This window comes from Pseudomonas sp. BIGb0164 (assembly GCF_024810135.1).
Lineage (GTDB): Bacteria > Pseudomonadota > Gammaproteobacteria > Pseudomonadales > Pseudomonadaceae > Aquipseudomonas.
This window is the reverse complement of sequence record NZ_JANUEA010000001.1, coordinates 1-115,343: the sequence shown is the minus strand read 5'-3', so window position 1 is coordinate 115,343 and position 115,343 is coordinate 1. Positions and strand designations below refer to the sequence as shown.

The 115,343-nt window shown below is 61.6% G+C and carries 91 protein-coding genes and 2 pseudogenes (1 of these 93 running past the window's edge); 56 read left to right on the top strand and 37 right to left on the bottom strand.

Annotation, left to right across the window (positions count from 1 at the left end):
- The 3 genes from M2394_RS00465 to M2394_RS00455 form a co-directional block, all read left to right on the top strand.
- Window positions 1-1,282 carry the final stretch of an efflux RND transporter permease subunit gene (locus M2394_RS00465; RefSeq protein WP_259171234.1) on the top strand. The gene continues 1,802 nt to the left of window position 1, outside the view, so only the last 1,282 of its 3,084 coding nucleotides appear in the window; the start codon falls outside the window, past its left edge; it ends in the stop codon at window positions 1,280-1,282.
- 134 nt (window positions 1,283-1,416) lie between these two features.
- Window positions 1,417-6,060 carry an RHS repeat-associated core domain-containing protein gene (locus tag M2394_RS00460; protein WP_259171698.1) on the top strand — a complete coding sequence of 1,548 codons (4,644 nt, stop codon included), beginning with the start codon at window positions 1,417-1,419 and terminating at the stop codon, window positions 6,058-6,060.
- Between the two features lie 2 nt (window positions 6,061-6,062).
- Entirely contained in the window at window positions 6,063-6,713 is a 651-nt protein-coding gene (locus tag M2394_RS00455; RefSeq protein ID WP_259171233.1) for a hypothetical protein, read from the top strand.
- Between the two features lie 93 nt (window positions 6,714-6,806).
- Here the strand turns inward: M2394_RS00455 and M2394_RS00450 are convergent.
- Window positions 6,807-7,301 (bottom strand): annotated as a pseudogene (locus M2394_RS00450) (M20/M25/M40 family metallo-hydrolase); the annotation flags it as partial.
- A gap of 6 nt (window positions 7,302-7,307) precedes the next feature.
- On the opposite strand from M2394_RS00450, the gene M2394_RS00445 reads away from it, so the two are divergent.
- Window positions 7,308-7,682 (top strand): hypothetical protein, encoded by a 375-nt coding sequence (locus tag M2394_RS00445; RefSeq protein WP_259171232.1) that lies wholly within the window; start codon window positions 7,308-7,310, stop codon window positions 7,680-7,682.
- 72 nt (window positions 7,683-7,754) lie between these two features.
- On the top strand, window positions 7,755-8,171 hold the full coding sequence (locus tag M2394_RS00440; protein ID WP_259171231.1) for a hypothetical protein: 417 nt from the start codon (window positions 7,755-7,757) through the stop codon (window positions 8,169-8,171).
- A 168-nt stretch (window positions 8,172-8,339) separates the two neighbouring features.
- On the opposite strand, the gene M2394_RS00435 is transcribed toward M2394_RS00440, so the two are convergent.
- From M2394_RS00435 to M2394_RS00425, 3 genes are all read right to left on the bottom strand, one after another.
- Complete coding sequence (locus M2394_RS00435; protein WP_259171230.1) at window positions 8,340-9,569, bottom strand: M20/M25/M40 family metallo-hydrolase; 1,230 nt, start codon at window positions 9,567-9,569, stop codon at window positions 8,340-8,342.
- A 47-nt stretch (window positions 9,570-9,616) separates the two neighbouring features.
- Complete coding sequence (locus M2394_RS00430; protein ID WP_259171229.1) at window positions 9,617-10,675, bottom strand: diguanylate cyclase; 1,059 nt, start codon at window positions 10,673-10,675, stop codon at window positions 9,617-9,619.
- Window positions 10,676-10,753: 78 nt separating this feature from the next.
- Complete coding sequence (locus M2394_RS00425; protein ID WP_259171228.1) at window positions 10,754-11,386, bottom strand: LysE family translocator; 633 nt, start codon at window positions 11,384-11,386, stop codon at window positions 10,754-10,756.
- A gap of 123 nt (window positions 11,387-11,509) precedes the next feature.
- Between M2394_RS00425 and M2394_RS00420 the strand changes: the two genes are divergently transcribed.
- Complete coding sequence (locus M2394_RS00420; RefSeq protein WP_259171227.1) at window positions 11,510-12,922, top strand: PLP-dependent aminotransferase family protein; 1,413 nt, start codon at window positions 11,510-11,512, stop codon at window positions 12,920-12,922.
- Here M2394_RS00420 and M2394_RS00415 read toward each other — a convergent pair.
- Together M2394_RS00415 and M2394_RS00410 are read right to left on the bottom strand one after the other, a co-directional pair.
- Complete coding sequence (locus tag M2394_RS00415) at window positions 12,900-13,979, bottom strand: sigma-54-dependent Fis family transcriptional regulator (protein ID WP_178923515.1); 1,080 nt, start codon at window positions 13,977-13,979, stop codon at window positions 12,900-12,902. The two genes, M2394_RS00420 and M2394_RS00415, sit on opposite strands and share 23 nt — an antisense overlap.
- 193 nt (window positions 13,980-14,172) lie before the next feature.
- A pseudogene (locus M2394_RS00410) lies at window positions 14,173-14,673 on the bottom strand (thioredoxin family protein); the annotation flags it as partial.
- Between the two features lie 263 nt (window positions 14,674-14,936).
- Between M2394_RS00410 and M2394_RS00405 the strand changes: the two are divergent.
- On the top strand, window positions 14,937-15,677 hold the full coding sequence (locus tag M2394_RS00405) for a response regulator (RefSeq protein WP_176997492.1): 741 nt from the start codon (window positions 14,937-14,939) through the stop codon (window positions 15,675-15,677).
- Window positions 15,674-16,978 carry an ATP-binding protein gene (locus tag M2394_RS00400; RefSeq protein WP_259171226.1) on the top strand — a complete coding sequence of 435 codons (1,305 nt, stop codon included), beginning with the start codon at window positions 15,674-15,676 and terminating at the stop codon, window positions 16,976-16,978. The genes M2394_RS00405 and M2394_RS00400 overlap by 4 nt, the downstream gene beginning before the upstream one ends.
- 227 nt (window positions 16,979-17,205) lie before the next feature.
- On the opposite strand, the gene M2394_RS00395 is transcribed toward M2394_RS00400, so the two are convergent.
- Window positions 17,206-18,138 (bottom strand): LysR substrate-binding domain-containing protein, encoded by a 933-nt coding sequence (locus M2394_RS00395; RefSeq protein WP_176997494.1) that lies wholly within the window; start codon window positions 18,136-18,138, stop codon window positions 17,206-17,208.
- Window positions 18,139-18,436: 298 nt separating this feature from the next.
- Between M2394_RS00395 and M2394_RS00390 the strand changes: the two genes are divergently transcribed.
- Window positions 18,437-19,669, top strand: a complete 1,233-nt coding sequence (locus tag M2394_RS00390; protein WP_259171225.1) for an MFS transporter — start codon at window positions 18,437-18,439, stop codon at window positions 19,667-19,669.
- On the opposite strand, the gene M2394_RS00385 is transcribed toward M2394_RS00390, so the two are convergent.
- Window positions 19,607-20,521, bottom strand: a complete 915-nt coding sequence (locus M2394_RS00385; protein ID WP_178923427.1) for a LysR family transcriptional regulator — start codon at window positions 20,519-20,521, stop codon at window positions 19,607-19,609. The two genes, M2394_RS00390 and M2394_RS00385, sit on opposite strands and share 63 nt — an antisense overlap.
- Window positions 20,522-20,626: 105 nt before the next feature.
- Between M2394_RS00385 and M2394_RS00380 the strand changes: the two genes are divergently transcribed.
- The 8 genes from M2394_RS00380 to M2394_RS00345 all read left to right on the top strand — a co-directional run bounded on the left by M2394_RS00380 (window position 20,627) and on the right by M2394_RS00345 (window position 30,469).
- Entirely contained in the window at window positions 20,627-21,508 is an 882-nt protein-coding gene (locus M2394_RS00380) for a hypothetical protein (RefSeq protein WP_176997497.1), read from the top strand.
- Window positions 21,509-21,562: 54 nt separating this feature from the next.
- Entirely contained in the window at window positions 21,563-22,789 is a 1,227-nt protein-coding gene (locus M2394_RS00375) for a Xaa-Pro peptidase family protein (protein ID WP_178923425.1), read from the top strand.
- 293 nt (window positions 22,790-23,082) lie between these two features.
- Window positions 23,083-24,717, top strand: coding sequence for an ABC transporter substrate-binding protein (locus M2394_RS00370; protein ID WP_259171224.1), 1,635 nt, complete (start codon window positions 23,083-23,085; stop codon window positions 24,715-24,717).
- A gap of 58 nt (window positions 24,718-24,775) precedes the next feature.
- Complete coding sequence (locus M2394_RS00365) at window positions 24,776-25,729, top strand: ABC transporter permease (protein WP_177005457.1); 954 nt, start codon at window positions 24,776-24,778, stop codon at window positions 25,727-25,729.
- On the top strand, window positions 25,726-26,562 hold the full coding sequence (locus M2394_RS00360) for an ABC transporter permease (RefSeq protein ID WP_176997501.1): 837 nt from the start codon (window positions 25,726-25,728) through the stop codon (window positions 26,560-26,562). Before M2394_RS00365 ends, M2394_RS00360 begins: the two co-directional genes overlap by 4 nt.
- 2 nt (window positions 26,563-26,564) lie before the next feature.
- Window positions 26,565-28,205, top strand: coding sequence for an ABC transporter ATP-binding protein (locus tag M2394_RS00355; RefSeq protein WP_178923421.1), 1,641 nt, complete (start codon window positions 26,565-26,567; stop codon window positions 28,203-28,205).
- 85 nt (window positions 28,206-28,290) lie between these two features.
- Window positions 28,291-29,460: a hypothetical protein gene (locus M2394_RS00350; protein ID WP_178923419.1), complete on the top strand. Its 1,170-nt coding sequence runs from the start codon at window positions 28,291-28,293 to the stop codon at window positions 29,458-29,460.
- Window positions 29,461-29,593: 133 nt separating this feature from the next.
- Complete coding sequence (locus tag M2394_RS00345) at window positions 29,594-30,469, top strand: LysR substrate-binding domain-containing protein (protein WP_178923417.1); 876 nt, start codon at window positions 29,594-29,596, stop codon at window positions 30,467-30,469.
- On the opposite strand, the gene M2394_RS00340 is transcribed toward M2394_RS00345, so the two are convergent.
- The 4 genes from M2394_RS00340 to fae form a co-directional block, all read right to left on the bottom strand.
- Window positions 30,416-31,792: an MFS transporter gene (locus M2394_RS00340; RefSeq protein WP_259171223.1), complete on the bottom strand. Its 1,377-nt coding sequence runs from the start codon at window positions 31,790-31,792 to the stop codon at window positions 30,416-30,418. The genes M2394_RS00345 and M2394_RS00340 overlap by 54 nt on opposite strands.
- A gap of 179 nt (window positions 31,793-31,971) precedes the next feature.
- Window positions 31,972-33,405, bottom strand: a complete 1,434-nt coding sequence (locus M2394_RS00335) for an NAD-dependent succinate-semialdehyde dehydrogenase (RefSeq protein ID WP_259171222.1) — start codon at window positions 33,403-33,405, stop codon at window positions 31,972-31,974.
- Entirely contained in the window at window positions 33,402-34,436 is a 1,035-nt protein-coding gene (locus M2394_RS00330; protein WP_259171221.1) for an aldo/keto reductase, read from the bottom strand. The genes M2394_RS00335 and M2394_RS00330 overlap by 4 nt, the downstream gene beginning before the upstream one ends.
- Window positions 34,437-34,446: 10 nt before the next feature.
- On the bottom strand, window positions 34,447-34,959 hold the full coding sequence (gene fae / locus M2394_RS00325; protein WP_016974617.1) for a formaldehyde-activating enzyme: 513 nt from the start codon (window positions 34,957-34,959) through the stop codon (window positions 34,447-34,449).
- Window positions 34,960-35,282: 323 nt separating this feature from the next.
- Between fae and M2394_RS00320 the strand changes: the two genes are divergently transcribed.
- Window positions 35,283-36,533: a ribonucleotide-diphosphate reductase subunit beta gene (locus M2394_RS00320; protein WP_176997510.1), complete on the top strand. Its 1,251-nt coding sequence runs from the start codon at window positions 35,283-35,285 to the stop codon at window positions 36,531-36,533.
- A 167-nt stretch (window positions 36,534-36,700) separates the two neighbouring features.
- A complete protein-coding gene (locus tag M2394_RS00315; RefSeq protein ID WP_178923409.1) occupies window positions 36,701-37,189 on the top strand; it encodes a DUF1289 domain-containing protein in 489 nt (162 codons plus the stop codon).
- A gap of 61 nt (window positions 37,190-37,250) precedes the next feature.
- Here the strand turns inward: M2394_RS00315 and mdeB are convergent, their stop codons facing one another.
- Window positions 37,251-39,929: an alpha-ketoglutarate dehydrogenase gene (gene mdeB, locus M2394_RS00310; protein ID WP_259171219.1), complete on the bottom strand. Its 2,679-nt coding sequence runs from the start codon at window positions 39,927-39,929 to the stop codon at window positions 37,251-37,253.
- 191 nt (window positions 39,930-40,120) lie between these two features.
- Between mdeB and M2394_RS00305 the strand changes: the two genes are divergently transcribed.
- The 3 genes from M2394_RS00305 (at window position 40,121) to M2394_RS00295 (ending at window position 42,874) form a co-directional block, all read left to right on the top strand.
- A complete protein-coding gene (locus M2394_RS00305; protein ID WP_178923405.1) occupies window positions 40,121-41,035 on the top strand; it encodes a class I SAM-dependent methyltransferase in 915 nt (304 codons plus the stop codon).
- A 149-nt stretch (window positions 41,036-41,184) separates the two neighbouring features.
- The gene (pcsA, locus tag M2394_RS00300) at window positions 41,185-41,904 is read left to right on the top strand and encodes a phosphatidylcholine synthase (protein WP_178923403.1); all 720 of its coding nucleotides are present in this window, start codon (window positions 41,185-41,187) and stop codon (window positions 41,902-41,904) included.
- Window positions 41,905-42,094: 190 nt separating this feature from the next.
- A complete protein-coding gene (locus tag M2394_RS00295; protein WP_178923401.1) occupies window positions 42,095-42,874 on the top strand; it encodes a TSUP family transporter in 780 nt (259 codons plus the stop codon).
- On the opposite strand, the gene nudC is transcribed toward M2394_RS00295, so the two are convergent.
- Window positions 42,842-43,675: an NAD(+) diphosphatase gene (gene nudC / locus M2394_RS00290; protein WP_178923399.1), complete on the bottom strand. Its 834-nt coding sequence runs from the start codon at window positions 43,673-43,675 to the stop codon at window positions 42,842-42,844. The two genes, M2394_RS00295 and nudC, sit on opposite strands and share 33 nt — an antisense overlap.
- Window positions 43,676-43,680: 5 nt before the next feature.
- On the bottom strand, window positions 43,681-44,493 hold the full coding sequence (locus tag M2394_RS00285) for a crotonase/enoyl-CoA hydratase family protein (protein WP_259171218.1): 813 nt from the start codon (window positions 44,491-44,493) through the stop codon (window positions 43,681-43,683).
- 192 nt (window positions 44,494-44,685) lie between these two features.
- Here M2394_RS00285 and M2394_RS00280 point away from each other — a divergent pair, with 192 nt between their 5' ends.
- The 4 genes from M2394_RS00280 to M2394_RS00265 all read left to right on the top strand — a co-directional run bounded on the left by M2394_RS00280 (window position 44,686) and on the right by M2394_RS00265 (window position 48,801).
- Window positions 44,686-45,954, top strand: coding sequence for a chloride channel protein (locus tag M2394_RS00280; protein ID WP_259171217.1), 1,269 nt, complete (start codon window positions 44,686-44,688; stop codon window positions 45,952-45,954).
- A gap of 62 nt (window positions 45,955-46,016) precedes the next feature.
- A complete protein-coding gene (locus M2394_RS00275; protein ID WP_259171216.1) occupies window positions 46,017-46,571 on the top strand; it encodes a UPF0149 family protein in 555 nt (184 codons plus the stop codon).
- A gap of 551 nt (window positions 46,572-47,122) precedes the next feature.
- On the top strand, window positions 47,123-48,379 hold the full coding sequence (locus M2394_RS00270; protein WP_259171215.1) for a 3-phosphoshikimate 1-carboxyvinyltransferase: 1,257 nt from the start codon (window positions 47,123-47,125) through the stop codon (window positions 48,377-48,379).
- Between the two features lie 32 nt (window positions 48,380-48,411).
- Window positions 48,412-48,801: a hypothetical protein gene (locus tag M2394_RS00265; RefSeq protein WP_259171214.1), complete on the top strand. Its 390-nt coding sequence runs from the start codon at window positions 48,412-48,414 to the stop codon at window positions 48,799-48,801.
- Window positions 48,802-48,807: 6 nt separating this feature from the next.
- Here the strand turns inward: M2394_RS00265 and M2394_RS00260 are convergent, their stop codons facing one another.
- Window positions 48,808-49,185: a tautomerase family protein gene (locus M2394_RS00260; RefSeq protein WP_259171213.1), complete on the bottom strand. Its 378-nt coding sequence runs from the start codon at window positions 49,183-49,185 to the stop codon at window positions 48,808-48,810.
- A gap of 106 nt (window positions 49,186-49,291) precedes the next feature.
- On the opposite strand from M2394_RS00260, the gene M2394_RS00255 reads away from it, so the two are divergent.
- The gene (locus M2394_RS00255; protein ID WP_178923384.1) at window positions 49,292-50,161 is read left to right on the top strand and encodes a LysR substrate-binding domain-containing protein; all 870 of its coding nucleotides are present in this window, start codon (window positions 49,292-49,294) and stop codon (window positions 50,159-50,161) included.
- Here the strand turns inward: M2394_RS00255 and M2394_RS00250 are convergent.
- On the bottom strand, window positions 50,158-50,763 hold the full coding sequence (locus M2394_RS00250; protein WP_178923382.1) for an NAD(P)H-dependent oxidoreductase: 606 nt from the start codon (window positions 50,761-50,763) through the stop codon (window positions 50,158-50,160). The genes M2394_RS00255 and M2394_RS00250 overlap by 4 nt on opposite strands.
- Before the next feature lie 72 nt (window positions 50,764-50,835).
- Here M2394_RS00250 and M2394_RS00245 point away from each other — a divergent pair, with 72 nt between their 5' ends.
- Window positions 50,836-51,438: a TetR/AcrR family transcriptional regulator gene (locus M2394_RS00245; protein WP_259171212.1), complete on the top strand. Its 603-nt coding sequence runs from the start codon at window positions 50,836-50,838 to the stop codon at window positions 51,436-51,438.
- A gap of 112 nt (window positions 51,439-51,550) precedes the next feature.
- Complete coding sequence (locus M2394_RS00240; protein ID WP_259171211.1) at window positions 51,551-51,928, top strand: hypothetical protein; 378 nt, start codon at window positions 51,551-51,553, stop codon at window positions 51,926-51,928.
- A 120-nt stretch (window positions 51,929-52,048) separates the two neighbouring features.
- Here the strand turns inward: M2394_RS00240 and M2394_RS00235 are convergent, their stop codons facing one another.
- Window positions 52,049-52,723: a GNAT family N-acetyltransferase gene (locus M2394_RS00235; protein WP_259171210.1), complete on the bottom strand. Its 675-nt coding sequence runs from the start codon at window positions 52,721-52,723 to the stop codon at window positions 52,049-52,051.
- A 22-nt stretch (window positions 52,724-52,745) separates the two neighbouring features.
- A complete protein-coding gene (locus M2394_RS00230) occupies window positions 52,746-53,654 on the bottom strand; it encodes a LysR family transcriptional regulator (protein WP_259171209.1) in 909 nt (302 codons plus the stop codon).
- 113 nt (window positions 53,655-53,767) lie between these two features.
- On the opposite strand from M2394_RS00230, the gene M2394_RS00225 reads away from it, so the two are divergent.
- The 6 genes from M2394_RS00225 to M2394_RS00200 all read left to right on the top strand — a co-directional run bounded on the left by M2394_RS00225 (window position 53,768) and on the right by M2394_RS00200 (window position 61,666).
- Window positions 53,768-54,949 (top strand): MFS transporter, encoded by a 1,182-nt coding sequence (locus M2394_RS00225; RefSeq protein ID WP_259171208.1) that lies wholly within the window; start codon window positions 53,768-53,770, stop codon window positions 54,947-54,949.
- A gap of 54 nt (window positions 54,950-55,003) precedes the next feature.
- Window positions 55,004-55,714 carry a FadR/GntR family transcriptional regulator gene (locus tag M2394_RS00220; protein ID WP_259171207.1) on the top strand — a complete coding sequence of 237 codons (711 nt, stop codon included), beginning with the start codon at window positions 55,004-55,006 and terminating at the stop codon, window positions 55,712-55,714.
- Between the two features lie 104 nt (window positions 55,715-55,818).
- Window positions 55,819-57,012: an L-2-hydroxyglutarate oxidase gene (gene lhgO / locus M2394_RS00215; protein WP_259171206.1), complete on the top strand. Its 1,194-nt coding sequence runs from the start codon at window positions 55,819-55,821 to the stop codon at window positions 57,010-57,012.
- A 58-nt stretch (window positions 57,013-57,070) separates the two neighbouring features.
- A complete protein-coding gene (locus M2394_RS00210; protein ID WP_259171205.1) occupies window positions 57,071-58,396 on the top strand; it encodes an MFS transporter in 1,326 nt (441 codons plus the stop codon).
- Window positions 58,397-58,477: 81 nt separating this feature from the next.
- On the top strand, window positions 58,478-59,329 hold the full coding sequence (locus M2394_RS00205) for a CAP domain-containing protein (RefSeq protein WP_178923364.1): 852 nt from the start codon (window positions 58,478-58,480) through the stop codon (window positions 59,327-59,329).
- A gap of 150 nt (window positions 59,330-59,479) precedes the next feature.
- A complete protein-coding gene (locus M2394_RS00200) occupies window positions 59,480-61,666 on the top strand; it encodes an ATP-binding protein (RefSeq protein WP_259171204.1) in 2,187 nt (728 codons plus the stop codon).
- A 3-nt stretch (window positions 61,667-61,669) separates the two neighbouring features.
- Here M2394_RS00200 and M2394_RS00195 read toward each other — a convergent pair whose 3' ends face one another.
- The 5 genes from M2394_RS00195 to M2394_RS00175 form a co-directional block, all read right to left on the bottom strand.
- Window positions 61,670-62,836: a diguanylate cyclase gene (locus M2394_RS00195; protein ID WP_178923360.1), complete on the bottom strand. Its 1,167-nt coding sequence runs from the start codon at window positions 62,834-62,836 to the stop codon at window positions 61,670-61,672.
- A gap of 110 nt (window positions 62,837-62,946) precedes the next feature.
- Window positions 62,947-67,071 carry a hypothetical protein gene (locus M2394_RS00190; protein ID WP_259171203.1) on the bottom strand — a complete coding sequence of 1,375 codons (4,125 nt, stop codon included), beginning with the start codon at window positions 67,069-67,071 and terminating at the stop codon, window positions 62,947-62,949.
- 267 nt (window positions 67,072-67,338) lie between these two features.
- Complete coding sequence (gene glgB, locus M2394_RS00185) at window positions 67,339-69,570, bottom strand: 1,4-alpha-glucan branching protein GlgB (RefSeq protein WP_259171202.1); 2,232 nt, start codon at window positions 69,568-69,570, stop codon at window positions 67,339-67,341.
- Window positions 69,567-72,929 carry a maltose alpha-D-glucosyltransferase gene (gene treS, locus M2394_RS00180; RefSeq protein WP_259171201.1) on the bottom strand — a complete coding sequence of 1,121 codons (3,363 nt, stop codon included), beginning with the start codon at window positions 72,927-72,929 and terminating at the stop codon, window positions 69,567-69,569. Before treS ends, glgB begins: the two co-directional genes overlap by 4 nt.
- Before the next feature lie 154 nt (window positions 72,930-73,083).
- Complete coding sequence (locus tag M2394_RS00175) at window positions 73,084-75,072, bottom strand: alpha-1,4-glucan--maltose-1-phosphate maltosyltransferase (protein ID WP_259171200.1); 1,989 nt, start codon at window positions 75,070-75,072, stop codon at window positions 73,084-73,086.
- Between the two features lie 203 nt (window positions 75,073-75,275).
- Between M2394_RS00175 and M2394_RS00170 the strand changes: the two genes are divergently transcribed.
- Together M2394_RS00170 and M2394_RS00165 are read left to right on the top strand one after the other, a co-directional pair.
- On the top strand, window positions 75,276-75,434 hold the full coding sequence (locus M2394_RS00170) for a hypothetical protein (RefSeq protein WP_259171199.1): 159 nt from the start codon (window positions 75,276-75,278) through the stop codon (window positions 75,432-75,434).
- A 219-nt stretch (window positions 75,435-75,653) separates the two neighbouring features.
- Window positions 75,654-76,304: a hypothetical protein gene (locus M2394_RS00165; protein WP_259171198.1), complete on the top strand. Its 651-nt coding sequence runs from the start codon at window positions 75,654-75,656 to the stop codon at window positions 76,302-76,304.
- A gap of 20 nt (window positions 76,305-76,324) precedes the next feature.
- On the opposite strand, the gene M2394_RS00160 is transcribed toward M2394_RS00165, so the two are convergent.
- The gene (locus tag M2394_RS00160; RefSeq protein ID WP_259171197.1) at window positions 76,325-76,822 is read right to left on the bottom strand and encodes an MgtC/SapB family protein; all 498 of its coding nucleotides are present in this window, start codon (window positions 76,820-76,822) and stop codon (window positions 76,325-76,327) included.
- A gap of 121 nt (window positions 76,823-76,943) precedes the next feature.
- On the opposite strand from M2394_RS00160, the gene M2394_RS00155 reads away from it, so the two are divergent.
- From M2394_RS00155 to M2394_RS00140, 4 genes are all read left to right on the top strand, one after another.
- Window positions 76,944-77,183 carry a DUF3203 family protein gene (locus M2394_RS00155; protein WP_178923351.1) on the top strand — a complete coding sequence of 80 codons (240 nt, stop codon included), beginning with the start codon at window positions 76,944-76,946 and terminating at the stop codon, window positions 77,181-77,183.
- Between the two features lie 184 nt (window positions 77,184-77,367).
- Window positions 77,368-78,783, top strand: a complete 1,416-nt coding sequence (ccoG, locus tag M2394_RS00150; RefSeq protein ID WP_259171196.1) for a cytochrome c oxidase accessory protein CcoG — start codon at window positions 77,368-77,370, stop codon at window positions 78,781-78,783.
- 159 nt (window positions 78,784-78,942) lie between these two features.
- Window positions 78,943-80,352, top strand: a complete 1,410-nt coding sequence (gene mapR / locus M2394_RS00145; RefSeq protein WP_178923347.1) for a GntR family transcriptional regulator MpaR — start codon at window positions 78,943-78,945, stop codon at window positions 80,350-80,352.
- Window positions 80,353-80,450: 98 nt separating this feature from the next.
- Window positions 80,451-80,909 (top strand): hypothetical protein, encoded by a 459-nt coding sequence (locus tag M2394_RS00140; RefSeq protein WP_259171195.1) that lies wholly within the window; start codon window positions 80,451-80,453, stop codon window positions 80,907-80,909.
- 12 nt (window positions 80,910-80,921) lie between these two features.
- Here M2394_RS00140 and M2394_RS00135 read toward each other — a convergent pair whose 3' ends face one another.
- From M2394_RS00135 to tpx, 7 genes are all read right to left on the bottom strand, one after another.
- Entirely contained in the window at window positions 80,922-81,668 is a 747-nt protein-coding gene (locus tag M2394_RS00135; RefSeq protein ID WP_178923345.1) for an SDR family oxidoreductase, read from the bottom strand.
- A gap of 54 nt (window positions 81,669-81,722) precedes the next feature.
- The gene (locus M2394_RS00130) at window positions 81,723-83,819 is read right to left on the bottom strand and encodes a bifunctional diguanylate cyclase/phosphodiesterase (RefSeq protein WP_178923343.1); all 2,097 of its coding nucleotides are present in this window, start codon (window positions 83,817-83,819) and stop codon (window positions 81,723-81,725) included.
- A 282-nt stretch (window positions 83,820-84,101) separates the two neighbouring features.
- Entirely contained in the window at window positions 84,102-85,670 is a 1,569-nt protein-coding gene (locus M2394_RS00125) for an efflux transporter outer membrane subunit (protein WP_405046537.1), read from the bottom strand.
- Window positions 85,667-88,774 carry an efflux RND transporter permease subunit gene (locus M2394_RS00120; protein ID WP_178923341.1) on the bottom strand — a complete coding sequence of 1,036 codons (3,108 nt, stop codon included), beginning with the start codon at window positions 88,772-88,774 and terminating at the stop codon, window positions 85,667-85,669. Before M2394_RS00120 ends, M2394_RS00125 begins: the two co-directional genes overlap by 4 nt.
- Window positions 88,771-91,872 carry an MdtB/MuxB family multidrug efflux RND transporter permease subunit gene (locus M2394_RS00115; protein ID WP_178923339.1) on the bottom strand — a complete coding sequence of 1,034 codons (3,102 nt, stop codon included), beginning with the start codon at window positions 91,870-91,872 and terminating at the stop codon, window positions 88,771-88,773. Before M2394_RS00115 ends, M2394_RS00120 begins: the two co-directional genes overlap by 4 nt.
- Complete coding sequence (locus tag M2394_RS00110) at window positions 91,869-93,173, bottom strand: MdtA/MuxA family multidrug efflux RND transporter periplasmic adaptor subunit (RefSeq protein ID WP_178923337.1); 1,305 nt, start codon at window positions 93,171-93,173, stop codon at window positions 91,869-91,871. The genes M2394_RS00115 and M2394_RS00110 overlap by 4 nt, the downstream gene beginning before the upstream one ends.
- 231 nt (window positions 93,174-93,404) lie before the next feature.
- Window positions 93,405-93,905, bottom strand: a complete 501-nt coding sequence (gene tpx / locus M2394_RS00105) for a thiol peroxidase (RefSeq protein ID WP_178923335.1) — start codon at window positions 93,903-93,905, stop codon at window positions 93,405-93,407.
- Between the two features lie 157 nt (window positions 93,906-94,062).
- Here tpx and M2394_RS00100 point away from each other — a divergent pair, with 157 nt between their 5' ends.
- From M2394_RS00100 to M2394_RS00050, 11 genes are all read left to right on the top strand, one after another.
- On the top strand, window positions 94,063-95,352 hold the full coding sequence (locus M2394_RS00100) for a glycosyltransferase (RefSeq protein ID WP_259171194.1): 1,290 nt from the start codon (window positions 94,063-94,065) through the stop codon (window positions 95,350-95,352).
- 72 nt (window positions 95,353-95,424) lie between these two features.
- Window positions 95,425-96,330: an AraC family transcriptional regulator gene (locus M2394_RS00095; RefSeq protein WP_178923331.1), complete on the top strand. Its 906-nt coding sequence runs from the start codon at window positions 95,425-95,427 to the stop codon at window positions 96,328-96,330.
- Window positions 96,331-96,631: 301 nt separating this feature from the next.
- Window positions 96,632-97,954 carry a sugar ABC transporter substrate-binding protein gene (locus M2394_RS00090; RefSeq protein ID WP_178923329.1) on the top strand — a complete coding sequence of 441 codons (1,323 nt, stop codon included), beginning with the start codon at window positions 96,632-96,634 and terminating at the stop codon, window positions 97,952-97,954.
- 181 nt (window positions 97,955-98,135) lie between these two features.
- A complete protein-coding gene (locus M2394_RS00085; protein WP_176998378.1) occupies window positions 98,136-99,026 on the top strand; it encodes a carbohydrate ABC transporter permease in 891 nt (296 codons plus the stop codon).
- Between the two features lie 10 nt (window positions 99,027-99,036).
- Window positions 99,037-99,867 carry a carbohydrate ABC transporter permease gene (locus M2394_RS00080; RefSeq protein ID WP_016968929.1) on the top strand — a complete coding sequence of 277 codons (831 nt, stop codon included), beginning with the start codon at window positions 99,037-99,039 and terminating at the stop codon, window positions 99,865-99,867.
- Window positions 99,868-99,899: 32 nt separating this feature from the next.
- On the top strand, window positions 99,900-101,003 hold the full coding sequence (locus M2394_RS00075; protein WP_178923326.1) for an ABC transporter ATP-binding protein: 1,104 nt from the start codon (window positions 99,900-99,902) through the stop codon (window positions 101,001-101,003).
- A gap of 16 nt (window positions 101,004-101,019) precedes the next feature.
- Window positions 101,020-102,501, top strand: coding sequence for a mannitol dehydrogenase family protein (locus M2394_RS00070; protein ID WP_259171193.1), 1,482 nt, complete (start codon window positions 101,020-101,022; stop codon window positions 102,499-102,501).
- A 140-nt stretch (window positions 102,502-102,641) separates the two neighbouring features.
- Window positions 102,642-104,123, top strand: a complete 1,482-nt coding sequence (xylB, locus tag M2394_RS00065; protein ID WP_259171192.1) for a xylulokinase — start codon at window positions 102,642-102,644, stop codon at window positions 104,121-104,123.
- 12 nt (window positions 104,124-104,135) lie between these two features.
- On the top strand, window positions 104,136-105,074 hold the full coding sequence (locus tag M2394_RS00060) for a carbohydrate kinase (protein WP_259171191.1): 939 nt from the start codon (window positions 104,136-104,138) through the stop codon (window positions 105,072-105,074).
- Between the two features lie 159 nt (window positions 105,075-105,233).
- On the top strand, window positions 105,234-105,506 hold the full coding sequence (locus M2394_RS00055; protein ID WP_259171190.1) for a DUF2790 domain-containing protein: 273 nt from the start codon (window positions 105,234-105,236) through the stop codon (window positions 105,504-105,506).
- A gap of 77 nt (window positions 105,507-105,583) precedes the next feature.
- Window positions 105,584-105,982, top strand: coding sequence for a hypothetical protein (locus M2394_RS00050; RefSeq protein ID WP_178923316.1), 399 nt, complete (start codon window positions 105,584-105,586; stop codon window positions 105,980-105,982).
- Here the strand turns inward: M2394_RS00050 and M2394_RS00045 are convergent.
- Window positions 105,979-106,248 carry a DUF1652 domain-containing protein gene (locus M2394_RS00045; RefSeq protein ID WP_259171189.1) on the bottom strand — a complete coding sequence of 90 codons (270 nt, stop codon included), beginning with the start codon at window positions 106,246-106,248 and terminating at the stop codon, window positions 105,979-105,981. The two genes, M2394_RS00050 and M2394_RS00045, sit on opposite strands and share 4 nt — an antisense overlap.
- 254 nt (window positions 106,249-106,502) lie before the next feature.
- Window positions 106,503-107,525, bottom strand: a complete 1,023-nt coding sequence (gene ilvA / locus M2394_RS00040; RefSeq protein ID WP_178923314.1) for a threonine ammonia-lyase, biosynthetic — start codon at window positions 107,523-107,525, stop codon at window positions 106,503-106,505.
- Between the two features lie 274 nt (window positions 107,526-107,799).
- Here ilvA and M2394_RS00035 point away from each other — a divergent pair, with 274 nt between their 5' ends.
- Entirely contained in the window at window positions 107,800-108,000 is a 201-nt protein-coding gene (locus M2394_RS00035) for a ParD-like family protein (RefSeq protein WP_003190946.1), read from the top strand.
- Window positions 108,000-108,755: a type I methionyl aminopeptidase gene (map, locus tag M2394_RS00030; RefSeq protein ID WP_176998387.1), complete on the top strand. Its 756-nt coding sequence runs from the start codon at window positions 108,000-108,002 to the stop codon at window positions 108,753-108,755. The genes M2394_RS00035 and map overlap by 1 nt, the downstream gene beginning before the upstream one ends.
- Window positions 108,756-108,870: 115 nt before the next feature.
- Here the strand turns inward: map and M2394_RS00025 are convergent, their stop codons facing one another.
- Together M2394_RS00025 and M2394_RS00020 are read right to left on the bottom strand one after the other, a co-directional pair.
- Entirely contained in the window at window positions 108,871-109,809 is a 939-nt protein-coding gene (locus tag M2394_RS00025; protein WP_259171188.1) for a magnesium transporter CorA family protein, read from the bottom strand.
- A 6-nt stretch (window positions 109,810-109,815) separates the two neighbouring features.
- Window positions 109,816-111,402, bottom strand: coding sequence for a RimK family protein (locus M2394_RS00020; RefSeq protein ID WP_259171187.1), 1,587 nt, complete (start codon window positions 111,400-111,402; stop codon window positions 109,816-109,818).
- Between the two features lie 94 nt (window positions 111,403-111,496).
- Here M2394_RS00020 and M2394_RS00015 point away from each other — a divergent pair, with 94 nt between their 5' ends.
- Complete coding sequence (locus M2394_RS00015) at window positions 111,497-112,597, top strand: GNAT family N-acetyltransferase/peptidase C39 family protein (RefSeq protein WP_259171186.1); 1,101 nt, start codon at window positions 111,497-111,499, stop codon at window positions 112,595-112,597.
- Here the strand turns inward: M2394_RS00015 and sfnG are convergent.
- Window positions 112,581-113,666 carry a dimethylsulfone monooxygenase SfnG gene (sfnG, locus tag M2394_RS00010; RefSeq protein ID WP_178926025.1) on the bottom strand — a complete coding sequence of 362 codons (1,086 nt, stop codon included), beginning with the start codon at window positions 113,664-113,666 and terminating at the stop codon, window positions 112,581-112,583. The two genes, M2394_RS00015 and sfnG, sit on opposite strands and share 17 nt — an antisense overlap.
- 266 nt (window positions 113,667-113,932) lie before the next feature.
- Between sfnG and M2394_RS00005 the strand changes: the two genes are divergently transcribed.
- Window positions 113,933-115,171, top strand: coding sequence for an acyl-CoA dehydrogenase family protein (locus tag M2394_RS00005; protein ID WP_178926024.1), 1,239 nt, complete (start codon window positions 113,933-113,935; stop codon window positions 115,169-115,171).
- Window positions 115,172-115,343: the final 172 nt, after the last annotated feature.

Genomic DNA, 115,343 nt, shown 5'->3' with positions numbered 1-115,343 from the left:
CGCGCCACGCTTTTTCCTGTCGCTGAACCCCGAGCTGCCCGACCCGGCCTTTGCCAAGCTGATTGTGCAGACCCCGGACTCCCATGCCCGAGACGCCTTGAAAGTGCGCATGCGTGAACGCATCGCGGCGGGTGAATTTCCATCGGCACGGGTGCGCGTGACCCAACTGCTGTTCGGCCCGCCAGTGCCGTTCCCGGTGGTGTTCCGCGTCTCCGGGCCGAACGTGGATGTACTGCGCGGCCTGTCTGAAGAGGTGCGCAAAGTCGTTGCGGCCAACAAGCTGACCAAGGACGTCTTCCTCGATTGGGGCGAGCGCACCAGCGGTTATCGCCTGGTGCTGGATCAGGACCGCCTGCGCCTGTTGGGTTTCACGCCCAATGAGGTCAAGTCGCAGCTCAATGCGCTGCTCAGCGGCAACCCGATCACCGAAGTGCGCGAGGGTAACCGCACCGTTTCCGTAGTGGCCCGTGCTCAGGGCAACCAACGGGAGAACCTGGGTAACCTCAACAACATGACCCTTACCAACAGCGCCGGCACCTCGGTACCGCTGGCCCAGGTCGGGCATTTCCAGGCGGTGATGGAGGAACCCATCCTCAAGCGCCGCAACCGCGCGACCACGGTGGAAGTACGCGCCGACATCATCGACGGCGTGCAACCGCCCGACGTGGAAATGGCCGCCTACAAAGACCTGCAACCGCTGATCGCCAAACTGCCGGCTGGTTACCAGATCGACATCGGCGGCCCCGTGGAAGAAAGCGCCAAGGCCAACGTCGCCCTGGCGGCGCTGTTCCCGATTATGATCCTGCTGACCCTGACGGTGATCATGTTCCAGGTGCGCTCGTTCGGCGTGATGTTCATGGTCTTCGCCACCGCCCCGCTGGGGCTGATCGGTGCGGTGCCGACCTTGTTGCTGTTCAACCAGCCGTTCGGCTTCAACGCCATCCTGGGGTTGATCGGCATTGGCGGTATTTTGATGCGCAACACGCTGATCTTCACCGACCAGATCCGCCAGAACGAGGAACACGGCATGGCCATTCGCGAGGCGATCATCGAAGCCACGGTGCGCCGTGCAAGGCCAGTGATATTGACCGCGCTGGCGGCGGCGCTGGCGTTCATTCCGCTGACGCTGTCGGTGTTCTGGTCGTCGCTGGCGTATGTGCTGATCGGCGGGGTGCTGGTGGGCACGGTGTTGACGCTGTTGTTCCTGCCGGCGCTGTGCAGTTTGGTGCTGGGCCGAAAGCGTACGAATGCTGTTGAAACCTCGCACGTGACCGCCGGATAAGCTCTACAGAAAACGCCTGAAAACCACTGCAAAGTCCTTCGCCTGATCACACAGTGCGAAGGATTGCAGATGGATTTTCTTGTTGTTGGAGCTGTTTCTTGAACCCGGCCATTGGCAGGCTCGCCCTGACCCCAATGGACGTGAAGACGGTCGATGTCGAAGCCGTCTTTCGCGATTTCCGGGAATGCCTGAACACGTTTGATGACTGGGCGGAAAGCTTTTGGAGCTTTTCAGCGCTGGAAGTCGAACAGGTCTTCAAGGTCGGCGATGAAGTAGCGCTGGTCGCGCCGATCTCCTCTAAAGCACCAAGTCCCACCGTCGGCATGTGCGACGCACAGGGTTCGCTGACGCTGGTGCACCTGTTTGAAAGCACCCAGTTCGTGCCAATCGGCAACACACCCGTGATGCTCCAAGCCATCGCCCCGGATGGCAGCCCAATCGGCCCTCCCCTTCATCGCACCATCGGCCCCAGCGGCATTCTTGAAGTCAAGGATTGCACCCGCGATCAACGTTACCAGGTCACCTTTTATCCCAACGTTTCCAAGGACCACGTCAAGGCGCTGTATGCGTCTTACCAGACTGTGATCGAAGGGTTGGAAACGCGTTTGCGTGAAGCCTGGAAAAGCACCTTCGAAACCCAGTGGAAAGACTATACCGACGCCACCCCGCTTGACCGACGCCGGATGCTGGAGACAGCGTTTCTGAGTGGCATGGGCAAGGCGTTGTACAGCCTTTGGGACAACCTCACCCAGCTGTTCGACTTGCTGGCCGATATAAAGCCCAACAGTGAAAAGCTGCTGCACTACCTGTCGCAAGCCGAACTAGATGAACTGCTGAAGCTGGGCAGTGAATCCATTGCCAAGGGTTTGCTGGTGCTCAATGACGAGCCGCTGTTGTTCATTTATGTGTCGGCGATATCCAGCTGGATTCGGATGTTGCCACCGCAGGAAATGAACGAGGTGATGGGCGAAATCACCGGCGAGATCCTGATAAGCCTGTTGCTGATTCGGGCAACGGCAGGCATGGGTGTAACGGTGCGCCTCGGGGTTCAGGTGCTGGGGCATATCAAGTCCGGCCGAGTGCGTAAATGGCTGGAGATGTTGGCGGAGCAGCTTGTAGGGCCCCGTTTGGACGCACATGTCGAGGTGGTTAGACCCTTATTGCTTGGGGGGCCTGCAACGCCGATCAAGATGATCCCGGCTGTGCCGTTGAAGGCTGGGAATCACCTGGTTTCAAACCCGGTGCCGGTAGTTCGGGAAAAGGCTGCACAGCGTACGGTGCTGGTCAGGCAGGAACAGGTCGATGACGTGCCGGCGTCAGGGAAGAACCAGAACGGTGATGCGGCGACGTGTTCGGCGACTACGTGCAAGAACGGCTGCCCGGTGTCGATGGTTACCGGCGAGGAATTGCTCACCCTCACCGATGGCACTTTGGATGGGATATTGCCGTTCGAGTGGACGCGGTTGTACCGCACCAGCGCCGTGGAAGTGGATTGCGGGTTGGGGTTTGGTTGGAGTCATGCGCTGGCGCACCGGCTGGAGGTTTCCGGTGATTCGGTGGTGTGGACCGATCATGAGAACCGCTCGACTGAGTTTCCACTGCCCTCCTCCGCCCGCCCTGCGATCACCAACAGCTTGGCCGAAGCAGCGATTTATCTGGGGGTGTTGCCGGATGAATTAGTGCTGGCGCAAGGCTCGCGCTTCTACCATTTCGTTAATGGTTTTCTGACAGCGATCAGCGATGCGTATGACAACCGGCTGCGTATCTCTCGGGACTTCAGGGGGCGGATTGAGCGAGTGGATAACGGCGTCGGGCGGTCGTTGTTTTTGCGCTATTCGTCGGGCCGCATTGTTGGCGTGGACTACCAAATTCACCGGGCTGAAGGGCCGGGTGAGTTTGTCTGGGTCACCGAGTACACCGTTGTTTCCTACGCCTATGACGATCTTGGCCGGCTTATCAGTGCGACCAACGCCGTCGGTGAAAGCGAGGTTTATCGCTACGACGATCAGCACGTCATTCTTGAACGCCAGTTGGCCGGTGGGGCGAGTTTCTTCTGGGAGTGGGAAAGGTCTGGCAAGGCGGCGCGCTGCGTCCGGCACTGGGCCAGCTTTTCGCAGATGGACACCCGCTATGCCTGGGATGACAACGGCCAGGTCACGGTGTTTAACGCCGATGGTAGCCAGGAAGTCTATGTGCATGACGGGCGTGCGCGGTTGGTGCAACGCATTGATCCGGACGGCGCTGAGCACTTCAAATCCTACGATGACAAAGGCCGGCTGACGGTTGAACAGGATCCGCTGGGCGCGATCACGGCCTATCAATACGACGAAGCTGGGCGTTTGGTGGCGCTGTTTCCGGGGGACGATGAGCCGACGTCCTACGAGCATGACAACGGATTCGTACGGGTTGTAAGGCGTGGTCAGGCGGTCTGGAAATATGAGCGAAATGACAGGGGCGATATCACCCGCAGGATTGATCCTGAAGGCCATAGCACCGACTACATCTACAACAAATATGGGCAACTGACGGGGGTTTGGTTTTCGGATAACAGTTGTCAGCGGCTGGTGTGGAATGAGCGGGGGCAGTTGCTTGAGGAGCATCTGCCGGAGGGTGGGATCAAGCGGTATCGCTATGACGACCTTGGCCGTCAGGTGGCGCGGGAGGATGAACATGGCGCGCTGACCCAGTATCAGTGGGACAGCGTAGGGCGACTGGTTCGGGTGGTGTTGCCGGGGGGCGCTTGTAGGGAATACAGCTACAACCCTTATGGAAAAATCACATCTGAGCGGGATGAGTTAGGCCGCGTTACCCGTTACGAGTATGCCGATGGGCTGCATCTGATCAGCCGCCGTATTAATTCCGACGGCACCCAGGTCAAGTATCGCTACGACAATGCGCGGTTGTTGCTGACTGAGATCGAAAACGAAGTCGGCGAGATCTATGGGTTGCAGTACCACCCCAATGGCCTGATCCAGCAGGAAATAGGGTTTGACGGTCAGCGCACGGCTTACGTCTACGACCTCAACGGCAACCTGCAGGAAAAGACCGAACACGGGGATGATGGCAGTCAGCTGGTTACCCGCTACGAACGCGATCATGCCGGGCGCCTCGTAAGAAAAACCCTCCCCGACGGCAAAACCGTCGACTACACCTACGACCGCCAGGGCAACCTCCTAGGCGTCGAGGACGGTCACTGGGCTTTAGCCTACGAATACGACAGCCAAAACCGCCTCACCGCTGAACACCAAGGCTGGGGCACCTTGCGCTACGGCTACGACGCCTGCGGCCAGTTGCAAAACCTGCGCCTGCCCGACAACAACCGCGTTGTTTTTAATCACGCCAAAGGCGGCCACCTCGCCACCGTCGAACTCAATGGTGAAGTGCTCACCTCCCACCTGTTCAAAGCCGGCCAGGAACACCAGCGCCAACAAGGCCAGCTCCTCAGCCACTACCACTACGACGACCAACAACGCCTGCACGCCCACACCGTCACCCAGCAGGAACACCACCTCTACGCACGCCACTACACCTACGACAAATCCGGCAACCTCACCCGCCTGCTCGATACCCGCAAAGGCCAGCACGACTACACCCACGACCCACTGAACCGCCTCACCCGCGCCGACCACTCCCAGGACCTGCAAGAACGCTTCGCCCACGACCCGGCCGGCAACCTGCTCATGCAAAACCGCCCCGGCCCGGACATCGTGGCTGGTAACCGGCTGATGATTCAGGGGGATCGACATTATGACTATGACGCGTTCGGCAACCTGATCCGTGAGCGGCGTGGGCGCGGGCACGCGCTAGTCACCGAGTACCGTTATGACTGTCAGCATCGGCTGATTGGTATCACCCAACCCAACGGACGGGTGGCTAGCTATTGCTACGATCCGTTCGGGCGACGGATCAGCAAAACCGTTGATGCGATAACGACCGAGTTCTTTTGGCAAGGCGACAAGCTGATTGCCGAGCATCACAAGGATCGGCACCGCAGTTACCTCTACGAACCGGATAGCTTCCGACCACTGGCCTTACTGGAAGGCTTTGGTCCCAAACAAACCAAGCCCTACCACTACCAACTCGACCACCTGGGCACCCCGCAAGAACTCACAGCTCCCAACGGTGAAATCGTCTGGTCCGCTCACTACCGCGCCTACGGCGAAATCAGCCGCCTGGACGTCGGAAAAATCGACAACCCGCTGCGTTTTCAGGGCCAGTACTTCGATCAGGAAAGCGGGCTGCACTACAACCGCCATCGCTACTACAATCCGGATATTGGTCGTTACCTGACGCCGGACCCGGTGAAGCTGGCGGGTGGGATCAATGCGTACCGGTACGTGCCGAATCCTACGGGGTGGGTGGATCCGCTGGGTTTAAGCACATGTCCTGGAGGAGATGGCTGTAAGCCGAAGCATCGTTTCGAAGACCCGTCGAAAAGCACTAAAATAAATGAAGGAGACGTAGAGCCACCCAAAGGCTCTGATTCCAGGTTATCAAGAAAAGAAGCTTTTAGAAGAGCAAAAGAAATTGGAGGCATACCGCATAGCACTCAGCCGATAAAGGCTTATCGGACGTCCATTTATGATCAAGATCATTATATTTTGGGCCGAGTGTATGTGTTCAGCTTGAAAAAAAATCACCTCACTACAATTTATGAACATTCACTGGGACATAAGCAAGGAAATCACGGCCCCCACTTCAACACAAAAAACACAGTGAACCAAATAAAAACCCCCTTGAAAATCGGCGATGACTCCCACACTTATTTCGAGAGATAAAAATGAGAACAGTATATATAAATGAATTTGGAATAAGGCCATGGGAAAGCCCACATCCAATGTCCGACGCAAAATTCACTACTACAACCCTAGTAGATCACGACTTTACCAGCGTCTGGGGGGCGTGGTGCACTTTGATGGGTACGCTATCAAAAGACTGGCCCATTAAAAGACAGTGGTACTCATCAACAAACTCCGAATTCAACTCATTAACAGAAGAGTACTTGTTTAAAAAAGACATAGCCAAAACACTAAAAAACGGAGACCTATGTAAAAAAAATGAAAACAATAATATTTATTCCATAATCAAGATCATGCCAAGCAATCCATGGGAAATAGAGAATTTAGCATTGGAAGGTTCACATGACACTATTCTAGTTATTCAAAAAACAGAGACCTCAATAGAAGAACTCTGGTCAAACATGACAGTACTTGAAAGCCGCATTACGCCCCAAAATATCAGTATACTCTTAGAATCTCAAGCCAGCATATTATTATGCAGGTTTTACGATACAGAAACGCACGCCGCAGCTCAGCTTATCTACCAGACCACGTCTGAAAACAAAATAATCCTAGAGCAAGCAAAAAACCACTTTAATGAAATAAACACTTCAGATATCCATCACTATATAAATGGCACACAAAAATCATAATCACGCCAATCTAAGGCCAAAGTCCATCCTGCATGCAAATAGAATACTGAATAGGCTCATCAAGATTAAATGGATGAGCCCCAATTCAAATCATTACTTACTCAACTCCATAATCATCCGGCTCAGCAGGTAGATACGTGGCGCTACGCTTTCCACTTCCGCGTATTCCTCAGGCGTATGGATGTTGCCGCCCACAATCCCGAACCCGTCCAACGTCGGCGTCCCGACCCCGGCCGACAGGCTCGCGTCCGCCGCACCGCCGCTGCCTTCAACCGTGAGTTTCTTGCCCAAATCGCCATAGATCCCCTGGGCAATCGCAACGAGCTTGTCCGACTCCGGCGTCTGTGGCATCGGCGGCAGGCCGTGCTGCAACGAGGTCTTCACTTCGGGTTCCGGGATCAACTTGTTGGCCGATACCCGCGCCAGGTCTTTCTCGATACGGTCAAATTCTTCCGGCAACGCCGCACGCACGTCAGTCTTGGCAGTGATTTGATCAGGGATCACATTAACCCGGTCACCCGCCTTGAGCACGGTGAAGTTGATGGTGGTTTTCTTCTCTTCATCCCCCAGCTTGCCCAACTGCAGGATCGATAGATGAAAAACAAACCAAACCTCAAAATACTCCAAGGTCTTTTGTTCACATACTGCACGGAAAACACGAAAAATTTAGAACGAGAAGAGATCATAATTTCAAAAAACGTCAATAGTGAAACTGAGCTTGCAGAGCTTTTTAATATATTGACAAGACCTGAATTCCTCTCATACAGAGAGGATGAACAGATATGGTTTATAGATACCATTGAGCTATACCTTTCAAAAGGCGATGACTTTGAGGCCGTCTTTTATCTATTCGACACATACTTTGAAGATGAAATAACGAACAAAAGACAATTCATGAAAGTACTGCTTGAAAGCCTCAAGCGCTACAGCAGCGAGGCAAAAAAAAATCAATCAAGGACAATCAAATAAAAAATTAAACCTTTCAAGTCTTACATAAGCATCCTAACTCGATCACTTGCTACCCTCTCATATGAGTATCCAATGCTGAAATACCCCTTCATGAAAGCTCCATATACTCCCAGCATTTCGCACATACTAGGGGCGCTATCGATATACGACCTTGAGGAAACAGTTGGAAAAAAACTATGGAAATACGACCCTAACACCCAAAAAGACAGAGACAAAATTATCATTTATTTTGTTTTAAAAGATCTTATGTACCTGTCATACAGACATCGCTTCGTGTTGATGTCTGCTCTGAAAAACGCACTCGACAATCTGAACTTTGACTTTTCGAAAGAATTTAAAAACGATCACGACGAATATAAAATTATGGCTTGGAATGAAACAGAAATCATCGACCCGCGAGGCTTCTTCGCCGATATCTACCGACTCGCCCATGAGGTCTGGAAAGATGACCTCCACAAAGCCAGCGTCGAAGACCCATCAACGTGGTAACCCCCACACCAGCAAACGTAATCCACACCCCTGTAGTGAGCGAGCTTGCTCGCGCCGGGCTGCAAAGCAGCCCCAACCCAGACGCCGCATTTCTTCAGGCAGATTCGCCTCGGCTGGATTTGGGCTGCTTCGCAGCCCAGCGCAGGGCAAGCCTGCTCACTACAAGGACTAGCGTTTGCTCAGCTCCATGATCATCCGGCTCAGCAGGTAGATACGTGGCGCTACGCTTTCCACTTCCGCGTATTCCTCAGGCGTATGGATGTTGCCGCCCACAATCCCGAACCCGTCCAACGTCGGCGTCCCGACCCCGGCCGACAGGCTCGCGTCCGCCGCACCGCCGCTGCCTTCAACCGTGAGTTTCTTGCCCAACTCGCCATAGATCCCCTGGGCGATCGCAACGAGCTTGTCCGATTCCGGCGTCTGTGGCATTGGCGGCAGGCCGCGCTGCAACGAGGTCTTCACTTCGGTTTCCGGGATTAACTTGTTGGCCGATACCCGCGCCAGGTCTTTCTCGATCCGATCGAATTCTTCCGGCAGCGCCGCGCGCACGTCGGCCTTGGCGGTGGCCTGGTCTGGGATCACGTTGACGCGGTCGCCCGCCTTGAGCACGGTAAAGTTGATGGTGGTTTTCTTCTCTTCATCCCCCAGCTTGCCCAGCTGCAAGATCTGGTGGGCAGCTTCCATCGCGGCGTTACGGCCCAGCTCTGGCGCGACGCCGGCGTGAGCGGCCTTGCCTTTGACTTCGACCACCGCCGTCGCACTGCCTTTGCGCCACACCACCAAACCATCGGCGGGGCGGCCGGGTTCGAGGTTGAGGGTCACGTCGTGGCCCTTGGCGGTTTTGCGGATGAGGTCGGAGGCGGTGTCAGAGCCGGTTTCTTCGCTGGCGTCGAGCAGGAAGGTGATTTGGGCGTAGTCCTTGAAGCCCTGGTCCTTGAGCACTTTGAGCGCGTAGATGCCGGCGACGATGCCGCCCTTGTCATCCATCACGCCGGGGCCGTAGGCGCGACCGTCCTTGATGTGGAAGGGGCGCTCGGCGGCCGAGCCTTCCTTGAACACAGTGTCCATGTGGGCCATGAGCAGGATCTTGGCTTTGCCGGTGCCTTTGAGGGTGGCGATCACATGGCTGTTGTTGGCGGCTTTGTCCGGCACCAGCTCAATGGAAAAACCCAGTTGTTTCAACTCGTCGACGGCAATGTCACGCACTTGGGTCAGGCCTGGCTCGTAGCCAGAACCGGAGTCGATGTTCACCAGGCGTTCCAGCAGTTTCAGGGCGTCGGGCTTGTATTGCTCGGCCTGTGCCTGGATCTGTTTGTGGGGTTCGGCGCTGTAGGCTGGCACGACAAAGGACAACGCCAGGGTGGCGGCCAGCAGGGTACGGGAGAAGGTGAAGAGCATGAACCGATCCTTGTTTTTGTGATGAGGTGCCGCAACACCCTACCCCACTAAACCGAGCGTAACCAACTCCCCTGTACCGAACTGACTCGGTTGCGCCCGCTGCTCTTGGCTTCGTACAACGCCTGGTCGGCATCGTTGAGCCAACTGGTGGAGTCGGCGTGAGTCGCTTGGTAGGGCGCCAGGCCGATGCTCAAACTCACGCGCAACGTCGGGTCTTGGGCGTAGGCCAACGCGTTGAAACGATCACGCAAGGCGTCCATCACTTCAGTGGCACGGGTGAGCGCCATATCCGGCAGGATCACACAAAATTCGTCACCGCCGTAACGCCCGGCCAGGTCGGTGGCGCGCAAGTTCTGGCGCAGTACCTTACTGAGCTGGCGCAGCACGATGTCGCCGGTCACGTGGCCGTAGGTGTCATTGATGACCTTGAAGTGATCGATGTCGATCAAGGCAATCGCAGCGCCCGCCGGGCCGCGACGGCAGCGTTGGAATTCGATTTCCAGGTGGTCTTTCCACGCGCCATGGTTGAGCAGGCCCGACAGGCTGTCGGTACGGCTCAGGGCCAGCAGTTCGCGTTTGTGCCGCGCCAGGGTCACGGCCTGACGGTAGCAGATCCAGCCCAGCGCCAGGGGATACAACATCAGGATCGGCAGGCACGCATAGAGCTGTGCCGAAGTGGTGACGGCGACGAAAGCCGGAGTAAAGAGCAGCAACGATGTACCAATCCCCAACGCCTGTGCCACCCACCCGGCGAGCATGAAGCGCGGCCCGCCGATGGCGACGTTGTTCATGGTCATCATCGACAGGGTCGTCACGCTTGGCAGCGGGTTGAAGTGCATCGCCCCCACCCAGAACCCGCCGCAAAACGAATCGAACAATAAATTGCGTCGCTCGCTGCGCAACGCATGGGCAGCCCGCAGGGACATGCGGAACGCCAAGTGTGGCCAGACAAAGGCGTTGATCACCATCCACACCCAGACCCAGGCCGGTGGATGCAACGGGTACATGCCAAACGCCACGCACACAAAACCGAGCGTCAGCCCCAGTGTGCGCGACTTGTACAACCGTGAAGCGAGCGGAAGTCCATTTCCTCCGGCAGCCGTCATGGTGAGGGTGTGATCCTTGATGAATGCCTGGAGTCTATCAGCGGAGCGTCAAATCGCCACTACCGCTCATAAGCCCGATCAATGGGTGAAACCACGGGCCAGCATCAGCGCCACCCCCACCAGCAGCACGGCCGTCGCCCGTTGCAGCATTTTCTGCCGTTGAGGGTTTTCCAGCACGTGCTGGATGCGCTGGCCGAAATAGCAATACAGGCAGCCACTGATGAACTGCAGCACCAGGAACGTCAGCCCGAGGATCGCAATGTCGAGCATGGAGCTGTGCCCGCCACTCCCCGCGAACTGAGGGAACACTGCGCTGAACATGATGAGGGTCTTGGGGTTGGAAAAACCGGTCAGTAGCCCTTTGCCGAACCGGCTGCGCGCGGCCTCCACATGGCCAATCCGGTCGATCGCGATGCCGCCGCTGGTCCACTGTTTGTACGCCAGGTGCAGGATGTACGCCACGCCCACCACCTGGATGACCTGGGTAATCGCCGGATAACCCCGGATCAGCTCGGAAAAGCCCACGGCAAAGATCAGGATCGAGATGAGGTACGACACACTTGCCCCGATCTGCGCCGGGATCGAACTGCGCAAGCCGTCGCGCAGGCCCAGGCTCAACAACATCAGGGTCATGGGACCGGGGCTGAAGGTCATGGTCGCGCAGAACAGTAGGAAGTAGAGAAACGAGGACAGGGTTAACGCGCTTGTCATGACCATAGACCTGAGGGAGAGAGCGCGCAGTCTAGGCAATCGGCATTGCACAAGGCAGGTAAAGTCAGGCCTAATCCAGCCGAACTTTACCGGTAAAATCACCGGCAAACACAAGGAAGGTTTATGTTGGTATCCGCCATCACCTTTGCGCCGGGCACACCGAAAGTGCAGCAGATCGTCGAGGCGTTCAGCCAGGCCATCGAAAGCGGCGAATGGGCCCCGGGCAGCAAGTTGCCGTCGGTGCGTGAACTGACTCAGGTTCTGGGCGTGAGCAAGTTCACCCTCAACGAGGCGCTGGACCGGTTGCGCGGGCGTACCCTGCTCACGTCCAGCCAGGGCCGTGGCTACTTTGTGGCGATGGACACCGTGCGCCCGAGCAGCGCGAACTGGGTCGACCTGCTGCCCCAGGATTTGCTCAGCGTGTTGCGTCGCCCCCTGGCCACCGTCGGCGCCGAACTGCGACCCGGGGGCGGCCACCTGCCGGAAGACTGGCTCGACAGCGAGGCCATCCGCCAGGCCATGCGCAGCGTGGTGCGCGCGCCGTCGTTGCGCATCGCCGGGCTGGGCACGCCGGCCGGGCTGCTGCCGTTGCGCCAGGCCTTGCAACAGAAGCTGCACGCTGAAGGCTTGTCGGTGCCGGTGGAACAGATCATCACCACCCCCAACACCGTGCAGGGCCTGGACATGCTGATGCGCCTACTCGCCCGCCCCGGCGACACGGTGCTGCTGGACGCGCCGTGCTATTTCAACTTCCACGCCAACCTGGCCCTGCATGGGGTCAAGGTGGTGACCATCGAGCGTCGCCCCGACGGCTTCGACTTCGCTGCCCTCGAACAACTATTGGCCGAACATCGCCCCAGGCTGTACCTGACCACCGGCGTGCTGCACAACCCCACCGGCCACTCCTTCAGCCCCAGCCAGGCGTTTCGCCTGCTGCAGCTGACCCGGCAGTATCAGTGCCATATCGTCGAGGATGACCTCTACGGCGACCTGCACCCCAACCCTCCCCCGCGTCTGGCCGCCCTCGCCGGTCTGGACCAGGTCACCTACCTGTCAGGTTTCTCCAAGGTCCTCAGCGCCAACGCGCGGGTGAGCTACGTGGTGGCCGCACCGCAACTGGCGGCCAACCTGACCAACATGAAGCTGATGAGCGGCGGCATTACGTCGGAGCTGTTCGAGCAGATCGTGTACCGCATGCTCAGCGAAGGCAGCTACGCCAAGCACCGCAAGCGCATGGTCCAGCGGTTACTGGAGGCCGGTGGACGCGTCGAGCAATGGCTCAAGCGCTGTGGGTGCGAGCTGCCGATGGCGTATGAAGGCGGGATGTTCATCTGGGCGCGCCTGCCCCAAGGGGTGAACGGCGAGCAATTGGCCCAGGACGCCTTGAAGCAAGGCCTGGTGCTGGCGCCGGGGGTGTTGTTCGGTTACGACCCGGCCCATCGCGATTCGATGCGCTTCAACGTGGCCCACAGCGATGAGCCGTCGATGCAAAAGGTGTTTGAAGCCCTGTTGCTCAAGGCTTCGCGCGCCCTTTGAGCATGCCGTGGTTGACCAGCAAGGTGCGCATGGCATTGCGGGTAATCCCCAGCAAGTCTGCCGTGCGCAGTTGGTTGAAGCCACAGAACCCGAACGCCTCGCGCACGATCAGGTCTTCGATGTCGTGCAGCAGCGTGTCCCCTGGTACTTCGAACAAGCGCAGCAGTTGCTCGCGAATCACCTCCTGGGGAATGCGCGGCGCGCCGTTGTTGACACTGGCGTGCATCGCGCTGAGCCCGGCGGAAAACTTGAGATGATTGGGCATGATCGGCTTGTCGCCGGCCACCAACAGCGCCAGGTGCACCACGTTTTCCAGCTCACGGATATTGCCCGGCCACGGGTAATCCAGCAGGGCCTGGGTGGCGGATTCCGACAACATCGGTTCGGCAATCTTCAGCTTGGCGCTGTACAGCCGACGGAAGTGTTCCACCAGCGGCAGGATATCCAGCGGCCGCTCACGCAAGGGCAACACCTGCACCTGGGCCACATTGATGCGGTAGAACAGGTCCAGGCGGAAATTACCCGCTTCCACGGCCTGTTCCAGGTCGATGTTGGTGGCGGTCACCAGGCGGATATCGATCTTGATCGGCTTGCGCGAGCCCACCCGCACCACTTCCTGCTCCTGCAGCACCCGCAGCAACTTCACCTGCAAGGGCAACGGCAGGTCGCCGATCTCATCGAGGAACAGCGTGCCGCCATCCGCCTCTTCGAACCAGCCACCGCGCCGGCCGACCGCACCGGAAAACGCCCCGGCCTCATGCCCGAAGAATTCGCTCTCGGCGAGGGTTTCGCTGATGGCGCCGCAGTTCACCGGCACAAACGCCCCGGTGCGCCCACTGGCGCTGTGGATGTAGCGCGCCACCAGCTCCTTGCCGGTGCCGGTCTCGCCATTGATCAATACCGGCGCTTCGCTCGGGCCGACGCGCTTGAGGTAGTCGAGCAATTGCAACGAGCGTGGGTCGGAAAAGACCAGGGCCTTGGCGCGGATCGACAACGGGTCTTTTTCGCCCTGGGGCAAAGTCAGGATCGGCGTGGGCTGCCCGTGGGGACGGTTCATGAACAATTTCCCGGCGGCGAGGATGGAGAATGAAGCGCAACTGTACTCATCCCCAGATATAACCAGAAATACTTAAAATTCATTAGCACATAACCGACACGGTTGCCGCCGCTCTTTGTAGGAGCCGGCTTGCCGGCGATCAGCCTTGAGGGCAAGGGTGTTCTCTAGGGCGCCATCGCTGGCAAGCCAGCGCCTATAACGGCGCGGTGGCGTTGGCTTCCTTGAGCAGGGCCTGGATCACCTGCTCCTGCGCCTCGTACCGCCCTTCCCCCCAATGGCTGTAGCGCACTTTGCCGGTCGCGTCGAAGAAGTAATGGGCCGGCCACGCCTGATTGTCGAACGCGTGCCAGATCCTGAAATGCGTGTCCACGGCCACCGGGTACTCGATGCCCAATGCCTTGACCTGCCGGCGCACGTTGGCCAGGATTTTTTCCTGGGCCAGTTCCGGTGTGTGCACGCCAATCACCACCAGCCCGTCCTTGGCGTATTTTCTAGCCCATTGGTTCACATAGGGCAGGCTGCGCTGGCAGTTGATGCAGTCATAGGTCCAGAAGTCCACCAGCACCACCTTGCCCTTGAGGCCTTCGGCTGTCAGCGGCGGCGAGTTGAGCCAGGCCACGGCGCCGTCCAGGGACGGCATCTGCTCGCCGGACCGGTTGAAGGGTTCGGCATCCACAGGCTTGGGCAACAGGTAGAACAGGGTTGCCGCCAGGGCGAAACTGGCCAGCAGCCGATACAGGGTTTGGCACATCACAACATCCTCGGCAGGTCTTCGATGGCGTCCATTTGAACGGCCCGAGGTATCGGGGATGTGTCGAACACCCTGCTCTGTATCGGCTTTTTTGCCTCGTCGTGTATCTCCCCGACGCCAGATACACTGCAATACAAAGGGCACAAGGCAAGGCCACAGGCAGTGGCTAGACTGCGCACCATTGACTACTTATTGAGGAAGGCAGCATGGATCATGTCGATCACATCCTGATCGTCGATGACGACCGGGAGATCCGCGAACTGGTGGGTAATTACCTGAAGAAAAACGGTATGCGCACCACCGTGGTCGCCGATGGCCGGCAGATGCGCAGTTTCCTCGACACCACCCCCGTGGACCTGATCGTGCTCGACATCATGATGCCCGGCGATGATGGCTTGCAGCTGTGTCGCGAGCTGCGGGTGGGCAAGCACAAGGCCACGCCGGTGCTGATGCTGACTGCACGCAACGACGAAACCGACCGCATCATCGGCCTGGAAATGGGCGCCGACGATTACCTGGTCAAGCCCTTTGCCGCGCGCGAATTGCTGGCACGCATCAACGCCGTGTTGCGCCGCACGCGGATGCTGCCGCCCAACCTGGTGGTCAGCGAAACCGGGCGGCTGATCCGTTTTGGCCGTTGGCGCCTGGACACCACCGCCCGCCACCTCCTCGACGAAGACGACACCCTGGTGGCCCTGAGCGGCGCCGAATACCGCCTGCTGCGTGTGTTCCTCGATCACCCGCAACGCGTGCTCAACCGCGACCAGTTGCTCAACCTCACCCAGGGCCGCGACGCCGACCTGTTCGACCGTTCAATCGACCTGCTGGTGAGCCGCCTGCGCCAGCGCCTGTTGGATGATGCGCGGGAACCGGCCTACATCAAGACCGTGCGCAGCGAAGGTTATGTGTTCTCCCTGCCCGTGGAAATCCTCGGGGCCGACCAATGAAGTTCAAGTGGGGCTGGCCACGTACCCTGGCGTCGCAGTTGTCGCTGATCTTCCTGATCAGCCTGCTGTGCGCCCACGGGTTGTCGTTCAGCGCGCAGTTCTACGAACGCTACATCAGCGCGCGCACGGTGATGTTGGGCAACCTGGAAAATGACGTGGCCACCTCGGTGGCGATCCTCGACCGCCTGCCCGCCAATGAACGCGCCAGCTGGCTACCGCGCCTGGACCGTCAGAACTACCGTTACCTGCTCAACGCCGGTGAACCCGGCGAGCCGATGCGCAGCGATGATGTCCCCATGGCGGCCACCTCGATCAGCGATGCGCTGGGTGAGCACTATGCCCTGACCTTTCGTGACATCCCCGGCAACCAGAAGCACTTCCAGGCGCACCTGACCCTGGCCGATGGCAACCCGATCACCCTCGACGTGCGCCCCGCCGCCCAGCCCGTGGCCTACTGGTTGCCGGTGGTGCTCATCCTGCAACTGGCGTTGTTGCTGGGCTGCACCTGGATTGCCGTGCGCCTGGCGATCCGCCCCCTGACGCGCCTGGCGCGTGCCGTGGAAACCCTCGACCCCAACGCCCACCCCGCGCCCCTGGACGAAAAAGGCCCCACCGAAGTGGCTCACGCAGCGGTGGCGTTCAACGAAATGCAAAAGCGCATTGCCGAATACCTCAAGGAGCGCATGCAGATCCTCGCGGCGATTTCCCATGACCTGCAAACCCCGATCACCCGCATGAAGCTGCGCGCCGAGTTCATGGAAGACTCGGTCGACCGCGACAAACTGTGGAGCGACCTGGGGGAAATGGAGCACCTGGTGCGCGAAGGCGTAGCCTATGCACGCAGCGTGCACGGTGCCACCGAAGCCAGTCACCGCATCAACCTTGACGCCTTCCTCGACAGCCTGGTGTTCGACTACCAGGACATGAACAAGCAGGTCAGTCTCACCGGCAAGAGCGCAGTGGTGCTCGACACTCGCCCCCACGCCCTGCGCCGAGTGCTGGTGAACCTGGTGGACAACGCCTTGAAGTTCGCCGGTTCTGCACAACTGGAAGTGGGTTCGACGGCAAGTGGCGAGTTGTCGATCAAGGTGCTCGACAACGGCCCCGGCATTGCCGAGGACGAGCTGCAGCAAGTGATGCAGCCGTTCTACCGGGTAGAGAGCTCACGCAACCGCGGCACCGGCGGTACCGGGCTGGGGCTGGCGATTGCCCAGCAACTGGCCGTGGCGATTGGCGGCTCGCTGACCTTGAGCAACCGCCCGGGCGGCGGGCTGTGTGCGCAGATCAAGATCAATCTGTAGGCGCCTGCCTGCGAAAACGGCGGCACAGCTAATAGTGATGTCGCCTGAACCACCGCCTTCGAAGCCTCGCTAAGGCTCGGCAGCTCCCACAGATGACCGGGTCCATCTGTTGAAATGCGGCCGAATGTGGGAGCTGGCTTGCCTGCGATGGGATCAACGCGGTGTACCTGAAAAACCAAGGCGCCTGGATCGCCGGCAAGCCGGCTCCTACAGGGTTCTGTGGGCGGTCAGGCGCTTGCGGCGGTGGACGGTTGCAACTGGCGCTGCGCCAACCAGATTTCTTCCTGCAACCACTGGCTGAACACCTGCAGTTGCGGCAGGTCCGTTTGCTCGGGCCGCGTCACCAGCCAGTAAGACTGATGCCCTTCCACGTGCACGTTCATCACCTGGGTCAACTGCCCCGACGCCAACTCCGCCGCCACCATGTGCCAGTCGGCAATGGTGATGCCCAGCCCATCGGTAGCCGCCCGAATGGCCAGGTCCAGCAGGTCGAACTCATAGCCACCCTGGGTGTCCACGCCATGAATGCGCGCCGCGTCGAGCCAGTGTTTCCAGGTGAGGTATCGCTGGTCCTCGCTGGCCAACACGTGCAGCAGGGTCATGCGATTAAGGTCCACCCCATCGCTGCATTCACGGGCGTACAACGACGGCGCGCACACCGCGATATGTCGCTCTTGCACCAGCAGCGAACTGTCCAGGCCATCCCATTCGCCATTGCCGAAACGAATGGCGCAATCCAGGGTGCTGGTCTGCGCCAGGCTGTCCTGCAAACAGGTGGTGATGCTCAGCTCCAGCTCAGGATGGGCCTCGCGCAACCGCCCCAGACGCGGCATCAGCCAGCGGCTGGTGAAGGTCGGCGGTGCATTCACATGCAGGCGGTTGGAGTGGGTTTTCTGCTGGATGCTGCGCACCGTCAGCTCGATCTTGTCGAACGACTGGTGCAGCGCCCGCAACAATACGCGCCCGGCGCTGGTCAGCTCCAAGTGGTGATGACGGCGCTCCAGCAGGTGCTCGCCCAACTGTTCTTCCAACTGCCGTACCTGGCGACTGACCGCGCTCTGGGTCACGTTCAACAGCTCGGCAGCCCGGGTGAAGCTGCCGGTACTGCCGGCCACTTCGAAGGCTTTGAGAGCATTGAGACCGGGCATTTTGCGTTTCATGGAGGGCACTCGACAGCGGCTGACAAGGAAACAAAATCCCACGACAACGCGGGAAAATTCGCACACAACATACCTTTTTGTATTGGGCCAGCGGTAGCACCCTCTGCCGACGATGAAAAAACCGGCGAACGCCCTCTATGTCGTTTTTCAGCGTATTTCGTCGCTCACGCATAAATAGCACGCGTATTACGCATGCACACTAAGACAATTAAGCATTGGTCGCCGACGCGCCACAAAAGTTAGTCTGCCTTGCAACTAACTCAGCATTATTCGCCGTTTATTAAATCGGGCCCTCGCCATGTCGAACACACTTGTTTCACCGCGGCGAAGTATTGGCCTGCTGGCACTGATATTTACCGCCTGCAACGCCACCACCCACGGTTTCAGTATTTTTCTTTATTCGGCGTTATTGCCGCAGATCCGCCAGGTATTTGAACTCAGCTACAGCCAGGCCGCGTTGATAGCCGCGTTGTTGCAGCTGTTCTACATGGGCGCCTCCATCGCCAGCGGCATTGCGGCGGCCTGGGTCAGCCCGCGCAACATGGTGCGCCTGACTATGCTGCTAAGCCCCGCGCTGCTGGCGTTGGCCGTCGCCACGCCCTGGGTGGTGCCGTTCGCGGCGTGCCTGGCACTGGTGTCGGCGTGCGCGGTGTCGAACTGGAACGCTATTGCGGCACTGGCGCGCGAGGTCATCCCGGCCACGCACCGCAGCCGTGTGCTGGGGCTGGCCTCTTCGGGGGCCGCCTTCGCGATCTGCTTGAACGGCGTGTTGATCGCGCTGTTGCAGGGCCTGTCGTTGCGCCAGTTCTGGTTGATCTGTGCCGGCCTGACGCTGTTGGTCACGCTGCTGACTCTGTGGGCATTGGCCCCGCATACCGAGCAGGCACCCCGCACCGTTGAAGCGCCGGCCTTCAACCAGGTGCTGAAACAGTGGCTGCGCCTGTGCCTGGAACACCCCGTGGCCAAGCAGATCGTGTTGCTCAGCGGGTTTATCGGCGCCATCAGTGGGCCGTTTCTGAATTTCCTGTCGGCGTTTGTCAGCGACCGCCTGCACGCCAGCACGGCGGTGACGGGTTCGATGTGGACGCTGATCGGCCTCGGCGGCGCCGCAGGCGGCTTGTTGCTCGGAGCGTTGGCCGATCGCTGGGGCGCACTGCGCGTGTTGGCGCTGAGCATCGGCGCCTTCGGCCTGGCCATGCTGGGCCTGTTATGGCACCCCAGCCTGCTGCTGAGCTGGCTCGCGGCCGGGCTGTTCGCGCTGTTCTACTTCCCGTCCTGGGGCTTGATGGCGGCCTACCTCAGCGCTCGCCTCAACCCGGTGCAAAGCCTGCAAGTGGTGAGCCTGAGCATGGTCAGCTATGGCCTGGCCAGCGCCACGGCCAATGGTTTGTGCGGCTGGCTGCTGCAAGCCAGCGGCGAGTTTGCCGTGGTGCACGCCTGGATCGCCGGCTGGGTGCTGGCCTGCCTGCTAATGCTCAAGCGCATGGCCCATCGACAGTTCGCCGTGACGCTGCCGGCCCCCATACCCTGAGCGCCCCAACTGGCGCTGCAGGATCTCCACCAACGCCTCGACCTCCGGCACCTGGCATCCGGCCGGGCGCCAGTACATCAGGCGCGCCGGCGCAATCGGCGGGAAGCCCTGGCGCTCATCCAGGATCTGCCAGCCCGTCGGCACCAGCCGCCGCGCCATCACCCCGACCGACAAGCCTTGCTCGATGGCAATTGCAATGCCGCGCGGGCTCTGGCTGGTGTAAACCACCTGCCATGAGCGCCCGGCCCTGGCCAGCGCCTGCACGGCATTCGCCCGAAACGCACAGCCCTCGGCGTAAACCGCCAGCGGCACCGACTGGCGCCCCACGCAGCTCCAGCTCGGCGCCGCCACCCACACCAACGGCTCATCACACAGGTATTCACCGGGTTGCAGGCCGGCGTGCTCCACCCCCAGCACCAGATCCAGCTCACCGCGATTCAGGCGGCTGACCAGCGCCGTGGACATTTCACAGCAGATGTCCGGGCGCACCTGGGCGAACTGTGCCTGGAAGTCCTTGAGCATGCCGCCCAGGCAATAGTCGGCGTAGTCCTCCGGCATGCCCAGGTGGATGCACACCTGTTCATTGGGCAATTGCGCCGCGCTGACCGCCTCGCCGTGCAGCTTGAGGATCTGCCGCGCGTAGATCAGGAAGGTTTCCCCGCCGGGGGTCAGCCCGATGGAGCGGCTGGTGCGGCGGATCAGCGGCGTGCCGACGATCTCTTCCAGGCGCTGCAGGCTCTGGCTGACCGTCGACTGGGTCTTGTGCAAACGCTCGGCCGCGGCCGAAAAACCCTGGCATTCGATAATTGCCACAAACACTTTAAGTAAACTGCCATCCAATTCGCCTGACATAACTATCGCCCCTGCCGATGGATTCGATCACAACTTGTAATTTCCCCTTAAAACTCATTTACGCAACTATCAACTCAACACAACCACCTCATTCAGGAGCCGTGTATGAGTCTTAAACTTGCCGATGCCGAAACCGGTGATATCAGCGACATCATTAATACCGAGCTGTATCCCATACATGATTCGGGCCATGTTCAATTACAGGCATTGATCGAACATGCCCGCGCCGAACTGGCCGAAGACGGCTGCTGCCTGCTGAAGAACTTCCTGCGCCCCGAAGCGCTGGAACAGGCGCGTCTGGAAGGCCTGGCGCTGTCGGACAAAACCTTCTTCTCGGTGCGAAAGGTCAACGCCTACTTCACCGAAGACGACACTTCCCTGCCCCAGGATGACCCGCGCCGCACATTCATGGAGCGCACCAGCGGCTTTGTGACCCGCGACATGATCGCCCCCGACGCGATCATCCACCGCCTGTACGTGTCGCCGATGATGAAGCGCTTTATCGGCGCCTGCCTCGACGAACCGGAGATTTTCGAATACGCCGACCCTTTCGCCGGGCTGGTGATCAACGTGATGCCCGAAGGCACCGAACAGCCTTGGCACTTCGACACCAACGAATTCATCGTCAGCATGATGACCCAGAAGCCCGAGGCCGGCGGCCTGTTCGAATACGCGCCGATGATCCGCTCGCGCAGCCAGGAAAACCTCGGTGCAGTCGGCCAGGTGGTACGCGGTGAAGACCGCTCGCGGGTGCAGGAGCTGGAGCTGAACCCCGGCGACCTGCAGATCTTCAAGGGGCGTTTCTCGGTGCACCGCGTTACCCGCGTGCAAGGCGCCACCGAGCGCAACACGGCGATCTTCGCCTACTCGGAAAAGCCCGGGATCATCGGCCGCGCCCAGCGCACCAAGCAGCTTTACGGACGCCTGTCCGAAGCCCACCTGCAAGCCGAACGCAACCTGGTGCGCAGCGACCAGTTGCTCGACTGATTCGCCTCTCCCCAAAAAACTAAAAACCGTAATGTGCCCTGCGAGGAACACCCCATGAGTCTGTCCGGCCCGAACCGCAACCCCGCCGACTGTGAACCCACCTATGACGAGATCCAGCAGATCCAGCTGGACCGCCTGCAACGGGTGCGCAACGAATTGAAAAAACGCGACTACGCCGCCTGCGTGCTGTTCGACCCCACCCACATGCGCTACGCCACCGGCTCGCGCAACATGCAGGTGTACTCGGCGCGCAACCCCGCCCGCTACGCCTTTATCCCGGCAGAAGGCCCGGTGGTGATCTTCGAATTCGGCGGTTGCCTGCACCTGGCCGAAACCCTCAACACCGTGGACGAAGTGCGCCCGGCCAAGGCGATTTCCTATTACTTCTGCGAAAGCTTCCTGGGCAACGTCACCGCCGATTGGGCCGCCGAAATCGACGAACTGGTGCGCAAGTGCGGTGGCGGTAAACGCATCGCCATCGAAAGCGCCACCTCGGCCGCCGCCTTTGAACTGCAACGCCTCGGCTACCAAGTGTTCGATGCCCAGGAACCGCTGGAGCGCGCCCGCTGCATCAAGGTGCCCAACGAACTGAAGATGATCCGCGCCAGCCTGCGCGCCACCGAGGCCGGGGTGCGCCTGATGGAAAGTAAGCTGACCCCCGGCATCACCGAGAACCAGTTGTGGTCACACCTGCACCAGCATGTGATCGCCACCGATGGCGACTATGTGGAAACCCGCCTGCTCTCCTCCGGCCCGCGCACCAACCCGTGGTTCCAGGAGTGCAGCACGCGCCCCATCGAAGCCGGTGACCTGGTGGCCCTCGACACCGACGTGGTCGGGCGTTTTGGCTACTACGCGGACTTCTCGCGCACCTTCCTGTGTGGCGACCAGGCCGCCACGGCCAAGCAGCAGGAGCTGTACAAGCTCGCCTACGAGCAGGTGCAGACCAACGTCGAAATGCTCAAGGCCGGGCGCAGTTTCAAGGAATACGCCGAGATGGCCTGGAAGATCCCCGACCATTACAAGAACAACCGCTATTTCGCCCTGGTACACGGCGTTGGCATGACCGGTGAATACCCCTACGTGGTGCACCGTGAGGACATCGACGCGCTGGGCTACGACGGCGTGTTTGAAGCCGGCATGACCATCTGCGTGGAAAGCTACATCGGCCATGACGACGGCGGCGAAGGCGTAAAGCTCGAAGAGCAGATCTACATCCACGAACACGGCATCGAGTTGCTCTCCGATTACCCGTTCGATCCGCGCCTGTTGCCGCGCTGAACCCGTCTAGCCCCACAGGCGGCCCTGGGAAGGACCAGTAACATGCATTTATAGAAGGTTACTGCGCAGAATTTGTCGTTTGTCGATCTTTGCGCAAATGACAAAACTGCGGGCATCTCTAATAAAAACAACATGAGAGCTGCCCTATGTCCTACCTCATTGCCCGCCTCCTGACTACGTTGCGCCTTGTTCTCCTGCCGGCTTCACAGCGGTCCGTGCTGCGCCTGATCGGCGCCTGCCACTGACCCTTGCGGTTCAACAAAAACGCATATTCGCAAGTACCGGAGAGGCTTATGAAAGACTTGACGACCCTGGACGGCAGCCTGCCGCATCCAGCCGTAAACGACCTGTGTGCCCAAGTGCAACGTGGCGAGATCAACCGCCGCCAGTTCCTGCGCACCGCCGCCCTGCTGGGCGTTACCGTGGCCAGTGCTTCCACCATTATCGGCTCGGCCCTGTTGGGCAACGATGCCCACGCCGCTGATGGCACACCGGCCCGCCAAGGCGGCAGCCTGCGCTTTGCCTGTGCCATCCAGGAAATCCAGGACCCGATGCTGATCACCTGGATCGAAGCCTCCAACCTGTTGCGCAACTCCCTCGAATACCTGACCTGGGTCGATGCCGACAACATCACCCACCCGTACCTGGCCGAAAGCTGGAGCCCGTCCGACGACCTCACCACCTGGACCTTCAACCTGCGCCAGGACGTGAAGTGGAGCAACGGCGACAGCTTCAACGTCGACGACGTGCAGCACAACATCGAGCGCTGGATCGCGGCCGACTCCAAGTCGGTCAACCGCACGGCGTTCCAGGACATCAAGGCCTTCGAAAAAGTCAGCGACTACCAGTTCCGCCTGCAACTGAAACGGCCGATCCTGGCCATCCCGGAAATGCTCAATGCGTTCACCTGCGCCCTGGTGCACCGCAGCTTCAAGGCCGGTGACGACTGGGCGAAAAACCCGCTGGCCACCGGGCCGTTCAAGCTGGTGTCGTTCGCGGTGAACAAGCAGGCGACCTTCGCCAAGCGCGCCGACTACTGGGGCAAGCCCGCTAACCTCGACGAGCTGCGCTACATCGACATGGGCACCGACGTGTCCACCCACCTGGCCGCCCTGCAAGCCGGCCAAGTCGACGTGCTGTACCGCGTCACCGTGGCCGAGCTGGACCTGGCCAAGCGTTTGCCCGGCGCGCAACTGCTCAGCTGCAAATCGGCGCAGACCGTGGTCATGCGCATGGCCTGCGACCAGAAGCCCTTCACCGACCTGCGTATCCGCAAGGCCGTGGTGCTGTGCGCTGATAACGCACAGATGCTCAAGGTGGCGTATCGCGGCATGGGCACCCTGGGTGAAGACCACCACGTGGCACCGTCCCACCCCGAATATTTCCCCCTGCCCAAGCGCGAGCGCGACGTGGCAGCGGCGAAAAAACTGCTGGCCGAAGCCGGCTTCCCCAATGGCCTGGACATCGACCTGATCGTCGGCAACACCCAGGGTCGCTATGAGCAGGACTGCGCGCAGATCCTGCAACAGAACTGCCTGGAAGCCGGCATCCGCATCAACCTCAAGGTGGTGCCGGCGGCGCAGTACTGGCCGATCTGGGACAAGGCCGCGTTCAGCCTGACCTACTGGGCCCATCGCCCGCTGGGGGTGATGTCCCTGGAACTGGCCTATCGCGGCGGCGGCGCGTGGAACGAAAGCCACTACAGCGACCCGGCCTTCGACGCCGCCCTGGACAAGGCCATGGGCATCATCGACCCCAAGCAGCGGGCCGTGGCCATGCAAAGCGTGGAGCAGATCCTGCAAGACGCCTGCGTGATCGTGCAGCCGTTCTGGGGTGACAAGTTCACCGCCGTGAGCAAGAAGGTGCAGGGCTTCCAGGTACACCCTTCCGACTTCTACCCCATGGGTAATGTCTGGCTGAGCGTTTGAGTCGGCGCTGCCCGCACCTGCGGGCAGGTTTCCCATCATCCGTCGGAGCATGTACCTGATGGCTCATTTTCTACTGCGCAAATTGCTGATGCTGCTGGCGACCCTGCTGTCGGTATCGCTGATTGTGTTCCTGGCCCTGGAACTCAATATCGAGGACGTCGCAATCAACGTCCTCGGCCCCTACTCCGCCGCCGACCAGCGTGCCGCCTGGCTGCTGGAACACGGCTACAACCAGCCGTTCGTGTGGCGCTACCTGGTGTGGCTCAAGGACTTCGTCACCGGCGACTGGGGCACCTCGGTGTACTTTCGCGAGCCGGTGCTCAAGCTGCTGCTGCCCAACCTGTGGCAAACCCTGACCCTGGCCGGGCTGGCCTTGCTGGTGATGGTGCCCGTGGCGTTGACCCTGGGCATCCTGGCCGGCGTGCGCCAAGGCTCGCCTGTCGACCGGCTGGTGTCGTTCCTGTCGATCGTCACCACCTCGATTCCGGACTTTGCCAGTGCGGTGTTCGTCTCGGCGATCTTTGTGTTCTGGCTCAACTGGCTGCCGGGCGTGAGCAGCATGAGCGACGGTTTCAGCGCCGTGGAACTGGTGCTGCCGCTGATGGTGCTGTGCCTGTTCGGCATCGGTTACCTGGCGCGCATCACCCGGGCGTCGATGGTCGAGGTGATGCAGGCGCCGTACATCCGTACGGCTCGCCTCAAGGGCGCCTCGACAACCCGCATCGTGCTGCGCCATGCCCTGCGCAATGTGCTGATCGCGCCGGTCACGGTGATCATGCTGTACATCCCGTGGCTGCTGTCGAACGTGATCGTGGTGGAGGTGTTTTTCGCCTACAAGGGCTTCGGTTCGATGCTCTACACCGCGTCCCTCAACCATGACGTCTACCTGATCGAAGCCTGCGCGATGATCAGCGGCGTGGTGGTGGGCATCAGCAAGATCTTCTCGGACCTGGCCTACACCTGGCTCAACCCGCGCATCACCCTGCGCAGTCTCGGCGGAGGCAGCCAATGAACCTGCTCAAATCCTTCAAACACCCCCTGGCCCTGCTTGGCCTGTTGCTGGTGGGCGGCTGGGTGCTGGTGGCGCTCTGCGCGCCGTGGCTGGCACCCCATGATCCGCTGGAAAGCTTCACGCCGCTGCTCACTCCGATGACCGCTGGTGACGACGGTGCGAGCTTTTTGCTGGGCACCGACATGATCGGCCGCGACATTCTTTCGCGTCTGATCTGGGGCACGCGCACCGTGCTGTTCTGGTCGATCCTGGCCACGCTTACTGCGTTTGCCGTGGGCATTGCCATGGGCCTGTGCGCCGGCTACTTCAATGGCTGGGTGGATGCGGCGTTGTCCTACGTGGCCGACACGGTGCTGTCGTTCCCGGTGCTGGTGCTGTACATCGTGATCATCATTGCCCTCGGCGCCTCGGCGCTGAACATCCTGATTGCGGTGACGTTCACCAGTGCGCCGGCGATCTTTCGCATCATGCGCGCGCTGACCATCGACATTCGCTCACGCGACTACGTGCTCAGCGCCATCACCCAGGGCGAAGGCTCGTTGCGCATCATGCTGGTGGAGATTCTGCCCAATTGTGGCGGCCCGTTGATCGTCGATTTCTGCCTGCGCATCGGCTACACCGCGATCATGATCGGCGCCCTGGGTTTCCTCGGCCTCGGCCTGCCGCCGCCCACCCCGGACTGGGGCGGCATGATCAACGACGGCCGCGCCATGGCCATTACCTTCCCGCACCTGGTGATCTTCCCCTGCATCGCCATCTCCACCCTGATGCTCGGCCTGAGCTTGCTCGCCGACGGGCTGGATGAACACGCGCAGCAAGGCGCAAGGAGTTGAGCATGAGTAACCAGCACACCGTTTTGCGGGTCGATAACCTCAGCGTCGAGCTGCCCAAGGGCGCCGACCGCAGCCACGCCGTGCACGGCATCAGCCTGGACGTGCGCAAGGGTGAAATCCTGTGTGTGATCGGCGAGTCGGGCTCGGGCAAATCCGTGCTGTCGGCGGCGATCATGGGCGATTACGCCAAGGGCCTGAAGCATGCCGGCGGCGTGATCGATTTTCTCGGTGACGACATCTGCACTCTCGACGAACCGCGCCTGCGCGCCCTGCGCGGCAACCGCATTGCGATGATTTTCCAGGAGCCGATGGCGGCATTGAACCCGGCGATTCGCATTGGCAAGCAAGTCGAGGAGATCTTCGACATCCATGCGCCGCAGATGCCAGCGGCCGAGCGCCGTGAGCGAATGCTTGCGCTGCTCGAGTCGACGCAACTGCCGGACCCGCCACGCATCGCCAACAGCTTCCCGCACCAGTTGTCCGGTGGCCAATGCCAGCGCGTGGTGATTGCCATGGCGCTGGCGATGAACCCGGACCTGCTGATCGCCGACGAACCCACCACGGCCCTCGACGTGACCACGCAAGCCCAGGTCTTGAAGCTGGTGCGTGACCTGCGCGGGCGTGGGCAGCACGGCATCTTGTTCATCACCCACGACTTCGGCGTGGTGGCGCAGATTGCCGACCGCATTGCGGTGATGGAAGGCGGCCGTCTGGTGGAAATCGGCGAGCGTGACCAGGTGCTGAATGCCCCGGCCCATGCCTACACGCGCAAGCTGATTGCGGCAGTGCCGGCGCTGCACCCGGAACTGCATGTGCCGGGTGACGACGGCGAAATGGCCTTGCGCATCGAACACCTGACCAAGACCTACAACGTCGGCGGCAGCTCGGTGGCAGCGCTGCGCAATGTGTCGCTGAACCTGCCACGGGGCAAGACGCTGGCGATTGTCGGCGAGTCGGGCTCGGGCAAGAGCACCCTGGTCAAGGCCGCGATCCGCCTGGTGGACAGCGACAGCGGCCATGTGTGGGTGGGGGATACCGACTTCCTGGCGCTGCACGGCTCGGCGTTGGCGGCCAACCGTCGGCGCATCCAGATGATCTTCCAGGACCCCTACGGTTCGTTGAACCCGCGCCATCGCGTCGGCGACATCATCGCCCGTGCCGCCCAGTTGCGCGGCTTGTCGGCCAAGGATGCGTGGGCCGAGGCCGGCGACCTGCTGGAACAGGTCGGCCTCAAGCGTGACGCCCTGCAACGCAAGCCTCGCCAGTTCTCCGGTGGCCAGCGCCAGCGCATCGGCATTGCCCGCGCCCTGGCGATGCGCCCGGAAGTGCTGATCGCCGATGAAAGCGTGTCGGCGCTGGACGTGTCGGTGCAAAAGCAGGTGCTGGAGCTGCTGGCCGACCTGCAGAAGCAGTTGAACCTGAGCATCCTGTTCATCACCCACGATCTGCGCGTGGCGGCGCAGATCAGCGACCACATCGCGGTGATGCGCCAGGGCGAAGTCGTTGAATACGGCACTGCCGAGCAAGTGCTGCTCAGGCCCCAGAACAGCTACACCCAGGCGCTGCTGGCGGCCGCGCCCGGGGCGTCGCAACTACCGGCTGCCGGGCCGCCGCTGAGGCTGATCCGCCCCGCCGCGCACTGAGTTCCACCCCTTTCCCTGCGTCGCAGCGTTCGCTGCGGCAACGGGCTGCTGTTGCCCAAAAAAAACCAATAACGAGAGCCAAACCATGCGACCAACCTTAGGCTACTTCGCCCTGATCCCCGTGCTCGGCGCCCTCGCGGCACCGGCCATGGCGATCCAGGTCACCGACAACCTCGACATCGGCGGCGCCATCCGCGCACGCTGGGACTACGACCCGGACCGCGACATCCAGAAGTTCGGCCTGGACACCGCGTTTCTCAGCGCCAAGTACAACTCCGACACCTGGATCGGCGAAGCCCAGTACCGCTTCTACGGGCGCTCCTACCCGTACCAGTACACCAAGAACTACGGCGACATCCAGTTCGCCAAGTTCGCCTGGGTCGGCTACAAGTTCAACCCCGACCAGCAGGTGCAAGTGGGCCTCAACACCGTGCCGTTCGGCCTGCAGCCGTATTTTGGCAGCACCTTCTACGAAACCCTGGGCAACGTGATCGGCCTGGAAGACGTGCAGCAGATCGGTACCAAGTACATCCAGCAAAGTGGCGACTGGAACATCCAGGCCGGTTACTACCTGCGCCCGGCGTGGCAAGGCAAGGGCACCAGCAAGGGCGTGACCTACTCCAGCGTGATCTCCGAGGCTGATAGCTACGTGGCCGACGGCAGCAACAACCAGGAGCGCAACACCGTGGTGGTGCGGGTGGCCAAGGCCATGGACCTGGGTAACTGGAAATCCGAAGTCGGTGTGTCTGGCCTGACCTCGACCCTGGAGAACAAGGACACCGGCAACGACGGCCGCCGCAACGCCGTGGCCATCCACTACCTGGGCAAGAACGGCCCGTGGGGCCTGCAATTGCAGGCGGCGCGCCAGCAGATGTCGCCGCGCAACGAAGGCACCGACGCAGTGGTGACGCTGGGCGGGTATGACGGCACCTTCAACGTCGCCAGCCGTGGCAACCTGTACGTGGCGGACTTGAGCTACGACGTGGGCGGCAAGTACCTGTTCGACCAGATCAGCGGCGTGAAGCTGTACGCCAACTACAGTGCCTTCGACAAATCCGACAATGAGTTCAAGACCTCGCAGCGGGTGATCCTGGGTACGTCGTTTTCGTTCAGCAAATTGTGGATTGCCACGGAGTGGTTGATCGGCAAGAACGATCCGTACATTGGTGGCAGCAGCTATACCCAGAGCCTGGGGGCTGGGGGTAGCAACCAGTGGGAGAATCAGCTGTACATGAACATCGGGTATTACTTCTAATAGGCGGCATTGCTGAGATCGCTATCGCCGGCAAGCCGGCTCCTACAGGGAACCGCATTTCAACTGTAGGAGCCGGCTTGCCGGCGATGGCGTTCGCACAAACACAATAAAAACACTGTGTGGAACCCGAACCATGCGCCACCTGCCCTCCCTCAACATGCTCCGCGTCTTCGAAGAAGTCGCCCGCCACCGCAGCTTCAGCCAGGCGGCCGTGGGCCTCAATGTCACCCAGGGCGCGGTCAGCCGCCAGATCAAGCAACTGGAAGACTACCTTGGCGTCGCCCTCTTCATCCGCACGCCCCAGGGCCTGTCCCTGACCGAAGCCGGCTTCGCCCTTTCCCCGCACCTGAGCGATGCCTTCGACCATATCGAACGCGCCCTGCAAGCCGTGCGTGTGCCCAACCTGCGCCAGCGCCTGCGCATCGTTGCGCCGCCAACCTGGGCCACACGCTGGCTGTCGGCGCACTTGCGCAGGTTTTGTGAGCGCTACCCGGACATCAACCTCAGCGTCACCCATCAGAACAGCCACGCCAGCCTGGCCGAGATCGACTGCCAGATCCGCTTTGGCCTGGAAGCGAACGCCCAATGCAGCAGTGAGTTGCTGGTGATGGAACGCCACATCGCCGTGGCCAGCCCGGAACTGTTCACCGGCGACCAACCACCCGACCTGCGGCGCTTTGCGCTGCTGCATATCCTGCACGACGGCAAGCGTTTGAAGGTGTGGGAGAACTGGCTGGCGGCCATGGGCCGAGACGACATCGATGCAGAGCAGGGCCTGGAATTCAGCACCCTGGACCAAGTGATCCACACCGCCCTGGCAGGCGGTGGGCTGGCGGTGATCGACCGGCAGATGATCGAACGCGAGTTGGCCAACGGCAGCCTGGTGCCGATCACCCCCGTAGAAGTGATCGGCCCGTATGGCTATTGGCTGGATGTGGCGACGGACAAACAGGGTTTATCCAAGGTTCGCCTGTTTACGCAGTGGCTGGGCCAGGTCAGCAACCCCTGACAACGGCGGTGCCTCGGCCTTGCACGCCTGGTTCAGGGTCAGGGACTTGGTCTCCGGCGCCCAGGCCCAGGAGATGATCGCGCCAAACACCAGGATCGCCGCGAGAATGCCCATGGTCGGGCTCAAGCCGATTCCGGCCACGCTGACGGGCAACAGGAACGTGCTGATTGCCGAACCGAGGCGGCTGACCGCCGTGGCCAGGCCGATGCCGCTGGCACGCACTTCAGTGGGGAAGCTCTCGGCCGGGAACACGCCCACCAGGTTGCTCACCGCAGACAGCACCAACGTGAACACGCCGAAGGTCAGCACCATCAGCCACGCCAGGCTCCCCGGCAATACCGCCAGCAGGAACAACGCCGCCGCGAGGATGATGAACGAGTTGATCAAAAAGCCCCGGCGCGAGAATTTCACCGTGCACCAGATACCGATCAACGCGCCGACAATCAGCAGCAGGTTGAGCAGCAGCTCGGTGCCAAAGCCCTGGGACAAGCCCATCTTCTGCAGGATCGACGGCAGGAACGTGTAGATCGCGAAGTACGGCATCACGATGCACACAAAGAACAGACAGTTGAACGCCGTGCGCTTGCGGTATTCACGGCTGAACAGCACGCCGTAGCCGGAGCGGGCTTGGGTGGCGGGCTCTTCATCCAGCACCACGTGTTCGCCCAAGTGTTTCTTGACGATGGCACGGGCTTCGGCAATGCGCCCACGGTTGACCAGCCAGCGCGGGGATTCCGGGGTGCCGATTCGCGCAATCAGGATCAAGCCGGCCGGGATCGCCGAAGACGCCAACATCCAGCGCCAGGCATCGTCGCCCAGGCTGAGCATTGCAGTGCCGACAAAGGTGGCCGCCACGTAGCCGAAGGTCCAGATCACACTGAACGAACCGAGCAATACGCCGCGATGTTTCTTCGGCGAGAACTCGGCGAGCATCGCGTGGCCGACACTGAAGTCACCGCCCAGGCCAATGCCGATCAGGATGCGGCACAGCAACAGGCCCATGGCGGTTTCGACGTAGAACTGCATCACCGAGGCCACGGTAATCAGCACAAAGCTGACCAGGAAGATTTTCTGCCGGCCGAGGGTGTCCGAGATCCAGCCGAAAAACAGGCTGCCCAGGAACAGGCCGATCAGGGCCGAAGCGCCGATCAAGCCTTGCCAGAACGCGTCCAGTTGCATCTGTGGGCTGAGCAGGGTGAAGGCGATGCCGATCAGGCCGAGGATATAGCCGTCGGTGAAATGCGCGCCAAAGGTGAGGCCGGCGATTTTCAGGTGAAAACGGCCGATGGGCAGGTCGTCGATTTTGACGGGTTGAGCAGTCATGGGGGTGTTCTCCATATTGTTTTTCTTGACGGAGTAACAACAGACAAGCCCCACTCCAAATGTGGGAGCGGGCTTGCCCGCGATAGCGGTACATCAGTTATGGAGGTGGTGGCTGACTGACCGCTATCGCAGGCAAGCCAGCTCCCACAGGGGTTTAGTGTTGTTTGGACGCGGGAGGCTTAGAGGCCGCCCATCAGCAGGTATTTGATCTCCAGGTAATCCTCCAGGCCGTACTTGGAACCTTCACGGCCCAGGCCCGATTCTTTGATGCCGCCAAACGGCGCGACTTCGGTGGAGATGATCCCTTCGTTGATGCCGACCATGCCGGCTTCCAGGCCTTCGGCCATGCGCCACACACGGCCGATGTCGCGGCTGTAGAAGTAGGCGGACAAGCCAAACGGCGTGTCGTTGGCGCGTGCCAGCACCTCGGCTTCATCCTTGAAGCGGAAGCACGCCGCCACCGGGCCAAAGGTTTCTTCCTGGGCGATCAGCATGTCGCCGCTGGCTTCAGTGAGGATGGTCGGTTCGAAGAACGTACCGCCGAGCGCATGGCGACGGCCACCGCACAGCAGCGTGGCGCCCTTCTCCAACGCGTCGCCGACATGGGCTTCGACCTTGGCCAACGCCGCAGCGTTGATCAGCGGGCCTTGCTCGGTTTCACCGTCCAGGGCGCTGCCGACACGCATGGCGCTGACCGCTTCGGCCAGTTTGCGGGTGAACGCGTCGTACACGCCGTCCTGGATAAAGAAGCGGTTCACGCACACACAGGTCTGCCCGGTGTTGCGGAACTTGGAGGCCATGGCGCCTTTGACGGCGGCCTCCAGATCGGCGTCGTCGAACACGATGAACGGGGCATTGCCGCCCAGTTCCAGTGAGACTTTTTTCAGGGTATCCGCCGCCTGGCGCATCAGCAGCTTGCCAGTGCAGGTGGAGCCGGTGAACGACAGCTTGCGCACCACGCTGGACGCCTGCAGCGCGCCGCCGATGGCCACGGCATCACCGGAGACGATGTTGAACACACCGGCCGGAATGCCCGCCTGTTCGGCCAGTACCGCCAGGGCAAATGCCGACAGCGGGGTTTCTTCCGACGGTTTGAGGATCATGGTGCAACCGGCGGCGAGCGCCGGCCCGACCTTGCGGGTGACCATGGCCAGGGGGAAGTTCCACGGGGTGATTGCCGCGACCACACCGATGGCTTCCTTGACCACGATAATGCGCGCGTCGGCCTTGTGGCTCGGGATCACGTCACCGTAGGCACGCTTGGCTTCTTCGCCAAACCACTCCAGGAAGCTGGCGGCGTAGACCACTTCGCCCATGGCTTCGGCCAAGGGTTTGCCCTGTTCCAGGCTGAGCAGCTGCGCCAGGTCTTTCTGGTTGGCCAGCATCAGCTCGCTCCAACGCTTGAGGCGCTGGCTGCGCTCCTTGGCGGTGAGCGTGCGCCAGGCCGGCAACGCACGGTTGGCAGCGTCGATGGCCAAGTCGGTTTCCTCGGCGGCGGCGCGCTGCACATCAACGATCAGCGCGCCATTGGCCGGGTTGAGCACCGGGTAAGTCGGGCCACCGCTGGACCATTGGCCATCGATGTAGTTACCCGTACGGATCAGCGGATTCATGCCACGGCCTCGATCAAGTTGAAACGGTCCAGGCCCGGACGGGCCTCACGCAGGATGCGCTTGCCGGCGGTGTAGTCGTTGATCACATCGCACGGGGTGTAGTTGCGTTCCAGCTCGTGGAGTTCTTCGGCGTCCAGTTGGGTGTCCAGGGCCGCCAGCGCGCTGTCGAATTGCTCGGTGGTGTCGGCGCCCACCAGCATCACGTCGACACCCGGGTGGTTGGCAACCCAGGCCTGGGCGATCTGGGCGTTGGACACGCCACGGGCACGGGCCACGCGTTGCACCGAGTGAGCGATGTCGAACGACGCCTGGTCGGCGTACATCTGCTGAGTGAAGAAGTCGGTCTGGTTGCGGGTGGACTGCACTTCACCGGTGAGCAAGCCCCGGGCCAGCGGGCTGAACACCGAGACACCCAGGCCCTGGTCGCGGCAGAACGGGATCATCTCGCGCTCTTCTTCGCGGTAGGCGCAGTTCAGTTGCAGCTGCATGTTGATCGGCTTGACCCAACCGTTGCGCTCGCAGGCCATGAGGATCTTGGCCAGTTGGCCGGTGAGCATGGTGGACACGCCGATGTAGCGGGCCTTGCCGGAACGCACGATGTCGTTGAGGGCACACAGGGTTTCTTCGACGGGGGTGTTCACGTCGAAGTAATGCAGCATGAACACGTCGACATAATCCATGCCCAGGCGGCTCAGGGACAGGTCGATGCTGTCCATGATGTGCTTGCGCGAATGGCCGCTGGCGTTGATGCCGCTGCGGGTGCCGTAGCCGACTTTGGTGGTGACCACGATGTCGTCGCGGCGCGCCACGCGCTTGAGGATGCGCCCGACGACTTCTTCGCCGACACCGGCGGAGTAGAAGTCGGCCAGGTCGATGAAGTTGACGCCGTTGGCCAGGGCGTGGGCGACGATGGGCTCACTTTGCTTTTCGTCGAAGATCCACGGTTTCCAGTCTGGGGTGCCCATGTTCATGGTGCCCAGGCACAGGCGCGAGACTTGCAGGCCGGAGTTGCCCAGTCGAGTGTATTGCATGGGATTCTCCTCAGGCCTTAGGCGTGTAGAACGGGTTGCTGATGTGATTGACCACGTCCGCCAGTTGCGCGGTGTACGGCGTGCCGGTCAGGGCGGCGCGGATCGCGGTGCGGCAGGCGTTGTAGTTGTTCAGGTAGACGGCGTCCAGGTCGTCGCAGCCCGGGTTGACCCAGTTGGCCGTGACAATGGCCCACTCGTCTTCGGCTTCGGGCGGCAAGGTGCCGTCGAGCAAGGCTTCCAGCACGGCCTTGGCGATACCGGCCTGGGACGCGCCCCAGGTGGCGTTGCCGTGCAAGTCGCTGCTGATTTCGGCCTTGTTGACGTAGAGGGTCATGGGCTTGACCGGGATGTTTGGCTGGGCGATCACCATGAACGGGCAGTGGCCTTGGCTGGGCGACGCGAGGCTGTTGGCAAACGCCTGGCCGGCCGGGCCGTTGCGCGGGCCGATGAGGATGTTGATGTGGGCAGCATTGACGCCTGGGCCTTCGAAGCCTTCGCCGATGTACAGATCAAGTGCTTTCATTTTCGCAAACGCTCGTTGTTGTTATGGGGAGCTTGTTGGCGAATTTTTAGCACCGGGGGTCAAAACGGCCGTAACCATTAAAAGTCATGGGGCTGTGACTTTTACTCATGCCCCCTGCGACGATCGATGCCGTCTTGTGCGTTGACCATCGGTGTTACACCCCATATAGTGTGCCCACAAACAAAACAGACCACTACATAGTGTGCAGCATCGGTATTTACCGACCACACTATTGGCAGTATTTCAATGCCTTGAAGCCTGCAAATCGCACATTTATGGACGGGTTCACACACCGTCAGAACAGACCAGGAAGGAGTATTTCGATGCTGAGTTGGGATGAAGTCGACAACGAAGACACCGGTGCAGCGGTGATCAAGGGCGCCAACGCCGGCCACGCCACCGAAGCCAACATGGACCGCCTCGACGGTGCCGGCGCCGCCGCCGCCATCGAAGCCCGCGCCGTCACCGCCAGCGACTCCGCCGCCATCAAGCGCGCCAAGGCCGCCCTCGACAGCCTCGACGTCGCCGAAGGCCTCGCCGAACTCGAAGGCGCCTCCGCCCGCGTCGCCGTTGACGAAAAGCGCATGATCAACTGCCGCGCCGACCTCAACCAACTCGTACCCTTCAAGTACGACTGGGCCTGGCAGAAGTACCTCGACGGCTGCGCCAACCACTGGATGCCGCAAGAGGTCAACATGACCGCCGACATCGCCCTGTGGAAAAACCCCGAAGGCCTGACCGACGACGAACGTCGCATCGTCATGCGCAACCTCGGCTTCTTCTCCACCGCCGACTCGTTGGTAGCGAACAACCTGGTGCTGGCCGTGTACCGCCTGATCACCAACCCGGAGTGCCGCCAGTACATCCTGCGCCAGGCCTTCGAAGAAGCGATCCACACCCACGCCTACCAGTACTGCATCGAATCCCTGGCCATGGATGAAGGCGAAATCTTCAACATGTACCACGAGATTCCATCGGTCGCCAAAAAGGCAGCCTGGGGCCTGAAGTACACCCGTTCGATCTCCGATCCGAAGTTCGAAACCGGCACCGTCGACACCGACAAAGAACTGCTGCGCAACCTCGTCGCCTACTACTGCGTCCTGGAAGGCATCTTCTTCTACTGCGGCTTCACCCAGATCCTCTCCATGGGCCGCCGCAACAAAATGACCGGCGTCGCCGAACAGTTCCAGTACATCCTGCGCGACGAGTCGATGCACCTGAACTTCGGTATCGACGTGATCAACCAGATCAAAATCGAAAACCCGCATTTGTGGGATGCCGAGATGAAGGAAGAAGCGACCCAGATGATCCTGCAAGGGACTCAGCTGGAGATTGAATATGCGCGTGACACCATGCCTCGTGGGGTGCTGGGCATGAACGCGGCGATGATGGAGGATTACCTCAAGTTCATCGCGAACCGTCGTTTGTCGCAGATTGGCTTGAAGGAAGAGTACCCAGGGACGACCAACCCGTTCCCTTGGATGAGCGAGATCATGGACCTGAAGAAAGAGAAGAACTTCTTCGAGACCCGCGTGATCGAGTACCAGACTGGCGGCGCGCTGAGCTGGGACTAATCATCGACGCGGATCCAGAATGTGGGAGCGGGCTTGCTCGCGAAGGCTATATGTCAATCGATGCATCCGGTGACTGACACACCGCTTTCGCGAGCAAGTCGAATCGTCGTACCGCCCCTCCCACATTGGGACTGCGGTGCTCTCTAGATTTTGCAAGCAAGCCATTTATGCCCAATCAAACCATCAAGACCCCCTGCGTCGGCCTGTGCTCCACCGTTTACGGGGACCTGGTCTGCCGGGGCTGCAAGCGTTATCACCATGAGGTGATCCAGTGGAACGGCTATAACGCCGAGGAAAAGCAGGCGGTGTGGTTGCGCCTGGAGCAGTTGCTGGTGCAGGTCATGGCCAGCAAGCTGGAAGTGTTCGACGCGCACCTGCTGCGCCAGCAGCTGGAAAGCCGCAAGATCCGCTTTGTGCCGCATCAGTCGCCATATTGTTGGGCCTACCAGTTGATTGCCCGGGGTGCGAGGGTGATTTCCAAGCTGGAGGCCTACGGCTTGGCATTGTTGCCGGAGTTTCGCGAGCGGCACCTGGCGGATTTGCGCGATGCGATTGACCGGGAGTTTTTCCTGTTGTCCGAGGCGCATTACGAACGCTATATCGCCCCAGGTTTCCTCAAGGACGCCTTCGGCCCTGCCCTGATTGCCACCTTCTAAGTCACACCACAAAACCCATGTGGGAGCTGGCAAGCCAGCTCCCACAGTTGATCTCTGCTGCTCAGAAGGTCCAGGACGGGTCACGCTCGGCCTGCAAACCGTACCGTTCAATCGCCTCTTGGCACACCCTCGCGTCTAGGCTCCCCTGCTCTACCAATGCCGTCAGTGCCGCCAGCACGAGGTGATGGCGGTCCACCTCGAAGAAATCCCGCAACGCCGCCCGTGTGTCACTGCGGCCAAAACCGTCCGTGCCGAGTACGGTGTAACGGGAGTCCACGTACGAACCAATCATCTGCGGCACCGCCCGCACGTAGTCCGACACCGCGATCACCGGCGCGCCCTGGGGCAGGCACGCGTTCACATGACTCACCCGCGCCGTGTCCTGCGGATGCAGGCGATTCCAACGTTCCACCTCCCGCGCATCCCGCGCCAATTCGCTGAAGCTGGTCACGCTGAACACTTCGCTGCTCACCTGCCAATCCTCCGCCAGCAGCTGCGCCGCTGCCTGGGCCTCGCGCACCAGCGTGCCAGAGCCGAGCAGGCGCACCTGGGCGTCGGCGGCGCCTTCCAGGCGATACATACCCTTGATGATCGCGGCCTCCACGCCGCCCGGTAGGCTCGGCTGCGGGTAGTTTTCGTTCATCAGGGTCACGTAGTAGAACTCATCCACATCGTGCTCCAGCATCTGGCGCATGCCGTGGTCGAGGATCACCGCGAATTCACCGGCAAACGCCGGGTCGTAGGCCCGGCAGTTCGGCACCGTCGCCGCCATGAGGTGGCTGCTGCCGTCCTGGTGCTGCAAACCTTCGCCGCCCAAGGTGGTGCGCCCGGCCGTGGCGCCCAGCAGAAACCCGCGAGCGCGCTGGTCGGCGGCGGCCCAGATCAGGTCGCCGACCCGCTGGAAGCCGAACATCGAGTAATAGATGTAGAACGGCAGCATGCGCAGGCCATGCACCGAGTAGCTGGTGGCGGCCGCGACCCAGGAACTGATGGCGCTGGCTTCGCTGATGCCTTCTTCGAGGATCTGCCCGTCGGTGGCCTCGCGGTAGCTGAGGATCGAGCCGATGTCTTCCGGCTCGTAGCGCTGGCCCACGCTGGAATAGATGCCGATCTGCTTGAACAGGTTGGCCATGCCGAAAGTGCGTGCTTCATCCGCCACGATCGGCACGATGCGCGGGCCCAGGGCCTTGTCCTTGAGCAAGTTAGTGAGCATGCGCACAAAGGCCATGGTGGTGGACATTTCCTTGCCGTCGGCCGCCGTGGCGAATCCGGCGTATCCCGTTATCGACGGCACCGCGACTGTTGCGGCCACCTGGCTGCGGCTGGGCACATAGCCGCCCAACGCATTGCGCCGTTGGTGCAGGTAACGCGCTTCCAGGCTGTCGTCAGCTGGCTTGAAGAAGCTCAAGGATTCGGTCTGTTCATCGCTCAGCGGCAACTGGAAGCGATTGCGGAAGGCGATCAGCGCGTCGCGGTCGAGTTTTTTCTGCTGGTGGGTGGTCATCTTGCCCTGCCCGGCCTCGCCCATGCCGAAGCCCTTCTTGGTCTGGGCCAGGATCACCGTGGGCTTGCCCTTGACCCGGCGTGCCGCGTGGTAAGCCGCGTGAATCTTGACCATGTCATGGCCGCCGCGCTTGAGGCGGTCGATCTGCTCGTCGCTCATGCCTGCCACCAGCGCCTTCAGGGACTCGCTTTGGCCAAAGAAGTGCTCGCGGTTGTAGGCGCCGTCTTTGGCCGCAAAGGTCTGGAATTGCCCGTCGACGGTATCTGACAGGGTGTTGACCAGCGAGCCGTCGATATCCTGGGCGAACAAGGCGTCCCAGTCCGAGCCCCAGACCAGTTTGATCACGTTCCACCCGGCGCCGGCGAACAAGGCTTCCAGTTCGTCGATGATCCGCCCGTTGCCGCGTACCGGGCCGTCGAGGCGCTGCAGGTTGCAGTTGACCACCCAGGTCAGGTTGTCCAGGCCTTCGCGGGCGGCCAGGGTCAGGGCCGACATGCTTTCTGGCTCGTCCATCTCGCCGTCGCCGAACACGCCCCACACATGGCGGTCGGTGGTGTCCTGCAAGCTGCGATGTTGCAAGTAGCGCATGAAGCGCGCCTGGAATATCGAGCTGATGGGGCCTATGCCCATGGAACCGGTGGGGAACTGCCAGAAGTCAGGCATCAGCCACGGATGGGGGTAACTGGACAGCCCCCGTGCGCCGACCGCAGGACCACCGATTTCCTGGCGATAGTGGGCCAGGTCGCTCTCGCTGAGGCGCCCCTCCAGAAAGGCACGGGCGTAAATCCCCGGTGCCGAATGCGGCTGGTAGAACACCAGGTCGCCGCCAAAGCCCTCGTTGCGCGCGCGGAAGAAGTGGTTGAAGCCCACTTCGAACAAGTCCGCCGCACTGGCGTAGCTGGCGATATGGCCACCCAGTTCGCCATAGGCCTGGTTGGCGCGCACCACCATGGCCAGGGCGTTCCAGCGCACCAGCGAAGCCAGGCGCTCTTCAGTGGCCAGGTCACCGGGGAATGGCGGTTGCTGTTCGACGCTGATGCTATTGATGTAAGGCGTGCCGTGGCGTGGTTTCCAGTCGATGTGCGGGGCGCTGCCTTCACGGGCCAGCAGGTCGAGGATCTGCCGGGCCCGGGCCGGCCCGGCGTTCGCCACCAGGGATGCCAGGGCGTCGCGCCATTCGTCCAGCTCTACCTGATCCACTGCTGTGTGATTGACTGCACTCGCGAAACCGTTCATGGGCACCTCCGGGCTTTTTTTCCAGTTTATGTCGGTGCCAGAGGATTATTTGCCTGTTATCAGGCGCAGCTCACAGCTTTTTGAGCATGAATCACTGCCAACTGGCTTTTTTCCAGCACGTTGTGCTCAAGCACCCCGCAACCCTGCAACTGTGTTTAAAATGCCGCCCGCTCAATGACTGACGCTCAACGATGACCCCAGACGCACTCGCCACCCTGCACGCTCACCTCGCCACCGCCCTGGCCACGCCACCGGACGAAACCCGCCGCCTGTTCCACGGCCGTGGCCGTTGCTGGCCGGGCCTGGAACAACTGACCGTGGACTGGTTGCAAGGCGTGGTGCTGGTCTCGTTGTTCAAGGAGCCCGAGGCGCAGCCACTGGAAGACCTGAAACAGCTGCTGCGCACGCAACTGGCCGATCACACCGTGGCCCTGCAACACCGCTACCTGCCGCAAAGCACCACCGAATGGCTGGTGGGCAACCCCGTCGAAGAGCTGATCATCACCGAAGGCGGCCTGCGTTACCTGATCGACCTGGGTAAAAAACAGAATAGCGGGCTGTTCCTCGACATGCGCTACGGGCGCAACTGGGTGCGCGAACAAGCCAAGGGCCAGCGCGTGCTCAACCTGTTTGCCTACACCTGCGGGTTCTCCGTGGCGGCCATCGAAGGTGGCGCCGAGCATGTGGTGAACCTGGACATGGCCCGTGGCGCCTTGAGCCGCGGCCGTGACAATCACCGCCTGAACGGTCATGACCTGAGCCAGGTCAGCTTCCTGGGCCACGACCTGTTCAAGTCCTGGGCCAAGGTCACGCACAACGGCCCTTACGACCTGGTGATCATCGACCCACCGTCCTTTCAGAAAGGCAGTTTCCTGCTGACCAAGGACTACCAGCGCGTACTGCGCCGCCTGCCGGATTTGCTCACGCCACAGGGCACGGTACTGGCCTGCATGAATGACCCGGCCCTGGGTGAAGACTTCCTGATCGACGGCGTGACCCGCGAAGCACCGGGCCTGCGCTTTATCGAACGGCTGCAAAACCCGCCGGAATTTCCTGATATTGACCCGCAAAGTGGCTTGAAGGCCTTGGTGTTCCGCCAGGGCTGATGCCGAATCGTCCTACGCTTGCTACGCTAAGTGATACACCGGGGCGGTGAACCTTATCCCCCCCTTCCCGGTCGATACCTGCATTCCCCGGCCAGACTCGACGGCGTTACGTTGTCGGCTGCCCCGTTTCACCTTTTGGAGAACCGCCCGTGATATCGACCCTGCATGTAGCCAGACTCAAAGCCTGGGGCGCCCACGGCTTCACCGCCACCGGTGTGGTACTGGCCTTTCTGGCCACCCTGGCGCTGCTGGAAAACTCGCCCAAGGCCTGCCTGCTGTGGCTGGGCCTGGCGCTGGTGGTCGATGGCGTCGACGGCTCCCTGGCACGCCGGGTCAACGTCAGCACCGTGTTGCCGAGCTTCGACGGCTCGGTGCTGGACCTGGTGATCGACTACCTGACCTATGTGTTCATCCCGGCGCTGTTCATCTACCGCTACATCGACCTGCCCGACTTCACTCACCTGTTCACGGTGTCGGTGATCCTGGTGTCGTCGCTGTTCTGTTTCTGCAACGTGAACATGAAGAGCAAGGACAACTACTTCGTCGGCTTCCCGGCGGCATGGAACGTGGTGGCGCTGTGCGTGTACATCATCCAGCCGGAGGCCTGGGTGACCTTGCTCACGGTGATCGGCCTGGCCCTGCTGACCGTGACGCCGATGAAGTTCCTGCACCCGTTCCGGGTCAAGCGGTTCATGCCAATCAACATCGCCGTGACCACGATCTGGCTGCTGTGCAGCTTCCTGATGGTGGTGGACTACCCGAACACCAACCCGTGGACGTTTGGGTTGTGGTCGCTGATGTCGGCGTATTTCCTGGGGATTTGCATCTGGCGTACGGCGCTGGAGTGGCTGGAAAAGCGTCACGGTTGATCGCAGTTACCCATGTGGGAGCGGGCTTGCTCGCGAAAGCGGTGTGTCAGTGAATGCATGAGGTGACGGACACACCGTATTCGCGAGCAAGCCCGCTCCCACATGTGGTTCTCGGTACCTCCGGCAGGTAAGATGCAGGCCTTTGGCGCAGCCCCTTCGCTGCGCACCCTGCCAAGAATAAGCCCTGCCCATGCCCTTCGAACTCAGCGTTGACCTCACCACCCTCGCCATCCTGGCGCTTGTCGCCTTTATCGCCGGTTTCATCGACGCCATCGCGGGCGGCGGCGGCCTGCTGACCACGCCGGCCCTGCTCACGGCCGGCATGCCACCGCACCTGGTGCTGGGCACCAACAAGCTCAGCTCCACCTTCGGTTCGGCCACCGCCAGTTTCACCTTCTACCGCCGCAAGCTGTTCCACCCGCGCCAGTGGGTGCATGCCATCGTCGGCACATTGATCGGCGCGTTGAGCGGCGCCGTGGTCGCCCACTACCTGCCCGCCGAAACCCTGAACAAAATGCTCCCGGTGATCGTCTTCGCCTGCGGCGTGTACCTGTTGTTCGGCGGCACGCCCAAGGCGCCGCTGGACGCCGATGCGCCGATCAAGAAGAAATGGCAATCCACCCAGGGTTTCGGCCTCGGCTTCTACGACGGCGTGGCCGGCCCGGGCACCGGGGCGTTCTGGACCGTGAGCACCATGTTGCTGCACCCCATCGACCTGGTGAAGGCCAGCGGTGTGGCGCGCAGCATGAACTTCGTCAGCAACGCGGGCGCGCTGACGGTGTTCATCATCAATGGTTCGGTGGACTGGATCGTCGGCCTGGCGATGGGCGTGTCGGTGATGTGTGGCGCGTTCTTTGGCGCACGCAGCGCAATCAGCGGCGGCGCCAAGTTCATTCGCCCGGTGTTCATCACCGTAGTGCTCGGGCTGACGGTGCGCCTAGCCTGGCAGCACTGGTTCAGCGTGGCCTAAGCGACGGGCCAGGTAGAGGTCGATCAGGTAGCGCGCAATCGAACGTGACGCCGGCAACGGCGGCAGGTCGTGGATGTTGAACCACTGCGCGTCTTCGATCTCGTCGGCCTGGGGCACGATGTCGCCGCCGGCGTATTCGGCATGGAAGCCCAGCATCATTGAGTGCGGGAACGGCCAGCACTGGCTGCCCATGTACTGGATGTTCTTCACCTCCACCTGCACCTCCTCGCGTACCTCGCGGATCAGGCAGTCTTCGGCCGACTCCCCTGGCTCGGCAAACCCCGCCAGCGTGCTGTACACCCCCGTCACAAAGCGTGGCGAACGGGCCAGCAGGATCTCGTCGCCACGGGTCACCAGCACGATCATGCTCGGCGAAATCCGCGGGTAGCTGCGCAGGTCACAGGCCGGGCAATGCATCGCGCGCTCGCGGGGCACCTGGACCATGGCTTGGCCGCAACTGCCACAAAAGCGGTGCTCGCGGGCCCAGGTACCGATCTGCGCGGCGTAGCCCAACACTTTGTACAACGTGTGGTCGCCTTGCAGCATGAAGGCGCGCAGGCCCTGCCAGCTGCAACCTTCCACCTCGGCGGCGGCGTCCAGCTCCAGCAGGTAGACCGGCTCGCCGTCGAGGTGGCCGATGCCGTGCTCGGCAAACACCGCCAAGTCCTGGCGCTTGAGCCATTCCCGGGGGAACAGCGGGCCGTTGGCGTCATGCAAGAAGCCGTCGCGGCTGCGGGCGACGGCCCAGCCGCCAGGGGTGTCGTTGTCCAGAAGTGTTGTGGTAATCCAGCCTGGGGTCATGTCAGTCAATCCACGAATTCGGGTTTCTGCTTACTCATGTGGGCCGCGATGGCCACGCGCAGGTCGTTGGATTGCAACATAGCCGAGTTCCAGGTGGCAACGTATTCCAGACCGTCATTGACTGTATGGTCACGCATGTAGCTGATCATGGCCTTGGTGCCGGTCACGGCAATCGGCGACTTGGCGGCGATTTCATGGGCGATCTCCATCACCCCGGCCAACAGGCTTTCCTGATCGGGATAGACGCGATTGACCAGGCCGATGCTGCGCGCTTCCTCGGCACCGAACTGGCGACCGGTATAGGCCAGTTCGCGCAGCATGCCGTCGCCGATGATGCGCGGCAGGCGTTGCAGGGTGCCGACGTCGGCGGCCATGCCGATGTCGATTTCCTTGATGGAGAACTGCGCGCCCTCGGCGGCGTAGCGCATGTCGCAGGCGCTGATCAGGTCGATCGCACCGCCGATGCAGTAACCCTGCACGGCCGCCAGCACCGGCTTGCGGCAGTTGTCGACGGCATTGAACGAGGCTTGCAGCTCAAGGATCTTGCGGCGCAGCAGGCGTGCGTTGCGGCCCACGTCCTTGCCGAATTCATTGGCCACCGAGGCCAGCATCATCAGGTCGATACCAGAGGAAAAATGCTTGCCGGCCCCGCTGAGCACCACAGCGCGCACGGCGTCGGTGTCTTCGACCCACTGGAAGATATCGATGATTTCGGTCCAGAACGCGGCGTTCATCGCGTTGATCTTTTCCGGGCGGTTGATCTGCACATGGGCAACGTTGCCGGTGAGTTCGACGACGAAAGCTTGGTATTCGGACATGGCAGTGATCCCTGACTGGCGAGTGATAAGGCCCGAACTATACCAAGGGTGCAGGACGGCGCATCGGCCAAAACCGGGACTGGCAAAGGTAATGAAATGTTGTGACGCGGCGCTTCATGCAGCGGCGATACATTTCACCCAAAGCAGGCGATTTATCGGCTATACAATCAGGGCCATTGCCTGGAGTTGTGTATGCCGTCCACGTTTCGCTCATCGTTGATACTGGCCTTGGTGGTCGTGCTGACCGGCATCGGCGCGGGGCTTGGCGGCATGCTCCTGGCGTTGCTGCTGCACGGTATTCAACACCTGGCCTACGGCTACAGCCTCGACAGCCTGGTCAGCCACGAAACCTTCCTGCTCGGCGTGACGGCGGCCGCCCCCGAACGGCGCTTGCTGGTGCTGGTGGCGTGTGGCCTGGTGGCCGGGTTGGGCTGGTGGTTGATTTATCGCTACGGACGGCCGCTGGTGAGCATCAAGCAGGCGGTGTCGGAGAAGATGCCGATCATGCCGCCCAAGACCACCCTCGCCCACGCCGTGCTGCAAATCATCACCGTGGCCCTTGGCTCGCCGCTGGGCCGTGAAGTGGCGCCGCGGGAAGTCGGGGCCTTGGCCGCCACCTGGTTATCGCAGCGGGCGCGACTCACCCCGCCCATGCATCGCCTGATCGTCGCCTGCGGCGCCGGCGCGGGCCTGGCGGCGGTGTACAACGTGCCGTTGGGCGGCGCGGTGTTCGTGCTGGAAGTGCTGGTGGGCGTGTTCAGTTGGCCCGCCGCGGTGATTGCCTTGGCGACCTCGGCGATTGCCGCTTCGGTGGCGTGGATCGGGTTGGGTGCCGAATCCCAATACGTGGTGCCGCACTTTGTGCTGAGCCCGCCTTTGATCGCCTGGGCCGTGGTCTGCGGGCCGGTGTTCGGGCTGGCGGCTTACGGTTTCACCCGGCTCACCGGTAGCGCCCGGGCGAATGCTGCACGGGGCTGGCGCTTGCCGGTGTTGTCAGTGATCAACTTCACGGTCATCGGCGTGTTGGCGATGTGGCTGCCGCAAATCCTCGGCAACGGCAAAGGGCCGGCGCAACTGGGGTTCGACAATGAACTGAGCATCGGCCTGGCCGCGTTGCTGTTGCTGGTCAAGGTGCTGATCACCACCAGCAGCCTGCGCGCCGGTGCCGAAGGCGGCCTGTTGACGCCCGGCCTTGCCAACGGCGCACTGCTGGCGATCATCCTCGGCGGCGCCTGGAGCCTGGCGTGGCCGGGCGTACCGTTGGGGGCGTTTGCGATCATCGGCGCGGCGGCTTTTCTGGCGTCCAGCATGAGCATGCCGCTGACGGCGATTGTGCTGGTGGCAGAATTCACCCGTATCGAGCATGACTTCCTGGTGCCCATCATCCTCGCAGTGGTGGGCGCGATGTGCGTGAGCAAGCTGTGCCAGCGCCTGGAAAGTACTGGAAAAAAACCGTCCTAAGTACCATCCTTCGCGCTTTAAGCCGCCCCACCTGCGGCGCTCGACGTTTAAAGGAAATGCCCATGCACGCCCAACCCCTCACCCCGGCCGAATTCGAATTCATCGAAGACACCCTGCTCAAATACGGCGACGACCATTCCGTGCTGAACCTGGCCGAACTCGACGGCTACTTCACCGCCCTGGTGTCCAGCCCGGCCCAGGTGGACGTGGCCGAGTGGTTCCCGGCGATCTGGGGCGGGCAAAACCCCGAGTGGGAATCCATGGACGAAGCACAGCGCTTCCTCGAACTGTGCGTGCGCCACCTCAACACCCTGGCCGAACAACTGGCCACCGATGCCAGCAGCTTCAAGGCCCGCTTCGACGAAACCGACCACCAGGGCCACACCGTGACCCTCGCCGAAGAATGGTGCTTCGGCTACATCCGCGGCGCCGCCATCGGCAACTGGCCGGAGCTGCCAGCCGCCCAAGCCGCCGAGCTGGAAAAAATCTCCTGGTGCGCCGAACAAGACAACTTCGAACTGTCCGCCGACCTGGATGTACAGGCACATCAACAACGCGCCAGCGAAATCGAACCCGCAGCACGAGCGCTGCATGATTACTGGTTGGCAAAACGCTAACCGCCTGCGACCGAGGCGCCTGCATCGCCGGCAAGCCGGCTCCTACACAACCGCGTTTGCCTTTGCCTTTGCTCTACACCACTCAAGCCGGCTGTCAGGCCGCTGTGCTCTTGCTTTTGATCTTAGGCGCCCCATCAAACACGCTGGCCGTAATCCGGCAGGGATTTGGGGGGTAAACCGGCAGGGATGCCGGTTTAGCCGCCCCGCGCCATGGATGGCGCGTGGCGGCGGCCCCCCAAATACCTGTCGGATTACGGGCACACCGAGCCTGGGCGAGGTGCCGAGTGTTGGGGCAAGAGCCCTTTTGGTTACTTTTGGGGCTCTTTTCCAAAAGTGACCCGCTGTAAGAGCGGAACCATAAGCCGCCATTACCGAAGAAATGGATATGTACACCATGAGGCCGCCATCGCAGGCAAGCCAGCTCCCACAGGTGGATTGATGCACAACCAGAAAATACCGGTGGCCGTTACCCCACGCTCGACAAGCACTGCATCTATACCCGATTATTCGAGTCCGCCCGCCGCCCTTGCCTTGATCAGGAGCCCTGTACCTTGAGTTCGCAAAAAACCGTGACCGTTACACCGCCCAACTTCCCCCTCAATGGCAAGGTCGCGCCCCCCGGCTCCAAATCCATCACCAACCGCGCCCTGCTGCTGGCCGCCCTCGCCAAGGGCACCAGCCGCCTGAGCGGCGCGCTCAAGAGCGACGACACCCGCCACATGTCCGTGGCCCTGCGCCAAATGGGCGTGACCATCGACGAACCCGACGACACCACCTTCGTGGTCACCGGCTCCGGCAAACTGCAACTGCCCACCCAGCCCCTGTTCCTCGGCAACGCCGGCACCGCCATGCGCTTTCTGACCGCCGCCGTGGCCACCGTCGAAGGCACCGTGGTACTGGACGGCGACGACTACATGCAGAAACGCCCGATCGGCCCGCTGCTGGCCACCCTTGGCCAGAACGGCATCAAGGTCGACAGCCCCACCGGCTGCCCACCGGTCACCGTGCACGGCGTGGGCAAGGTGCAAGCCAAGCGTTTTGAAATCGACGGTGGTTTGTCCAGCCAATACGTGTCGGCCCTGCTGATGCTCGCGGCATGCGGCGAAGCCCCGATTGAAGTGGCATTGACCGGCAAGGACATCGGCGCCCGTGGCTACGTGGACCTCACCCTGGACTGCATGCGCGCCTTCGGTGCCCAGGTGGAAGCCGTCAACGACACCACCTGGCGCGTGGCCCCCACCGGCTACATCGCCCATGACTACCTGATCGAACCAGACGCCTCCGCCGCCACCTACCTGTGGGCCGCCGAAGTGCTGACCGCTGGCCGCATCGACATCGGCGTGGCCGCCCAGGACTTCACCCAGCCGGACGCCAAGGCCCAGGCCGTGATCGCCCAGTTCCCGAACATGCAGGCCACGGTGGTCGGTTCGCAAATGCAGGACGCCATCCCGACCCTCGCGGTGCTGGCGGCGTTCAACAACACCCCGGTGCGCTTCACCGAACTGGCCAACCTGCGCGTCAAGGAATGCGACCGCGTGCAAGCGCTGCATGACGGCCTCAACGAAATCCGCCCGGGCCTGGCTACCATCGAAGGCGACGACTTACTGGTGGCCAGCGACCCGGCACTGGCTGGTACCGCTTGCAACGCACTGATCGACACCCACGCCGACCACCGCATCGCGATGTGCTTTGCGCTGGCCGGCCTGAAGGTGGCGGGCATCCGCATCCAGGACCCGGATTGCGTGGCCAAGACCTATCCTGAGTACTGGAAGGCCCTGGGCAGTCTTGGGGTTCAACTGAGCTACTGAGCACTAGGCGCTGGAAGGGGGAGGCCTTGCACATGAACATTCGCCAGCCCTGCCCACCCGGCGCCTGTGACTGCCAGCGCGAACAGCTGTTGGAGGCGCCGGGCACCGACCAGCGCATCCTGCAGCTCACGCGCCAGGAAGAGAAAAAACTGCTCGACCGCCTCGAAGACCTCAAGAGCCTGCAAGACCTCGAACGCATGCAACAGCTGATGTACCAGCAATTGGGCATCCGTGTGCACGTCGCACCGGGGCACACCGAGGTCAAGAGCATGCGCGGGATCCAGATCATCATCGACGACCTGCCCGGCCTGTGCCGCAAGACCCGGCAATCGATCCCGGCCGCGATTCGCCGTGGCATGGAGAAGCGCCCGGAAATCGCCTACCGCCTGCTCGACGCCCACGACCTGTTTCGCGAAGGCTAATGCCCGCTACTCATTGCCCCGCCCGCCGCCAAACGACCAGTCCTCTGGCGCCGTGGTGCTGATCACGATCATTACATCCTCAGGGTCGAGACCGATGCTTGCACTCAAACGCTGGGTCAGCACGTGGTAGAAACGGCGTTTGGTCACCGTGTCACGCGGCTTGCCACCAGTGATTGCAATCAGCACGTAGTCGGCACTGCGCGGGCCGCCCAGGTAATCAGCATCGACGAACAACTCCCCCGGCTCATGCTGGTGAATGACATGGAAACGATCACCCACAGGGATCCCGAAGGTTTCCACCAGTGCGTCATGCAGGCCTTGGGAAAGGGCCCGTAGGTAATGGGCTGGCTTACCGCGTTGCAATGAGATGCGTGCGTAGGGCATGTGCAGCGCTCCGACAATTGAGTTGACGGGCAAAAATTAGCAAGCCAGGATCATTCCGAATATCAGATTAAACAGCAGCCACCATGCCGTTTTTATGGACGATTCGATGAGCCTCCCCACCTTTGATCTGGATGTACTGCGCACCTTTGTCCTGGGCGTGGAGCTCAATAGCTTTGCCAAGGCCGCAGACCGCCTGGGGCGATCAACCTCGGCGGTCAGTGCGCAGTTGAAAAAACTTGAAGAGCGAGTCGGCACGCCGGTACTCAACAAGTCCGGCCGTGGCCTGGCGTTGACGCCGGTGGGCGAAGCCGTGCTGAGCCATGCCCGACGCCTGTTGGCACTCAACGACAGCATTTTTGATGCCCTCAACCAGACCCGTACCGAAGGCACACTGCGCCTTGGCGTACAGGAGGATTTCGGCGAGCGGGTACTCAGCGATGTGCTGCGCAGTTTCGCCCAGCTTTACCCAATGATCAGCCTGGAAGTGCGGATTGCGCGCAATGCCGAACTGTTAGCACTGGTGGACGGCGCCAAGCTCGACCTGGCGCTGACGTGGGCCACCACGCACGTCTCGCCCTACGTCACGCACCTGGGGCAAACCGCCATGCACTGGATCGGTCCCCGCGACAAACCGATGCTGCCACGTAGCTCCCTGGCACCGCTGCCGCTGGTGATGTTCGACGCACCTTGCGTGTTGCGCAGCGCCGCCACCGATGCGCTGGACCGTGCAGGCATTTGCTGGCGAATCGCACTCACCAGCCCGAGTGTCGCGGGCATCTGGGCCGCCGTGGAGGCCGGATTAGGCGTGACATTACGCACGTCAATGGGTTTGCCGCCCGCGCTCTGCAAGCTGGACGACCTGCCACCCGTGCCATCGTTGGGGTACGAATTGCACCGCAACCGCCAACAGCCCAGCGAGCCGGTGACGCAGTTGGCGAGGTTGATCCAGCGCAGCCTGGAGAAGCATCTGCTTTAGGCTTTTTCCAGCACTTCAGACTGCGCAAAAAGCCGTCGCCCCAGGTTTTCTGCTGTGTTCAGGTGCGCAAGGGCCGTTCCCGACTCCGATTCCAGCAGCAACTCAGACGTCACTACGTGCGCCCCGCAGTAATCAAAAATCCCGTAGTCGATCTGGGTGCCCATGGCCTTGGCATAACCGTGGCGTTCAAACGCGCTTTCATCAGCGGCGCCCAGCGCCAGCAGGTGCACCTGCAAGTGCCGCAGTTTTTTCACCACCGGGGTATCCGGGCCGTAATCGATGGCCCAGCCATTGACGAACACGCGGTCGACCCAGCCCTTGAGCAATGCCGGCATCGACCACCAATAGATCGGGAAGGCCAGCACCAGCGCGTCGGCGCGGTCGATACGCGCCTGTTCGGCGAGCACGTCGGCGGGAGCCGTGGCGCGGGTGCGGTGCACTAAATGGTCGGCGGCGCTGTAGCGCGGGTCGAAACCTTCGGCGGCGAGGTCGGCGATTTCGTAGGTGTGGCCTGCGGCGGCGAGCCCCGTGGCAACGTGTGCGGCCAGGCTGTGGGTGAGGGATTGCGGGTCGTGATGAGCGACAACGATGAGTGCATGCATGACAGTGACTCCCTTTCAGCTTAAGCTACGATTAGTAAGTTACGCCGATTAAGTTACTTTTGGTATATAAGCATGTCAAGCAGTGAATCCCCTGCCCCACGCCGTCGCCTGACCCGCGAAGACCGCCTGCGCCAACTGTTGGATGTGGCCTGGCAACTGGTACGCGACGAAGGCACCGAAGCCCTGACCCTGGGCCGCCTGGCCGAACTGGCGGGTGTGACCAAGCCGGTGGTCTACGACCATTTCGTTACCCGTGCGGGCCTGCTGGCCGCCCTCTATGAAGATTTCGACGGGCGCCAGAACCAGGTCTTCAGCGATGCCATCGAAGCCAGCGCGGCCACCCTGGATGACCGCGCCTGGGTGATCGCCTCGTCCTATGTCGATTGCGTGTTGCTGCAAGGCCGGGAGATTCCCGGGGTGATCGCGGCGCTGAGCAGTTCGCCGGAACTGGAAACCCTCAAGCGCGAGTACGAGGCGATCTTCTTGGCCAAATGCCGCGACGCGCTGTCGCCGTTCGCGGCGGCTGGCAGCGTGTCACAGGCCGGCCTGCGCGCCATGCTCGGCGCGGCGGAAGCCTTGTCCCACGCGGCGGCCAGTGGCGAAATCAGCCGTGAAGAGGCGCAACTGGAGTTGCTGGCGACGATCTTGGCGATGGTCAATCGTGTGCGCGGTTAAATAATTATTCACGGGCGAGGAATAAAGCGGCGCGGCGGGTGTTTACCTGAGTACGGCGTGTGAATACAGCACATGGCCAGTACCCAAACCAGAAAAGACCCAGGAGTTTGACATGCTGAACAAACGCTCCCTTGCTGCTGCCATCCTGATTGCCTGTGCTTCGTCCATGGCCTTCGCCGCCCCTGCCAAAATCGCCGACAGCGCCAAAGGCAAAGTGCTGGTGGACAGCAAAGGCATGACCCTTTACACCTTCGCCAAAGACAGCGTCGGCAAGTCGGCCTGCAGCGGCCAATGCCTGGCCAACTGGCCGGCGTTCACCGCCTCGGCCGCCGCCAAGGATGCCGACGGCTACACCGTGATCACCCGTGACGATGGCAGCAAGCAATGGGCCTACAAGGGCCAGGCGCTGTACACCTGGGTCAAGGACAGCAAGCCGGGCGACATCACCGGTGACGGCGTTGGCGGCAACTGGAACCTGGCCAAGCCATAAGCAACCCCCGCCCCTGTAGGAGCCCGCATGCGGGCGATAGCGAATTTGAGGGCGCCATCGCCGGCAAGCCGGCTCCTACACGAATAAACCTTGTACACCCGATCGCCCGCAAGCGGGCTCCTACAGGTTTTGTATGAAGCGTTGGGCTTTGTGTGTGAGCTGGTCGAGGTGGCGATCACGCTGTTTCTCGGCGTCCACCATTGCGCGCTTGCCGTGCTTTTGCAGCAGGTAGGTGTGGATCTGCCGCACTTCCAATGAGCTGTAGATCGACGCCACATCCAGCACGCCCATCAGGCCATTCGTTGCGTAATCCCGTGTGTTCATCAGCACCTGGGTACCCCGCGCGCCGCGCACTTGAAAGCCCATGGCCTCGAACGCCGGCACCTTCTCCACCGCGCAGGCCAGTTCGGCGTGGGGGTAGCGCGCCAGCACGTCTTTCAGCATCGCCCGTGCCACACCCTGGCGCCGCTTGCCGGCCTGCACGGCCATGAATGCAATGCCGCACGCCTCGGGATCGTCCTTGACCGGCAGGTACAACACAAAGCCGATGACCTGTTCCGGGTCCTGGGTGTCGGTGGCCACCACCAACTCGACCGCAATGCCCTTGGCACCGCCCAGCGCCTCCAGGTACAGGTGCACCTCAAAGCCGATCGCGTATTGGTAGATGTTGTACAGCAGGTTGCTCGGCGGCAGCGCCACGCTGCTGATGTCGGTGAGGTTGTCCACCACCATCTGCAGGATCTGGCCGTTGACAGGCTCGGGGCACGGGGTGGTGTAACGGGTAAGGCTGAACATGCAGATTCCTGGGAGTTTCACGTCAAGACAGCGGCGATTGTACCTGTTGCAGCCCGCACACCTCACGTAAACATCCGCGCAACCAGCGATGGGCCAGGTCGGCATCCAGGCGCGGGTGCCAGAGCATCGCCACGGTAAACGTGGGGAGCACCAGCGGCAGGGCGAAACTGTGCAGGCCTTCGCGTTGGTGGACGGTGTAGCGCTCGGGCACGCTGGCGATCAGGTCGGTGTCCCGTGCCAGTGCGATGGCGGTGGAGAACCCGGCCACGATGGTACTGATCTGTCGCGGCATGCCTTGGGACTCAAGCACGTCATCGATCTGCCCTCGCGCCTGGCCACGGCGGGAGACGTACACGTGCTGCCCCTCGGCATAGCGCCGAATGCTGACAGTCCCCTGGCTCAGCGGATGCCCGCTGCGCACCACGCCGATCACGCGGTCACGGAACAGCGCCTGGGTCAGCACCTCGGGATTGGCACTGGCGTCCACCACACCGGTCTCCAGGTCGACGCTGCCGTCGCGCAGCAAGGCGGTGTCCTTGTCGGTTTTAGTGACGAAGCGCAGGCGCACCCCAGGGGCCTCCCGGGCGATGCGCGCGAGCAATGCCGGGCCGAAGTTTTCGACGAACTCTTCGCTGGTGCGCAGGGTGAACGTGCGCTCGACCCGGGCCATGTCCAGGGACTCTGCGGGCCGCAACACCGCCTGGGCCTCCTGCACCAGGCGGCTGACCTGCTCACGCAATGCCACCGCCCTGGGCGTCGGCACCAGGCCACGACCCGCGCGCACCAGCAACGGGTCGCCGGTGGTCTCACGCAGCCGCGCCAAGGCCCGGCTCATCGCCGACGGGCTCAGGCGCAGACGCTCTGCGGCGCGGGCGACGCTGCCTTCGGCGAGCAACACGTCCAGGGTGATCAGCAAATTCAGATCGGGCATCACGGCTCCTCATCAGGCGTTTCATGCAGGTATTCACTGCATACCCGGCGTCTTCCGCCATGTTAGGCCACGCCGTAGAGTTGTGACAGTCGCGTTCACTCAAGGAATTCCCTATGCACACGGTTTCACGAGGCGCCCTTGTCAGCCTGTCCCTGTCCATGTTGCTGGCCGCTCTGGGCACCAGCATCGCCAACGTCGGGTTGCCAGCGCTGGCCCACGCGTTTGACGCCTCGTTTCACGCCGTGCAGTGGGTGGTACTGGCCTACCTGCTGGCGATCACGGCGGTGATTGTCAGCGCCGGCAGCCTGGGCGATCGACTGGGCCGTCGGCGTGTATTGCTCGCCGGTTTGTTGTTGTTCGCCGTGGCGTGCGGGCTGTGCGGGCTGGCGCCGTCCCTGCCATGGCTGGTGGTGGCGCGTGTCCTGCAGGGCCTGGGCGCGGCGGTGATGATGGCGATGACCCTGGCCATGGTCGGCGACACCGTGACCAAGGAACGCATCGGCCGGGTGATGGGTTTGCTCGGCACGATGTCGGCCGTGGGGACTGCGATGGGGCCAAGCGTGGGCGGGATGCTGCTCAGTTTGTGGGGTTGGCAAGCGTTGTTCCTCGTGGGCGTACCCTTGGGCCTGCTGGCCGCTGCCCTCGCCTATTGCTACCTGCCGGTTGATCGCCAGCCGGGGCATCGGCCCTCGGACGAACGCTTCTGGTCCCCGCTGAAAAACCCTTCCTTGCGCGTCGGCCTGGTCATCAGTGCGCTGGTGGCCGCGGTGATCATGACCACGTTTGTGGTGGGGCCGTTTTATCTGTCTCGGGGGCTGGGGCTCGATCCAGCCTGGATGGGCCTGGCCATGGCCGTCGGGCCTTGTGTGGCCGCACTGACCGGTGTGCCCGCCGGCCGTTGGGTGGACCGGCTGGGCAGCCAACGTATGACCCTCGCGGGGCTAGGCGTCATGGCCCTCGGCGCCCTGCTGCTGTCCCTGGTCAGCGGGCTGCCGGCCTACCTGGGCTCGCTGGTGTTGCTGACCACCGGCTACAGCCTGTTCCAGGCCGCCAACAACACTGCCGTGATGAGCGATGTAGAGGCCTCACGTCGTGGCAAGGTCTCCGGCCTGTTGAACCTGTCTCGCAACCTCGGCCTGATTTTCGGTGCATCGGCCCTGGGTGCGGTGTTCGCCTGGGCCACTCCAGATGTCACCCATGCCCTGCCACAATCAGTGGCCTACGGCCTGCACACCACCTTCGCCGTGGCGCTGGGCATGATCCTGCTGGCGGCGGGGATACGACACAAATATTGACAAGTTAAAATCGTAACGACTATTGTCTGACAACCTGATCACCAAGGCAGTCCCATGCTTGAGCTCCAACGCCCCGATTCGCTCGTCGTCCGGGTTGTCAGTGCCATCCGCGCAGAAATCGACTCCGGCCAACTGCCGCCCGAGTCGCGCATGCCCACCGAACAGCAACTGGCTGAACAACTCAACGTCAGCCGTTCCGTGGTGCGCGAAGCGATTGCCCAGCTCAAGGCCGATGGCGTGATCACCGCGCGCCGGGGCCTGGGCTCGTTCATTTCGCAGACACCGGCCGGTACGGTGTTCCGCTTCCCCCAGGCCTACGGCCGCCGCCCCGACCTGGCGCAGATGTTCGAAGTGCGCCTGTGGATCGAAACCCAAGCCGCCTCGATTGCCGCCCAGCGCCGCGATGATGCCGACCTGCAGCGCATGAAAAGCGCCCTACAGGCCATGCAGGACAACCGCGACAACTTCGAAGCCGCCGCCATCGCCGACGTGGAGTTCCACCGCGCCATCGCCGACGCCAGCAAGAATGATTACTTCGTGGCCTTCCACGACTTCCTGCGCAGCCAATTGGCCAGTGCGCGCAAGACCGCCTGGGAAAACTCGGCGTCACGCTTTGTCACAGGCTCCGCCGACGCCACCCAAGAACACCAGGCGCTCTACCAGGCCATCGTCGACGGTGACGCTCAGCGTGCCGCCGCCAGCGCCGAAGCACACCTGCGGGCTGCCGCGCGCCGCCTGAGCCTGGAGCTGCCAGCCACCCATTGATCCTTTAAGTAGCGTGTCCATGGACACGCCATTTTTTTAACAAAAACATTAGTCTGACAACCTGATAAGCAGACCGAAATGTGCAACCTTAGAGACTCCGCATCATGATTCACGACTATTGCATCATCGGCGGCGGCATCGTCGGCCTGGCCACCGCCATGGAACTGCTCAAGCGCAAACCCGGCGCGTCCCTGGTGATCCTGGAAAAAGAGTCGGTGCTGGCCAAGCACCAGACCGGCCACAACAGCGGCGTGATCCATGCTGGCATCTACTACGCACCCGGCAGCCTGAAGGCCGACCTGTGCAAGCGCGGCGCCGAACAGACCAAGCAGTTCTGCACCGAGCACGGCATCAAGTTCGAGGTGTGCGGCAAGCTGCTGGTGGCGTCCAATCCGCTGGAAATGCAACGCATGGAAGCGCTGTATGCGCGCGCTCAGCTCAACGGCATGAAGGTTGAGCGGCTGGATGCCGACCAGTTGCGCCAGCGTGAACCGAACATCGTTGGCCTGGGCGGGCTGTTTCTCGACGCCACCGGCATCGTCGACTACCGCCAGGTGTGCGAGACCATGGCTGAGGTGATCCGCCGTCGCTGTGGCCAGATCTGCCTGGACCGCACCGTGACCGCGATCCGCGAAGACACCGACAAGGTCACCATCAGCACCCGCAGCGAAACCTGGCAGGCGCGCCACCTGGTGGTGTGTGCAGGCTTGCAGTCGGACCGCCTGGCGACCCTGGCCGGGATCAAGATCGACCATCAGATCATCCCGTTCCGGGGCGAATACTTCCGCCTGCCGCCGGAAAAAAACAACATCGTCAACCACCTGATCTACCCGATTCCCGACCCGGAGCTGCCGTTCCTCGGCGTTCACCTCACGCGCATGATCGACGGCAGCGTTACCGTCGGCCCGAATGCCGTGTTGGGCCTGGGCCGCGAGAATTACCGCAAGTTTTCGGTGAACTGGCGCGATGTGGCGCAGTACGCCAGCTTCCCGGGGTTCTGGAAAACCATTTGGCAGAACCTCGGCTCGGGCACCACCGAAATGAAGAATTCGCTGTTCAAGTCCGGTTACCTGGAGCAGTGCCGCAAGTACTGCCCATCGCTGACCCTCGACGACTTGCTGCCCTATGAAGCGGGCATTCGCGCCCAGGCGGTGATGCGCGACGGCAGCCTGGTACACGACTTTTTGTTCGCCCAGACCGCGCGAATGCTGCACGTGTGCAACGCGCCCTCGCCGGCCGCCACGTCAGCCATGCCCATCGGCGCGATGATCGCCGACCGCCTGTTCACCCCCGCGTAACACCCGGCACCAAACGTCCATTTGACAATAACTATAAAGACTCAGAAGGAAGTAACGCATGACGGCCCCCGCCTCCATCCCCAGCACCGAAACGCCCGAGCAAACCCGCAAGCGCCTGCGCAAAGTCGCGGCCGCCACCATCTTTGGCTCAATGCTGGAGTGGTACGATTTTTACCTCTACGCCACCATGGCCGCGATTGTGTTCTCGAAGATCTTCTTCGATAACAGTGATCCGAAGACCGCCACGCTGATGGCCTTTTCCACCTTCGCCATCGGCTTTATCGCACGCCCGTTCGGCGGCATTCTGTTTGGCTACCTGGGCGACAAGTTCGGTCGCAAGCAAGTGCTGGTGCTGACCTTCTGCCTGATGGGCGTGTGCACCACGCTGATCGGCCTGATCCCCAGCTACGCCTCCATCGGCATCTGGGCACCGATCGTGCTGGTGTTTATCCGCATCATCCAGGGCCTGGGCGCCGGTGCCGAGTTGTCGGGAGCGGCGGTGACGTCCTACGAGCACGCCTCCCAAAACAAACGCGGCAGCCAGGGTGCCTGGCCGGCACTGGGCCTGAACCTGGGCTTGCTGCTGTCCTCGCTCACGGTCTACCTGCTGACCATCAACGGCAACGAGTTCCTGCTGGCCGGCGGCTGGCGCATCCCGTTTGTGTGCAGCATCGTGCTGGTGGGCGTGGGCCTGTGGGTGCGCCGCAGCATCCCGGAAACCCCGCAATTCAACGAGCTGAGCAAGGCCGAAAGCAAAGCCAAGGCATCACCGCTCAAGGCCTTGTTCAAGAACGACCTGAAGGGCCTGGCGGTGGTGTTCTTCGTGGCGATTGGCTACAACGCCCTGAGCTACATCTTCAAGACCTTTTCCCTGGCCTACCTCACCCAGTTCAAAGGCGTGGACGTGCACGTCACCTCGCTGTCGGTGACCATCGCCAGCCTGATCGCCATCGTCGCCGTGCCCTGCTTCGGCTGGCTGTGCGACAAATGGAGCAGCAAGACCGTGTTGATGCTCGGCGGGGTGTGCTCGCTGCTGTTCGCCTACCCGTTCCTGGCGCTGCTCAACAGTGGCGAAAGCCTGATGATCTACCTGGCCATTGGCGTGGGCACCGGCATCCTGGCGCCGATGATGTTTGCGCCACAGGGCTCGTTCCTGAGCCGTCAGTTCCCGACCCAGACCCGCTCTTCGGGCTTTGGCACCGGGCGTGAAATCGGCACCGCCATCGCCGGTGGCCTCGCGCCATTAGGGGCGCTGTCGATGGTGGCGGCCTCAGCCACTCACTCCACTGATGGCGTTGTGATAATCCTCGCGGTTTCGTCCCTGCTGGTGGTGGTGTTTGCCTTGTGCGATCAGGGCCGCAAACACTCGGCATTCAAGAACTGAGGAAAAAAGTTCGGACCAACGGGTGCATGGACGCACCTACATCGCGCATCATGGGCACTTTCAAGCTCAAGGGTAACGTCCATGCGCGTTCTGTCATTGATGATGGGTCTTACGACGCTGGCCGCCAGTTTGGTGTTCTGCGCCAGCGCGATGGCGAATGAAGAAAGTCAGTTGGTACAACAGATCAACGATTACCGCAGCCAGGTGCAGCGCTGCGGCAACCAGGGTTCCCAGGAACTGCCGCCGCTGGCCAGCGACACCCGGCTCGTGCTGCCCGCCACCAACGTTGGCGACCTGCAGCAGGCCCTGGCCCGTGCGGCCTACCCGATGGTCAATGTGCAGGCCATCAGCCTGTCGGGCCCCAAGGACGCGCAAGCGGCGATGAAGGCCGTGCGCGAAAGTTTCTGCCGCGTAGTGCTGGATCCGCAGTTTGTCGACATCGGCGTGAGCAACAGCGGCCAGGACTGGCGCATCGTGCTCGCCCGCCCGCTGCTGTCCAGTGGCCTGGGCGATTGGCAGACCGAAGGCAAGCAACTGCTCGGCCTGATCAACGCCGCCCGTGAACAGCCGCGCCAATGCGGCACCCAAGCCTTTCCCGCAACCACCCCGCTGTCGTGGAACGACGACCTGGCCAATGCCGCCAACAGTCACACACGCAACATGGCCAACGGCAACTTCTTCGACCACCTCGACCACGACGGCCGCACCCCGGGTGACCGCGCCGAACTGGCCGGATATATCGCGAAGAACATCGGCGAAAACATCGCGGCTGGCCTGGACACCCCGCGCAAAGTGGTGGACGGCTGGCTGGCCAGCCCGGGCCATTGCGCCAACCTGATGAACCCGCAATTCCGTGAGCTGGGTGCCGCCTATGCGATGGACCCCAAGAGCGATGCAGGGATTTACTGGACGGGGGTTTTTGGCGCGCAATAATGGATTTGCAGAAGCCCCACGCCACCGAAGCATCAAATTGATATCATTCGGAAAATCCCGCTGAACTGCCAGGGGGCATTCCGGTCTGTTGCTTGTCAGGCCGCCCCTTCCAGGCGTTGAACCGACCGAGGCAAACAAGGTGTTTTCCCAATGATGAATTGGCTGCAAAGCAGCAGCGACATGGCTGAGCGCGTTCGCCAGCATGATTGGGCCGCGACGCCTCTGGGCCCGCTGGAACACTGGCCCGATGTCCTCAAGACCACCGTGGCCTTGTGCTTTGCCTCCAGCTTCCCGCAGTCCATCGCGTGGGGCCCTCACCTGACCATGCTCTACAACGACGCCATGACCCCGATCCTGGGCGACAAGCCCTATGCGCTGGGGCGTCCGTTCAACGAGGTCTGGCGTGAAGCCTGGGAAGAGGTCAGCCCCATCGCCCAGGCGGTCTTCGAAGGGCACGCCACCTATGTCGAAAATTTCCCGCTGGTGATCGAGCGCGGCGCCGGGGCCGAACAGGCCTATTTCACCTTTTGCTACAGCCCGATCCGCGACTCCCAGGGCAAGGTCGTGGGCCTGCTCAATACCGTCACTGAGACCACCGCCACCGTGTTTCTCACACGCCGTCTGGCGGTGCTGGACGCCATCGGCAGTGCGGTAGCCAATGCCATCGATGCCGAAGCCATCATGACCAGCACCACGCGGTTGCTGGCCGAGCACCTGCACGTGTCGAACTGCGCGTATGCCGACATGGACGACGACCAGGACGGCTTCACCATTCGCGGCAACTGGGCCGCGCCCGGGTCACCCAGTATCGTCGGGCGCTACAGCCTGGCGTCGTTCGGCGAGTTGGCCGTGCGCCGTTTGCGCGCAGGCGAGCCCCTGGTGATCCACGACAACCGCGTGGAATTCGCCCCCAGCGAAGCTGCCAGTTATCAGGCCCTGGGCGCCTTGGCGACGGTGTGCTTTCCGCTGATCAAGGACGGGCACCTGACGGCGCTGATGGCGGTGCATCACAAGAACGCCCGTGTGTGGTCGCCTTACGACCTGGCCTTGGTGGGCGAAGTCACCGAACGCTCCTGGGCGCATATCGAGCGCGTGCGCGCCGACGCGGCAGTGCGCGACGGGCTGACGGCCATCACCGAATTGAACGCCACCCTGGAGCAACGGGTAGAAGAGCGCACCACCGCGCTGACCCAGGCCGAAGCCGCCCTGCACCAATCACAGAAACTCGAAGCCATCGGCCAATTGACCGGTGGCGTGGCCCATGACTTCAACAACCTGTTGACCATCATTCGCTCGTCCATGGACTTCCTGCGCCAGCCCGGGCTGTCCGAAGAACGCCGCCAACGCTACATGGGCGCCGTCTCCGACACCGTCGAGCGGGCCAGCAAGCTCACCAGCCAACTGCTCGCCTTCGCCCGTCGCCAACCGCTGAACCCGGAAGTCTTCGACGTGAGCCTGCGGGTCAAGAACATCGGCGAAATGCTCGAAAGCGTGACCGGTGCGCGCATCCACGTGCAAATCGAACTGCCTGCCACGCCGTGCCATGTGCGCGTCGATTCCAGCCAGTTTGAAACCGCCCTGATCAACATGGCCCTCAACGCCCGTGACGCCATGGACGGCCAGGGCCAACTGACCCTGCGCGTGGCCAGCGTGCCGGCCTTGCCGCGTATTCGCGGGGAGGCCGAAGTGCGCCAGCCGTGTGTGGCCGTATCCCTGGCCGACACCGGCAGCGGCATTCCCGGCGACAACGTGGAGCGCATTTTTGAGCCTTTCTTTACCACCAAGGCCGTGGGCAAAGGCACCGGCCTGGGCTTGTCCCAAGTGTTCGGGTTTGCCAAGCAATCGGGCGGCAACGTCGATGTGGCCAGCACCCTCGGGCGCGGCACGGTGTTTACCTTGTACCTGCCCGAAGTGGCGCCTCCCACTGTGCAACCGCCTGCGCAACCCGAGGAACACGCCCCGCTGCCCGACACCACCCTGCGGCATATCCTGATCGTCGAAGACAACCTGGAAGTGGGCCGCTTCGCCAACCAGATCCTGCAGGACCTGGGCTACCAGACCACCTGGGCCACCGATGCCGAACAGGCGCTGGCGCTGGCCGGGGCGAATGCCATGGCCTTCGACGGGATTTTCTCGGACGTGGTGATGCCAGGCATGACCGGCGTGGCGATGGCCAGGCTGCTGCGCCAACGCCGCCCGGACCTGCCGGTGGTGCTCACCTCGGGCTACAGCGAAGAATTGGCCGACAGCGGCTATGAAGGCTTCGAGTTCCTGGCCAAGCCCTACTCGACCGAGCAGGTGGCACGGGCACTGGCCAAGTCGATGGCCCGGGACTGAGCCCTACTCCGCCACCGCCACCTGATTGCGCCCCAGGGCCTTGGCCCGGTACAGCGCCTTGTCGGCGGTGTTCATCAAGCTGTGCAGGTCCTGGTCGAGGCTGCGGGTGGTGGCCACGCCCAGGCTGGCGGTCAGGCCGTGCACGGGTTCGGCGGCCAGACCGGAAATCGCCTTGATCAGTTGCTCGGCGATGTCGCGGGCGGTTTCCAATGAGGTGTTGGGCAACAGCACGGCAAACTCTTCGCCACCCAGGCGGCCATACACGTCGGCCTGGCGAAACGACGCGCTGATCACGCCGCCAATCTGGCGCAGCACTTGGTCACCCGCCTGGTGGCCGTAGGTGTCGTTGATGTCTTTGAAGTGGTCCATGTCCATCATCAGCGCGCTCAACGGCTGTTGGTTGTGCCGGCATTGGGCGTACAACAACTGGGCATGTTCGAAGAAGGCGCGACGGTTCATCAGCCCGGTAAGCTCGTCGGTCTGTGCGGCGCGGGTGGAGATGTTGTGAGCGCGTTCCATCTGCCGGGTCAGGCGGAAGGCTTTTTCCAGGGCATCGGACAATTTGCGCGTGGCGCTGACCACAAAGGTCGAGAACACCAGCACCGCCACCGCCACGCCCACCTGCATCGGCGACGGCTGAAACAGCAGCCACAGCGTGCACGGCAGTAACACCAGGCCCATGGAACCCAGGGTCATGTAGCGATAGGCGGAGTAACAGGACACCGCGCTGACCGACATGCCCACGGTAAACAGCATCACCAACACCTGGGACACGCGGTCGTCGGTGGGCATCACGGCCAGGGCACCCAGGCCCCACACGCCGGCCGACAGCATCAACGTGACCCAGTAGCGGCGCTCCCAACGATCGGGAGTGCGTTCGATGTTCGGGCAGCGGAACCAGTCCATGAACATCTTGAGGCGCAGCAGCGAGGTGACCGCCAGCACCACCATCCAGATCAACATCACCTGATGATCAAAGCGGTCCCAGCACAGCCAGCAGAGCATGGCGGCGCCCAGGTAACTGCCGAAAATGGCGGCGAACGACTGACGAAACAGCTGGTGCAAACGGTCCGTTCGCACCTGCTCCTCGATAAAACAATCCTGGTCCCGCCCACGCCCAAGGCCGTTCATGAAATCCGCCTGCTTCGACTGCCACGACAAAGGCGCCATTGTGGCACCCTGCCAGCACCCTGAACAACTGAATCACGCCAGATAGAGGCATTGTCTGGTTTTGACCGCCTGAATAACCCCCGGCTTCAGCATAGACGACGGCGCGATGCTCAGAACACTTGAGCCTCGCCATTGACCGTTGCATCGATCCAGCGTGGCGTCATGGGATCGCTCCAGACCGACTGCGGCGGTGTCTTCCCGTTGCTGATCAGGATTCGCCTGCCCGAGTGGCTCCACTCCTGCATCCGTGCCTTGAACCGGGCCGGGTAGTCCACGGCCGGGCAGGTGATACCCGCCCAGGGGTCGACCACCCAGGCGTCCGCCCACTCGGGCCCGGTAAACCCTTGGCTGCGCGGTGATCCAGGCGGGCCACCGACAATAGCAAACGTATGCCCGGGTACTTGCGCGATACGGGCGTTGCCGCCACTGACGTTGATCGTATCAACCGCGACCTTGGCCATCTGGTCGCAATTACCGGCCCCGGTCTTGAGCACAATTTCGGAGTAATTGGGCGCATTCGTTCGCGTATACAGCCACCCCACGGTTTCCGAGGCACTCTGATTGCGCACGTGTTCACCCGGTTGGCCGGGCACTTGTTGATTGGCAGAGCGTATGCCCGTGGCGTCAAACTGATCGTCCACTGCCTTCTTGCCACCTTGCGCATACACGCCGTTCTGCTGCTCGGGTGTCAGTTGTGCGAAGTCCGCGGGCTTCTTGATGGGCTCAAGCCGGATCGGTTTTGCCGCGACCACCACTTTCCCCGGATTATTTCCGCTTGCGTAGACAGCCATCAAGACTTCACGCCGCTTCTCGACCGTCAGCCCGCTGAGTACCTTGACCAGATGGTCGATTTCCGCCGGTGACAGGGGATTCTCCGCCAGGATTTTATTGATCAGGGTCTCAATGCTCGGCAAAACCACCAGTTGGTTGTTGGGTGTACCCTGCGCCACGTAGCCATGGAGGTCCTTGAACTGATCGTGTTGGCGAATGAAGTCAGCGTCTACCGGGTCATTACGGGTCAATCGATGGAAATCCAGGGTGTCGGAACCCGTGAGCTCGGCGTAGTAGTGAACGCCCGTGTCGCCCTCCACCACCACGTACTGCTTGCCACCGTGGTCGACCTTGACCCCTCTGACAACACGCTGGTCATGGCTCAGATCGCTGATCGCGTCCATCTTCACCACCACGGTGTCCTGGTTCAGCGCCCGGGGCTGGCCAAAGTCATCAAAACCAAAATCCGGTTCGTTGACCCGTGTGCCGCTCGTGTGAGGTTTGTAGGTGATAGGCTGTCGCGTCGCGATCGGCAAAAGCTCCTGGTTACCCACCTCGTTGACCCGATATAACCGATGTTCATGCACCACAGTACGCGGCCTGTTGGCCTGCCCTGCCATAGGAATCAATCGGCGATGCTCAAGCGCTTGGGCATCCTGGAAAACCGGCGTACCACCAGGCTCGATGAGCTTGGTGTAACACAGGTCGTCCACGTCTCGCTTTGACCGCTTGCCCACCGCGCCGCAGGTCAGTGTAAAACCGTCCAGCGGCCCTGCCTGCTCCGGACCACCCACCTTGATCAGCTTGTCGGGGTTGCGCGGGTCAAAACGAAAGACGTCATCGCCGACCACCACGTCGGTGTGATGCTGCCTTTTCAGTACACGTACCTGGTCGCTGGAGATGCCGTCAGGGACCCTGACCGTTCCCCCTTCGGGCAAGCTCCTCGTGGTGAGAGGCAGGTCGGGTGTGACCTCATAACGGCCCTTGCCAGGCAGTTTGAACGACAATGACTGCTTGAACTGCGCAGCACCCGCCTTGATTCTGCTGATGTCTGCGGGTTTGAATGTGAGCGACTTCCCGCCTTTGAAGTTTATGCCATGCAGTACCGGATCGAGCGGGTTCAGGTTGTGGCCCACGGACACCCCGAACTGCTTCACCAGAGGCGCGAACTTCGGTAAGAGCCCTCGCAGGGTGAGCCGTCCCGCGCCGGACAACGCGCGCACCGTGCCTGACGCCAACCGGCCGGCCGGGCCGGCGAAGGTGAAGAGCCCATCCACCACCAGGCCCAGAATGCCGTCCTTGGTCCGTCCGTTGACGAGATCCTCAATGCCACTCCAAAACGGGATAAAGAACTGCCCCACACCCTTTATCCGCTCCCAGAACGCTTGGTCATTTTTGTGCGCCGAGCTTTTGCGGTCAGGGTCAGACGCGGCCCACTCCTGCAATTTTTCTTCGTCGACATAGAACAGGCCTCGACTGATTGCCACTGCGATTTCTTCAGAACGGTTGGACGTCAGTGTACGGGGTACTGAGTCTTTCGACGGGCTGGTAGGAGCAGGAAAGTGCGCAAGCTGTTGAGGCACCACGATGCTGAAACTTTTCGGTCGTGGCCCCTTGCCGGCCTTGAAGTCAATCCACGCTTGCTTGAACGCCGCCCTGCCTGCACGGCTATTGCGTACAACAATGGATTCGGACGCAGCCCCATCGTCCGAGTGTTCGATGGAAACAAAGTCCTTTGTGTAGTTTTTTTCTGTCGGATCGTACGACTCCAGGACCGGTTTCAGATCATCACGACGCCGGGCAATCCCTTTCACCGGATTCATTTCATAGTAATGGGTCTGCCCTTCGTACACCGCCTTTATCAGGAAGCCCGGGCGCGTCAACGCCGCCTTCTTGTCGTCATCGGTCTCCGTGTCGGAGCCAGGCTTGACCCTGAGGGCATACAGCGTGACCTCACCCCTCTCGATTGCCACCCGATCCTTGAATGGAAGCTGGGCCAGTTGGCTGAGCACCACCCGGGCGTAGCCTGCCTTGGCTTGGGTCAGATAGCGTCCAAACTCGCTCTCAAAGCGGTCCTCATCGTAAACCGGGTACTCATAGACGGCGTCAGACGGCCTGATTTTCTCGCCATTGAGGTGTCGATACAGCGCAAAAAAAGGACTGATCAGCGACAACACCTCAGTGCGCGAGGTGCCCTTTTCCATCCGCTCAAAATACTGCTTGCGCATCGGCACATCGGTGGCCAATTGCGTGGTGGCTTCTACGATGTCACTCACATGTTCATCAAACACCGAGACAGCATGCTGAATTTCATCTTGGGAATACTCGTCTTTCTGCGGGATCACGCCCTGCGCTGTCGCCCACTCCAGAATGGCCGGAATGCGCGTCGCGGTGATGAGCCCGCGCTGTTCGTCCGTGGTCGCCTGTTCGCTCAGCTTGCCAGGCAAGTCAACCAGCGCCTGGAAACTCATGCGGCGTGCCGAACCCGGTTCAATCATTTCAGCCAGCGCGACACCGTGCTTGAAATTCACCCAGACAGCGCTTCCTTGATACGGCAACGCCTCAGGAATATCCGCCACGGCGAACTCAGCTGGCAAACTCGGTTTAAGAATGTAAGCAGCCAGGTGCGCTTCAAGGGAGGACAGTTTCTTCGCATCCACCAGATGCTGGTGAAGGCTTGCGCTGATAGACCCATAGCTTTGCCCCCACAGATCACGAGAGGTCAGGTCGAATCCCGCGACGTGTCCGGCCTTGCGCCCGGTTAATGGGTCCAGGCTCAAGGCGATGGCTTTCATGACCAGCCGCACCTTAACGGCCGGGGAAATAACGTCCTTCAGCGAGAACTCGGCACCGCCCAGTTTCTTCAGCAACGTTTGGAGCAGTCGTTCTGCATTGGGCGACTTGAGAATCAGCGCCAACAGTACGGCGGGTGTGTCCTTGGCCTTTTCCAGCGCTTGCGCCGAGAGGCCTTCGGTCAGATAGCTGAGCAACGGTTTTTTGCGTGCCACCTCTGTTTCATTGACGACCTCAGCAATAGCACCCTCGCTACTCTCCTGCAGCAACGCATCGACCCGAGTGGAATCGTCATCCAGGCCCAGGGATATTTCACTGCGGGTATTTTCCACGGCATGAATCGCTGCTTGCACCTCGGCAGGCGTTCGTGGGTTCGACGGAACAACGCCGTAGAACTTGAGCATAGTGTCCAACTGGTTAGTGCCCGGCGCAGTCACACCGGTAGTCGGTACGAGCGGCGATTGCTTGCCGAGCACCACATGGACTTTTTGCGCATCAGGAGTGCCTTTGCCTGCCTTCAGCTCGTGTAACACTTTCAACATCTGATCAAGGTCTGCCAGCCTTGCACCCACCGCGTCAGGCTGAGCCGGGTTGCGCGCAGTCGATAACGGCTGGGCTTTTGCGGGAAAAGCTAAAGGTTTTTCAGGCAGCAGCTTGCCGTGAGCGGTCAAGGGAGTTCCGGGTGCTCTCAACTGGACAGACGTCATGGTGTTTTTTCTTCTCTGGATTGGCGTTCACGGACCCAGCGAAAAAGCGAGCAGAGCTGAAAGAACTGCGCCTTATTGCCGACATCCTTGTGTGGAAGCCGCGTAGGAAAATGTTCCAGAGATATTTGTGACAATCCAAGTCAACATTCGATGGCACAAAACGACAGCGGGCCATGCAGCGCGATACAACCGCTGCACAGCCCGTGAGTGCCTGCTGGCCAGTATTGGCGGTTATTCGGGTCGCAGGATCAACACCCCCAGGGGCGGCAGATTCAACGACAACGACACAGGCTGCCCATGCTGCGGCTCGTCCTGGGTGAAGACATCCCCACCATTGCCGTAATTGGAACCTGCATAAGTGTCCGCATCACTGTTGATCACCTCACTCCAACGCCCGGCAAATGGCACGCCGACCTTGTAGGCCTCCCGCGGCACCGGGGTAAAGTTGGCGACCACCAGCACCGGCCGACCCTCCTTGCTCCAGCGCAGCCAGGCGTAGACGCTGTTGATCGCGTCGTCACCAATCAGCCATTGGAAGCCCTGGGGCGCGTCGTCCTGCTCGTGCAGCGCCGGCTCTTCGCGGTACAGGCGGTTCAAATCGCCTACCAGTTTTTGCACGCCTTTGTGTTCGGCGTATTGCAACAAGTACCAGTCCAGTTGCTGGTCGTGGTTCCACTCGCGCCACTGGCCGAACTCGCAGCCCATGAACAGCAGCTTCTTGCCCGGGTGCATCCACATGAACGCCAGGTAGGCGCGCAGGTTGGCGAACTTCTGCCAACGGTCGCCGGGCATCTTGTCGATCAGCGAATGCTTGCCGTGCACCACTTCATCGTGGGAGATCGGCAGGATGAAACGCTCGGACCAGGCGTACACCAGGCCGAAACTCAGCTCGTTGTGATGATGGGCGCGGTACACCGGGTCCTGCTGGATGTAGTGCAACGAATCGTGCATCCAGCCCATGTTCCACTTGTAGTTGAAGCCCAGGCCACCCTGCTGGGTTGGCTGGCTCACACCGGGCCAGGCCGTGGATTCTTCGGCAATCACCAAGGCGCCGGGCGCTTCGAGGGCAACCACGTCATTGAGGTGACGCAAGAAGTCGATGGCCTCCAGGTTCTCGCGGCCGCCATGGCGGTTGGGCACCCACTCGCCGGCTTTGCGCGAATAGTCGCGGTAGAGCATCGAGGCCACCGCATCCACGCGCAGGCCGTCGACGTGGAAATGCTTGAGCCAATGCAAGGCCGACGCCAGCATGAAGCCGTGCACTTCGGTGCGGCCCAGGTTGTAGATCAAGGTGTCCCAGTCCTGATGAAAGCCTTCCAGGGGATTGCCGTACTCGTACAGCGCGGTGCCGTCGAACTGCGCCAAGCCGTGGGTATCGGTAGGAAAATGCGCCGGCACCCAGTCAAGGATCACACCGATATCCGCCCGGTGCAGGGCGTCGACAAAGTAGGCAAAGTCTTGCGGCGAACCAAAACGCGCAGTCGGCGCGAATTGTGACAGTGCCTGGTACCCCCAGGAACCGCCGAACGGGTGTTCCATGATCGGCATCAGCTCGACATGGGTGAAGCCCAGTTGCTGCACATAAGGGATCAAGCGCTCAGCCAGCTCACGCCAGTTGTATTGGCGCGCCACTTCGCCCGCCTCGTCCAGCTCGGCCTGCCAGGACCCCACGTGCAACTCGTAGATCGACAGCGGTGCGGTGTGCTTCTGTTTCTCGACCCGCGCCTGCATCCACTCATGGTCCTGCCAGTCGACCTGCAACGGTTCGGCGACCTTTGACGCAGTGTCGGGGGGCAATTGCGTGGCCAGCGCCACCGGGTCAGCCTTGAGCGGCAGGATGCCGTGGCTGCCGAGGATCTCGTATTTGTAGGCGGCGCCCGGTTGCAGGCGTGGGATAAAGATCTCCCACACGCCCGACGGATGCCGCAGACGCATGGGGTGACGGCGACCGTCCCAGATATTGAAGTCGCCCACGACCGACACCCGCCGCGCATTCGGTGCCCACACGGCAAACCGTACGCCCTGCACGCCATCGACGCTGGTCACCTGGGCGCCCAGGCAGCTGCTGAGGTCTCGGTGGTTGCCTTCGGCAAACAGGTACAGGTCCATTTCACCCAAGAGCAATTGGCTGAAACTGTAGGGATCTTCGGTGATCTGCTCGCCACCGGCCCACTGGATTTTCAGCAGGTAGTCCTGGCGCGCACTGAAGTGGCCGACAAACAAGCCCGGCACCTGGGTCGCATCAAGGCTACCGATGTGCTCGCCACTGTCGCGCGCCAGTACCTGGACGCTCAAGGCTTCCGGCAGGAAGGCACGGATGAACTGGCCGCCCTGCTCGTCATCATGGGGCCCGAGAATCGAGAACGGGTCATGGTGTTCGGCGCGTACCAGCGCCTCGACATCCTTGGCTGCCGGTAATGCAGTCAACTTCGGTTGCAGCGGTTCTTTATGTGTAAAGCTCATGACGTCTCCCCACCGCGTGCAGTTTTCGATATAGGTGCTTTCTCTGTAGAGACCATCCCGCTCAGCAAGCCATGCAGCCCTTGCAGGGGCACCGGCAACCAGGTCGGGCGGTTCTCCGCTTCGTAGGCCACTTCATACGCGGCCTTCTCCAGGCTGAACAACGTCAGCGCTGCGTCCTGGCCTTTGGCATCCTGCCAGTCATGCGCCAGTGTAGACGTAGCTGCCTGATAAGCCTGGATAAATGCCTCGCGCGCCTCTTTCAAGTAACGATCGGTTACGCGTTTGCGCGCCAGGTCTGCCTCGGGCGAGTGATCCACACCCTGCACATTCAGGGCCATGGCTGCCGCGTAATCAAACGAACGCAGTACGCCACTCACATCTTTATAGGGGCTGTGCTTGCCACGCCGCTCATGCAACGGGCGCGCCGGCTCCCCTTCAAAGTCGATCAGGTAGGCATCGCCCTGCACCACCAACACCTGGCCCAAGTGCAAGTCGCCATGCACCCGGATACGCAGCCCGCCTTTCGTGGCTTTGGCCAAGGCCTGCACGTAACGGCCTATGGCTTTTTCCTGGACCAGCAATTCACTGACCAACGCCTGATCCGCGGGGTTCAACCGGGTTTCATGAAGTTTGAGTAATTGCAGCGCACGGTCCAGTTGCGCGCCCACATCCCGGGCCCAGGCCTGGGTGTCCTTTGCCGTGGTCACTTGCGGCGCGAAGTCCTTGTTCGGCGTGCTTGCGCCCAAGACGACATGCATTTCCCCCAGGCGTTGCCCCAGCAAACCGGCAAAGTCCTTTAACTCGCCAAGGGCGTTGTAGTGCTGTTCCTGCTCGGACATCGCCTCGGCCAGCTCATCCCGAATCGCCCGCTCCAGGCTGTTCTGGGTCCAGGCCCACGCGTCACCCTGGTTGCTCAGGTAACCCTGGGCAATCATCAGCAGGTTGTCCTGCCCTTGCTCGTCACGTCGGACCACCGAGCCCATCAGCGGCGAAATATTCGGGTAGCCCGCCTCGGTCAGGTAAGCGCTCATTTCCAGTTCAGGGTGCACGCCGCTGGCCACTTTACGAATCAACTTGAGCACCAGGCTCTCCCCCACCACCACCGAGCTGTTGGATTGCTCGGCCGACAGGTAACGCACCTGCGCCTCATCGGTCAGTTGCAACGCCGCCAGGTGCGGTGTGGCGGCAAAGCGCAAGGGGCCATCGCTCGAATCAATCACCGTGCCGGCTTGCAGGCCCTGGATGACCGCACGAATAAAGTGCTCAAGGCTGAAGGCATCGGTCACCAGCCCGACCTGGCGCGTGCGCCGTACCCGGGCCAGCGCCAATTGCTGGGGCAAGGCGCTGGTGAATTGATCCTCTGCCAGAAACCCGAAAGGCAGTTGGTAACGATTGACCTGCCCCGCGCTGGTCACCTCGATTTCACTGAGCAATACAGGATGCTGCGGGTCACCGAACCGCACACCGTAGGCGATGTGCACGCGCTCGATAGCCGCGTCCTTGCCGGCAAACCAGCGTCGCTTGGGCAGCCAGGCCGGCAACGAGGTTTGCTCGAGGGTGTCTCGGCACGGTGCTTCCAGGAGTTCTTCCATACGCTTCTTCAGTACCAGGGTGGTGAAGTCCGGCATGCTCTGGGCCGGTTCCACGTGCCAGCTGGGCATCTGGTTCTCCGCCGCCAGCACGAACCAGTAAAACCCATAAGGCGCCAACGTCAGCAGGAAATTGAGCTGGCCGATGGGCGGGAAGGCATTCCCGCCGAGCATCTCCACCGGCACCATGCCGGCGAAGGCCGACAGGTCCAGTTCGGCCGCCTGGGCGCTGCGGGACACGTTGGCCACGCACAGGATGATCTCGGTACGGCCATCGTCCCCGGTGAATTCACGGGTGTACGCCAGGATGCGGCGGTTGCTCGGCGAGAGCATTTTCAAGCTGCCCCGCCCGAACGCCTTGGATTGCTTGCGCACGGCGAGCATGCGTCGGGTCCAGTTCAACAGCGAGTGCGGGTCCTGGGTCTGGGTCTCGACGTTGACCGATTGATAGCCATACAACGGGTCCATGATCGGCGGCAGCACCAGGCTGGCCGGGTCGGCACGGGAGAACCCGCCATTGCGGTCGATAGACCATTGCATCGGCGTGCGCACGCCATCGCGGTCGCCCAGGTAGATGTTATCGCCCATGCCGATTTCATCGCCGTAATACAGGGTCGGCGTGCCGGGCATCGACAGCAGCAGGCTGTTGAGCAGTTCGACACGCCGACGGTCACGCTCCATCAGCGGCGCCAGGCGCCGGCGAATCCCCAGGTTGATCCGCGCACGACGGTCGGCGGCGTAGTAGTTCCACAGGTAGTCGCGTTCCTTGTCGGTAACCATCTCCAGGGTCAATTCATCGTGGTTGCGCAGGAAGATCGCCCACTGGCAATGGGCAGGAATTTCCGGGGTCTGGCGCAGAATGTCGGTGATGGGGAAGCGATCTTCCTGGGCCAGGGCCATGTACATGCGCGGCATCAGCGGAAAGTGAAAGGCCATGTGGCACTCATCGCCGTCGTCGCCTTTTTTGTCGCCAAAATAGAGTTGGGTGTCTTCGGGCCACTGATTGGCTTCGGCCAACAGCATGCGGTCGGGGTAATGAGCGTCGATCTCCGCGCGGATTTGCTTGAGAACGTTATGGGTCTCAGGCAGGTTTTCGTTGTGGGTGCCATCACGCTCGATCAGGTACGGAATGGCATCCAGGCGCAGGCCGTCGATGCCCATGTCCAGCCAGTAGCGCATCACCGACAGCACGGCCTCCATGACTTTTGGGTTGTCGAAATTCAGGTCCGGCTGGTGGGAATAGAAGCGGTGCCAGAAGTACTGGCCGGCCACCGGGTCCCAGGTCCAATTGGACTTTTCGGTGTCGAGAAAAATGATGCGGGTGCCGTCGTACTTCTGGTCGTCATCGGACCACACGTAGAAGTCCCGCGCCGCCGAGCCGGGCTTGGCCTTGCGCGCCCGCTGGAACCAGGGGTGCTGGTCGGACGTATGGTTGATCACCAGCTCGGTGATCACCCGCAGACCACGTTTGTGGGCCTCGGCGATAAAGCGCTTGGCGTCGGCCAGGGTGCCGTAGTCGCTGTGCACGCCTTGGTATTCGGCGATGTCATAGCCATCGTCGCGCCGTGGCGAAGGGTAGAACGGCAGCAGCCAGATGGTATTCACGCCCAGGTCGGCGATGTAGTCCAGCTTGGCGATCAGCCCTGGAAAATCACCGATACCGTCGTTATTGGCGTCGAAATAGGATTTGACGTGAACTTGGTAGATCACCGCGTCCTTGTACCAGAGCGGGTCTTTGATGAAGGTGGAGGGTGTGGGTTTCTTCGCCATTGGAAACTCCTGGAATTCTCTGACATTGGCTCGATGGAGCACGGTCAATGTGGGAGCTGGTTTGCCTGCGATGGCAGTGTGTCAGGGCCAGAAATGTTGGCTGATAGACCGCCATCGCAGGCAAGCCAGCTCCCACAGGGTTTCTCTATCGGGCTCAGGAAACGGTGATGCGCCAGATACCGAACGGCATGTGCGGCTCGATGCGCATCCACTGGGTCTTGCCGTACCAGGTCCAGCGGTGGCCGTTCATCAGGTCTTCGCCCTGGGTCTGGGCATCGTCGGGCAGGCCCAATTCCCACAGCGGCAACTCGAAATTCGCTTCCTGGGCGTTATAAGGATCCAGGCTCACCGCGACGAGAATGAAGTTGCTGCCATCCTCGCTGCGCTTGCCGAAATACAGGATGTTGTCGTTCCACGCGTTGTATAGCTTGAGCCCCAGATGGGTCTGCAAGGCCGGATTTTGCCGGCGGATGCGGTTGAGCTGGGCGATCTCGGCAATGATGTTGCCGGGGGCGGTAAAATCCCTGACGCGGATCTCGTACTTTTCCGAGTCCAGGTATTCCTCTTTGCCTGGCACAGGTGCGGCTTCGCACAGCTCAAAGCCTGAATACATACCCCAGAGGCCCGAGCCCAGAGTGGCCAGCGCCGCGCGGATCAAGAAACCCGGGCGGCCAGATTCGTGCAGGAAGCCTGGGTTGATGTCCGGGGTATTGACGAAGAAATTCGGCCGGAAGCATTCGCGCCACGGCGACTCGTTCAACTGCGTGAAGTATTCGCTCAGTTCGGCCTTGGTATTGCGCCAGGTGAAATAGGTGTAGCTCTGGGAATAACCGACCTTGCCCAGCCGCGCCATCATCGCCGGCGTGGTAAAGGCTTCCGCCAGGAAGATCACCTCCGGGAACTTGGCACGCACGTCGCTGATCAGCCATTGCCAGAACGGCAGCGGCTTGGTGTGCGGGTTGTCGACGCGAAAGGTCTTCACGCCCTCTTCCACCCAACCCACCACGATGTCACGCAACTCAGTCCACAGGCCTGGAATCGCGTCTGCCGCATAGAAGTCGACGTTGACGATGTCCTGGTATTTCTTCGGCGGGTTTTCGGCGTATTTGATCGTGCCGTCCGGCCGCCAGTTGAACCAGCCCGGGTGCTGCTTGAGCCACGGATGGTCCTGGGAACACTGGATAGCAAAATCCAGGGCGATTTCCAGGCCATGCTCGGCGGCGGCCTTGACCAGGCGGCGAAAGTCATCGCGGCTGCCCAACTGCGGGTGAATCGCCTCGTGGCCGCCGTCCTCGCTACCGATGGCGTAGGGGCTGCCCGGGTCGTCCGGCCCGGCCGTGAGGGAATTGTTGCGGCCCTTGCGGTGGCTGCGACCGATGGGGTGGATCGGCGGGAAGTACAGCACGTCGAAGCCCATGTCATGGATCATCGACAGCCGCGAGTGCACGTCATTGAAGGTGCCGTGACGGGCCGGATCGTCGGTGATCGAGCGGGGAAACAGCTCGTACCAACTGGCAAATTGCGCAGCCGTGCGTTCCACATCGATCGGGTACACGGTGCTGATGCTCAAATAGGCACGGTGATCGGCCTGGGTCATCAGGTGTGCACTGCCTTCGTGCAGGAACTGCGCAACCTGCTCGGTTTCCAGCAGGCCGGAGAGTTCGTGGTGCAACAGCATCAGGCGGTCGCGCAGTTCGTTGTCGCTGCGCTCGGCGGCCTGCAGCACCAGGCTGCGGCCCTCCTGCAACTCCAGGCTGACTGGCACACCGGCCTCGTGTTTCTTGCGCAGTTCATAGCAGAAGCTGGCGAAGGTATCGATCCAGGCTTCGATGCAGAATTCATGGGGCCCCAGTGCTTCGACGGTAAACCCGCCCTCCCAGCCATTGTTGCCCACGTCGGTCATCACCACGCTGTGCCAGCTTTCATCGCGCAGTGGGCGCCAGCGGATCAAAACAGAGAGTGTGTCATGGCCGTCGGCGAACACCTTGCTGGTCACATGAACCCGTTGGCCAATCACGGCCTTGACGGCAAATTCGCCGCCGTCGATCACAGGCGTGGTGCTTTCGATGGCGATCCTGGGCAGCAGCAAGGCCTGGGACAGCGGCAATATGGAATCGTCTGGAGCCAGTGTTTCAGCAGTCATCGAGCATCTTCCCCTTACGCCCTGTGGACGCTCTTTGCTTGATCCGGATTCTGATACGGCGGTGCTCTCCCTGAGCGGGCCGTCATAGGTCCGAGCCTGAGCCCCGGTTAAAAGTTCAGGTGGATGTGCCGCCATTGAGCGGGGAATCAATTCGCCGCAGCGGCTGTCCACCGATAGAGCAAAGCACAAAGGAGGCCACACTGATGAATATCCCGATCCCGGCTGAAACGCCGGACCCGAATATCGACAACCCGACCCTGCCGCCGAGCGAACCGGAGCCGATTCCGGAGAAAGAGCCGCCTGAAAACGAGCCGCCTGCGGTAGAGGAACCCCCAAAGACGATGCCGCCCGTCATCGTTTGAATCATTGATAGACTCAGGGGTTCGATGCTCGGCACCGGCCCCTTTTTCAGCACCTGCATATGAGCGCCGTCCTTACACCACAATTAGCGAAATGCCTTACAGCACTATCGGTCTATACCCCGTTTTACCATGATTCGACGTCCTTATACTCGGGTGCGTAAACGCTCTGGTCAGGTTGCTGGCAGTAGCGTTTTGTTGAACTCCTACGAGGCCAAAACGATGTCGACCATCAACCCGCATTACGCCCCCCCTGCCGGTACTGGGCAAAACACCAACGTGTCGCCACGTCACCCATCACCACCCGCCAATCTCCCGAATTCAACACCGAGTTCTGGCCCAGACTGGTCGACACCGCCCACGCAGCCTGCACCGGGAAAAGCGGATAAGACCGTCAATGAATTGAACGCGTTGCTGACCCCGGAAAATATCGAAGAGCTCATGAACAACCCCGACTCGGACAAGTCGCGTACGATCCTCGCCCAGCTCCGCCCACTCATGACCCAAGCCAATATCAGCCAATGTTTGCACGGTCCAAATGCTGAAGCGAACGCCAAGGTTCTTGAAAGAATTGGCGAGCGTCTAGACAAGAACAAGCTCGAAGCCAGCCAGAACTCATGCCTCAAAGGGTTAGGTGATAACTACCTGCATCAGGCAAAATACAGAAATCTTGAAATGTTATTTAAAGCATTCGATGCAGAGCTTGGCGATTTCGCCAACTTTTTAAGCAGCTCGAATGAAAACCTGAAGAAACTCAAGACGCGCATGTTCGGGACAAGGGCGAACACCAAAGAGTTGAACGATTTCGGTGGCCATCTGAGCAAAGGTAAAATCGAAAAGATGCGACGCGAACGCTCAGGTGGCCAAAGCTGAGTCAATGCTTTAAACCCTGCTCATGGTTCCTTTTCGAGCAGTTTGACGATCCTCGGCATCAGGCTGAAGACCGCCAGGGCCAGCAACGTACTCAGCACCGCTGTCGACTCGCGCCCCAGCCCCGCCGCCACACCGATGGCGGCGGTCATCCACAACCCGGCTGCGGTGGTCAGGCCCTTGACGTGCTGTCCCGCCTCATCCTCCTTGCCCTTGAGGATGGTGCCAGCCCCGAGAAACCCGATCCCCGCAATCACGCCCTGCAACACCCGGCTCATGGCATCCGCCTGGCTGCCGGACATCTGCGGCACCAACACAAACAGTGCAGCTCCCATGGCCACCAACATGTGGGTGCGCACGCCGGCCGCCTTGCCCTTGCTCTCTCGCTCAAACCCCAGGATACCCCCCAGCACGGCTGCAATCAGCAGGCGCACGGTAATCTGCGTCAATTGCCGAGCATCGCCGATATCGGCGAATTCGGCCTGCAGGGTTTGCCACACTTCATGCCACCAGGCGTCCATGGATGCGCTCCTTTTTCATCAGTGATAAGCGGTGGACAGCGGCGACCGCCAGTCAGTTGCCTGGAACGCTTGGCGACAGGCTGGAACCTAACGATTACCAGCCTATAAAAAGGAGCTTGTCATGCCTGTACGTATCGAAAGCCACACGTGCCGTTTCAAGGTCGATGAAACCGGCGAGGAACAAAGCCTGCCCGCTGAACAGGTGACCGTCGGCACCGACAGCGACAAAGCCATGTCCTTCGTGCAACTGGGCGCGGACCGGGTTTATATCACCGAAGCCGAGGCCGACGCCCTGACCGTGGCCGGCGCCAAGGACGGACGCAAGCACCTGAAGGCCACGAACAGTGATTCGGTGATTTGATTGATCTGTATCAGCACTTGCGCAAACAGCCTGCACCCCACGCGCCACGGGGTGCAGCACATTGTCGCAGGGGGTGAGGCGCGTCTCATCTGATCCGCTTTTTATCGTGATAGCTGAGTCTGTTCTGCAAACAGAGCGCCGTTCATAGTTCATCTGCCTGATGGAGGCTGATGAGCGAACGACCATGAGCGAAAGAATCCCCGTCCGAACCGTGGAAATCCATGAGCCTGCGCACCCAAAGAAGGTGAAGGCCAACGCCAGCGACACCCTGATCCATACCCGCAGTTTTACCGGCCTGTTCCGCACCTTGCGCGTCAGCGGTGCAGGCTTTCTGTTCCTGGCCTTCTTCGGCACGGTGTGGCTGAACTGGGGTGGGCGCCAGGCCGTGCTGTGGGACCTGGCTGAAAGCAAATTCCACATCTTTGGTGCCACATTCTGGCCCCAGGATTTCATCCTGCTGTCGGCCCTGCTGATCATCTGTGCCTTCGGCCTGTTTGCGATCACCGTGTTTGCCGGGCGCGTGTGGTGTGGCTACACCTGCCCGCAAAGCTCGTTCACCTGGCTGTTCATGTGGTGCGAAAAGGTCACCGAGGGTGAACGCAACCAACGCATCAAACTGCAGGCCGCGCCCTGGAGCCTGAACAAACTGGCGCGGCGTTCGGCCAAGCACACCTTGTGGCTGGGCATCAGCGTGCTCACCGGCCTGACCTTCGTCGGCTATTTCACCCCGGTGCGGCCCCTGGCCGCCGAATTACTGACCTGGCAAATGGGGGGCGTGAGCCTGTTCTGGGTGTTGTTTTTTACCGGCGCCACCTACCTCAACGCCGGCTGGCTGCGCGAGGCGGTGTGCATGCACATGTGCCCTTACGCACGGTTCCAGAGCGTGATGTTCGACAAGGACACCCTGACCATTTCCTACGATGCCGCCCGTGGCGAAAACCGTGGCCCGCGCAAACGCGAGGTCAAGCCCGCCGACGTCGGCCTGGGTGACTGCATCGACTGCCAGTTGTGCGTGCAAGTGTGCCCCACCGGTATCGACATCCGTGACGGCCTGCAAATGGAGTGCATCGGCTGCGCCGCCTGCATCGACGCCTGCGATTCGATCATGGACAAGATGGGCTACGCCCGTGGCCTGGTCAGCTACACCTCCGAACATCAGTTGCAAGGTGGCAAGACGCACCTGCTCAGGCCACGCCTGATCGGCTACAGTGCGGTGCTGTTGGTGATGATAGCGGCGCTGGTGGTGGCGTTGATCGAACGGCCGATGGTGTCGCTGGACGTGACCAAGGACCGTGGCATGTTCCGGGAGAACAGCCAGGGCCTGATCGAGAACATCTACAGCCTCAAGGTCATCAACAAGACCCAGCAACGCCAGGACTACCGCCTGGAACTGGTGGATGCCGAAGGTTTCCAGCTGCAGGGCAAGACCGAGATCAGCCTGGCCCCGGGGGAAATCAGCGATGTGCCGGTGTCGGTGGCGCTGCTCGCCGACAAGCCGGCGAGCAGTTCGCAGACCCTGCGCTTCAAGGTCACCGATGTGGATGAGCCGTGGATCTACAGTGCCGCCGACAGCCGCTTTGTGGCGCCATTGAACCGCTGAGGTCTATCCGAACCTGTAAAGATCCAACTGTGGGAGCGGGCTTGCTCGCGAAGGCGGCGGGTCAGTTTATAAATCAGGCGGCTGATACCCCGCCTTCGCGAGCAAGCCCGCTCCCACAATGTGTTCCGTGCACCTATTAAATTTTTGTTCAAGGCCCCCATGAAACGCTACGAAAAATTCGCCGATGACATCGCAGAACTGATCCGCTCCGGGGTGCTTGGCCCCGGCCAGCGCGTGCCGTCGGTGCGCTATGCCAGCCAGACCTATGGGGTCAGCCCGTCCACGGTGTTCCAGGCCTACTACCTGTTGGAGCGGCGCGGCCTGATCCGCGCACGGCCGCGTTCGGGCTACTTTGTGAATACCCATGCGCCCAGCCCGTTTTCCGAACCGGTGGTGAGCGAACAAGTGCACGAGTCCACCGAAGTCGATGTGAGCGAACTGGTGTTCTCGGTGCTTGACTCGATCAAGGACCCGAACACCGTGCCGTTCGGCTCGGCGTTCCCCAGCCCCATGCTATTCCCCCTGCCGCGCCTGGCCCGTTCCCTGGCCAGCGCCAGCCGCGAGATGGACCCGCGCCTGGTGGTCACCGACATGTCGCCGGGCAACCCGCAACTGCGTCGGCAGATCGCCCTGCGCTACATGGTCGGCGGCCTGATGCTGCCGATGGAAGAACTGCTGATCACCAATGGCGCCCTGGAGGCCCTCAACCTGTGCTTGCAAGCGGTGACGGAACCCGGCGACCTGGTGGCCATTGAAGCGCCGGCGTTCTACGCCTGCCTGCAAGTGCTGGAGCGCTTGAAACTCAAGGCCGTGGAAATCCCCGTGCATCCGCGCGACGGCATTGACCTCAACGCCCTGGCCCAAAGCCTGGAGCGCTACCCGATCAAGGCCTGCTGGACCATGACCAGCTTCCAGAACCCCATGGGCGCCATCCTGCCCGAAGCCAAGAAACAAGCGTTGGTAGAACTGCTGCGCAGCCATCAGGTACCGCTGATCGAAGACGACGTGTACGCCGAGCTGTATTACGGGCAGCAGGCACCCAAGCCGGCCAAGGCCTTCGACACTGAAGGGCTGGTGATGCATTGCGGCTCGTTTGCCAAAAGCCTGGCCCCGGGCTATCGCGTGGGCTGGGTGGCGGCCGGGCGTTTTGCGCAGAAAGTCGAGCGCCTGAAGCTGATGACGTCACTGTGCCCGTCGATGCCGGCCCAGGCGGCGATTGCCGATTACCTGCAACATGGCGGCTATGACCGACACTTGCGCAAATTGCGCTACGCCCTGGAAGAACAGCAAAGTGCGATGCTGGCGGCGATTGCCCGTTACTTCCCGGCGCAGACGCGGGTCAGCCAACCTGCCGGAGGTTATTTCCTGTGGCTGGAACTGCCGGAGCAGACCGACTCGCTGAAGCTGTTCCAGATGGCGCTGGCACAAGGCATCAGCATCGCGCCGGGGCCGATCTTCTCGGCGACCCAGCGCTTTCGCAACTGCATCCGCCTTAACTATGGCAGCCCGTGGACCGAGGCATCGGAGAAGGCGATGGAGACATTGGGGCGGATCGTGCGGTCGTTTTAAACCGGAACTGAGTCAAGGACATGGCCACACAGGTGGGCGCAGTCTTCTCTTATTGAAGAGTGCACCTTCCCTGGTTCAATGTTGAGTGTCCCACGAGCATGCCTATTCGCACCGACCTTATACCGCTACCCATCCCCCCCAACTACATGCGTGCAGCCGAACAGAAACAAGTACGCGAGATGACCGGCCCGGAGGGGCGCCCGGCCGGTGACCATCGTTCGGCAGAACGGATCATCAAACAAAGCCCGGTGCTGAAGCACTTCCTGGACAACCGGGACAACTACCACCTGATCGATGAATTGATGATGCAGATGGGTGACTGGACCGAGGCCAACCCTGACGCGGAGTCCCGGGCCAACGCGGCCTACGACCTGGACAAAGTCTTGCGTTTCATCGACAACGTCGATGATTGCACCCTCAACTGCAGCCGAAACCGCAATGGCTACATCGACGGTTTTTGCGCGAATGGCTATGGCACCGCCGATAACTCGGAGGTCCGCCTGCTGCAGGCCTTTTCCTATAAAGGCTACGAGGTACTGCGCTACCTGCGGACCTGATCATCCACGCCCTTAACGACCTCCCCCAAGATCCAGAAAGGTGCCGGTGGTATACGAGGCTTTGTCCGACAGTAGCCAGATAATCGCCTCGGCCACTTCATCCGGGCGCCCGCCGCGCGCCATGGGGATGCCCGACTCGAGTTTGCTGACACGGTCCGGGTCGCCGCTGAGGGCGTGGAAGTCAGTGAAGATATAGCCAGGGCGTACGGCGTTGACCCGAATACCCTCGCCCGCCACCTCCTTGGACAGGCCCACGGTGAACGTGTCGAGCGCGCCTTTGGAGGCGGCATAGTCCACATATTCGCCCGGCGAACCCAGGCGTGCCGCCACCGACGACACGTTGACGATACTGCCGCCCTGCCCGCCGTGCTTGGGCGACATGCGCAGCACCGCATGCTTGGCACACAGGATCGGCCCCAGCACGTTGGTCTTCATGATCTTGAGAATGCGGAACTCGGACATCTCATCGACCCGCGACTTATGCCCCACGGTACCGGCATTGTTGACCAGTGCGGTGACCCGGCCCAACTCGGCGTCGACGCGGTTGAACAGGCCAATCACTTCATCTTCGATACTCACGTCGGCGCGCACAGTGATCGCCTGGGCGCCCAGCGCACGGACCTGCTCCAGCACGCGATGGGCCGCCTCTTCGTCAGACTGGTAATTGATGCAGATGCGATAGCCCTGGCGTGCCGCCAGCAAGGCCGTCTCGGCGCCAATCCCACGACTGCCACCGGTGATGATGACGACTTTGTCCATGCGTGTGGTCTCCTGATTCAACCTGAGAGAAAGGGTTGGATCCAAGAATACCCGTCACGCACGGCTTTTGTCAGGGGCTACGGCGTCTTCGGCGCGCTGGATATCGGCCATGAACCCGTCCGCCGGCAACGGGTGCCCCAGCAGATAGCCTTGCAGGGAATTACAACCCAGGCGCGTCAGGAAACTCTGTTGCACATCGGTCTCCACACCTTCGGCCACGATACGCAGGCCCAGGGCCTGGCCCAGTGCAACGATGGCCGAAACGATGGCGGCGTCGTCACTGTCGTGCTCCAGGTCGCGCACAAAGCCCCGATCGATCTTCAACTCGTTGGCAGGCAGGCGCTTGAGGTACATGAGGCTGGAGTAACCGGTGCCAAAGTCATCGATGGACAGATCGACGCCCATGTCGGAGAGCTGTTGCAACACTGTCATGCTCGCGTCGGCGTCGCTCATGGCGGTGGTCTCGGTGATTTCCAGGGTCAGGTTGTTGGCCGGCAACTGATGGCGCTCCAGGGCCGAGGCCACGCTCTTGACCAACCCCGCGTGACAGAACTGCAAGGCCGACAGGTTCACTGCAATGCGCCAGTCCTCATAACCCTGGGCGTACCACAGGGCCATCTGGCGACAGGCTTCGTTGAGCACCCATTCGCCAATCGGAATGATCAACCCGGTCTTTTCCGCCAGTTCGATGAACATCGCCGGCAGCAACAGCCCCTGCTGCGGATGCTCCCAACGCAGCAACGCCTCGGCCCCCACGGCGATGCCACTGACCGCGTCGAACTTGGGCTGGTAATACAAACGAAATTGCTCGTGCTCGACAGCATTGCGCAAATCCTGCAACAGTTGCAGTTGCTTGCGCGCATTGGTGTTCATCGAGACGTCGAAGAAGCTGTAGCCGTTTTTGCCCATGCCCTTGGCGTGGTACATCGCGGCGTCGGCGTTCATCAACAGTTCCTGGGGGTTGCCACCGTTGCCCGGGAACAGGGCGATGCCAACACTGGCGGAGATCTTCAACTCGTGTTCGGCGACACTGAAGGCCCGGTTGAGCAGGCCCACCTGACGCTCGGCCAGGCCCATGGCATCGTCGGGCTGGCCCAATTGCACCAGCAGCACGAACTCATCGCCGCCGATACGCGCCAGGGTGTCCTGGCCCCGCAGGTCTTCGCGCAGGCGCAAACCGACTTCACGCAGCAACTGGTCACCCATGTGGTGACCGAAGGCATCGTTGACTGGCTTGAAGCCATCCAGGTCGATAAACATCAACGCAAAGCAACCGCCCTGCTCTTTCACCGCTTGGATCGCTTGTTGGATACGGTCGGCCAGCAACGTGCGATTGGGCAGCCCGGTGAGCATGTCATGCAGGGCCAGGTGGGTCAGCTCCTGGTTGGCCAGGGTCAGAGAATCGGCCAGCACCGCAGTGCGGGCTTCCAGGCGGGCGTCGAGCAACGAGGTCAGCAGTGCGATGATCAATACCGCCAACGAGGTCACCAACACCAGGTTGTCCAGGCCTTTACCGCTCAAGCCGGTCAGCGCCGCGCCACAGAAGCTTTCATCGGCAAAGCGCGCGGCCGCCATGCCGGTGTAATGCATGCCCACGATGGCCACGCCCATCACCACCGCCGCACCGCCGCGCAACAGGCGCACGTAGGGCGTGTTGCGACGCAGGTTGTGGGCGATCAACAGCGCTGCGCCGGACGCCACCACGGCGATCAACAATGAGGCGCCAAACAACGTTGGGTCGTAGTCGATGCCGGGAGTCATGCGCATGGCAGCCATGCCGGTGTAGTGCATGCTGCTGATGCCCGCGCCCATGACCAACGCACCAAACGCCAGTTGCCAGGCGGGCAAGCGCGGCTGATTGATCAGCCATAACGCAAAGCCGCTGGAGAGCACCGCGATCAACAACGACAGCGCAGTAATGCCCAGGTCAAACCCGAGGGCGAACGGCAGGCGCAACGCCAACATGCCGATAAAGTGCATGGACCACACGCCCACGCCCATCGCCACGGCCCCGCCGGTCATCCACAGGTACACCGCGCGGCCTTTGGTGGTCGCGATGCGGCCGGCCAGGTCCAGGGCGGTATAAGACGCCAGGATCGCGACGAACAAGGAGATCACGACAAGAGAGGGAGAATAACTACCGATGAGCATGGGACTTCTCAAAACCGACGGGCCTGAAAAGCCCGTGCCAGGTGGCAAAGCGAGCGATTGTAGCGAGAATAATTCTTGTACAGTTGATTTATTAGCGTATAGCCATTACTGGCATTTTGACGTCAATCTACCGACTTAAATTCAGCGCAAATCCGGAGCCGAATGGAGTCCAAATGTGGGAGCGGGCTTGCTCGCGAATGCGGTGTGTCAGTCACTGAATGTATTGACTGAACTGCCGCATTCGCGAGCAAGCCCGCTCCCACATTGGCTTCGAGTTCACACTTAATCGTTGTCTTTTGCCGATGTGTGCCCATCCCAGCCACCGCCCAACGCGGCGATCAGTTGCACACTGGCCACCAATCGAGTCTGGAGCAGGGTCAGCACTGTGCGCTCGTTGCTCAGAGCCGTGGCCTGTACGGTGACCACATCCAGGTAGGCGATCAGCCCGGCCTTGTACTGGTTCTGGGTCAGGCGCAGGGATTCACGTGCAGCGGCCAGCGCTTCATTGCTGACCACGGCCTCGTCTTCCAGCACCTTGAGCTGCACCATGTAGTTTTCCACTTCACGGAAACCGTCGAGCACGGTCTGGCGGTACTTGGCCACGGTTTCGTCATAGCTGGCAATGCTGCGGTCGACTTCAGCCGAACGCTGGCCGCCGTCGAACAGGGTCATGGCCAATTTGGGCCCCACCGACCAGAAACGGTTCGGCAGGCTGATCCAGTCGGCGTAGGTGCTGCTCGAATAACCACCGGCCAGGCTCAGGGTCAGGTCCGGGTAGTAGGCGGCCTTGGCCACGCCAATATTGGCGTTGGCGGCGATCACCGAACGTTCGGCCGAGGCGATGTCCGGGCGGCGCTCCAGCAACTGCGACGGCAGGCTCGCCGGAATCTGCGGCAACGCCGGGATGCTTTGGCTGACGGCCAGGTTGAAGTTGGCCGGCGCCTCGCCGATCAACACCGCGATGGCGTTTTCCAGCTGGGCGCGCTGCCAGATCAGGTCGATCAGGCTGGCCTGGGTGGTCTTGAGCTGGGTTTGCGCCTGGGCGATGGCGTCCTTGCCGGAAATACCGGCGCGGTATTGGTTTTCGGTCATGGTCAGCGAACGCTGGTAGGCGTCCAGCGTGGCTTGCAGCAGACGGGTCTGTTCGTCCATGACCCGCAGTTGCAGATAGTCCTGCACCAGTTCCGATTGCTGGCTCAGGCGCATCGCCGCCAGGTCCGCTGAGCTGGCTTCGGCCGTGGCTTCATTGGCTTCCAGACCTCGGCGCAGCTTGCCCCAGACGTCGGCTTCCCAACTCACACCCAGCTGGGCATTGAGGGTGTCGCGGATCCCGCTGCTGGAACTGCTCAGGCTGGCGTTACTGCTGCCGGTGCCCTGGCTGGCACGGGTTTTACCGGCGCTCAGGTCCACGGTCGGGAAAAACGCGCCACGGGCGCTGCGCACCTGGGCCTGGGCCTGGCGAAAGCGCGCTTCGGCCTGGGCCACGGTCTGGTTGGATGTGTTCAGGCGCACCACCAGGTCATTGAGCTGAGGGTCGCCGTACAGCTCCCACCAGGCGCCACGGGCCAGGGAGTCGCTGGGGCTGGCTTGGCGCCAGCCCTGGGCTTCCTTGAATTGCGCGGGCTCGACGACTTGCGGGCGTTGGTAGTCGGGGCCGATGGCGCAGGCGCTGAGCAACAGGGCCAACCCGACAGTAGGAACGAGTTTACTCGCCAAGGTGGTCAACGATAGCGTGCTCAATCGGGAGGTACGCGGTGCCTGGGCGTTTTTCGCCGGCAAGCCGGCGCCTACAGGAAAATGCATCGGAGCGGCAAACTGATGCAGTGCATTGGCGGGTGTTGAATCGGTCATAGCGCAGTGTCCAAGGCAGCATCGGTCCGCACGCCGCGCCAGGCATTGAAGCGATGGCGTGCGCGGTCTAGATAGAGGTAAACCACCGGGGTGGTGTAAAGGGTCAGGATCTGGCTGAACACCAGGCCACCGATAATGGTCAGGCCCAGGGGCTGGCGCATTTCGGCGCCGTCGCCAGCGCCGAGCAGCAACGGCAAGGCGCCGAGGATCGCCGCCAGGGTGGTCATCAGGATCGGCCGTAGACGCAGCAGGCAGGCACTGCGGATCGATTCCAGCGGGCTCATGCCGTCGTGGCGTTCCAGTTGCAGTGCCAGGTCGATCATCAGGATCGCGTTTTTCTTCACCACGCCAATCAACAGGAACAAGCCCAACAGCGAGATGAGGCTGAACTCACCGCCCAACAGGTAGATGGACAACAGCGCCCCCACCCCCGCCGACGGCAAGGTGGACAGGATGGTCAGCGGGTGAATGTAGCTTTCGTACAGAATGCCCAGCACCAGGTACACCGCCACCAGCGCACCGAGGATCATGAACGGCTGGCCCTTCTGGGTCGCCGCGAACGCATCGGCGGTGCCGGCCATCTTGGCGATCACGTCTTCCGGCAAGCCCACCTTGGCCACCGCCCGTTCGATGGCGGCCATGCCCTGCTCCACCGTGACGCCAGGCGCCATGTCGAAGGCAATGTTCTGCGAGGCGAACTGGCCCTCATGGCGTACGGTGTCATCGGCCAGGCTGTTTTCATAATGGGCGATGGTCGACAGCGGAATCCGCGCGCCTGTCGACGTGATGACCTGCACCTGGTTGAGGGTGATTGGGTCCTTGGCATAAAGCGGATTGACCTCCATCACCACCTGGTACTGGTTGAGGCTGTCGTAGATGGTCGAGATCTGCCGCTGGCTATAGGCGTTGTTCAGCACCGAGGTGACCATGGCCATGTCCACCCCGAGGCGCTTGGCCTGGTCGCGGTCCACGATCAGCGTGACCTGCGCCGCGCCGCGCCCTTCACGGGCGTCGATGGCAGTCAGCTCAGGCAGCGTATGGAACGCGGCCACCACCTTCGGGTACCACTCGCGCAAGGCCGCCAGGTCACCGCTCTGCAGGATGTAGGAATACTGCGCGCTGCTTTGGTCACGGCTGCCACCAAATTGCAGGTCCTGGTCGGCCATCAGGAACAACCGCCCACCCGGCACCAGCGGCACGTCCTTGCGCAGGCGCTCGATCACCGCCTGGGCGGAAATCTTGCGTTCGCTGATGGGCTTGAGGCGCACCAGCATCACCGCGTTATTGGTGCCGTTGTTGCCACCAATAAAGCCGGCCACGCTGAGCACCGCAGGGTCCTTGAGCACGGCCTGGCGAAAGGTTTCCATCTTCGGCTGCATCACGCCGAACGACAGGCCGTCGTCACCGCGCACAAAACCGATCAACTGTCCGGTGTCCTGCTGCGGCATGAAGGTCTTCGGCACCACCACATACAGTGCGACGTTGACGCCAATGGTCAGCAGCAGGCTGAGCAACGTCAGGCGTCGGTGGCGCAGCACCCAGTCGAGGCTGGTGGCGTAACCGGCCACCATGCGGTCGTTGACCTTCTGGCTCCAGCGCTGCAGGCCGGTCATCTGGCCCTTGATATGCGGCTTGAGCCAGCGCGCGCAGAGCATCGGGGTCAGGGTCAGCGACACCACCAGCGACACGATGATCGCCGCCGACAGCGTGATGGAAAACTCGCGGAACAGGTTGGTGACAATCCCGCCCATGAACAGGATCGACAGGAACACCGCCACCAGCGACACGTTCATCGACAGCAAGGTAAACCCGACTTCCTGGGCACCCAGGTACGCCGCCTTCATCGGCGGCACGCCTTCGTCGATATGCCGGGAAATGTTCTCCAGCACCACAATAGCGTCGTCCACCACCAGGCCGGTGGCCAGGATCAGCGCCATCAGCGAGAAGTTGTTCAGCGAGAAGCCGAACAGGTACATCACCGCAAAGGTTCCCACCAGCGACACCGGCACCGCCAGGGTCGGGATCAGCGAGGCGCGGAAGTTGCCCAGGAACAGGTACACCACCAGGATCACCAGCGCGACGGCAATCAGCAGGGTCATCTCGGCTTCATGCAAGGTCGCGGTGATCACCGGCGAGCGGTCCATCGCCAGGCTCAGCTTGACGCTGCTCGGCAGTACGGCCTGCAAGGCTGGCAATTGCGCCTTGATCTGCCGCACGGTCTCGATGATGTTCGCGCCGGACTGGCGGTTGATCACCAGCAGCACCGCCGCATCATTGTTGAAGAAGCCGCTGTTGTAGCGGTCTTCCACGCCGTCGCTGATCTTGGCCACATCCCCCAGGCGCAAGGCGGCGCCGTTCTGGTAGCGAATCAGCAGCGGTTCATAGTCCTTGGCCTTTTCCAGCTGGTCGTTGGCCTGGATCTGCCAGTTGCGCTCGCTGTCTTCCAGGGAGCCCTTGGGCCGACGCTGGTTGGCGTTGGCAATGGTATTGCGCACGTCGTCGAGGGCCACGCCGTACTGGTCGAGAGCCTTGGGCTGCAACTCGATGCGCACGGCGGGCAATGAACTGCCACCGATCTGCACTTCACCTACGCCCGGCACCTGGGACAGGCTCTGGGACAGGATGGTCGAGGCCAGGTCATACAGCTCGCCCTTGGGCAGCACGTCCGAGGTCAGCGACAGCACCATGATCGGCGCCTGGGACGGGTTGATCTTCTTGTAGGTGGGCATGCTGCGCATACCGCTGGGCAACAGGTTGCGCGAGGCATTGATCGCCGCTTGCACTTCCCGCGCCGCGCCGTTGATGTCGCGATCGGAGTCAAACGCCAGGATCACCCGGGTGGAGCCCTGGCTCGACGAACTGCTCATGGTGGTGATGCCGGCAATCGAGCCGAAGGAGCGCTCCAGCGGCGTAGCCACGGTAGACGCCATCACCTCGGGGCTGGCGCCGGGCAAGCTGGCCGACACCACGATCACCGGAAAGTCGATCTGCGGCAGCGGCGAGACCGGCAACAGGTTGAAGCTCACGCCGCCCAGCAACATGATCGCCAGGCTCAGCAGCATGGTGGCGACCGGCCGGCGAATGAAAGGTCCGGACAGGTTCATGACTCAACCGGCTCCAGGCTTTGCGGCTCTTTGCGCCAGCGCCGGCCCAGACGATCGAAGTACAGGTAGATCACCGGCGTGGTGAACAGGGTCAATACCTGGCTCACCAGCAGGCCGCCGACCATCACCAGGCCCAGGGGCTGGCGCAACTCCGCGCCGGAACCGGTGGCCAGCATCAACGGCACTGCGCCGAACAAGGCTGCCAGCGTGGTCATCAGGATCGGCCGGAAGCGCAACAGCGCCGCCTGGTAGATCGCAGTCTGCGGGTCCAGGCCCTGGTTGCGTTCAGCGTCGAGGGCGAAGTCGATCATCATGATCGCGTTCTTCTTCACGATACCGATCAGCAGGATGATGCCGATGATCGCGATCATGCCCAGGTCATTGCCACTGAGCAGCAGCGCGAGCAAGGCCCCCACGGCGGCGGAGGGCAAGGTCGAAAGAATGGTGATCGGGTGGATGTAACTCTCGTAGAGCACGCCGAGCACGATGTACATGGTAACCACCGCCGCCAGGATCAGCAGCAAGGTGCTCGACAGCGAGGCTTCGAACGCCTGGGCCGCGCCCTGGAACTGGGTCTGCACGCCCACCGGCATGCCGATGTCCTTCTGGGTCTGGTTGATCAGTTCCACGCCTTTGCCCAGTGCCACGCCAGGGGCCAGGTTGAACGACATCATCACTGCCGGGAACTGGCCGATATGCGCGACCGCCAACTGCGCCTGGCGCTGCTCCACATGGGCCAGGCTCGACAGCCGCACCTGGCCGCCGTCGGTGGTTTTCACATGGATCTGGTTCAGCGCGGCCGGGCCCAGGGTTTCGCCGGATTGGGCCTGCAGCACCACGCGGTACTGGCTGGCCTGGGTGTAGATCGTGGAGATCTGCCGTTGACCAAAGGCGTCGTACAACGCATCGGTGATGGTCGACACACTCACGCCCAGGCGCGAGGCCGCGTCGCGGTCGATCACCAGGAACACCTGCAAGCCCTTGTCCTGCAGGTCGCTGGCCACGTCGGTGAGTTCCGGCAATTGGCTCAACGCATGCACCAGCTTGTCACTCCACAACGCCAGCAGGTCAGCGTCGGGCGAGGACATGCTGAACTGGTACTGGGTACGGCTGACGCGGTCTTCGATGGTCAGGTCCTGCACCGGCTGCATGAACAGGCGGATGCCCACCAGTTTGTCGATTTCCGGCTGCAGGCGCGTGATCACCTGGGCGGCGCTCAAGTCGCGCTGGCCGTGGGGCTTGAGGTTGATCAGCAAGCGACCGCTGTTGAGGGTGGCGTTATCACCGTCCACACCAATATAAGAAGACAGGCTTTCCACGGCCGGGTCGGCCAGGATGATCTTGGCCAGCTCCTGCTGGCGCTGGCTCATGGCCGCAAAGGAGATCGACTGGGGCGCCTCGGAAATGCCCTGGATGACGCCGGTGTCCTGCACCGGGAAGAAGCCCTTGGGCACCACCAGGTAGAGGAACACGGTGAGGCCCAGGGTGGCGATGGCCACCAGCAGGGTCAGCGGCTGGTGCTTGAGCACCCACTGCAATTTGCGCCCATAGGCTTCGATCAGCCAGTCGATCCACGCGCCGCTGGCCTTGTAGAAGCGGCCCTGTTCTTCTTCCTTGGGCTCACGCTTGAGCAAGCGCGCGCACATCATCGGCGTGAGGGTCAGGGACACCACCAGGGAAATCAGGATGGCGACTGCCAGGGTAATGGCAAATTCGCGGAACAGGCGCCCGACCACGTCAGCCATGAACAGCAACGGGATCAATACCGCGATCAGCGACAAGGTCAGGGACACCAGGGTAAAGCCGATCTGCTTGGCGCCCTTGAGCGCGGCCGCCAGCGGCGTCTCGCCTTCCTCGATGTAGCGGGAGATGTTCTCCAGCATCACGATGGCATCGTCCACCACGAACCCGGTGGCGATGGTCAGGGCCATCAGCGTCAGGTTGTTGATGGAGAACCCCGCCAGGTACATCACGCCAAAGGTGCCCACCAGCGACAACGGCACGGCGATGGACGGAATGATGGTGGCGCTGAAACGGCGCAGGAACAGAAACGTCACCATCACCACCAGGGCAATGGCGATCAGCAATTCGTGTTGTACATCGGTGACCGAGGCGCGGATGGTCTGGGTACGGTCGGTAAGTACCGCCACGTCGAGGCCGGCCGGCAGGTTGTCGGTGATGCTCGGCAGCAGCGCCTTGATGCGGTCCACCACCTCGATCACGTTGGCACCCGGCTGGCGCTGGATATTGAGCAGCACGGCCTGGTTTTCATTGGCCCAGGCGGCGAGGCGTTCGTTTTCGGCACCGTCGACGATCTGTGCCACGTCCTTCAGACGCAGCGGCGCACCGTTGTTGTAGGCCAGGATCAGCTCGGCGTACTGCTGGGGCGAGACCAACTGGTCGTTGGCATCGAGCATCGACACCCGGGTGGGGCCGTCAAAGTTGCCCTTGGGCTGGTTGACGTTGGACGCGGCGATCAGGGTGCGCACGTCCGACAGGTTCAAGCCATTGGCCGCCAGGGCTTCCGGGTTGACCTTGATGCGCACGGCCTGGCGCTGGCCACCGGCGATGCTGACCATGCCGACGCCGCTGATCTGCGCAATTTTTTGCGCCATGCGTGTGTCGACCAGGTCATTGAGCTTGGGCAACAGCATGGTCTTGGAGGTAATGGCCAGGGTCAGCACCGGGGTATCGGCCGGGTTGACCTTGTTGTACACCGGTGGCGCCGGCAAGTCCTTGGGCAGCAGGTTGGTGGCGGCGTTGATCGCGGCCTGCACCTGTTGCTCGGCGACATCCATGTTGATGTCGAGGTTGAAACGCAGGGTCAGCACCGAAGCGCCGCCCGAGCTGGTGGACGCCATCTGCGTCAGCCCGGGCATTTGCCCGAACTGGCGCTCAAGGGGCGCGGTGACCGCGCTGGTCATCACGTCCGGGCTGGCGCCGGGGTACAGGGTCATCACCCGGATCGTCGGGTAGTCCACCTGGGGCAGTGCCGACACCGGCAACAAGCGATACGCGATGACGCCGGCCAGGACAATGGCCAGCATGCTCAGCGTGGTGGCAACCGGGCGAAGGATAAACAGCCGCGACAGGTTCATGAACCGACCTTTTGCGCCTTGCCGGCGCTGGCGCCGGTCTCCCCTTTCGCCGCAGGCTTGCCTTGCAGGTGCTCGGTCGGGGTGGTCGGCACTTCACTGCTGTCATTGACCACTTCGATCTCGCTGCCGTCCTTCAAACGGTCTGTGCCTTCCAGTACCACGCGGTCGCCCGCGGCCAGGCCTTCCTTGATCACGGTGTTGTCGCCATCGCTGTCGCCGATCACCAGGGGCTGGACCTTGACCTTCTTGTCGCCATCGAGCTTGTAGACAAAGGTGCCGTTGTTGCCGAACTGGATGGCAGCAGACGGTGCCAGCACCGCGTTGTGCAGGGTATCGGCGAGCAAATGCACGTTGACGAACTGGTTGGGGAACAGCGCCTGGTCCTTGTTATCGAAACGGCCTTTGAATTTCAGGGTGCCGGTGGTCACGTCGATCTGGTTGTCGAGGCTTTGCAGCACGCCGCTCGCCTGCTGTTTCAGGTCGCCTCGGTCCCAGGCCTCCACGGGCAACTTGTTGCCGGCGTGGTAGCGGGTGAGCACGGTGTCCAGGGTGTTTTCCGGCAGGGTGAAGACCACGCTGATGGGCTGGGTCTGGGTGATCACCGCGAGGAAGGTGGTGTCGTTGGCCGCCACCAGGTTGCCCACATCGACCTGACGCAGGCCGACACGGCCGCTGATCGGCGCGCGGATCTTGGTGAATTCGAGGTTGAGCTTGGCGTCGTCCACCGCGCCCTGGTTGGTCTTGACCGTGCCCTGGTATTGCAGGACCAGCGCTTCGGCGGTGTCCAGGGTCTGTTTGGCGATGCTGTCCTGGGCATACAGGTCGCGGTAACGCTGCACGTCGACCTGGGCGTTCTTCAACTGCGCCTGGTTCTGCAACAGGGTGCCCTGGGCCTGGAGCAACGCGTTCTGGTAGCTGCGCGGGTCGATTTCCGCCAGCAGGTCGCCGGCCTTGACCATCTGCCCTTCTTCAAAGGCGATCTTCACCAACTCGCCACCCACCCGGCTGCGCACATTGATGGTATTGAGCGCCGTCACCGTGCCCAACGCCTTGTAGTACACCGGGAAGTCACCCAATACCGCCGGCGCCACGCGCACCGGGATCGGGCCAGTGGAGCCACCGAAACCCGGGCGCATCATCCCCGACTTGCCGGCGTGCCCGGCCGGTTTCTTCTCGGCGGCATCCTTGTGGCTGGCGGGCCAGTATTTCCAGCACAGGCCGGCGATAACCAGCAGCACGAGCAGGCCGAACAACCAGCGGCGGGAATTGCGGGGGGAGGATTGCATGGAATGATCAACCATTGGGCGCGAGAGCTTCTTCTTTGGGAGGCTGAAAGATAAGCACTGGTGCGCATTAAGAAAAGCGCCTTTACCGGCTATTTACCTTGGGCTTACAACTTTTAACTTCTGACCTTAGTCCATTCGCTAACGGGCTAAGCACTTGAGCGACAAATAAAAACGGCCTGGACTAGGCCAGGCCGCAATCATGCAGCACGCGTGTTACTGCAAAACGACAGTAATGCGCTGAAACAGTTACTTCAAAACAGCCAGGGCTGCTTCGTAGTTCGGCTCTTGGCCGATTTCAGCAACTAGCTCGCTGTGCAACACTTTGTCGTTTTCATCCAGCACGACGACAGCGCGAGCGGTCAGGCCCTTGAGGGCGCCTTCAGCAATGGCCACGCCGTAGTCGACGGCGAATGCCGCGCTGCGGAAGTCGGACAGGTTCTTCACGTTTTCCAGGCCTTCAGCGCCGCAGAAGCGCGCCTGGGCGAATGGCAGGTCGGTGGAGATGCACAGCACAACGGCGTTGTTCAGGTCGTTGGCCTGGGCGTTGAACTTACGAACCGACGTCGCGCAGGTCGGGGTGTCGACACTTGGGAAGATATTCAGCACTTTGCGCTTGCCGGCAAAGGTGGCCAGGGTTGCGTCCGACAGGTCGCCGGCGGTCAGGGTGAAGTCTGGCGCCTGGGAACCGACTTGCGGCAGATCGCCTTCAACCTGGATCGGGTTGCCACGGTGGGTGACTTGAGCCATGAACAGAATCCTTATGCTGGGTTTAGTGAAACGAATTCGAGAGGCCGAAGTTAACCACAAAGTGCGGTGGCTACCTATCGCTGCGCACAAATTCTCATGCCGGTGGTTGTGGTTTAATTGCGCGCTTTTCCCCTGCCCTTCAAGGAATGCGTTGTTGATGAATCAGCCTGCCACCAAAGTCCTGGTCATTGGTTATGTCTGGCCGGAGCCTCGTTCCTCGGCTGCTGGCGGGCATATGATGCAAATCCTTGAGAGCTTTCTGACGCAAGGTTGGGACGTTACCTTCAGCAGCCCTGCCACGATCGGCGAACACAAGGCTGACCTGCCAGCGCTGGGCATCCGCGAATGCGCGATTGAACTCAATAACAGCAGTTTCGATGATTTTATTCGCGAACTCGCTCCGGATATCGTGCTGTTCGACCGCTTCATGATGGAAGAGCAGTTCGGCTGGCGCGTGGAGAAGTGCTGCCCCGACGCCTTGCGCGTACTGGAAACCTCCGACCTGCAGAGCCTGCGCGACGCCCGCCACCAGCGCCAGAAAGATCACCTGAAAGCCCACCCGGACAGCGACGACTTCACCGCGCTGTTCACACCAGCGCTGGAAGAAGCGTTCCAGTTGATGGCCGACACTGACCTGGCCAAGCGCGAGATAGCGGCGATTTACCGCTGCGATATCAGCCTGATGATCTCCGACGTGGAGATCCGCCTGCTCACCGAACAGTTCAAGGTGCCCGCCGCCCTGCTCCACTGGTGCCCGTTGATGCTGCAACCGCCGACCGAGGCGTTTGCGCCATTCGAGGACCGCGCGCATTTTCTCAGCATCGGCAACTTCCGCCATGCGCCGAACTGGGATGCGGTGCTGTGGATGAAGAACAGCCTGTGGCCGCTGATCCGCCAGCAACTGCCGGGCGCCCAGCTGCATGTCTACGGCGCCTACACGCCACCCAAGGCCACGGCGTTGCACAACCCGGCGCAGGGCTTTCACGTGATGAACTGGGCCGAAGACGCGTTGCAGGTGATGACCGCCGCACGTATCTGCCTGGCGCCGCTGCGCTTCGGCGCCGGCATCAAGGGCAAGCTGGTGGACGCGATGCTGTGTGGCACGCCAAGTGTCACCACGCCGATCGGCGCCGAAGCCATGGGCGATGGCCAGCCATGGCCCGGCATGATCGAACAGACCGCGCCTGCGTTGGCAGCGGCGGCCGTGGCGCTGTATCAAGATCGCGCGCGCTGGACCGAGGCCCAGGAAAACGGGCGCCAATTGCTGGCTCGCCGTTATGACCAGGACATCCATGGCCCGGCGCTGGTGGCCTGCCTGGAACACTGTCGCCGCACCCTGGCGGCCCATCGCAGGGCCAACTTCACGGGCAGCATGCTGCGCCATCATGCCCATAAAAGTACGCAGTACATGTCCCAATGGATCGAGGCGAAAAACCGCACCGTGTAAACACCAGCGCTGGCGAGGTCGCGCACGAGGGGGCATTATCCTAGGCAGCAACCACAATAAAGCGACGGCAGCATGACCCGAGCAACGCGTATCACCGACCCTTCCTACGAGTTGATGGACGATCACAACGGTCTGTCCATCATCTATCGCCAGCATGGCTTCCCCTGCCCGCTGGTGCGCTGGCATTTCCACAAGGAATACGAGCTGCACCTGATTGTCGCCAGTTCCGGCAAGGTGTTCATCGGCGACTATATCGGCAACTTCTACCCGGAAAGCCTGTTTCTCACCGGCCCCAACCTGCCCCACAACTGGATCAGCCAGGTGGAGGAGGACGAGGTGGTGCCCAAGCGCGACATGCTGGTGAACTTCACCGATGAACTATTTGAAAACGGCAGCCAGATCTTCGCTGAACTCAAGACCCTGGCGCCCTTGCTGGAACGGGCCCAGTACGGCATCGAGTTTCGCTGCAAAAAAACCATCGCCCAGGCCATGACCTTGATGCAACGTATCGAGGACGCCCAGGGCATGGCGCGCCTCGGGCATTTTTTTATTCTGCTGGAGGTGCTCAGTGCCTGCGAGGACTACCAGCTGCTGTCCGGCGTGACCACACCGCAACTGGCCGACGAGCACAGCATCGACCGCACCAACCGCGCGGTGGACTACATCTTTGCCCACTACGCGCGCGAGTTGCCGCTGGAGGAAGTGGCGGATTACCTGGGTATGAAGCCGACGTATTTCTCCCGCGTGTTCAAACAAGCCACCGGGCGCACGTTTATCGAGTTCGTCAATCGGTTACGCATCAGCAAGTCGTGCGAGTTGTTGGCCGATGGCGACAAGGCGGTGACGGATGTGTGCTTTGAGTCGGGTTTCAACAATATTTCCAACTTCAACCGACGCTTCCAGCAGCTCAAGGGCATGACCCCTTCCCACTACCGCCGCCTGGCGGTGCAGCGGTTGACCGAGCAAAACCTGGCCTGAATCGCTTTCTGTGGACGCCGGCTTGCTGGCGATGCAGGCCACCTCGGGGCGTCAGGTGCGCTGTGTCGATGCCATCGCCGGCAAGCCGGCGCCTACGGGTCATCGATGTCGGCCTGGATCAATCGTTTCAGCCAATTCCTACGCGAGTGCAAAAAAGTATCAGTGCCAGTGCGCCCAAGGATTTGTCACATCGCCATTTCAAGGCTGTAATCAACCGCACACTCTTCCTGGCTCGTTGCAGGAAGACACAACAACAATAACTGTCCTTCTGTAGCCCCTGGGCGCAGAAATGGAGTGCGCGATGAAGTTCACAGCAAAAGCTCTGCTTGCCTCTACCTGCATGATGACCTGCATGACCCTCAGCGCCGTCAGCTTTGGCGCGCAGACCCTGACCATTGCCACCGTCAACAACAGCGACATGATCCGCATGCAAAAGCTCTCGAAAACCTTCGAGACCGAGCATCCGGAGATCAAGCTGAATTGGGTGGTGCTCGAAGAAAACGTGCTGCGCCAGCGCCTGACCACTGACATCGCCACCCAGGGTGGACAGTTCGACGTGTTGACCATCGGCATGTACGAAGCTGCACTGTGGGGCGCCAAGGGTTGGCTGGAACCGATGAAGGACCTGCCGGCGTCCTACGACCTTGACGACGTCTTCCCTTCGGTGCGTGATGGCCTGTCTGTCAAAGGTTCGCTGTACGCCCTGCCGTTCTATGCCGAAAGTTCGATCACCTATTACCGCACCGACCTGTTCAAGGACGCCGGGCTGACCATGCCCGAGCACCCGACCTGGACCCAGATCGGCGAATTCGCGGACAAACTCACCGACAAGTCCAAAGAACAGTACGGCCTGTGCCTGCGCGGCAAAGCCGGCTGGGGTGAGAACATGGCGCTGATCACCACCTTGGCCAATGGCTACGGTGCGCGCTGGTTCGATGAGAAGTGGCAGCCAGAATTCAATGGCCCTGAATGGAAGGACGCGCTGACCTTCTACGTCGACAACATGAAGAAATCCGGCCCGCCGGGTGCTTCCAGCAACGGTTTCAACGAAAACCTGGCGCTGTTCAACAGCGGCAAGTGCGCAATCTGGGTCGATGCCAGCGTCGCGGGTTCGTTCGTGACCGACAAGACCCAGAGCAAAGTGGCCGATCACGTCGGCTTTACCTTTGCCCCTCACGAGAAGACCGACAAGGGCACCTCGTGGCTGTACTCCTGGAGCCTGGCGATCCCGACCAGTTCCAAGGCCAAGGACGCCGCCAAGGTGTTCACCAGTTGGGCGACCTCCAAGGAATACAGCCAGCTCGTGGCCAAGACCGACGGCATCGCCAACGTACCGCCAGGCACGCGCAAGTCGACCTACAGCGATGAATACATGAAGGCCGCGCCGTTTGCCAAGGTGACCCTGGAATCGCTGAAAGTCGCGGACCCGACCAAACCGACCCTCAAGCCGGTGCCGTATATCGGCATCCAGTTGGTGACCATTCCTGAATTCCAGGCCATTGGTACCCAGGTCGGCAAGTTCTTCTCGGGTGCGCTGACCGGTCAGCAAACGGTGGACCAGGCCCTGACTGCCGCGCAGACCACCACCGAGCGTGAGATGAAGCGCGCCGGTTATCCCAAATAGGCCTGACTCACCCTTGTAAATGTGGGAACCCCATCAATGTGGGAGCCGGGCTTGCCCGCGATAGCGGTCTGTCAGTTGATGAATGTGTGTGCTGACACACCGCTATCGCAGGCAAGCCAGCTCCCACATTGGATCGCGCTCCGACGCTGGCCCTGCCTGTAATCGACTGGTTTTGATCACCATGAATACACCACCCAAAAACCGCCTGGCCAACCCCGGCTGGTTCCTCGTCAGCCCCTCGGTGGCCTTGCTGCTGCTGTGGATGATCGTGCCGCTGGGCATGACCCTGTACTTCTCCTTGATCCGCTACAACCTGCTCTACCCTGGTGAAAACCAATTTGTGGGGCTGGAGAACTTCACCTACTTCATCACCGATTCGGGCTTCTTGCCCGGCGCCACCAATACCTTGCTGCTGGTGGGCAGTGTGCTGCTGATCAGCGTGGTGTTCGGCGTGTTGATCAGTGCGTTGCTGGAGGCCAGTGAGTTCTTCGGTCGCGGCCTGGTACGGGTGTTGCTGATTTCACCGTTCTTCATCATGCCCACCGTCGGTGCGCTGATCTGGAAGAACCTGATTTTCCACCCGGTGTCGGGGATTCTCGCCGCCGTGTGGAAGCTGTTCGGCGCCGAGCCCGTGGACTGGCTGGCGCACTACCCGCTGTTGTCGATCATTATCATCGTGTCATGGCAATGGCTGCCCTTCGCCATCCTGCTGCTGATGACCGCCATGCAGTCCCTCGACCAGGAACAAAAGGAAGCCGCGCGCCTGGACGGTGCCGGCGCCATCGCGATCTTCTGGCACCTCACCCTGCCCCACCTGGCCCGCCCGATTGCCGTGGTGGTGATGATCGAGACGATCTTCCTGCTCTCGGTGTTTGCCGAGATCTTCACCACCACCAACGGTGGCCCGGGCTACGCCTCGACCAACCTCGCCTACCTGATCTACAACCAGGCGCTGGTGCAGTTCGACGTGGGCATGGCTTCGGCCGGCGGCTTGATTGCCGTGGTCATCGCCAATATCGCGGCGATCATCCTGGTGCGGATGATCGGCAAAAACCTGACTGACAAGCCTTGAGGGCCGCGCCATGACGCTTCAACAATCCCGCCGCCTGCAAAGCCTGTTGCTCGGCACCCTGGCCTGGGCCATCGCGATCCTGATCTTCTTCCCGATCTTCTGGATGGTGCTGACCAGCTTCAAGACCGAAATCGACGCGTTCGCCACGCCACCGCAGTTCATCTTCACGCCGACGCTGGAGAACTACCTGCACATCAACGAGCGCAGCAACTACTTCGCCTACGCCTGGAACTCGGTGGTGATCTCGTTCAGCGCCACCGCCCTGTGCCTGCTGATCTCAGTGCCGGCCGCCTACTCCATGGCGTTCTACGAAACCCAGCGCACCAAGGGCACGCTGCTGTGGATGCTGTCGACCAAGATGCTGCCGCCGGTGGGTGTGCTGATGCCGATCTACCTGCTGGCCAAGAGCTTTGGCCTGCTGGATACGCGGATCGCGCTGATCATCATCTACACGTTGATCAACCTGCCGATCGTGGTGTGGATGGTTTACACCTACTTCAAGGACATCCCCAAGGACATCCTCGAGGCTGCCCGCCTGGACGGCGCCACCCTGTGGCAGGAAATGGTCCGTGTGCTGCTGCCGATTGCCAAGGGTGGCCTGGCGTCCACGGTGCTGCTGTCGCTGATCCTGTGCTGGAACGAGGCGTTCTGGTCGCTGAACCTGACCTCGTCCAACGCCGCGCCGCTGACCGCGCTGATTGCCTCCTACTCCAGCCCTGAAGGGTTGTTCTGGGCCAAATTGTCCGCCGTCTCGACCCTGGCCTGCGCGCCCATCCTGATCTTTGGCTGGATCAGCCAGAAACAGCTGGTGCGCGGCTTGTCCTTCGGCGCCGTGAAATAACGGCCTCATCATTTCTATACGGAGGGCTCATCATGGCCAACCTGAAAATCAAGAATCTGCAAAAAGGCTTCGAAGGTTTCTCCATCATCAAGGGCATCGACCTTGAGGTGAACGACAAGGAATTCGTGGTGTTCGTCGGCCCATCGGGCTGCGGCAAGTCCACCCTGCTGCGCCTGATCGCCGGCCTGGAAGAAGTCACCGAAGGCACCATCGAGCTGGACGGTCGCGACATCACCGAAGTGACCCCGGCCAAGCGTGACCTGGCGATGGTGTTCCAGACCTACGCGCTGTACCCGCACATGAGCGTGCGCAAGAACATGTCGTTTGCCCTGGACCTGGCCGGCGTCGACAAGAAGCTGGTCGAGAGCAAGGTCAGCGAAGCGGCACGCATCCTCGAACTGGGCCCGTTGCTGGAGCGCAAGCCCAAGCAGCTCTCTGGCGGCCAGCGTCAGCGTGTGGCCATCGGCCGGGCGATTGTGCGCAACCCGAAGATCTTCCTGTTCGACGAGCCGTTGTCCAACCTCGACGCCGCGCTGCGCGTGCAGATGCGCCTGGAGCTGGCGCGCCTGCATAAAGAGCTGCAGGCCACCATGATCTACGTGACCCACGACCAGGTCGAAGCCATGACCCTGGCCGACAAGGTGGTGGTGCTCAACAGCGGCCGCATCGAGCAGGTCGGCTCGCCGCTGGAGCTGTACCACCAGCCGGCCAACCTGTTTGTGGCGGGCTTTCTCGGCACGCCGAAAATGGGCTTCCTCAAGGGCAAGGTCACCCGCGTCGACGGCCAGGGCTGCGAGGTGCAGCTGGACGCCGGCACCCTGATCAACCTGCCGCAAAGCGGCGCCACCCTGAGCGTCGGCAGTGCCGTGACCCTGGGCATTCGCCCGGAACACCTGGAAATCGCCACGCCGGGCCAGACCACCCTGACCGTCACCGCCGACGTCGGCGAGCGCCTGGGCAGCGACACCTTCTGCCACGTGGTCACCGCCAACGGCGAACCGCTGACCATGCGCATTCGTGGCGACATGGCCAGCCAATACGGCGAGACGCTGCACCTGCACCTGGACCCGGCGCACTGCCATCTGTTCGACACCGAAGGCAAAGCCGTGGCCCGCCCACTGCGCGCCGCCGCCTGATTTTGCGAGAGTTGCCATGAAACTGAATAAACAGAACCTCACCCAGTTGGCGCCGCAGGTGAAAATCCCGGCGTATGCCATCGCCAGCACCACCCAGGGCATCGCCCACATTGGCGTCGGCGGTTTCCACCGTGCGCACCAGGCCTATTACACCGACGCGCTGATGAACACCGGCGTGGGCCTGGACTGGAGCATCTGCGGCGTCGGCCTGCGTGCCGAGGACCGCAAGGCCCGCGACGACCTGGCTGGCCAGGACTACCTGTTCACCCTGTATGAACTGGGCGATACCGACGACACCGAAGTGCGCGTGATCGGCTCCATCAGCGACATGCTGCTGGCCGAGGACGGCGCCCAGGCGTTGATCGACAAACTGGCCGACCCGGCGATTCGCATCGTCTCGCTGACCATCACCGAAGGCGGCTACTGCATCGACGACAGCAACGGCGAGTTCATGGCCCACTTGCCACAGATCCAGTACGATCTGGCACACCCGAATACACCGAAGACCGTGTTCGGTTTCCTCTGCGCCGCCCTCACTAAACGCCGCGCCGCCGGCACCCCGGCGTTTACCGTGATGTCCTGCGATAACCTGCCGCACAACGGCGCCGTCACCCGCAAGGCACTGCTGGCGTTTGCCACGCTGCACAACGCCGAGCTGCACGACTGGATCAACGCCAATGTGAGCTTCCCCAACGCGATGGTCGACCGCATCACGCCGATGACCAGCACCGCCCACCGCCTGCAATTGCACGACGAGCACGGCATCGACGATGCCTGGCCAGTGGTGTGCGAACCCTTTGTGCAGTGGGTGCTGGAAGACAAATTCGTTAACGGCCGCCCGGCCTGGGAAAACGTCGGTGTGCAGTTCACCGACGACGTGACGCCCTACGAAGAGATGAAGATCGGCCTGCTCAACGGCAGCCACCTGGCCCTCACCTACCTGGGCTTTCTCAAGGGCTACCGGTTTGTGCACGAGACCATGAATGACCCGGTGTTCGTGGCCTACATGCGTGCGTACATGGACCTGGACGTCACACCGAACCTGGCGCCGGTGCCGGGCATCGACCTGACCGAGTACAAGCAGACGCTGGTGGACCGCTTCTCCAACCAGGCGATTGCCGACCAGTTGGAACGCGTATGCTCCGATGGCTCGTCGAAGTTTCCCAAGTTCACCGTGCCAACCATCAACCGCCTGATCGCCGACGGCCGCGAGACCGACCGCGCGGCGCTGGTGGTGGCCGCGTGGGCGCTGTACTTGAAGGGCGTGGATGAAAACGGCGTGAGCTACACGATCCCGGATCCCCGTGCGCAGTTTTGCCAAGAGCTGGTGAGTGACGATGCGCTGATCAGCAAGCGCCTGCTGGGGGCGGAGGAGATTTTTGGTACGGCTATTCCCAACTCGCCTGCGTTTGTGGCAGCGTTCGAGCGGTGTTTTGCGAGCCTGCGTGACCACGGCGTCACTGCAACTCTGCAGAATCTCCTGAAGAAACCGGCTTAAACCTGTGGGAGCTGGCTTGCCTGCGATGGCGGTCTTTCAGTCACCTCTTGGCTGCCTGAACCACCGCCATCGCAGGCAAGCCAGCTCCCACACGTGATCGGGTTTTCAATCCAAAAAACAATGCTGCTGAGCAAATCCTCATGACCCAGCAAAACCTGTTTCTCGGCATCGACTGCGGCACCCAGGGCACCAAGGCCATCGTCCTCGACGCCGGCAACGGCAAGGTGCTGGGCCTGGGCGCTGCTGCCCACAGCCTGATCAGCGGCGCCAATGGCCGTCGCGAGCAGCACACCCAGGAATGGCTGGACGCCTTTACCGAAGCCACCCACCGCGCCCTGCAACAGGCGGGCGTGGACGGCCAGGACATTCTCGGTATCGGCGTTTCCGGCCAGCAACACGGGCTGGTGCTGCTGGATGACAGTGGCCAGGTCCTGCGCCCGGCCAAGCTGTGGTGCGACACCGAAACCGCGCCCGAAAACGAGCGCCTGCTCGAACACCTGGGCGGCGAAAGCGGTTCGCTGGAGCGACTCGGTGTGGCGATTGCACCGGGGTACACCGTCTCCAAGTTGCTGTGGACCCGCGAGCAGCACCCGGATATTTTTGCGCGCATCGCGCATATCCTGCTGCCCCATGACTACCTCAACTACTGGCTCACCGGCCGTGCCGTCGCGGAATATGGCGATGCATCGGGCACCGGGTATTTCAACGTGCGCAACCGCCAGTGGGACGTGGACCTGCTCAAGCACATCGACCCCAGCGGGCGCCTTGAAGCCGCGTTGCCCGCCTTGATCGAGGCCGATGAGCGCGTGGGCACGATCCTGCCGGCAATTGCCGAGCGCCTGGGCATCAACCCCAACGCCATCGTCGCCAGCGGCGGCGGTGACAACATGATGGGCGCCATCGGCACCGGCAATATCGCGCCGGGCGTGATCACCATGAGCCTTGGCTCCTCGGGCACCGTCTATGCGTTCGCCGACCAGCCGAAGGTAAGCCCGCAGGCCTCGGTCGCCACGTTCTGCTCGTCCAGCGGCGGCTGGCTGCCACTGATCTGCATCATGAACCTGACCAACGCCACCGGGGTGATCCGCGAGCTGTTCGACCTCGACCTGGCCGCGTTCAACACGCTGGTGGAACAGGCCCCCATCGGCGCCGACGGCGTGAGCATGCTGCCGTTCCTCAATGGCGAACGGGTGCCCGCCCTGCCCCACGCCACGGGCAGCCTGCACGGGCTGACCATGACCAACCTGACCCGCGCCAACCTGTGCCGCGCCGTGGTCGAGGGCACCACCTTCGGCCTGCGCTACGGCCTGGACCTGCTGCGCCAGACCGGCCTGCAAAGCCAGAGCATCCGCCTGATCGGCGGCGGCTCGAAGAGCCCGGTGTGGCGGCAGATGGTTGCCGATATCATGAACACCGAAGTGATCTGTACCGAACAAAGCGAAGCCGCCGCCCTGGGCGCGGCGATCCAGGCGGCGTGGTGCCAGTCCGGCGAATCCCTGGCCAGCCTGTGCGACAAATGTGTGAGCGTCGACCCGGCCAGCCGTACCCTGCCGGTGGCGGCCAGTGTCAGCGCCTATCAACAGGCCTACGAGCGCTATCAACAACACGTGGCAACCCTTTAAGAGCGAACGACTATGTATCTGGTGTGTGGTGAAGCGCTGTTCGATTTCTTCAGCGAGGAAGATGCCAGCGGGCAGGCTTCCAAGGTCAACTACAAGGCCATTGCCGGGGGCTCGCCGTTCAACGTGGCCGTGGGTTTGCGCCGCCTGGGTATCGAAGCCGGGCTGTTTGGCGGCGTGTCCACCGACTTCCTCGGCCGCCGCCTGTTGCAAGTGCTCAGGGACGAAGGCGTCAGCGAGCAGTTCCTGGTGGAATTTGCCGCACCGACCACCCTGTCGATGGTGGCCGTGGGCGCCAACGGCTCACCGCAGTACAACTTCCGTGGCGAAGGCTGTGCCGACCGGCTGCTGGAAGTCACCCACCTGCCCGAGCTGGGCGCCGACATCCGTGGCCTGCATATCGGCTCGTTCTCCCTGGTGGTGCAGCCGATTGGCGACACCCTGCTGAACCTGGTCAAGCGTGAAAGCGGCAAACGCTTGATCAGCCTCGACCCCAACGTGCGCCTCAACCCGCAGCCGGATATCCAGCTGTGGCGTGACCGTGTGGCCGAGCTGGTCAAGCATGCCGACCTGATCAAGGTCAGCGATGAAGACCTGCACCTGCTCTACCCCGACCAGTCGCCGGAAAGCGTGCTGCAAGGCTGGCTGCAACACCGCTGCCAGTTGGTGTTCCTCACCCGGGGTGGCGAAGGGGCCAGCGTGTTCAGCCGCCAGCATGGTCATTGGTCGCAACCGGCCGTAGAGGTAGTGATGGCCGATACGGTCGGCGCCGGCGATACGTTCCAGGCCGCGCTGATCGCCTGGCTGACCGAGCACCACCTGGACTCAGTGGACGGCCTGCAACGGCTCACCCGCGCGCAGATCGACGCCATGCTCGGCTTCGCGATCCGCGCTGCTGCGCTGACGTGCGGCAAGACCGGGCCGGACCTGCCGTATCGCCAGCAGTTGGGCTGAACACGCGTTCATGAAGGTTTTGTCAGTTAGCGCGCAATTAATCGAAGGTTAATCCCCCAAGTCGACAGTGAACTTGACCGCACTCACCGCCCCCGGGGGCCCGTGCGGCCGCCGGCCCGTCGTGTTGATGGGCCTGCGAACGACTTGCGGAGAACCCTCATGAAACTGCGTACCTTACTGTTCACCGGCACCTTGGCCCTGGCCGCGCTCTCAGGCGTCGCCCAGGCTGACACGGCCCAGCAAACCGATGCCAAACCGGTGCCTTACCAATACGGCATGCCCTTGAACATCGACAAAGTGATTGCCATGCACGAGACCGACACCAATGACTGCAAGGTCATCAACGCCGACATCAAGTTCGTGGATAAAGCCGGCAAAATCGAAGATGTGGGCTACCGCAAAATGTCAGAAGCCTGTGACTTCCAGAACTGAGCCGTTGAAACAGACAACGCAGGCCCGCGCATAAACGAGTAATCTTGCGGGCTTGTCACAGGCCGAAAGGATTCGCCATGCCGCTCAGTTTCCGTTCCCTCGCTACCTTTACCGCCCTGCTCTGCTTCGCCCTCGCGCTGGTCTGGGGCCTGCGTCCCGACCTGCTGCTGTGGCTGTGGAGTGTCGAGTACTCCAGCGCGACCGGGCTGGTCTCACGCCGCAACGCCGCGCTGTTCCTGGCGATCGGCATCATGTTCTACCGCGCTCGCCACGCACCACCTTCCGACACACGACGTGCCCTGACCACCGGCTTTATCGCCGGGTGCCTGGTATTGGCCGTGCTTGGGTTCAGTGAATGGATCAATGGCAATGCCGGGCCGGGCATCCTGCTGGCGGTGGCAACAGAAACCGTACTGGGCCTGGCGTTTCTCCAGGCCCACAGGTCGTCGGTGATTCAACCTCAGACGTCGGCCTAGTAGTAGCCGCGTCCTCCCGCTCTTTGCAGGGCGGGTGCATGGGTGTGCTTGAGGTCTTCGCGCAACCCGGTGATCAGGTTGCAAATGGCTCGGCTGCTGTCGAGCTTGTCGGCGTTGATGCCTTTGACTTCCAGGTCCACTCGGTCACGGTCGCGGTCGTCATAGACCTTGATCGTCAGCGAGGCATCTTCGGCTTTGGTGCACTCGCACCGTTTGGGCAGGAAACTTCCTTCAATAATGCTGCGAAGTTCTAATTCCGAAAGCATGGCCAACCTCTCCTTTAATGAGACTGCCAATCAGTTTTTATGAACACTCAAGTTGCTGGCAGGTGCGTGCCTGCCGCGTCTTGCCAACCTTGGAAGACGCTTTCATTCACCAGCCTACTCGGCAAAATCCCCTCTCGTTGTAACCTTTCCTCATAAGTGACGAGGATTGATATATATCCCGGAAAGGTTTTTACATTCAGTCATCAAATTCTCGGCGAATGGCAGGGATTAAACGTTTAATCCCGGACTTCCGGTTAAACCGCCGTTTGCGCCGCCACTCTTTCAGCAACATGTCGCAAACTATCGAAATTGATATTGGCGCCTGAATTGATCGCCACCAGGGTCTGGCCACTCACCCCAGTTCGCTCGACGTAACGGCGGATGCCTGCCACGGCGAGGGCGCCTGAGGGTTCGGTGATCGAGCGCGTATCGTCGTAGATCAGCTTGATGGCGCTGCACAATTCGTCATTGCTCACGGTGATGACTTCATCCACCCAATCGCGGCAGATCTCATACCCATAGGCACCGACCTGCGCCACCGCGGTGCCATCGGCAAACCCGTCCACACTTGGCAACACTACGCGCTCACCGGCACGCAAGGCCGCCAACAGGCAGCTGGAGCCTTCGGGCTCGACGCCGATGATACGCACCTGGGGCCGCAGGTATTTGACGTAGGCGGCAATGCCAGCGATCAAGCCACCGCCGCCCACCGGTACGAAAATCGCGTCCAGCGGCCCCTGTTGCTGTCGCAGCACTTCCATGGCCACGGTGCCTTGGCCCGCAATCACATCCGGGTCGTCGAACGGCGACACAAAAGTGCAACCCGAGGTCTCGGCCAGTTGCAGCGCATGGGCCAGCGCAAACGGAAAGCTCTCCCCCTGCAGCACCGCCTCGGCCCCTCGGGAACGCACACCCAGCACTTTCAATTGTGGCGTGCTGCAAGGCATGACGATGCGTGCCTTGATCCCCAGTTCCAGCGCGGCCAGTGCCACACCCTGGGCGTGGTTACCCGCCGATGCAGTGACCACGCCCCGGGCCCTTTGCTCAGCCGTGAGCTGCACCAACTTGTTGTAGGCACCACGGATCTTGAAGGAAAAGGTCGGCTGCAAGTCCTCGCGCTTGAGCAGCACCTGGTTGCCCAGCAACGCTGACAGCGCCGGCGCCGCCTGCAAGGGCGTGCGCACTGCCAGGTCATAGACCGGGGCCGCGAGGATCTTTTTTACGTAGTGCTCAAGCAGTTCCGGGTTGGCGGTGTGTGGAACGGGGCACGTGCTCATCGGTGTCTCCTGGCGCTTTTTTTGAAGGCCCCGGAGACGGAAAAACAAAACCCGCCTCTAGGGCGGGTTGGGGTGCAGCCGTGTGCTATCCCGCCAAATGAGGAATGGCGGTAATAATCATCAGCGGGCTACGGAAGGCTTGTAATGTCATGCAACGAAATTAACCGGCGCCTGGCGAGCAAGTCAATGGCCCGCTGCCATTTAGCGGTCGGGGGTTTACGATTGATATACGAAACATATACGCTTTGTATATCAACCCTGCACAGTGAAGACCATGGGCATCGTCAAGATCACCGACCAACTGCACGAACAGCTTCGCCTGGCCAGCGCCGCCATGGACCGCTCCATCAACGCCCAGGCCGAGTTCTGGATCAAGATCGGCCTGCTCGCCGAGCTCAACCCTCACCTGCCTTACAACGAGCTGATCAACAAATTGTTGCTGGACAAGCCCGACCTGATCCGGGGGCGCAGTTGATGATCAAGACCGCCCCGCAATTGGCCGTGATGCGCGAATCCGGGCGCCTGCTGGCCCAGGTGTTCAGCATGCTCGATGGGTTTGTCTGCGCCGGCCGCTCCACCCTGGAGCTGGACGCCGCCGTCGAAGCTTTCATCCGCAACGATTTGAAGGCCCGCCCCGCCAGCCTGGGCCAATACGACTACCCGTTTAGCATCAACACTTCGATCAACGAGGTGGTGTGCCATGGCATGCCCAGCGCCAAGGACATCCTCAAGGACGGCGACATCATCAACATCGACATCACCCTGGAAAAAGGCGGGTTTATTGCCGATTCCAGCAAGATGTACATGATCGGCAACGTGGCGCCCAAGGCGCGGCGCCTGGTGGAAATGACCTTCGAGGCGATGTGGGCCGGCATTCGCCAGGTCAAGCCGGGCGCGCGCCTGGGTGATATCGGCCATGCGATCCAGAGCCACGCCCAGGCCAATGGCTACAGCGTGGTGCGTGACTACTGCGGCCATGGCATCGGCCGGCAGATGCACGAGGAACCGCAAGTGTTGCACTTCGGCCGCCCTGGCACCGGGCTGGAACTGCGCGAAGGCATGGTGTTCACCATCGAGCCCATGCTCAACCAGGGTGGCGCCAAGGTGCGCAGCCTCAAGGATGGCTGGACGGTGGTGACCCGGGACAACAGCCTGTCGGCACAGTGGGAACACACCGTGGCGGTGACGGCGGACGGCTTCGAGGTGCTGACCCTGCAACCCACCCCCTGACGACATAACCCTGTAGGAGCCGGCTTGCCGGCGATGGCATCACTGCGGGACTCCTGAAACACCACGGCGTCCGCATCGCAGGCAAGCCAGCTCCCACAGATTCAGGGGTCAGGGGTCACACGACATTGGCGCCGCCGGCGATTCGCTTGAGCCCCAACACCATCAACCCCGCCCCCAGCCCCATCGCCGCCAGGAACAACGGGTACGAAATCCACCAGGGCGTGCCCGCCGTCATCATGCTGAATTCCGACATGCCGCCCACGCTGGCGATCAGGTTCAGCGGCAGGAACACCACGTTGATCAAGGTCAGCTTGCGCAGCAGGTTGTTCATGCTGTTGTTCATCAGGTTGCCGCGTGCGTCGATCAACCCGGAGAACACGTTGGAGTAGATCTCCGCCTGCTTGTAGCACTGGTGGTTTTCGATGATCAGGTCGTCAATCAGACCCAGGGTCCGGGCGCTGAAGTGTTCCTTCTCGGCGTGATTGCGCAGCCGCGTCAGCACAGCGCCGTTGCTGTGCAGGGCGTTGATGTAATAGATCAGGCTCTCGCTGAGGCTGAACATCTGCATCAAGTGGTGGTTGCTCATGGACGCGTTGAACTGCTGCTGCAACTCCCGTGCAACCAGCTTGATCACCTTGAGATGGCCCAGGTAGTGGTGGATGTTGTTGAGCAGCAGGTCGAGCAGCACGTCCAGTGGCGTGTGCAACGGGTGGCGCTTGCCCAAGCCCGTCAGCGGGGTTTCATCCGGGGCGATCACCAGCAGACGGTCCGGTGAAAACAGCAAGCCGCAGGACGACACTTCGAATACGAGGCTGCCACCGCCGGAGTAGTTTTCCGGGCGTTTCCAGATCAGGAACAGGTTGTCCGGGTGGAACTCGATCCGTGAGACTTCGTCCGGGTCGAGCGCCGAGGCCAGCGCGTGCTCATCCAGCTTGTAATGGTCACGCAGCCTGTCTCGCTCGGCCGGGTCAGGGTCGTTGAACAACAGAATGGGGGCCTCGTCACTGTCCCCGCTGCGCAGCGTGCCATCGATCAGGTCAAAGCGCTGGATCATCGCCGGCTACCAGACCTGGCCTTGGCGCTTAAGCTCCAGGCGCCGCACAAACTCCTCCAGCACCAGGGCATACAGGTCGTCCTGCAAATAGGCGTCTTCGATGCCGGCGTCCATATTGGGGTTGTCGTTGACCTCAATCACCACCACCTTGTCACCGGATTGCTTGAGGTCCACGCCATACAGGCCGTCACCGATCAGGTTGGCGGTCTTCACGGCCAGCTCCACCACGGCCTTCGGCGCCTCGTGAACCGCCAGTGTGCGGCATTCGCCGTTGATGTCCTGGCCGATAGCCTTGTGGTTGTAGATCTGCCAATGGCCCTTGGACATGAAGTACTGACAGGCGAAGATCGGCTTGCGGTTGAGTACGCCGATGCGCCAGTCGTACTCGGTGTAGAAAAACTCCTGGGCGAGCAGCAGCACCGAATGTTCGAACAGCTCGGCGGTAGCCTTGAGCAAGGCCTCCTGGCTCTCCACCTTGATCACGCCACGGGAAAAACAACCGTCCGGGATCTTCAGTACCAAGGGGAAACCCAGGCGTTCGCCGACCCGTTCGAACTCTTCCGGTCGTTCCTTGTAGAGAATCTCGGTGGCGGGCATGCCCAGCTGATGGCTGTTGAGCAGGTCGGTGAGGTAGACCTTGTTGGTGCAGCGCAGGATCGACGTCGGGTCATCCATCACTACCAGGCCTTCGCTTTCGGCTTTCTTGGCGAAACGATAGGTGTGGTTGTCGACGCTGGTGGTCTCGCGGATCAGCAAGGCGTCGTACTCGGCGAGGCGCGCGTAGTCCTTGCGTTCGATCAGTTCCACGTCGATGCCCAGGCCCTTGCCGACCCGCACGAAGTTCTCCAGGGCACGGGCGTTGGATGGGGGCAGTTGCTCTTGAGGATCGTGAAGGATGGCCAGGTCATAACGGGCCAATCGGCGTGAACGGGGTTGGCGCCAGATCTTGCGGCTGAAGTTGTCGAGGGCGTGGGCGAATTGATCTTCCTGATCATCACGCAACTTGTGGAGCACGCCGGACTTGACCCCTTCGATATGCCAACCGTTGTTCTTTCTGAATTCAACTAAGAGGATCGGGCACGGGAAGGTTTCAAATAACTGGCGGGCCAGATCCTGCAACGGTTCTATATTGGTCCGGCCAAAGTAAAGGGTCAGGGTAAACCCTTCGGTATTGCTGTAAAGGTGATGACTCAAGGCTTTATCGAGGGTTTTATCCAGGTCATCCAGCGCCAGGCCATACAGCGATTTTTTGGTCAGCTCACTGATGGTGCGCACCGACGGAATCACCTTGTGCCCCCGCGCTTCAGCCAGCAGCGAACAGTAGTAGCCATGCCCCAGGTACTTGTAGCTGCGGCACAGGTTGATCACCTGCACGCGCTTGCCGCTCTCGTTTTCCCGGGTCTGTTCCAGGTATTCCTGGGCGGTGACGATGTCTTCGCTGGGGAAGTAAGAGGCCCAATCTTCCTTGCGTTCGACAATGATCACTACTTGACTGGCCCCTTTGGGTGGTACGGAAAAATAACCTTTGTTAGTTATTGTCGCCGCGAGGGTTTGCTCGGATACTTCACGCCAATGACCTTGTACCGCCGACATAATATTTGATCCGCTTTAGAGAACTCGACCTTTTCTATTAAGCACGATCTTTTAGAGAAGTCCCGTTTCGTTACGCAACTTTTACGGCGGTTATATGGCTCTTTCCTTTCGCGTTGCAACACCGGCCGATGTGCCTGAACTGGTGGCCTTGGAACAGCACTGTTTCACCACCGACCGGCTCTCGTCGCGCAGTTTCCAGTGGATGGTCAGCCGCGCCCACGGGCAGTTGCTGGTGGCGGAAAATGACGAGCAATTGCTCGGCTACGCCCTGGTGCTGTTCCATCGCGGTACCTCATTGGCGCGCCTGTACTCCATCGCCATTGCCGAACACGCGCGCGGCATGGGCCTGGGCAAGCAATTGCTGGCCCGTATCGAGGCCTGCGCCATCGAGCACGACTGTGCCTACCTGCGCCTGGAAGTGCGCACCGACAACCCCGGCGCCCTCGCCCTCTACGAACGCAATGGCTACCGGCGCTTCGCCCTGATCAATGACTATTACGAAGACCACACCGCCGCCCTGCGCCTGGAAAAACGCATCCTGCAGCATCACACCGCACGCCCGCAGAGCGTGCCGTATTATCAACAGACCACCGACTTCACCTGTGGCGCCGCCTGCCTGCTGATGGCCATGGGCGCGCTGGTGCCTGGGCGTGTGGCACAGCGTCGCGAAGAGCTGCAGATCTGGCGCGAAGCAACCACCGTGTTCATGACCGCCGGCCATGGTGGTTGCAGCCCTCAGGGTTTGGCGCTGGCAGCCTGGCGCCGGGGCTTTCGGGTACGGATGCAGGTGAATGTAAGCGGGCCGTTGTTTCTCGATGGCGTGCGCGACCCGCACAAAAAGGATGTGATGCGTGTGGTGCACGAGGCGTTCGAGGAGGAGTTGGCAGGCAGCGACGTCGAACAGGTGCTCGGCGGCGCCCTGGACTTGCCACAGGTGCTGCAGGCAGGCGGGCAACCGCTGGTGTTGATCAGCAGCTACCGCCTCACGCGTTCCAAGTCGCCGCACTGGGTGATGGTCACCGATTGCGACGACGAGTTTGTCTACCTGCACGACCCGGACGTGGACCACAGCCAGCACCGTCAGCCCCTGGACTGCCAGCACCTGCCGGTCAGCCATGGGGCGTTCGAGCGCATGTGCCGGTTTGGCAACAACAAACTGCGGGCGGCGGTGGTGCTGTTTATGCCACCTGCTTGATCGCGGCCTGGGCTTCCAGCTCGCGCACCAGCGGCAACACGCGCTTGCCGAAGTACTCGACTTCTTCCTGGAAGTGCAGGAAGCCGGCGAGTACCAGGTCCACACCGACGGCCTTGAGCGCGACGATGCGCTCGGCAATCTGTTGCGGGGTGCCAATCAAGTTAGTCTTGAAGCCGTCGTTGTACTGCACCAGGTCTTCAAAGCTGGATTTGGCCCAGTTGCCCTCGCCCTCCGGTGAGGCCTTGCCCGCTTGCCTGGCCGCATCGCCAAAGGCATTCACGGCTTCCGGGTCGGCTTTTTCGATGATTTCGGCGAGCACGGCGCGGGCTTCTTCTTCGGTGTCACGGGCGATAACAAACGCATTCACGCCGACTTTGACCGAATGATTATTGGCGGCCGCCTTGGCGCGGATATCGTCGACCTGGGCCTTGATGCCTTCCGGGGTGTTGCCGTTGGTGAAATACCAGTCCGACACCCGCGCTGCCATGTCCCGCGCGGCCCGCGAGCTGCCGCCCTGGAACACCTCGGGCTGGCCCAGCGGCTTGGGCTTGAGGGTGTAGTTGTTGAAGCGGTAGAAGTCGCCTTTGAAGGTGAAGTCGTCCTGGGTCCAGATGCCCTTGAGGGCGCGGATGAACTCTTCGGAACGGCGATAACGCTCATCGTGTTCCAGCCAGTGTTCGCCGATGGCCTGGAACTCGCCCTTGAACCAGCCGCTGACGATGTTCACCGCAATGCGGCCGTTAGTCAGCTGGTCGATGGTCGCCAATTGCTTGGCCGCCAACGCCGGTTGCCACGGACCGGGCAGGATCGCTGCAATGACTTTCAGTTTGGTCGTCGCCGCCAGCAGCGCATGGCTGAACGCCACGGATTCATGCTGGTTCTCGGCGCCGTAGCCGGCGGTAAAGCGAATCTGCGTCAGGCCATATTCAAAGCCGGCCTCTTCGGCCAATTGCGCCAGTTTGCGGTTGTAGTCGATGCCCCAATGGGTGCGCTGCTCGATCTTGCTCACCACCAGCCCACCGCTGACGTTGGGCACCCAATAGGCAAATTTCACGGCTTGCTGACTCATCGGACGTTTCCTCGCACACAGGGATGTAGGAGGGTCAGAGCAGCAAGTGTGCCAGCACCGGCAAAGGCCCGGCGTACAGGCGCTGCATCAAGAAACCGCGCAATGAAGGCCTTTGTCGCGGGTGTCAGGGATCGCACCGCTTTGTCGTTCCACTGTTGCTGGCGCAACAGTCAGCCAGGGTTATAGCCCGTAAATACGAGGTGGAACACCCGGCACGGACTGTGCAATCGCCCTGGTACTTGAACACTGCCAAGGAGCTGCCTCCCATGACTGAGCAACACGTGATCAACCCGCTGTCCATCGGCGTCGACTACCCCACACTGGCCGCACGCTTTCGGCCGATCTTCCAGCGCATCGCCGAGGGTGCGGTTGAGCGCGAGCAAACCCGCACCCTGCCCTACGAACCCATCCGATGGCTCAAGGAGGCCGGCTTTGGCGCAGTGCGAGTGCCGGTGGAATATGGCGGTGGCGGCGCGTCCCTGCCCCAGTTGTTCGAACTGCTGATCGAACTCGCCGCTGCCGACTCCAACGTGCCCCAAGCCCTGCGCGGGCATTTCGCGTTCGCCGAAGACCGCCTGAATGCACCGCCCGGTGCCGGTCGCGACCTGTGGTTCAAGCGTTTTGTCGACGGCGATATCGTCGGCTGCGCCTGGACGGAAATCGGCGATGTCGCGATTGGCGATGTGGTAACCCAGGTCAGCCCGGACGGCGATCAGTGGACGCTCAACGGTGAGAAGTTCTACAGCACCGGCAGCCTGTTTTCGGACTGGATCGATGTGTACGCCCAGCGCAGCGACACCGGCGCCTCGGTGATCGCCGCCACGCGCACGCGACAGCCGGGCGTGGTGCAGAGCGATGATTGGGACGGGTTTGGTCAACGCACCACCGGCAGTGGCACCACGCGGTTTACCGATGCGGTGGTCGAGGCTGACAACGTCATCGACTTTGCGACCCGGTTCAAGTACCAGACGGCCTTCTACCAGTTGGTGCTGCTGGCGAGCCTGGCGGGTATCGGGCGGGCGGCGCTGAACGATGTGGCACGGCAGGTGCGTAGCCGTAAACGCATTTACAGCCATGGCAATGCGGCGCATGTGAGCCAGGATGCGCAGGTACAGCAGGTGGTGGGTGAGGTGGCGGCCCTGGTGTATGCGGCTGAGGCTAGTGCCTTAAAGGCGGCTGTTCCGGCGCAGCGGGCTTACCTGGCGCGGTTTTCGGGGGATGCGGTGTTGGAGCGGGAGGCCAATGTGGCGGCGGAGATTGAGTCGGCGACAGCGCAGGTGGTGGTGTCGCAGTTGGTTCAGCGGGCGACCACTGAGTTGTTCAATGCGCTGGGGGCTTCGGATGTGCGCCAGGGGAAAGCGCTGGATCGGCATTGGCGGAATGCGCGGACGGTGTCGTCGCATAATCCGGTGATTTACAAGGCGCGGATTGTGGGGGATTGGGTGGTGAATGGGAGTGAGCCGCCGTTTGTTTGGCAGATTGGGAATGGGCCGGGTAAGGGGTGAGGTTTGATTGGGGGCATATCCGTTATTGGGGTGATGGCTGAGTATGGTTCCGCCCTTACGGCGGGTCACTTTGGAAAAGCCCCAAAGTAACCAAAGGGCTCTTGCCCCAACACTCGGCACCTCGCTCACGCTCGGTGTGCCCGTAATCCGACAGTGATTTGGGGGGCCGCCG

Coding starts and splice junctions, on each gene's coding strand:
- M2394_RS00440 (WP_259171231.1), top strand. CDS start 7,755: ATGCTGAAATACCCCTTCATGAAAGCTCCATATACTCCCAGCATTTCG.
- M2394_RS00455 (WP_259171233.1), top strand. CDS start 6,063: ATGAGAACAGTATATATAAATGAATTTGGAATAAGGCCATGGGAAAGC.
- M2394_RS00220 (WP_259171207.1), top strand. CDS start 55,004: ATGCTTGAGCTCCAACGCCCCGATTCGCTCGTCGTCCGGGTTGTCAGT.
- M2394_RS00355 (WP_178923421.1), top strand. CDS start 26,565: ATGAGTAACCAGCACACCGTTTTGCGGGTCGATAACCTCAGCGTCGAG.
- map (WP_176998387.1), top strand. CDS start 108,000: ATGATCAAGACCGCCCCGCAATTGGCCGTGATGCGCGAATCCGGGCGC.
- xylB (WP_259171192.1), top strand. CDS start 102,642: ATGACCCAGCAAAACCTGTTTCTCGGCATCGACTGCGGCACCCAGGGC.
- M2394_RS00255 (WP_178923384.1), top strand. CDS start 49,292: ATGAGCCTCCCCACCTTTGATCTGGATGTACTGCGCACCTTTGTCCTG.
- M2394_RS00070 (WP_259171193.1), top strand. CDS start 101,020: ATGAAACTGAATAAACAGAACCTCACCCAGTTGGCGCCGCAGGTGAAA.
- M2394_RS00420 (WP_259171227.1), top strand. CDS start 11,510: ATGTTGGTATCCGCCATCACCTTTGCGCCGGGCACACCGAAAGTGCAG.
- ilvA (WP_178923314.1), bottom strand. CDS start 107,525: ATGAGCACGTGCCCCGTTCCACACACCGCCAACCCGGAACTGCTTGAG.
- M2394_RS00085 (WP_176998378.1), top strand. CDS start 98,136: ATGAATACACCACCCAAAAACCGCCTGGCCAACCCCGGCTGGTTCCTC.
- M2394_RS00075 (WP_178923326.1), top strand. CDS start 99,900: ATGGCCAACCTGAAAATCAAGAATCTGCAAAAAGGCTTCGAAGGTTTC.
- M2394_RS00360 (WP_176997501.1), top strand. CDS start 25,726: ATGAACCTGCTCAAATCCTTCAAACACCCCCTGGCCCTGCTTGGCCTG.
- M2394_RS00115 (WP_178923339.1), bottom strand. CDS start 91,872: ATGAACCTGTCGCGGCTGTTTATCCTTCGCCCGGTTGCCACCACGCTG.
- mapR (WP_178923347.1), top strand. CDS start 78,943: ATGAAACGCTACGAAAAATTCGCCGATGACATCGCAGAACTGATCCGC.
- M2394_RS00240 (WP_259171211.1), top strand. CDS start 51,551: ATGCTGAACAAACGCTCCCTTGCTGCTGCCATCCTGATTGCCTGTGCT.
- M2394_RS00170 (WP_259171199.1), top strand. CDS start 75,276: ATGAATATCCCGATCCCGGCTGAAACGCCGGACCCGAATATCGACAAC.
- M2394_RS00205 (WP_178923364.1), top strand. CDS start 58,478: ATGCGCGTTCTGTCATTGATGATGGGTCTTACGACGCTGGCCGCCAGT.
- lhgO (WP_259171206.1), top strand. CDS start 55,819: ATGATTCACGACTATTGCATCATCGGCGGCGGCATCGTCGGCCTGGCC.
- M2394_RS00460 (WP_259171698.1), top strand. CDS start 1,417: ATGGACGTGAAGACGGTCGATGTCGAAGCCGTCTTTCGCGATTTCCGG.
- M2394_RS00045 (WP_259171189.1), bottom strand. CDS start 106,248: ATGCTTTCGGAATTAGAACTTCGCAGCATTATTGAAGGAAGTTTCCTG.
- M2394_RS00160 (WP_259171197.1), bottom strand. CDS start 76,822: ATGGACGCCTGGTGGCATGAAGTGTGGCAAACCCTGCAGGCCGAATTC.
- sfnG (WP_178926025.1), bottom strand. CDS start 113,666: ATGAGTCAGCAAGCCGTGAAATTTGCCTATTGGGTGCCCAACGTCAGC.
- M2394_RS00245 (WP_259171212.1), top strand. CDS start 50,836: ATGTCAAGCAGTGAATCCCCTGCCCCACGCCGTCGCCTGACCCGCGAA.
- M2394_RS00100 (WP_259171194.1), top strand. CDS start 94,063: ATGAATCAGCCTGCCACCAAAGTCCTGGTCATTGGTTATGTCTGGCCG.
- M2394_RS00435 (WP_259171230.1), bottom strand. CDS start 9,569: ATGCTCTTCACCTTCTCCCGTACCCTGCTGGCCGCCACCCTGGCGTTG.
- M2394_RS00235 (WP_259171210.1), bottom strand. CDS start 52,723: ATGTTCAGCCTTACCCGTTACACCACCCCGTGCCCCGAGCCTGTCAAC.
- M2394_RS00275 (WP_259171216.1), top strand. CDS start 46,017: ATGCACGCCCAACCCCTCACCCCGGCCGAATTCGAATTCATCGAAGAC.
- M2394_RS00390 (WP_259171225.1), top strand. CDS start 18,437: ATGTCGAACACACTTGTTTCACCGCGGCGAAGTATTGGCCTGCTGGCA.
- M2394_RS00320 (WP_176997510.1), top strand. CDS start 35,283: ATGCTGAGTTGGGATGAAGTCGACAACGAAGACACCGGTGCAGCGGTG.
- M2394_RS00020 (WP_259171187.1), bottom strand. CDS start 111,402: ATGTCGGCGGTACAAGGTCATTGGCGTGAAGTATCCGAGCAAACCCTC.
- M2394_RS00165 (WP_259171198.1), top strand. CDS start 75,654: ATGTCGACCATCAACCCGCATTACGCCCCCCCTGCCGGTACTGGGCAA.
- M2394_RS00050 (WP_178923316.1), top strand. CDS start 105,584: ATGCCGCTCAGTTTCCGTTCCCTCGCTACCTTTACCGCCCTGCTCTGC.
- M2394_RS00305 (WP_178923405.1), top strand. CDS start 40,121: ATGACCCCAGACGCACTCGCCACCCTGCACGCTCACCTCGCCACCGCC.
- M2394_RS00395 (WP_176997494.1), bottom strand. CDS start 18,138: ATGAAACGCAAAATGCCCGGTCTCAATGCTCTCAAAGCCTTCGAAGTG.
- M2394_RS00265 (WP_259171214.1), top strand. CDS start 48,412: ATGAACATTCGCCAGCCCTGCCCACCCGGCGCCTGTGACTGCCAGCGC.
- M2394_RS00280 (WP_259171217.1), top strand. CDS start 44,686: ATGCCGTCCACGTTTCGCTCATCGTTGATACTGGCCTTGGTGGTCGTG.
- M2394_RS00400 (WP_259171226.1), top strand. CDS start 15,674: ATGAAGTTCAAGTGGGGCTGGCCACGTACCCTGGCGTCGCAGTTGTCG.
- glgB (WP_259171202.1), bottom strand. CDS start 69,570: ATGAGCTTTACACATAAAGAACCGCTGCAACCGAAGTTGACTGCATTA.
- M2394_RS00445 (WP_259171232.1), top strand. CDS start 7,308: ATGAAAAACAAACCAAACCTCAAAATACTCCAAGGTCTTTTGTTCACA.
- M2394_RS00210 (WP_259171205.1), top strand. CDS start 57,071: ATGACGGCCCCCGCCTCCATCCCCAGCACCGAAACGCCCGAGCAAACC.
- M2394_RS00330 (WP_259171221.1), bottom strand. CDS start 34,436: ATGCAATACACTCGACTGGGCAACTCCGGCCTGCAAGTCTCGCGCCTG.
- M2394_RS00155 (WP_178923351.1), top strand. CDS start 76,944: ATGCCTGTACGTATCGAAAGCCACACGTGCCGTTTCAAGGTCGATGAA.
- M2394_RS00120 (WP_178923341.1), bottom strand. CDS start 88,774: ATGAACCTGTCCGGACCTTTCATTCGCCGGCCGGTCGCCACCATGCTG.
- M2394_RS00025 (WP_259171188.1), bottom strand. CDS start 109,809: ATGATCCAGCGCTTTGACCTGATCGATGGCACGCTGCGCAGCGGGGAC.
- M2394_RS00225 (WP_259171208.1), top strand. CDS start 53,768: ATGCACACGGTTTCACGAGGCGCCCTTGTCAGCCTGTCCCTGTCCATG.
- M2394_RS00405 (WP_176997492.1), top strand. CDS start 14,937: ATGGATCATGTCGATCACATCCTGATCGTCGATGACGACCGGGAGATC.
- M2394_RS00385 (WP_178923427.1), bottom strand. CDS start 20,521: ATGTCAGGCGAATTGGATGGCAGTTTACTTAAAGTGTTTGTGGCAATT.
- M2394_RS00365 (WP_177005457.1), top strand. CDS start 24,776: ATGGCTCATTTTCTACTGCGCAAATTGCTGATGCTGCTGGCGACCCTG.
- M2394_RS00295 (WP_178923401.1), top strand. CDS start 42,095: ATGCCCTTCGAACTCAGCGTTGACCTCACCACCCTCGCCATCCTGGCG.
- M2394_RS00285 (WP_259171218.1), bottom strand. CDS start 44,493: ATGTCCGAATACCAAGCTTTCGTCGTCGAACTCACCGGCAACGTTGCC.
- M2394_RS00140 (WP_259171195.1), top strand. CDS start 80,451: ATGCCTATTCGCACCGACCTTATACCGCTACCCATCCCCCCCAACTAC.
- M2394_RS00195 (WP_178923360.1), bottom strand. CDS start 62,836: ATGGCGCCTTTGTCGTGGCAGTCGAAGCAGGCGGATTTCATGAACGGC.
- M2394_RS00260 (WP_259171213.1), bottom strand. CDS start 49,185: ATGCCCTACGCACGCATCTCATTGCAACGCGGTAAGCCAGCCCATTAC.
- M2394_RS00415 (WP_178923515.1), bottom strand. CDS start 13,979: ATGAACCGTCCCCACGGGCAGCCCACGCCGATCCTGACTTTGCCCCAG.
- M2394_RS00125 (WP_405046537.1), bottom strand. CDS start 85,670: ATGACCGATTCAACACCCGCCAATGCACTGCATCAGTTTGCCGCTCCG.
- M2394_RS00055 (WP_259171190.1), top strand. CDS start 105,234: ATGAAACTGCGTACCTTACTGTTCACCGGCACCTTGGCCCTGGCCGCG.
- M2394_RS00090 (WP_178923329.1), top strand. CDS start 96,632: ATGAAGTTCACAGCAAAAGCTCTGCTTGCCTCTACCTGCATGATGACC.
- M2394_RS00015 (WP_259171186.1), top strand. CDS start 111,497: ATGGCTCTTTCCTTTCGCGTTGCAACACCGGCCGATGTGCCTGAACTG.
- M2394_RS00250 (WP_178923382.1), bottom strand. CDS start 50,763: ATGCATGCACTCATCGTTGTCGCTCATCACGACCCGCAATCCCTCACC.
- M2394_RS00130 (WP_178923343.1), bottom strand. CDS start 83,819: ATGCTCATCGGTAGTTATTCTCCCTCTCTTGTCGTGATCTCCTTGTTC.
- ccoG (WP_259171196.1), top strand. CDS start 77,368: ATGAGCGAAAGAATCCCCGTCCGAACCGTGGAAATCCATGAGCCTGCG.
- M2394_RS00345 (WP_178923417.1), top strand. CDS start 29,594: ATGCGCCACCTGCCCTCCCTCAACATGCTCCGCGTCTTCGAAGAAGTC.
- M2394_RS00005 (WP_178926024.1), top strand. CDS start 113,933: ATGACTGAGCAACACGTGATCAACCCGCTGTCCATCGGCGTCGACTAC.
- M2394_RS00335 (WP_259171222.1), bottom strand. CDS start 33,405: ATGAATCCGCTGATCCGTACGGGTAACTACATCGATGGCCAATGGTCC.
- M2394_RS00060 (WP_259171191.1), top strand. CDS start 104,136: ATGTATCTGGTGTGTGGTGAAGCGCTGTTCGATTTCTTCAGCGAGGAA.
- M2394_RS00230 (WP_259171209.1), bottom strand. CDS start 53,654: ATGCCCGATCTGAATTTGCTGATCACCCTGGACGTGTTGCTCGCCGAA.
- M2394_RS00380 (WP_176997497.1), top strand. CDS start 20,627: ATGAGTCTTAAACTTGCCGATGCCGAAACCGGTGATATCAGCGACATC.
- M2394_RS00200 (WP_259171204.1), top strand. CDS start 59,480: ATGATGAATTGGCTGCAAAGCAGCAGCGACATGGCTGAGCGCGTTCGC.
- M2394_RS00425 (WP_259171228.1), bottom strand. CDS start 11,386: ATGACAAGCGCGTTAACCCTGTCCTCGTTTCTCTACTTCCTACTGTTC.
- M2394_RS00315 (WP_178923409.1), top strand. CDS start 36,701: ATGCCCAATCAAACCATCAAGACCCCCTGCGTCGGCCTGTGCTCCACC.
- M2394_RS00370 (WP_259171224.1), top strand. CDS start 23,083: ATGAAAGACTTGACGACCCTGGACGGCAGCCTGCCGCATCCAGCCGTA.
- M2394_RS00175 (WP_259171200.1), bottom strand. CDS start 75,072: ATGACTGCTGAAACACTGGCTCCAGACGATTCCATATTGCCGCTGTCC.
- M2394_RS00350 (WP_178923419.1), top strand. CDS start 28,291: ATGCGACCAACCTTAGGCTACTTCGCCCTGATCCCCGTGCTCGGCGCC.
- M2394_RS00080 (WP_016968929.1), top strand. CDS start 99,037: ATGACGCTTCAACAATCCCGCCGCCTGCAAAGCCTGTTGCTCGGCACC.
- M2394_RS00110 (WP_178923337.1), bottom strand. CDS start 93,173: ATGGTTGATCATTCCATGCAATCCTCCCCCCGCAATTCCCGCCGCTGG.
- fae (WP_016974617.1), bottom strand. CDS start 34,959: ATGAAAGCACTTGATCTGTACATCGGCGAAGGCTTCGAAGGCCCAGGC.
- M2394_RS00375 (WP_178923425.1), top strand. CDS start 21,563: ATGAGTCTGTCCGGCCCGAACCGCAACCCCGCCGACTGTGAACCCACC.
- M2394_RS00135 (WP_178923345.1), bottom strand. CDS start 81,668: ATGGACAAAGTCGTCATCATCACCGGTGGCAGTCGTGGGATTGGCGCC.
- M2394_RS00095 (WP_178923331.1), top strand. CDS start 95,425: ATGACCCGAGCAACGCGTATCACCGACCCTTCCTACGAGTTGATGGAC.
- M2394_RS00340 (WP_259171223.1), bottom strand. CDS start 31,792: ATGACTGCTCAACCCGTCAAAATCGACGACCTGCCCATCGGCCGTTTT.
- nudC (WP_178923399.1), bottom strand. CDS start 43,675: ATGACCCCAGGCTGGATTACCACAACACTTCTGGACAACGACACCCCT.
- treS (WP_259171201.1), bottom strand. CDS start 72,929: ATGGCGAAGAAACCCACACCCTCCACCTTCATCAAAGACCCGCTCTGG.
- M2394_RS00035 (WP_003190946.1), top strand. CDS start 107,800: ATGGGCATCGTCAAGATCACCGACCAACTGCACGAACAGCTTCGCCTG.
- mdeB (WP_259171219.1), bottom strand. CDS start 39,929: ATGAACGGTTTCGCGAGTGCAGTCAATCACACAGCAGTGGATCAGGTA.
- tpx (WP_178923335.1), bottom strand. CDS start 93,905: ATGGCTCAAGTCACCCACCGTGGCAACCCGATCCAGGTTGAAGGCGAT.
- M2394_RS00430 (WP_259171229.1), bottom strand. CDS start 10,675: ATGACGGCTGCCGGAGGAAATGGACTTCCGCTCGCTTCACGGTTGTAC.